Origin of the sequence: Vibrio sp. bablab_jr001, from assembly GCF_016464285.1 — a bacterium.
Lineage (GTDB): Bacteria > Pseudomonadota > Gammaproteobacteria > Enterobacterales > Vibrionaceae > Vibrio > Vibrio fluvialis.
In genome coordinates, this window is record NZ_JACDWZ010000092.1 from 172251 (window position 1) to 287593 (window position 115343).

102 protein-coding genes and 1 tRNA gene (2 of these 103 cut by a window edge) are annotated in these 115343 nt (G+C 47.9%); 42 read left to right on the plus strand and 61 right to left on the minus strand.

Features of this window, described 5'->3' with window-relative positions; all coding sequences use genetic code 11:
- Together serC and JIG40_RS14520 are read right to left on the minus strand one after the other, a co-directional pair.
- Positions 1 to 269: the beginning of a 3-phosphoserine/phosphohydroxythreonine transaminase gene (gene serC, locus JIG40_RS14515; protein WP_199465569.1), read on the minus strand. Its footprint begins 826 nt before the window's first position; 269 of the gene's 1095 nt are visible here — the first part of the coding sequence; its start codon is at positions 267 to 269; the stop codon falls past the left edge of the window.
- 119 nt (positions 270 to 388) lie between these two features.
- The gene (locus JIG40_RS14520; RefSeq protein WP_199465570.1) at positions 389 to 1660 is read right to left on the minus strand and encodes a DUF945 family protein; all 1272 of its coding nucleotides are present in this window, start codon (positions 1658 to 1660) and stop codon (positions 389 to 391) included.
- Positions 1661 to 1889: 229 nt separating this feature from the next.
- On the opposite strand from JIG40_RS14520, the gene JIG40_RS14525 reads away from it, so the two are divergent.
- The 3 genes from JIG40_RS14525 (at position 1890) to JIG40_RS14535 (ending at position 5115) form a co-directional block, all read left to right on the plus strand.
- Positions 1890 to 3821, plus strand: coding sequence for an ATP-binding protein (locus JIG40_RS14525; protein WP_199465571.1), 1932 nt, complete (start codon positions 1890 to 1892; stop codon positions 3819 to 3821).
- A 22-nt stretch (positions 3822 to 3843) separates the two neighbouring features.
- A complete protein-coding gene (locus JIG40_RS14530) occupies positions 3844 to 4341 on the plus strand; it encodes a response regulator (RefSeq protein ID WP_020327711.1) in 498 nt (165 codons plus the stop codon).
- Between the two features lie 225 nt (positions 4342 to 4566).
- Positions 4567 to 5115, plus strand: coding sequence for a hypothetical protein (locus JIG40_RS14535; protein WP_020327712.1), 549 nt, complete (start codon positions 4567 to 4569; stop codon positions 5113 to 5115).
- A gap of 95 nt (positions 5116 to 5210) precedes the next feature.
- Here the strand turns inward: JIG40_RS14535 and JIG40_RS14540 are convergent, their stop codons facing one another.
- Positions 5211 to 5804, minus strand: a complete 594-nt coding sequence (locus tag JIG40_RS14540; protein ID WP_024374700.1) for a TfoX/Sxy family DNA transformation protein — start codon at positions 5802 to 5804, stop codon at positions 5211 to 5213.
- Between the two features lie 372 nt (positions 5805 to 6176).
- On the opposite strand from JIG40_RS14540, the gene JIG40_RS14545 reads away from it, so the two are divergent.
- The 5 genes from JIG40_RS14545 (at position 6177) to JIG40_RS14565 (ending at position 11631) form a co-directional block, all read left to right on the plus strand.
- Entirely contained in the window at positions 6177 to 7097 is a 921-nt protein-coding gene (locus tag JIG40_RS14545) for an HDOD domain-containing protein (protein WP_020327714.1), read from the plus strand.
- A 19-nt stretch (positions 7098 to 7116) separates the two neighbouring features.
- On the plus strand, positions 7117 to 8022 hold the full coding sequence (locus JIG40_RS14550; protein ID WP_020327715.1) for a lysine exporter LysO family protein: 906 nt from the start codon (positions 7117 to 7119) through the stop codon (positions 8020 to 8022).
- Positions 8023 to 8169: 147 nt separating this feature from the next.
- On the plus strand, positions 8170 to 8682 hold the full coding sequence (locus JIG40_RS14555; RefSeq protein ID WP_199465572.1) for a hypothetical protein: 513 nt from the start codon (positions 8170 to 8172) through the stop codon (positions 8680 to 8682).
- Positions 8683 to 8821: 139 nt separating this feature from the next.
- The gene (gene panP, locus JIG40_RS14560; protein ID WP_199465573.1) at positions 8822 to 10465 is read left to right on the plus strand and encodes a pyridoxal-dependent aspartate 1-decarboxylase PanP; all 1644 of its coding nucleotides are present in this window, start codon (positions 8822 to 8824) and stop codon (positions 10463 to 10465) included.
- Positions 10466 to 10776: 311 nt separating this feature from the next.
- On the plus strand, positions 10777 to 11631 hold the full coding sequence (locus JIG40_RS14565; RefSeq protein ID WP_020327718.1) for a MurR/RpiR family transcriptional regulator: 855 nt from the start codon (positions 10777 to 10779) through the stop codon (positions 11629 to 11631).
- Between the two features lie 34 nt (positions 11632 to 11665).
- Here JIG40_RS14565 and JIG40_RS14570 read toward each other — a convergent pair whose 3' ends face one another.
- Positions 11666 to 12916 (minus strand): iron-containing alcohol dehydrogenase, encoded by a 1251-nt coding sequence (locus JIG40_RS14570; RefSeq protein WP_047458751.1) that lies wholly within the window; start codon positions 12914 to 12916, stop codon positions 11666 to 11668.
- A gap of 308 nt (positions 12917 to 13224) precedes the next feature.
- Here JIG40_RS14570 and JIG40_RS14575 point away from each other — a divergent pair, with 308 nt between their 5' ends.
- Both JIG40_RS14575 and JIG40_RS14580 read left to right on the plus strand, forming a co-directional pair.
- Positions 13225 to 13491, plus strand: coding sequence for a GrxA family glutaredoxin (locus JIG40_RS14575; protein WP_020327720.1), 267 nt, complete (start codon positions 13225 to 13227; stop codon positions 13489 to 13491).
- 167 nt (positions 13492 to 13658) lie between these two features.
- The gene (locus JIG40_RS14580; protein WP_020327721.1) at positions 13659 to 15341 is read left to right on the plus strand and encodes an aspartate:alanine antiporter; all 1683 of its coding nucleotides are present in this window, start codon (positions 13659 to 13661) and stop codon (positions 15339 to 15341) included.
- 100 nt (positions 15342 to 15441) lie between these two features.
- Here the strand turns inward: JIG40_RS14580 and fabV are convergent, their stop codons facing one another.
- The 3 genes from fabV to JIG40_RS14595 all read right to left on the minus strand — a co-directional run bounded on the left by fabV (position 15442) and on the right by JIG40_RS14595 (position 19817).
- Positions 15442 to 16644 (minus strand): enoyl-ACP reductase FabV, encoded by a 1203-nt coding sequence (fabV, locus tag JIG40_RS14585; RefSeq protein ID WP_044367382.1) that lies wholly within the window; start codon positions 16642 to 16644, stop codon positions 15442 to 15444.
- Positions 16645 to 16851: 207 nt separating this feature from the next.
- Positions 16852 to 19134: an acyl-CoA dehydrogenase gene (locus JIG40_RS14590; protein WP_154184563.1), complete on the minus strand. Its 2283-nt coding sequence runs from the start codon at positions 19132 to 19134 to the stop codon at positions 16852 to 16854.
- Positions 19135 to 19190: 56 nt separating this feature from the next.
- Entirely contained in the window at positions 19191 to 19817 is a 627-nt protein-coding gene (locus JIG40_RS14595) for a TetR/AcrR family transcriptional regulator (RefSeq protein ID WP_024374313.1), read from the minus strand.
- A 392-nt stretch (positions 19818 to 20209) separates the two neighbouring features.
- Here JIG40_RS14595 and JIG40_RS14600 point away from each other — a divergent pair, with 392 nt between their 5' ends.
- Positions 20210 to 21121, plus strand: a complete 912-nt coding sequence (locus JIG40_RS14600) for a 1-aminocyclopropane-1-carboxylate deaminase/D-cysteine desulfhydrase (protein WP_199465574.1) — start codon at positions 20210 to 20212, stop codon at positions 21119 to 21121.
- Between the two features lie 24 nt (positions 21122 to 21145).
- Positions 21146 to 21415, plus strand: coding sequence for a YnjH family protein (locus JIG40_RS14605; protein WP_020430104.1), 270 nt, complete (start codon positions 21146 to 21148; stop codon positions 21413 to 21415).
- A gap of 5 nt (positions 21416 to 21420) precedes the next feature.
- On the opposite strand, the gene JIG40_RS14610 is transcribed toward JIG40_RS14605, so the two are convergent.
- From JIG40_RS14610 to JIG40_RS14625, 4 genes are all read right to left on the minus strand, one after another.
- Positions 21421 to 22872: an NAD-dependent succinate-semialdehyde dehydrogenase gene (locus tag JIG40_RS14610; RefSeq protein WP_158142236.1), complete on the minus strand. Its 1452-nt coding sequence runs from the start codon at positions 22870 to 22872 to the stop codon at positions 21421 to 21423.
- A gap of 275 nt (positions 22873 to 23147) precedes the next feature.
- A tRNA-Ser gene (locus JIG40_RS14615) sits at positions 23148 to 23235 on the minus strand.
- A gap of 136 nt (positions 23236 to 23371) precedes the next feature.
- Entirely contained in the window at positions 23372 to 23821 is a 450-nt protein-coding gene (locus JIG40_RS14620) for an L-alanine exporter AlaE (protein ID WP_038127004.1), read from the minus strand.
- Positions 23822 to 24060: 239 nt separating this feature from the next.
- Positions 24061 to 26484: a hybrid sensor histidine kinase/response regulator gene (locus JIG40_RS14625; protein ID WP_206769395.1), complete on the minus strand. Its 2424-nt coding sequence runs from the start codon at positions 26482 to 26484 to the stop codon at positions 24061 to 24063.
- A gap of 198 nt (positions 26485 to 26682) precedes the next feature.
- On the opposite strand from JIG40_RS14625, the gene JIG40_RS14630 reads away from it, so the two are divergent.
- Complete coding sequence (locus tag JIG40_RS14630; protein WP_199465576.1) at positions 26683 to 27252, plus strand: YecA family protein; 570 nt, start codon at positions 26683 to 26685, stop codon at positions 27250 to 27252.
- Positions 27253 to 27308: 56 nt separating this feature from the next.
- Here JIG40_RS14630 and nadA read toward each other — a convergent pair whose 3' ends face one another.
- The 16 genes from nadA to cysS all read right to left on the minus strand — a co-directional run bounded on the left by nadA (position 27309) and on the right by cysS (position 41553).
- On the minus strand, positions 27309 to 28370 hold the full coding sequence (gene nadA, locus JIG40_RS14635) for a quinolinate synthase NadA (protein WP_032079980.1): 1062 nt from the start codon (positions 28368 to 28370) through the stop codon (positions 27309 to 27311).
- A gap of 151 nt (positions 28371 to 28521) precedes the next feature.
- Positions 28522 to 29304: a tol-pal system protein YbgF gene (gene ybgF, locus JIG40_RS14640; RefSeq protein WP_020327742.1), complete on the minus strand. Its 783-nt coding sequence runs from the start codon at positions 29302 to 29304 to the stop codon at positions 28522 to 28524.
- Between the two features lie 15 nt (positions 29305 to 29319).
- Positions 29320 to 29859 carry a peptidoglycan-associated lipoprotein Pal gene (gene pal, locus JIG40_RS14645; RefSeq protein WP_020327743.1) on the minus strand — a complete coding sequence of 180 codons (540 nt, stop codon included), beginning with the start codon at positions 29857 to 29859 and terminating at the stop codon, positions 29320 to 29322.
- Positions 29860 to 29890: 31 nt separating this feature from the next.
- Positions 29891 to 31243, minus strand: coding sequence for a Tol-Pal system beta propeller repeat protein TolB (tolB, locus tag JIG40_RS14650; protein ID WP_024374572.1), 1353 nt, complete (start codon positions 31241 to 31243; stop codon positions 29891 to 29893).
- Positions 31244 to 31256: 13 nt separating this feature from the next.
- Positions 31257 to 32330, minus strand: a complete 1074-nt coding sequence (gene tolA / locus JIG40_RS14655; RefSeq protein WP_020327745.1) for a cell envelope integrity protein TolA — start codon at positions 32328 to 32330, stop codon at positions 31257 to 31259.
- 14 nt (positions 32331 to 32344) lie between these two features.
- Complete coding sequence (tolR, locus tag JIG40_RS14660; protein ID WP_020430087.1) at positions 32345 to 32788, minus strand: protein TolR; 444 nt, start codon at positions 32786 to 32788, stop codon at positions 32345 to 32347.
- A gap of 3 nt (positions 32789 to 32791) precedes the next feature.
- Positions 32792 to 33475 carry a protein TolQ gene (gene tolQ, locus JIG40_RS14665; protein ID WP_020327747.1) on the minus strand — a complete coding sequence of 228 codons (684 nt, stop codon included), beginning with the start codon at positions 33473 to 33475 and terminating at the stop codon, positions 32792 to 32794.
- Positions 33465 to 33872 (minus strand): tol-pal system-associated acyl-CoA thioesterase, encoded by a 408-nt coding sequence (gene ybgC, locus JIG40_RS14670; RefSeq protein WP_020327748.1) that lies wholly within the window; start codon positions 33870 to 33872, stop codon positions 33465 to 33467. The genes tolQ and ybgC overlap by 11 nt, the downstream gene beginning before the upstream one ends.
- Positions 33873 to 34045: 173 nt before the next feature.
- Positions 34046 to 34351 carry a cyd operon protein YbgE gene (ybgE, locus tag JIG40_RS14675; protein WP_038127007.1) on the minus strand — a complete coding sequence of 102 codons (306 nt, stop codon included), beginning with the start codon at positions 34349 to 34351 and terminating at the stop codon, positions 34046 to 34048.
- The gene (cydX, locus tag JIG40_RS14680) at positions 34344 to 34451 is read right to left on the minus strand and encodes a cytochrome bd-I oxidase subunit CydX (RefSeq protein WP_000270284.1); all 108 of its coding nucleotides are present in this window, start codon (positions 34449 to 34451) and stop codon (positions 34344 to 34346) included. The genes ybgE and cydX overlap by 8 nt, the downstream gene beginning before the upstream one ends.
- Positions 34452 to 34463: 12 nt before the next feature.
- On the minus strand, positions 34464 to 35600 hold the full coding sequence (gene cydB / locus JIG40_RS14685) for a cytochrome d ubiquinol oxidase subunit II (protein ID WP_020327750.1): 1137 nt from the start codon (positions 35598 to 35600) through the stop codon (positions 34464 to 34466).
- Between the two features lie 17 nt (positions 35601 to 35617).
- On the minus strand, positions 35618 to 37204 hold the full coding sequence (cydA, locus tag JIG40_RS14690) for a cytochrome ubiquinol oxidase subunit I (RefSeq protein ID WP_020327751.1): 1587 nt from the start codon (positions 37202 to 37204) through the stop codon (positions 35618 to 35620).
- Positions 37205 to 37664: 460 nt separating this feature from the next.
- Positions 37665 to 38669: a Holliday junction branch migration DNA helicase RuvB gene (ruvB, locus tag JIG40_RS14695; RefSeq protein ID WP_020327752.1), complete on the minus strand. Its 1005-nt coding sequence runs from the start codon at positions 38667 to 38669 to the stop codon at positions 37665 to 37667.
- A gap of 142 nt (positions 38670 to 38811) precedes the next feature.
- Positions 38812 to 39429, minus strand: a complete 618-nt coding sequence (gene ruvA / locus JIG40_RS14700; protein WP_199465577.1) for a Holliday junction branch migration protein RuvA — start codon at positions 39427 to 39429, stop codon at positions 38812 to 38814.
- Between the two features lie 114 nt (positions 39430 to 39543).
- The gene (gene ruvC / locus JIG40_RS14705) at positions 39544 to 40065 is read right to left on the minus strand and encodes a crossover junction endodeoxyribonuclease RuvC (RefSeq protein ID WP_024374575.1); all 522 of its coding nucleotides are present in this window, start codon (positions 40063 to 40065) and stop codon (positions 39544 to 39546) included.
- 105 nt (positions 40066 to 40170) lie between these two features.
- A complete protein-coding gene (gene cysS / locus JIG40_RS14710) occupies positions 40171 to 41553 on the minus strand; it encodes a cysteine--tRNA ligase (RefSeq protein ID WP_024374576.1) in 1383 nt (460 codons plus the stop codon).
- Positions 41554 to 41699: 146 nt separating this feature from the next.
- Here cysS and JIG40_RS14715 point away from each other — a divergent pair, with 146 nt between their 5' ends.
- The 4 genes from JIG40_RS14715 (at position 41700) to JIG40_RS14730 (ending at position 44841) form a co-directional block, all read left to right on the plus strand.
- Positions 41700 to 42194: a peptidylprolyl isomerase gene (locus JIG40_RS14715; protein ID WP_020327756.1), complete on the plus strand. Its 495-nt coding sequence runs from the start codon at positions 41700 to 41702 to the stop codon at positions 42192 to 42194.
- A gap of 44 nt (positions 42195 to 42238) precedes the next feature.
- Entirely contained in the window at positions 42239 to 42970 is a 732-nt protein-coding gene (lpxH, locus tag JIG40_RS14720) for a UDP-2,3-diacylglucosamine diphosphatase (protein ID WP_024374805.1), read from the plus strand.
- Between the two features lie 98 nt (positions 42971 to 43068).
- Positions 43069 to 44283, plus strand: a complete 1215-nt coding sequence (locus JIG40_RS14725; RefSeq protein ID WP_199465578.1) for an EAL and HDOD domain-containing protein — start codon at positions 43069 to 43071, stop codon at positions 44281 to 44283.
- Between the two features lie 81 nt (positions 44284 to 44364).
- Positions 44365 to 44841 (plus strand): YchJ family metal-binding protein, encoded by a 477-nt coding sequence (locus JIG40_RS14730; protein WP_199465579.1) that lies wholly within the window; start codon positions 44365 to 44367, stop codon positions 44839 to 44841.
- 145 nt (positions 44842 to 44986) lie between these two features.
- Here JIG40_RS14730 and JIG40_RS14735 read toward each other — a convergent pair whose 3' ends face one another.
- Complete coding sequence (locus JIG40_RS14735) at positions 44987 to 45643, minus strand: DUF2057 family protein (RefSeq protein WP_199465580.1); 657 nt, start codon at positions 45641 to 45643, stop codon at positions 44987 to 44989.
- Positions 45644 to 45810: 167 nt separating this feature from the next.
- Complete coding sequence (locus JIG40_RS14740) at positions 45811 to 46815, minus strand: porin (RefSeq protein ID WP_199465731.1); 1005 nt, start codon at positions 46813 to 46815, stop codon at positions 45811 to 45813.
- Positions 46816 to 47327: 512 nt separating this feature from the next.
- Between JIG40_RS14740 and dinG the strand changes: the two genes are divergently transcribed.
- Genes dinG through rsmS form a run of 3 tightly spaced genes read left to right on the plus strand, consistent with a single transcriptional unit; the run spans position 47328 to position 50157 of the window.
- Positions 47328 to 49403, plus strand: coding sequence for an ATP-dependent DNA helicase DinG (gene dinG / locus JIG40_RS14745; protein WP_199465581.1), 2076 nt, complete (start codon positions 47328 to 47330; stop codon positions 49401 to 49403).
- A gap of 37 nt (positions 49404 to 49440) precedes the next feature.
- Positions 49441 to 49989, plus strand: coding sequence for a primosomal replication protein (locus JIG40_RS14750; protein WP_020430066.1), 549 nt, complete (start codon positions 49441 to 49443; stop codon positions 49987 to 49989).
- Positions 49990 to 50157 carry a pleiotropic regulatory protein RsmS gene (gene rsmS, locus JIG40_RS14755; RefSeq protein WP_044367860.1) on the plus strand — a complete coding sequence of 56 codons (168 nt, stop codon included), beginning with the start codon at positions 49990 to 49992 and terminating at the stop codon, positions 50155 to 50157.
- A gap of 16 nt (positions 50158 to 50173) precedes the next feature.
- Here rsmS and JIG40_RS14760 read toward each other — a convergent pair whose 3' ends face one another.
- A complete protein-coding gene (locus JIG40_RS14760) occupies positions 50174 to 52291 on the minus strand; it encodes a methyl-accepting chemotaxis protein (RefSeq protein ID WP_047456885.1) in 2118 nt (705 codons plus the stop codon).
- Positions 52292 to 52494: 203 nt separating this feature from the next.
- Here JIG40_RS14760 and xthA point away from each other — a divergent pair, with 203 nt between their 5' ends.
- On the plus strand, positions 52495 to 53304 hold the full coding sequence (gene xthA, locus JIG40_RS14765) for an exodeoxyribonuclease III (RefSeq protein WP_020327766.1): 810 nt from the start codon (positions 52495 to 52497) through the stop codon (positions 53302 to 53304).
- A gap of 78 nt (positions 53305 to 53382) precedes the next feature.
- Here the strand turns inward: xthA and JIG40_RS14770 are convergent, their stop codons facing one another.
- The 4 genes from JIG40_RS14770 to JIG40_RS14785 form a co-directional block, all read right to left on the minus strand.
- Positions 53383 to 54060, minus strand: coding sequence for an ABC transporter permease (locus tag JIG40_RS14770; RefSeq protein WP_154184581.1), 678 nt, complete (start codon positions 54058 to 54060; stop codon positions 53383 to 53385).
- 6 nt (positions 54061 to 54066) lie between these two features.
- On the minus strand, positions 54067 to 54807 hold the full coding sequence (locus JIG40_RS14775) for an ABC transporter permease (RefSeq protein WP_020327768.1): 741 nt from the start codon (positions 54805 to 54807) through the stop codon (positions 54067 to 54069).
- A 121-nt stretch (positions 54808 to 54928) separates the two neighbouring features.
- Positions 54929 to 55705 (minus strand): ABC transporter substrate-binding protein, encoded by a 777-nt coding sequence (locus tag JIG40_RS14780; protein ID WP_020327769.1) that lies wholly within the window; start codon positions 55703 to 55705, stop codon positions 54929 to 54931.
- Between the two features lie 106 nt (positions 55706 to 55811).
- Complete coding sequence (locus JIG40_RS14785) at positions 55812 to 56582, minus strand: ABC transporter ATP-binding protein (RefSeq protein ID WP_020430058.1); 771 nt, start codon at positions 56580 to 56582, stop codon at positions 55812 to 55814.
- A gap of 611 nt (positions 56583 to 57193) precedes the next feature.
- Here JIG40_RS14785 and JIG40_RS14790 point away from each other — a divergent pair.
- From JIG40_RS14790 to JIG40_RS14800, 3 genes are all read left to right on the plus strand, one after another.
- The gene (locus JIG40_RS14790) at positions 57194 to 58738 is read left to right on the plus strand and encodes a DUF3360 family protein (protein ID WP_024373518.1); all 1545 of its coding nucleotides are present in this window, start codon (positions 57194 to 57196) and stop codon (positions 58736 to 58738) included.
- 292 nt (positions 58739 to 59030) lie between these two features.
- Positions 59031 to 61307 carry a formate C-acetyltransferase gene (pflB, locus tag JIG40_RS14795; RefSeq protein WP_020327772.1) on the plus strand — a complete coding sequence of 759 codons (2277 nt, stop codon included), beginning with the start codon at positions 59031 to 59033 and terminating at the stop codon, positions 61305 to 61307.
- A 204-nt stretch (positions 61308 to 61511) separates the two neighbouring features.
- Positions 61512 to 62498: a lipid A-modifier LpxR family protein gene (locus JIG40_RS14800; RefSeq protein ID WP_158151337.1), complete on the plus strand. Its 987-nt coding sequence runs from the start codon at positions 61512 to 61514 to the stop codon at positions 62496 to 62498.
- Between the two features lie 10 nt (positions 62499 to 62508).
- On the opposite strand, the gene JIG40_RS14805 is transcribed toward JIG40_RS14800, so the two are convergent.
- The gene (locus JIG40_RS14805; protein ID WP_154184584.1) at positions 62509 to 64389 is read right to left on the minus strand and encodes a methyl-accepting chemotaxis protein; all 1881 of its coding nucleotides are present in this window, start codon (positions 64387 to 64389) and stop codon (positions 62509 to 62511) included.
- Positions 64390 to 64615: 226 nt separating this feature from the next.
- Between JIG40_RS14805 and pflA the strand changes: the two genes are divergently transcribed.
- The 3 genes from pflA (at position 64616) to JIG40_RS14820 (ending at position 66791) form a co-directional block, all read left to right on the plus strand.
- A complete protein-coding gene (gene pflA, locus JIG40_RS14810; protein WP_199465582.1) occupies positions 64616 to 65356 on the plus strand; it encodes a pyruvate formate lyase 1-activating protein in 741 nt (246 codons plus the stop codon).
- Positions 65357 to 65422: 66 nt separating this feature from the next.
- Positions 65423 to 66085 carry an energy-coupling factor ABC transporter permease gene (locus JIG40_RS14815; protein WP_020327776.1) on the plus strand — a complete coding sequence of 221 codons (663 nt, stop codon included), beginning with the start codon at positions 65423 to 65425 and terminating at the stop codon, positions 66083 to 66085.
- Between the two features lie 205 nt (positions 66086 to 66290).
- On the plus strand, positions 66291 to 66791 hold the full coding sequence (locus tag JIG40_RS14820) for a YfbU family protein (protein ID WP_020327777.1): 501 nt from the start codon (positions 66291 to 66293) through the stop codon (positions 66789 to 66791).
- A gap of 63 nt (positions 66792 to 66854) precedes the next feature.
- Here the strand turns inward: JIG40_RS14820 and JIG40_RS14825 are convergent, their stop codons facing one another.
- Entirely contained in the window at positions 66855 to 67610 is a 756-nt protein-coding gene (locus JIG40_RS14825; RefSeq protein ID WP_154184586.1) for a MipA/OmpV family protein, read from the minus strand.
- A 336-nt stretch (positions 67611 to 67946) separates the two neighbouring features.
- Here JIG40_RS14825 and JIG40_RS14830 point away from each other — a divergent pair, with 336 nt between their 5' ends.
- From JIG40_RS14830 to JIG40_RS14840, 3 genes are all read left to right on the plus strand, one after another.
- Positions 67947 to 69881: a PrkA family serine protein kinase gene (locus tag JIG40_RS14830; RefSeq protein WP_020327779.1), complete on the plus strand. Its 1935-nt coding sequence runs from the start codon at positions 67947 to 67949 to the stop codon at positions 69879 to 69881.
- 134 nt (positions 69882 to 70015) lie between these two features.
- Entirely contained in the window at positions 70016 to 71284 is a 1269-nt protein-coding gene (locus JIG40_RS14835) for a DUF444 family protein (RefSeq protein ID WP_020327781.1), read from the plus strand.
- A gap of 11 nt (positions 71285 to 71295) precedes the next feature.
- On the plus strand, positions 71296 to 72843 hold the full coding sequence (locus JIG40_RS14840) for a SpoVR family protein (protein ID WP_199465583.1): 1548 nt from the start codon (positions 71296 to 71298) through the stop codon (positions 72841 to 72843).
- Positions 72844 to 72927: 84 nt separating this feature from the next.
- On the opposite strand, the gene kdsB is transcribed toward JIG40_RS14840, so the two are convergent.
- Genes kdsB through JIG40_RS14865 form a run of 5 tightly spaced genes read right to left on the minus strand, consistent with a single transcriptional unit; the run spans position 72928 to position 78860 of the window.
- Entirely contained in the window at positions 72928 to 73671 is a 744-nt protein-coding gene (gene kdsB / locus JIG40_RS14845) for a 3-deoxy-manno-octulosonate cytidylyltransferase (RefSeq protein ID WP_158151341.1), read from the minus strand.
- Positions 73671 to 73850: a Trm112 family protein gene (locus tag JIG40_RS14850; protein WP_020327784.1), complete on the minus strand. Its 180-nt coding sequence runs from the start codon at positions 73848 to 73850 to the stop codon at positions 73671 to 73673. The genes kdsB and JIG40_RS14850 overlap by 1 nt, the downstream gene beginning before the upstream one ends.
- Positions 73831 to 74838 carry a tetraacyldisaccharide 4'-kinase gene (gene lpxK / locus JIG40_RS14855; protein ID WP_199465584.1) on the minus strand — a complete coding sequence of 336 codons (1008 nt, stop codon included), beginning with the start codon at positions 74836 to 74838 and terminating at the stop codon, positions 73831 to 73833. Before lpxK ends, JIG40_RS14850 begins: the two co-directional genes overlap by 20 nt.
- 3 nt (positions 74839 to 74841) lie before the next feature.
- Complete coding sequence (gene msbA, locus JIG40_RS14860; protein WP_020327786.1) at positions 74842 to 76590, minus strand: lipid A ABC transporter ATP-binding protein/permease MsbA; 1749 nt, start codon at positions 76588 to 76590, stop codon at positions 74842 to 74844.
- Between the two features lie 32 nt (positions 76591 to 76622).
- Positions 76623 to 78860 (minus strand): DNA internalization-related competence protein ComEC/Rec2, encoded by a 2238-nt coding sequence (locus JIG40_RS14865; RefSeq protein ID WP_199465585.1) that lies wholly within the window; start codon positions 78858 to 78860, stop codon positions 76623 to 76625.
- A gap of 8 nt (positions 78861 to 78868) precedes the next feature.
- On the opposite strand from JIG40_RS14865, the gene JIG40_RS14870 reads away from it, so the two are divergent.
- Positions 78869 to 79399, plus strand: coding sequence for a DUF2062 domain-containing protein (locus JIG40_RS14870; RefSeq protein WP_020327788.1), 531 nt, complete (start codon positions 78869 to 78871; stop codon positions 79397 to 79399).
- A gap of 132 nt (positions 79400 to 79531) precedes the next feature.
- Here the strand turns inward: JIG40_RS14870 and lolE are convergent, their stop codons facing one another.
- The 3 genes from lolE to lolC are packed head-to-tail and all read right to left on the minus strand — an operon-like array spanning position 79532 to position 82664.
- Complete coding sequence (gene lolE / locus JIG40_RS14875) at positions 79532 to 80776, minus strand: lipoprotein-releasing ABC transporter permease subunit LolE (RefSeq protein ID WP_199465586.1); 1245 nt, start codon at positions 80774 to 80776, stop codon at positions 79532 to 79534.
- Positions 80777 to 81463: a lipoprotein-releasing ABC transporter ATP-binding protein LolD gene (gene lolD, locus JIG40_RS14880; protein WP_020327790.1), complete on the minus strand. Its 687-nt coding sequence runs from the start codon at positions 81461 to 81463 to the stop codon at positions 80777 to 80779.
- Positions 81456 to 82664: a lipoprotein-releasing ABC transporter permease subunit LolC gene (gene lolC, locus JIG40_RS14885; RefSeq protein ID WP_199465587.1), complete on the minus strand. Its 1209-nt coding sequence runs from the start codon at positions 82662 to 82664 to the stop codon at positions 81456 to 81458. The genes lolD and lolC overlap by 8 nt, the downstream gene beginning before the upstream one ends.
- Positions 82665 to 82839: 175 nt before the next feature.
- Between lolC and JIG40_RS14890 the strand changes: the two genes are divergently transcribed.
- The 4 genes from JIG40_RS14890 (at position 82840) to JIG40_RS14905 (ending at position 88366) form a co-directional block, all read left to right on the plus strand.
- Positions 82840 to 83409 carry a hypothetical protein gene (locus JIG40_RS14890; protein ID WP_024373531.1) on the plus strand — a complete coding sequence of 190 codons (570 nt, stop codon included), beginning with the start codon at positions 82840 to 82842 and terminating at the stop codon, positions 83407 to 83409.
- Between the two features lie 8 nt (positions 83410 to 83417).
- Positions 83418 to 86879: a transcription-repair coupling factor gene (gene mfd / locus JIG40_RS14895; RefSeq protein WP_199465588.1), complete on the plus strand. Its 3462-nt coding sequence runs from the start codon at positions 83418 to 83420 to the stop codon at positions 86877 to 86879.
- Positions 86880 to 86982: 103 nt separating this feature from the next.
- On the plus strand, positions 86983 to 87759 hold the full coding sequence (locus tag JIG40_RS14900) for a peptidoglycan binding protein CsiV (protein WP_199465589.1): 777 nt from the start codon (positions 86983 to 86985) through the stop codon (positions 87757 to 87759).
- A gap of 67 nt (positions 87760 to 87826) precedes the next feature.
- The gene (locus JIG40_RS14905) at positions 87827 to 88366 is read left to right on the plus strand and encodes a GNAT family protein (protein ID WP_199465590.1); all 540 of its coding nucleotides are present in this window, start codon (positions 87827 to 87829) and stop codon (positions 88364 to 88366) included.
- A gap of 39 nt (positions 88367 to 88405) precedes the next feature.
- On the opposite strand, the gene JIG40_RS14910 is transcribed toward JIG40_RS14905, so the two are convergent.
- The 7 genes from JIG40_RS14910 to hinT form a co-directional block, all read right to left on the minus strand.
- A complete protein-coding gene (locus JIG40_RS14910) occupies positions 88406 to 89695 on the minus strand; it encodes an NAD(P)/FAD-dependent oxidoreductase (protein ID WP_199465591.1) in 1290 nt (429 codons plus the stop codon).
- Positions 89696 to 90041: 346 nt separating this feature from the next.
- On the minus strand, positions 90042 to 90581 hold the full coding sequence (ycfP, locus tag JIG40_RS14915; protein ID WP_020327798.1) for an alpha/beta hydrolase YcfP: 540 nt from the start codon (positions 90579 to 90581) through the stop codon (positions 90042 to 90044).
- Positions 90582 to 90681: 100 nt separating this feature from the next.
- Positions 90682 to 91536 carry a phosphotransferase gene (locus JIG40_RS14920; protein ID WP_199465592.1) on the minus strand — a complete coding sequence of 285 codons (855 nt, stop codon included), beginning with the start codon at positions 91534 to 91536 and terminating at the stop codon, positions 90682 to 90684.
- Positions 91537 to 91559: 23 nt separating this feature from the next.
- A complete protein-coding gene (gene lpoB / locus JIG40_RS14925) occupies positions 91560 to 92150 on the minus strand; it encodes a penicillin-binding protein activator LpoB (RefSeq protein WP_020327800.1) in 591 nt (196 codons plus the stop codon).
- Between the two features lie 29 nt (positions 92151 to 92179).
- Positions 92180 to 92569, minus strand: a complete 390-nt coding sequence (locus tag JIG40_RS14930) for a YcfL family protein (RefSeq protein WP_044365540.1) — start codon at positions 92567 to 92569, stop codon at positions 92180 to 92182.
- Positions 92569 to 93960 carry a hypothetical protein gene (locus JIG40_RS14935; RefSeq protein WP_199465593.1) on the minus strand — a complete coding sequence of 464 codons (1392 nt, stop codon included), beginning with the start codon at positions 93958 to 93960 and terminating at the stop codon, positions 92569 to 92571. Before JIG40_RS14935 ends, JIG40_RS14930 begins: the two co-directional genes overlap by 1 nt.
- 64 nt (positions 93961 to 94024) lie before the next feature.
- Positions 94025 to 94375, minus strand: coding sequence for a purine nucleoside phosphoramidase (gene hinT, locus JIG40_RS14940; RefSeq protein ID WP_020327803.1), 351 nt, complete (start codon positions 94373 to 94375; stop codon positions 94025 to 94027).
- 255 nt (positions 94376 to 94630) lie between these two features.
- On the opposite strand from hinT, the gene JIG40_RS14945 reads away from it, so the two are divergent.
- Both JIG40_RS14945 and JIG40_RS14950 read left to right on the plus strand, forming a co-directional pair.
- Positions 94631 to 96622, plus strand: a complete 1992-nt coding sequence (locus JIG40_RS14945) for a methyl-accepting chemotaxis protein (RefSeq protein ID WP_024373537.1) — start codon at positions 94631 to 94633, stop codon at positions 96620 to 96622.
- A gap of 176 nt (positions 96623 to 96798) precedes the next feature.
- Positions 96799 to 97959 carry a DUF1887 family protein gene (locus JIG40_RS14950; RefSeq protein WP_024373538.1) on the plus strand — a complete coding sequence of 387 codons (1161 nt, stop codon included), beginning with the start codon at positions 96799 to 96801 and terminating at the stop codon, positions 97957 to 97959.
- Between the two features lie 54 nt (positions 97960 to 98013).
- On the opposite strand, the gene fadR is transcribed toward JIG40_RS14950, so the two are convergent.
- The gene (fadR, locus tag JIG40_RS14955; protein WP_020327806.1) at positions 98014 to 98853 is read right to left on the minus strand and encodes a fatty acid metabolism transcriptional regulator FadR; all 840 of its coding nucleotides are present in this window, start codon (positions 98851 to 98853) and stop codon (positions 98014 to 98016) included.
- 668 nt (positions 98854 to 99521) lie between these two features.
- On the opposite strand from fadR, the gene nhaB reads away from it, so the two are divergent.
- Positions 99522 to 101114 (plus strand): Na(+)/H(+) antiporter NhaB, encoded by a 1593-nt coding sequence (nhaB, locus tag JIG40_RS14960; protein WP_158151358.1) that lies wholly within the window; start codon positions 99522 to 99524, stop codon positions 101112 to 101114.
- A gap of 84 nt (positions 101115 to 101198) precedes the next feature.
- A complete protein-coding gene (gene dsbB / locus JIG40_RS14965) occupies positions 101199 to 101720 on the plus strand; it encodes a disulfide bond formation protein DsbB (protein ID WP_020327808.1) in 522 nt (173 codons plus the stop codon).
- A gap of 50 nt (positions 101721 to 101770) precedes the next feature.
- On the opposite strand, the gene JIG40_RS14970 is transcribed toward dsbB, so the two are convergent.
- Entirely contained in the window at positions 101771 to 104665 is a 2895-nt protein-coding gene (locus JIG40_RS14970; protein WP_199465594.1) for a DNA translocase FtsK 4TM domain-containing protein, read from the minus strand.
- Between the two features lie 183 nt (positions 104666 to 104848).
- Positions 104849 to 105343: a leucine-responsive transcriptional regulator Lrp gene (lrp, locus tag JIG40_RS14975; protein WP_004726475.1), complete on the minus strand. Its 495-nt coding sequence runs from the start codon at positions 105341 to 105343 to the stop codon at positions 104849 to 104851.
- 155 nt (positions 105344 to 105498) lie between these two features.
- Here lrp and ald point away from each other — a divergent pair, with 155 nt between their 5' ends.
- Entirely contained in the window at positions 105499 to 106623 is a 1125-nt protein-coding gene (gene ald, locus JIG40_RS14980; RefSeq protein ID WP_061056673.1) for an alanine dehydrogenase, read from the plus strand.
- Between the two features lie 38 nt (positions 106624 to 106661).
- Here the strand turns inward: ald and JIG40_RS14985 are convergent, their stop codons facing one another.
- Positions 106662 to 107852: a methyltransferase gene (locus JIG40_RS14985; protein ID WP_199465595.1), complete on the minus strand. Its 1191-nt coding sequence runs from the start codon at positions 107850 to 107852 to the stop codon at positions 106662 to 106664.
- Positions 107853 to 107912: 60 nt separating this feature from the next.
- Complete coding sequence (gene cysB / locus JIG40_RS14990) at positions 107913 to 108887, minus strand: HTH-type transcriptional regulator CysB (protein ID WP_020327813.1); 975 nt, start codon at positions 108885 to 108887, stop codon at positions 107913 to 107915.
- A gap of 295 nt (positions 108888 to 109182) precedes the next feature.
- Between cysB and JIG40_RS14995 the strand changes: the two genes are divergently transcribed.
- The gene (locus JIG40_RS14995) at positions 109183 to 109947 is read left to right on the plus strand and encodes a hypothetical protein (protein ID WP_020327814.1); all 765 of its coding nucleotides are present in this window, start codon (positions 109183 to 109185) and stop codon (positions 109945 to 109947) included.
- Between the two features lie 71 nt (positions 109948 to 110018).
- Positions 110019 to 110798: a tRNA isopentenyl-2-thiomethyl-A-37 hydroxylase MiaE gene (locus tag JIG40_RS15000; RefSeq protein WP_024374734.1), complete on the plus strand. Its 780-nt coding sequence runs from the start codon at positions 110019 to 110021 to the stop codon at positions 110796 to 110798.
- Positions 110799 to 110840: 42 nt separating this feature from the next.
- On the opposite strand, the gene pyrF is transcribed toward JIG40_RS15000, so the two are convergent.
- From pyrF to rpsA, 5 genes are all read right to left on the minus strand, one after another.
- Positions 110841 to 111536, minus strand: a complete 696-nt coding sequence (pyrF, locus tag JIG40_RS15005) for an orotidine-5'-phosphate decarboxylase (protein ID WP_020327816.1) — start codon at positions 111534 to 111536, stop codon at positions 110841 to 110843.
- 90 nt (positions 111537 to 111626) lie between these two features.
- The gene (lapB, locus tag JIG40_RS15010; protein ID WP_024374735.1) at positions 111627 to 112796 is read right to left on the minus strand and encodes a lipopolysaccharide assembly protein LapB; all 1170 of its coding nucleotides are present in this window, start codon (positions 112794 to 112796) and stop codon (positions 111627 to 111629) included.
- 12 nt (positions 112797 to 112808) lie between these two features.
- The gene (locus JIG40_RS15015; RefSeq protein ID WP_020327818.1) at positions 112809 to 113093 is read right to left on the minus strand and encodes a lipopolysaccharide assembly protein LapA domain-containing protein; all 285 of its coding nucleotides are present in this window, start codon (positions 113091 to 113093) and stop codon (positions 112809 to 112811) included.
- A gap of 139 nt (positions 113094 to 113232) precedes the next feature.
- Entirely contained in the window at positions 113233 to 113517 is a 285-nt protein-coding gene (gene ihfB / locus JIG40_RS15020) for an integration host factor subunit beta (protein WP_020430001.1), read from the minus strand.
- A 230-nt stretch (positions 113518 to 113747) separates the two neighbouring features.
- Positions 113748 to 115343 carry the 3' portion of a 30S ribosomal protein S1 gene (gene rpsA / locus JIG40_RS15025; RefSeq protein WP_020327821.1) on the minus strand. 75 nt of this gene lie beyond the right edge of the window, so 1596 of the gene's 1671 nt are visible here — the last part of the coding sequence; its start codon lies beyond the right edge, outside the window — the gene reads right to left on this strand; its stop codon occupies positions 113748 to 113750.

Sequence of the window (115343 nt, forward strand, 5' to 3'; positions counted from 1 at the left end):
TTCAGTGGAACCGCCGCAAATTGTGCACGCGCACCGCCTTGGCAGAACAGCACTTTGTAGTTATCTGGAATGTTGAGAAGATCGCGTAAATCCTGTTCCGCTTCTTCAGCAACTTGAATGAAAGGTTTGCTACGGTGACTGATTTCCATCACTGAAACGCCCAGATCGTTCCAGTTAACAAATTCAGCCTGTGCTTTTTGCATCACTGCTTTTGGCAACGCTGCTGGACCAGCACTAAAGTTAAAAACAGTGTCCGTATTCGGCTCCATGTGTTCCTTGCTCCTGCTATCGAAAATTAGTGTGATTAATACCACTTTTTTATCAGGATAAAAAGCGAGAAAAGAGGTCTTAAGACCTCTTTTCTTTAATAACCGATTAAATCAGCAGATTAGTAACCTTGTTGCATCATTAACGGTACCAGCAATGCCACCAGCGGGACCTGTTGACCATTGGCAAAAACGAGATTTCCGTCTTTCACATCCGCTTTTAACTGGTAACCTTTTTCGTTCTGAGTCGCCATTTCCATCATGACCAGTTCGTCAACACCTTGTTGAACAAACGGATAGTCTGCCGCTAGCTGAGTTGAGACAAAAGTGTCCAGATTGCCAGTCAGCGCCGATAAAATCACGCTCGGGTCCTGCAGCACGTCTTTAGTGCCTTCTGGAATGGCAAACGACCAGTTAGAGTCGAATTCACCCTCACCCACTTTCAGCGCCATTTTGTTCATGCTGACTTTGAAACCTTTTGCGAACAGGGTGTCCACGTAAGGCAGCGCTTCAGAAATCGCCTGTTGGGACATATCAGGATTCTCCTGATAGATGTCGGAAAGTTTGGCAAACGACTGGCTGTCGACATCACCCAAAGTGAAATCGATTTGCACGTCGTTAACTTTGCCACTTTCATTCACCAACTCACCGATCTTAATAATATGTTGGCTGCTAAAACGCTGTTTCGACTCATCCAATGTTGAGGTGAATTCGTACGATGCCTGTTTCGCGCTGAATGGTGAGTCACCTGCCGTATCTTGAGTATTCAGTTGCTCCATGGTCATTTTTTGCTGACCAATCCAGAAACCGTTTTGTTGTATGCCCTGACCTTCGCCCACCAAATTGCTCATCTGCACTTTTTCACCCGTCGGGAAATCCATATCAATGGATGGAATCGACGCAGAGTAAGTCAGTTCGCCCAACGTCGTCGCCGTGCCCTTAAACACCATCGGTGTTACAGACAGCGTGAATGGATTCTCGCCATTATTGGCATAGTGCCAGGTTTCCGTTTGTGCTGTGTACTCCGTGTTGCCGTTTAAGCGGGTGGTACTGTTGATCACCATGGGGAAATCCGGGTAATCCGGGAACGTTGAGACCGCAGTCAGGCTCAGCAGACCATGATGCACTTCGCTGTTCATCACAACTTCGGTCGGCATACCTTCCGCTTCCATTTGGAGCTTAATGGCCGGATCTACGATGGAATAACGGGTTTGAACCGTTGAAGTCAGGTAGCCACGATCGTAACTCACCACTTCCGCTTTAACCTTATCGTTGTCGATGTGATTCACACCATCTGTGATCACGTTCTGACCGATTTGACCGACAGCCAAAGGCCAGCAAAGTGCCAATGATATTGCGCCACCAACTGCACCGATTCGTTTAATAGTTTTCATAATAAAAGGATTTCCTGATTGTTTGGCTCAGTCTACCGTAGTTATTTCAATGAGCTCAAGTGACACGAGTATAAATGCGTAATGTCAGGTATTAATGAGAAAAGGCTGAGTTAAATCAGAGTATTGATGCCTACTTAGTCAAAGTTTAGTGTCTTCAAACCTAGCTCCCAATTCCATCTGGCAAAGCTTGTTACAGTATCGATGCCGACCCGTAACCGACGAGACTGCCGTGAATCGATACGCTTTGCTCTGTTTAGACAACAATCCCATCAGCGTGGAACAATGGCGCCACGAACTGAGTGCGTTTGCCGCCAAGTTTGACCTGCATACTGCGGATTCTGTAGAAGATGCTCAGCAGGCTTTAGAATTTCTCGAAGAGCAAGGTCAGACCGTGGCTCTGGTCGTCGCCAGTCATCATGAAACGTTTAACGGCGCAGACTTCTTAATTCACCTCGATAAGCTGCCGCACACACGCAATGCGCGCAAAGTGCTGATCAGTTGCGGGCAGGATATTCAGGCGATTCTGAATGCCGTCAACGAAGGTCGTCTCGATTATTGTCTGACTAAACCTTTGCAAGACAACGTGCTGCGCAAAACCGTGCAACAGGAGCTGACTACTTACATTCTGGAACAGGATAAAGACAACATCCTGAGTTACAGTACCCTGCTCGATCAACAGCGTATTTTGCGTGCTCATATCGATAACAAGATGCGCTCTTTCCGCGAAGGCTTTATTACGGATTACCATCGTCTGTCCGACGCCGAACTGGCCGAACAAGTCATTGGCGCCTTGTACCAATTTTTTGAAAAAGAGGATGAGACCCGAGCGTGTCGTACCTATTCAGCGGAACATCTGCTGACTAAAGAAGGCGAAGAGAACCGCTTTTTATGGTTTATCACTGAAGGTGAAGTTGCGCTGTATAAAAAAGATGATCTCGGCCAACAACGTGAAGTGGTTCGGCATAAAAAAGGTAATATCGTCGGAGGCATGTCGTTTGTCACAGGTGAGCCTTCGTTCTCAACCGCCATTACTCTGACCAAGACCGAAGTGATTAAACTCGATCGTGATGTCTTTGCCAAGGTGATGCACTCCGACAGCAGTTTATTACCCTTGTTCACCAACTTGCTGTTACGTCACTTCAACCGTCGCCTACAACGCAGTATCAACACCAAACTCCAGTTGCAAAAAACGCTTGAATCGCTCGAACTGGCGCATCAACAGCTGATCGAACGTGAGAAGATGGCGATGCTTGGCCAGTTGGTCGCAGGCGTAGCTCATGAACTCAATAACCCGGTCGCTGCCATCCTACGCGGCACAGAAACCTTAAGTCGTAACATCGAATCGATTGTCGACGGCTGCAACGGGGACCATTCCCGGGACTCACAAGGCGCCGCGCTGCTGCGTAATGCTTTACAGGCAAAACCACTGTCGACGTCCGAAGAGCGCGCTCGCGCTAAACAATTGGAAGAGAAGACACACCACCGTTTATTGGCCAAAAAGCTGGTAAAACTTGGCCTCGAAAACGATCAGACGCTGATCGATCTTGCAAGAAGCCATCCCGATGACGCATTAGTACAGGTAGATAAGCTGGAATGTTACCATCTTGCCGGCAGCAATTTACGCTCCATCAACGTATGCGCGCAGCGCATTGCCGACATGGTGAAAAGCCTCAAAGGCTATGCCCGCCCGGATGACGAAACTTTTCATCAGGTCGATATTCATGAAGGGATTGAAGACACTCTGGTCATCTTCGAAAACCGGCTCAAGATGCACAGTGTTGAAAAAGAGTACGCCGATATTCCGCCGCTTCGCTGTCTGCCAATTGCGCTGCAACAGGTGTGGACCAATTTAATTTCTAACGCCATCGATGCGTTCCCTGAACGCGGCATACTTCACATTCGCACACGAATGGAGGAGAAAAATGATCAAACCTATGCTGTCATAAGCTTCACCGATAATGGCTGTGGCATACCGGATGAGCTCAAAAATCAGGTTTTTGCCCTCAACTACACCACCAAGCGGGAAGGCAACTTCGGACTGGGCATTGGTTTGTCAGTTTGCCAGCAGATAGTGCTGCAACATCAGGGGTGGATTGACGTCGACAGTGAGCTTGGCCATTACACCACCATGAGCGTTTGGTTACCGCTCTCACCTCGCTAAATCATGCGATAAGGAAAATGACATGAATAAGTACATGATTTTATGTGTCGATGATGAAAGAGAAGTGCTCGATAGCGTGGTTCAGGATCTCGATTGTTTTGAAGAACACTTCGTGATTGAGGCTGCGGAATCTGTAGCAGAAGCCAAAGAAGTCATTGAAGATTATCGCCAGCAGGACATTCCTCTGGCGCTGATTTTGTGTGACCACATCATGCCAGAACAAACGGGGATCAGTTTTCTGATTGAATTAAACGACGACGAAGATACCGCCAAAACACGCAAAATTCTGTTGACGGGTCAAGCCGGTCTGGAGGATACCGTCGAAGCCATCAATCATGCCAGCCTGCATTTTTACGTGGCTAAGCCGTGGCATGGCGACCAGTTGCGCCAAACGATCAAAGACCAGCTCACGCAGTACATTATCGACAACGAAGCGGAACTGATGCCGTGGATTCAGGTACTCGACGCCGAAAAGATCCTCAATGCGATTTCTGCCAAACGAATCAGTTTCGGTGAATAAGCAAACGCAGAGGAAATCACAAAGAGTTCATATATTTGGCATCTTAATTGCTTAATATTTACTTAGACGACAAAACAATGACATTTTTTGGTGGAGCCAGACTGCACCTATGAATTATGATGTCGACACTTTTGAAGCCTGGTTATCTTTCAAGGCTTTACGTCCTAGCGGATATTCCGCTTTCGACCATGGAATTAATCATAAAGATATAGGTTTATCGTGACTATGCGTAAAACAATCATTGCAACAGCACTTCTTCTTGCTTCAGCACAATCAATGGCTGAAGTTGACCGTAACAGCCCATCCGTGATGAGCAACTTCAGCTACGACTACATTGAAGCGCGCATCGGTGCAAGCCCTGTGACCTATGGTGCTGCAGTCAGTAAATCTATTCACCCTAACGCTCACGTGATTGCACGTGTTGACTCTGAGTTTGAGAGCGACTACGACGCGGCGGCGGGTTTTGGTTTCCACGCGCCGGTTAACAACTGGGCAGACTTTACAGGTGAAATGCTATTCCACCTGCAAGATAAGAAAAACAATGGCAGCGCAGATACTGGTATGGAACTGAATCTGGGTGTGCGTCAGTGGTTAGGTCCACAGCTGGAAGTTGGCGGTAAAGCAGGTTACGTTTCGATCGACAACGACGACAACTGGATCGGCTCAGTTTACGCACGTTTCCACTCAACTGAACTGTTCTCTTTGGGTGCTGAAGCCCGCATCAACGATACCTACGGCGACCAACTGATGTTTACTGCTCGTTTCAAATACTAAGCAGAGAAACGAACACAAAAAAACCGAGGTCATAGCCTCGGTTTTTTTATTGAGCTCTGTACTTCCTTGTCTCAGCGCTCTTTGTCACATACTTTTTAACGACCGTGACAGATATCGAGCAATTGGCGCTTACGCGGCTCTTGCAGCAATTTCCAGTGAATACCTTCAATCGCTCCGGCAAACTTCCACAATAACTTCACATCCAGATCGCTGCCATAAATGCGGCGAACTTTGTTAAACACATCCGGCGCACCCAGACGCATGAATGTTTCCACATCGTCAACGCCCGCTTTCTTTACCATTCGTTCCAGCGTCAACTGCATATTCGGCAAATCCCTCAAACGACGGTTCGCCTGGGATTTCTGAAAAGAGCGCTGCTCAATGGAATACAGTATTGAACGTTCAATAATGGAGTCCAGTTCAGAGTGGTTCTGTTCAAATAACTGCGTAATATCGTAGTAATTAACGGTGGCCGTTGTCTGCTTCTTCACATGACGGTACTTATCACAGCCAAGATTCGTCAAAACTTCATCGAGATCTTCGCCGCCGCGAATGAAAATGCAATCTTCTGTCAGCAGCGCATACATCGCGTCTTGCTGGAACAACCCAATACCACCAAACATAGAACGTTTTTGGTAGGTACCAAACTTAATTACATAATCGAAAAATCTATGCTCAAACATATCCATTGATCCTTTAATCACATTCCCCGATTAAGACAGATCACCAGATAGCAGCAAATTTTTAGCGAATAAAATGAATAGGTTAATTAGTAAGCTTTTTATATGTACTGCATGCTTACCTATATGTTTCATATATCATAGTTAACGAAACGAAATAAGTCCGGACTTAATTCACATCAACGTATCGAATATTTGTCTAGAATGAGAGTAGTGTCACAAGGTCATCATCTTTGCTGGCTTTTCGAACAGAATAAGCACGCAAAATGTCTCACAGATCATCGAAATGTAAAGAAATTGCCGCTTTCTTCCGGTTTATAGTTGCTTCTATTAATTAGCGATCGGTAGAATGAACAGGACTAAAACTAACAATGATAAACAATGAATCACTTAGCTTTTTATTGGCTTCCGGAAAACCGACACAAACTCATTGAAGGGCTAGAAAGTGAGTTTGCCCAGTTGGTTAAATCCTCCATCAGTACCGGCAAGATCTCTCTGCCGCCGATTCCTGATGTCGTGCTGAAAATTCAAAAACTGTGTACCCAAGAGTCAACAGGCGTCTCCGATGTCGCTGACTGCCTAACTGATGATCCTGGCCTGGCGGCCATTGTTATTCGCGTCGCGAACTCCGTGGTGTTTAACCGCCGTAATATTACCTGTACCGATCTGCTCACTGCCGTGTCTCGTCTGGGCATCGTTCGTGTACGTGACATTGTCACAGCACAAGCCATTGAACAACTCAAACACTCAATCAATCTGAGTAAAGAGTGCAACAAGATCCTGGTCAACAGCGCTTCTGTCTCACGCGAGTTGGGAGCGACCATGGTGTTAGTCGCTCAGTCGTTCAAAAAGCTTGAACCCGATAACTACCTTCACCTTGAGCAGGACAAAGCTCTGTTGGTTGGCCTACTAGCTGACATCGGTTTGTTCTGTCTGGTCAATGAATATTATCTCTACCTCGAAAACGGCAACTACCTCGATCAAGACATCGCGTTGCAAATCTTCCAGTCCAGCTGTTCCAGCACCAGTAAACTGGTCCTCAAACATTGGGGATTTGACGAAGATTTCCTTGAAGTGGCTTGTAACGAAGAATTAGTAGAACATTGCCAGGAAGTCAGCTACCTTGATGTGGCACGGATTGCACATCACCTACTTATGTTTAGAAAACAAGACGATGCGATAGAAGAGCACGACGTTGAAATCAACGCGGCCGGCGCAGAAGTCCTCTACAATCTCAGCAATCTCAGTGATGTGGAATTCAAAACCCAACTCAGTGCAGTAATTAACGCCAGCGGTTTCTAAATCACTTTTCGAGGAATGTATGTTATCAGGGATGTTGTTTATCTTTGCCCCACTTGTGGTGGGGTATCTGTTCTCTATTCACAATAAAAACTGGCTCGCCAAACTTAACCAAGCTACCTCATCACTGGTCTATGTGATCCTTTTTCTCATGGGACTCAGTCTGGCGGCTTTGGATAACCTCGGTGACAACCTGCAACTGATCCTGAAATACGCGGGCGTATTTTTCGTTCTGCTTGGCACCTGCAACCTGCTTGCTCTACCTCTGGTTGACCGTTTTCTTCCGCTTGCCACCGACACCAGTCACACTAAATTGCCTCTTTCTAGTATGGCTCTTGAATCCGTTAAACTGATTTTAGTGGTCGGTGGTGGCTTGCTGGTTGGTGTCGTTTTCAGTCTTGACCTTTCGTGGGTCGATACCGCAAGCGAATGGATCCTGTTCCTGTTACTGTTCTTTATTGGCATTCAGCTTCGCAACAGCGGTCTTACCTTAGGTCAGATCCTATTGAACAAACATGGCATGGTGATCGCCGCAGTGGTGATGATCACCAGTTGGATTGGCGGCATCATTGCTGCATTGATTCTGGATATTCCCATCTACAAAGGGCTGGCAATGGCATCTGGCTTTGGCTGGTACTCTTTGGCCGGTATCCTGATGGGCGATGCGTTTGGTCCGGTTTATGGCGGCGCTTCATTTATGATAGAGCTGCTGCGCGAGCTGATTTCTCTGGTGCTGATCCCGATGTTTATTAGTCGCAAACCGTGCACCTCCATCGGTTACGCGGGTGCGACAGCCATGGACTTCACCTTGCCAGTCATTCAAACCACTGGTGGCGTGCGTTGTGTGCCAGTTGCGATCGTCAGTGGGTTTATTCTAAGCCTGTTAGTGCCCGTTTTAATGTTATTCTTTGTGTCTCTTGCAGGCTAGATCTCAGGAATAACGTTGCACATCTTTTAAAATGGTGCGCCTTGCGTGTGACGATTTTGTTTCATACGCATTAATTAAAGCCCAACTGGAAATCAATAAAACCCTGCCCACAGGGTAAAGATAAAAAAGTCGCAAAAAGGAACGATTATGAAACGCTTTATTGTCACCATGCTCTTCTCGGCTACCTCAATGACCGCGGCTGCAGCCGACAATCAATGTTTTGCGAAAAAATACGATGCCTACATTGATGCTTCACTGGCGTGGTACTCAGATCTTGCCAAAATGACGACGGAAAAATACCCGGATTTGGCTGACGTGAGCCAATGGTTCCTGGAAGGTCGCCAACACCATTTTGAACTGAGCCGTGCAGCGGTTCATTACTACTTAGAGCATGACGCTTCAAAAGTCGCCACCGCGCAACCTGTCGAAGCTTGGCTGAAACTGGAACAACACGATATCAAAGTGCTGGCGTCACGCAGTGATGAACTGGGCCAGATCGCCAAAACGACGTTTGATGATCGTCAAGCCAAGCCACACGAAAAGAACTATGAGCTGCGCTCTGCATTTGCTGAACTTCTAAGCCATCCAAAGCAAATTGAAGGTGCACTTAACAAGTACAACGAGGCGATCGCCAAAACAGAAAAAATCGAGTGTCAATAACACTCGGTGGCATGGTACATCTCTGTATATTCTGCCCTGTTGCTCTCCATGGCCATCCGAATTAAGGCGGGACTTTGGTCCCGTTTTCGTTTAGATTGTCTCGCCTGAAACGATAGATTAAAAATTATAACGACGCTGTATGGTATCTGAACACAAAATCGCGGATGCGAACTTTGAAACTCTGCTGCGCATCTTTACCGTGCCAGAAGGGCCAGACTCAACACTGACCCGTATCGAAGAAGAGCTTTCACGCAACCTCAACAAGTTTCTGCGCGAACACATCGTAGCAGAAGAAAAACCGTTGAAAGAGATTGAAAAAGATTTCTCTGATGCGCGCATTCCTGATGAGCCGGAATTTGTCTCGGACCATACTCAGCATCTGCTTGATACACTGGTAGCACAGTCGGTACATACCGCCTCTCCCAGCTTTATCGGTCACATGACGTCGGCGTTGCCTTACTTTTTAATGCCGCTGTCCAAAATCATGATTGCCCTCAACCAGAATCTGGTCAAAATCGAAACCTCTAAAGCGTTCACTCCGCTGGAGCGTCAGGTTCTGGGCATGTTGCATCGTCTCATCTACGGTGAGCAAGATTCGTTCTACCAACAATGGATGCACAGCGCCGAGCACTCACTTGGGGCTTTCTGCTCCGGCGGTACTATCGCCAACATTACGGCCTTGTGGGTTGCCCGTAACAACGCACTGAAAGCCGACGGTGATTTCCACGGCGTGGAGAAAGAAGGTCTGTTCAAAGCCATGCGCCATTATGGCTATGAAGGCTTGGCGATTCTGGTTTCCGAGCGCGGCCACTACTCACTGAAAAAAGCCGCCGACGTACTGGGTATTGGTCAGGAGGGTTTGGTTTCAGTCAAAACGGACGAAAACAACCGCATCTGCCCGGAAGATCTCAAGCGTAAAATCACCGAGCTTAAAGCGAACAACATCAAACCATTTGCCGTTGTCGGTGTAGCCGGCACCACAGAAACGGGTAACGTCGATCCGCTGCGCATCATGGCAGAAATTTCTCATCAGGAAGGCTGCCATTTCCATGTCGATGCGGCATGGGGCGGTGCAACTCTGATGTCGAACCATCATCGCCATCTGCTCGATGGTATAGAACTCGCCGATTCCGTCACTATTGATGCCCATAAGCAGTTGTACATCCCTATGGGCGCTGGCATGGTGCTGTTTAAAGATCCGAGCGCCATGAACTCTATTGAGCATCACGCACAATATATTCTGCGTAAAGGGTCAAAGGACCTCGGAAGTCACACTCTGGAGGGCTCTCGCTCCGGTATGGCGATGCTGGTTTACGCCAGTATGCACATTATCAGCCGTGCCGGATACGAACTGTTGATCGATCAGAGTATCGCCAAAGCACGTTACTTCGCTGATCTGATTCAGGAGCAGGATGATTTCGAGCTGGTTTCTCAACCGGAGCTGTGCCTGCTGACCTATCGCTATCTGCCACCACACATTAGACAAGCGTTGGAAAAAGCAAATGCAGACGATCAGGTTCTGTTAAATGAACTGCTGAATGAACTGACTAAGTTTATTCAGAAGAAGCAGCGTGAAACGGGTAAATCCTTTGTTTCCCGGACTCGCCTCAACCCGATCTGTTGGAATAAACTCGACACCATCGTGTTCCGGGTTGTGTTAGCTAACCCGCTGACCACCAATGAAATTCTTCAATCAGTTCTTGAAGAACAACGCCAGATTGCCGCTTTAGCCCCAAATCTTATGGGTAGAATCGAGCATTTGGCGAAACAAATCCTGGCATAAACCTATCGGATAAAGTTACAGCAAACTGAAAATTTATTTCGTTTTGCTGTAACTCACACATCAATACGGCGCATTTGAATTCCTTTTGATGAGAATTCTGAGCTTAAAACTGTAGTTTTTATGAAATTTAGTTTGAGGCTTGTCATATTCTCATCATTCGATACGTCGTTTCATTTCTGAATTATCCGTGCTTAGGTTTATACTCATCCCATGGCGTTGGTGAATGTACCTTTTGGAAATGATTTATTTCCCTCCCCTAAATGGTCACATCGCTTTACCAACGAGTTGTTCTCTACGCCCGCGTGAACACTATGAATACATTAGAAAAAATTCAAAAGAATCTGGAAAATTTTAGCAAGTCGGAACGCAAAGTTGCCGAAGTGATCATGGCTTCGCCGCAAACTGCTATTCACTCAAGCATCGCGACTCTTGCAAAGATGGCTGATGTCAGTGAGCCGACTGTTAACCGCTTCTGCCGCCGCCTTGATACCAAAGGCTTCCCCGACTTTAAACTGCACCTAGCCCAAAGCCTGGCGAACGGTACGCCTTATGTGAACCGCAACGTCGAAGAAGACGATGGCCCGGATGCTTATACCCACAAGATTTTCGAATCAACGATGGCCTGTCTGGATGTGGCAAAAAACAGCCTTGATCCGATGCAGATCAATCGCGCGGTTGACCTGCTGACCCAGGCCAAACGTATTTCGTTCTTTGGACTGGGCGCATCGTCTGCCGTCGCACGTGATGCTCAGAATAAGTTTATTCGTTTCAACATCCCAATTACCTGTTTTGAAGATATTGTGATGCAAAGAATGAGCTGCATTAACTGTACAGACAACGACGTGATCGTCTTGATCTCGCACACTGGTCGAACTAAGAGTCAGGTCGAGATTGCTAATCTGGCGCGTGAAAACGGTGCAACAGTGATTGCAATTACCGCGAAAGATTCGCCACTGGACAAAGCAGCCTCATTGTCTATTTGTCTGGACGTGCCGGAAGACACCGATGTCTATATGCCAATGGCGAGCCGTGTCGTGCAGATGACGGTGATCGACGTGCTGGCAACGGGTTTCACCCTGCGCCGTGGTTCAGGCTTCCGCGAAAATCTCAAGCGCGTGAAAGAAGTATTGAAAGACTCCCGTTACGACAAGCTTTCACACTTTTAATCATTAAAAAACGGAGCCTGATGGCTCCGTCTTTCTATCCGCTCAATTTGCTGCTTTCTTCTTCGGCTGAGTCGTGGATCAACAACACCGCGCCATGTCGGTGCGCCTCTATATCCGCGTCAACACATTCGCCCCGGCATGCACAAACCTGATTGAGAATATAAATCAGCCTTTCCGAGGTTAGTGGAATCGGGTTGCCTTTGATCGCATTCGATTTCATCGCATCTCGCGCTACCTGCTCGAATGAAGTACTGCAAACGCCATACTCACTGAGCGTTGGTAGCTTCAATTTATCCAACATCATCTGCGCCCATAAAGCACCATCTTCGACATTAGCATTTTTACGCCCAGTGAGCAGATGTGACAACCTGCGGTAGCGAGCCAGCACATCCTCGCGTCCTGCAAGCTGCGCAGCATGAATATTCTCGCGCATCACATAAGGGGCTAAACGCGCGGTTATCACGCTGTGCGGTGCATCGAGTTTCCCCCCCAGAGCCGAAGCCAGCCCATGCGCCGCACCGAGTTTAGCGTTGGTAATAGCCATGCCACCGAGCATTGCGGCAAACGACAAATCTGCACGTGCCTTGCTATCATCCCGTACACAAGCCGCCAGAATTGAGCGGGAGAGGCGACGTACCCCTTCCTCGCAAATCATGTCAGTCAACGGATTGGGTTCACCGCACACGTAAGCTTCCATTAAATGGGTGAACGCATCCATCGCGCCGCGGCCAGATGTCGCCAAATCCGTACCGTACGTTAATGTCGGATCAACTATCGCAACATCGGCCAACATTTCCGGACTTCGCAAGCTGACTTTCACCCTATCCTGCCCCGAACGCAGAACCGCATTGCGCGTGACTTCGGACCCCGTACTGGCTGTGGTTGGTATAGCAATAAAGGGTAAAGGCTTGGATTTAAGCGGAACATTGCGGCCGACCACTTCCACATAGTCATAAACATTTCCCTGATTGGGAATGATTGCAGCCAGTGCTTTGCCCATGTCGAGCACACTGCCTCCACCGATCGCCACCACTACATCAGGGCTGAACCGACGCCCTCCTACAGCCGCCTCTTCCACCATCGTGATGTTGGGCTCACCACTGACTGCCAAATGTTGGTAACGCATATTCTGTTGCTGCAGGTAATCCACAACAACATTCGCGCGTTCAGTTCGTTTACCTGACACCAAAAGCACGCTGTATCCGTATTGGCTAATCACCGATAAGGAACTTTGCAGCGCTCCTTCACCAAAGATAATCCGACTTGATGTCATGAACTGAAACATGAGGCCTCCGGGCTGAATGCGTGCGATGCGTTTTAGATTGCTCGTATCACGAAAAAAATTGTTTGATGCAGTGCAACTTGCTGTAAATAACCACAATAAAAAAGCAGGTTTTTGCAGAGCATCACAAACGCCAGCTGCAAATCGTTATCTTTCAGTACGGCTTGGAGTCAGAAGCAGATTAGTGATTAAACAGCGACTGAAGCAAATTTATGCGATAGCTTTTGCCTATCAAAAGAACAGGTAATTGCCACTTTATTTTCTAATTTGGATCGGGCATAGTGGCAACAATCGAAATAAAGGAGAAAGTTATGTTCGTAGTGATTTTTGGCCGCCCTGGTTGCCCTTACTGTGTACGTGCAAAAGAGCACGCAGAAACGTTGAAAGCGAAACGTGACGACTTCAACTACCGTTATGTTGATATTCACGCAGAAGGCATCACTAAAGCTGATCTAGAGAAAACTGTCGGCAAACCAGTTGAAACCGTGCCACAAATCTTCATCGATCAACAACACATTGGCGGTTGTACAGACTTTGAAGCATACGCAAAAGAGCATCTGGGTCTGTTTGACGAGTAAGTTGCAGAATGCATTAGAACCCGCTGATATATAGCGGGTTTTTTATTTGTGGATTTCCTTCAGAGAAATGTCAAACCGCAAAAATTTCACTTATCTTTTTGCATATTTACGATACAATCCTCACACTTTAACCATTCTCTTCTTGCGCGCTTGAATCGAGCTAAATTGTGAATATCGACGTCGTACTTTTGCTAGACCAAAACCCTATTCTGCTGATTTTTGTTGTTCTGGCTATCGGGCTTGCTTTCGGAAAAATCCGCTTTGGCAGCCTGCAGTTAGGTAACTCTATTGGTGTTCTGATCACGGCCCTGATCATGGGACATCTCGGTTTTACGTTTAACGCCGAGGCGTTGACGATAGGCTTCATGCTGTTCATTTACTGTGTAGGCATTGAAGCGGGTCCGAACTTTTTTGGCATCTTTTTTCGCGACGGTAAACACTACCTAGTACTCAGTCTTGTGGTTCTGGTTACCGCAACGGTTCTGACGTATATCTCAAGTCACTATTTCAATCTCGATTTCGGTCTTGCTGCCGGCATGATGGCAGGCGCTCTGACATCAACGCCTGTATTAGTTGGTGCGCAGGATGCCCTGAACTCTGGCCTTTCCTCGATTCCGCGCAATATGGACCTGTCGTTGGTGCTGGAAAATGTCTCTGTTGGCTACGCGATGGCTTACCTGATTGGTCTTATTAGTATGATCATGTTCGCCAAGCTGCTGCCAAAGATTCAAAAACAGAATTTATCCGATTCCGCTCAACAGATTGCGCAGGAGCGCGGCCTTGGGGGCAGCAGCCAACGTAAAGTCTATCTGCCGATTATTCGCGCTTATCGCGTCGGCCCGGAGCTTATCAACTGGGTAGACGGTCGAAATCTGCGTGAACTTGGCGTTTATCGCCAAACAGGCTGTTACATCGAACGTATCCGTCGCAACGGTATTCTTGCCCATCCCGATGGCGATGCCATTTTGCAGGAAGGTGACGAGATTGCTTTGGTGGGTTTCCCAGACAGCCATGCGCGTCTCGACCCAAGCTTTCGTAACGGCAAAGAAGTATTTGACCGTAACCTACTCGACCTGCGCATTTCGGAAGAAGAGATCGTGGTGAAAAGTGACAGCATTGCGGGCAAACGTCTGTCGGATCTTAACCTGTCAGAATACGGCTGTTTCTTAAACCGCGTAGTCCGCGCGCAGATTGAAATGCCAATGGACCTCGACATCGTCTTGGCAAAAGGTGATGTATTGCAGGTCAGTGGCGAGAAAAGCCGCGTGAAAGGTCTGGCGGATAAAATCGGTTTTATCTCGATTCACAGCCAAATGGCCGACCTGCTGGCATTCTGTAGTTTCTTTATTCTGGGTATTCTGTTCGGTCTGGTGACCATGACCTTTGGTCAGGTGTCATTCAGCCTGGGTAACGCGGTAGGGCTTCTGTTGTCAGGCATCACGCTCGGTTTCTTGCGTGCTAACCACCCAACCTTTGGTTATGTACCACAAGGTGCCCTGAATATGGTTAAAGATCTCGGCTTAATGTTCTTTATGGTCGGTATCGGTCTGAGTGCCGGCGGAAAAATGTTTGAGCATTTGTCCGAAGTCGGCCCTCAGGTCATTGGCCTGGCATTTATCGTCAGTGTTCTGCCCGTCGTGTTTGCTTATCTGGTGGGCGCGCACATTCTGAAGATGAACCGCGCACTACTGTTTGGTGCCATCATCGGTGCTCGCACGTGTGCGCCAGCAATGGACATCGTGAACGAGTACGCTAAGTCCACCATTCCGGCATTGGGTTATGCCGGTACTTACGCTATCGCCAACATTCTGATGACGCTGGCAGGTACGATACTGATCCTGCTCAGCTAGTGTACTTCTCTTTCTCGGGCAATGTTTCTCTGTATCACGTTGCCCGAGAAGCAATAAAAAAGGCGCTGATTTCAGCGCCTTTTTTTATGTATCTATCGCATTAGATGTCGATAACGTCGAAGCTAACCTCTGGGTTAACGTCTGCATCGTAGTCCACGCCTTCGATACCAAAACCGAACAGTTTCAGGAACTCTTCTTTATACAGTTCGTAATCTGTCAGTTCTTTCAGGTTTTCAGAAGTGATTTGTGGCCACAGGTTACGGCAGTGCTGTTGAATGTCATCACGCAGTTCCCAGTCATCCAGGCGCAGACGGTTCTTCTCGTCAGTTTCTGGGGCGCTGCCATCTTCTTTGTACAGACGATCATTGAACAGACGGAAAATCTGCTCCATACAGCCTTCGTGAATGCCTTCTTCACGCATTTTCTTGAAGACCATTGCGATGTACAGAGGCATAACAGGAATCGCTGAGCTTGCCTGAGTCACAACAGATTTCAGTACCGCTACGTTTGCCGAGCCGCCTTTTGCAGCCAGTTTCGCATTCAGAGCCGCAGATGCGCGGTCCAGGTCCATCTTCGCACGACCCAGAGCACCATCCCAGTAGATAGGCCAAGTCAGCTCAGTACCAATGTAGCTGTATGCCACCGTCTTACAACCTTCTGCCAGAACGCCCGCTTCTTCCAGCGCTTGCATCCACAGTTCCCAGTCCTGACCGCCCATGACAGTAATCGTATCTTCGATTTCCTGTTCTGTTGCTGGCTCAACGCTGGCTTCGATGATCACATCTTTGTTGGTATCAACCGCTGTAGAGGTGTAAGTTTCGCCAATCGGCTTCAGTGCAGAACGAACCAGTTCACCGGTTTCCGGCATTTTACGCACTGGAGATGCCAGTGAGTAAACCACCAGGTCAATCTGACCCAGATCTTGTTTAATCAGTTCAATCGCTTTCTGTTTAGCTTCGTTCGAAAACGCATCGCCATTCAGGCTTTTTGCGTACAGGCCTGCTTCGTGAGCCAGTTTGTCAAACGCTGCTGCGTTGTAGAAACCCGCTGTACCAGGTTTCTTGTCTGTACCTGGTTTTTCGAAGAATACACCGATAGTCGCTGCACCGCCGCCGAATGCCGCCGCGATACGAGAAGAGAGACCATAACCACTAGAAGAGCCGACAACAAGCACACGCTTAGGCGCGTTCTTGATTGGACCTTGTGCTTTAGTGTAAGCAATTTGTTCTTTTACGTTAGCTTCACAACCCACTGGGTGCGTTGTTGTACAGATAAATCCGCGAATTTTAGGTTTGATGATCATATTCAACTTCCTTCAAAAATCTTCGCTAGGATAAAAGTTTCGCCCGCAGTTCGCATCCTATTTCTGTAAAAATGCCTTCATTTAGCAAGTGGTTGGAGCACTCGACGCTGAAATTTCCAGCAAGTTACCCTGTTTTTCCGAGTGCGGCTTACAAACTAAAGAAGGCTTCGATGAGGAAGCCTTCTTGGATGGACACGAACGATTCAATTAAGCGACGTTATTTAGCTTAGGTTTACTATTCTTATTGGTCAAAACTTCGGAGAAATCGTGACTAAAGTGGTCAACCTGTATCGCTTTGTAGCGCAGTTTGTCGGCAGCCAGAATCGCTTCAACTTCATCCGCTGTCAGCACACCTGCCGCTTTGGCTTGATCAAGACGGTCGCCCAACAAACCTTTGCGAGCCACCTTGCCTTCTTTCACACCTTTTGCCAACTGACGTTCCAGCCCTTTGATGCTGTACATCGCCAGGAAAGCTTTTTCCATCAGACCGACACTGTCATTCTCATCTTTACCGATGTAGCACAACTGTGTCAGACGATCACGGTGCGCCCCCGGAGTCATCAGGCTATCTGCAATGTTCAGCGTCAGATTGTCGCTTGGCGCATCGAAATGGTTCCCAAATGGGAACAACAGGCCTTTGAGCAGTTTGCCAACAGACTTAATCGGATAGTTACGGTACGCTTCATTCAACGACTTCGCCGCGTGGTGCAAACAGTATTGCATTGAGTAGTGTACGTAATTCAGATCCGCCTGCTGACGACCTTCGTCTTCATAGCGTTTCAAGACGGCAGACGCCATGTACAGATAGCTCAGACCATCCCCCAGACGCGCTGAAATCATCTCTTTACGTTTCAGCTCACCACCCAGTGTCAGCATGGCGAAATCTGCACTCACCGCTAAAGCGCGGCTCAGGCGGGTCATTTGCTTGTAGTACTGTTTCGTTGGGCCACTCATATCGGCTTTGATAAAGCGCGAACCTGTCACCGCCGCACCAAACGCGCCAAAGGTGTTTTTGGTTGCATGAGCAATGTGCTTGAACAACAGCTCATCAAACTCTTTCGCACCTTGTTTCTCATCCGGGTTAGCCGCAGCTTCCATCTCTTTCAAAACATAAGGATGACAACGAGTGGCTCCCTGACCAAAGATCATCAGGTTGCGGGTCAGAATGTTGGCGCCTTCAACGGTAATCGCCACTGGCACACCGAGATAATGACTCGACAAGTAGTTCATCGGGCCTTCCTGAATCGCACGCCCAGAGTGAATATCCATCGAATCATTCAGAATAGTCCGCGCGATCTCCGTCATGTGATATTTGGCAATTGCCGTCACAATCCCCGGTTTTTCTTTCAGATCCAACGACGTGGTGGTCAGTGTGCGCGTCGCTTCCAACAAATAAGTCAAACCACCGATGCGGCCCATGGCTTCGGCAACACCTTCAAACTTACCGATCGACATACCGAACTGTTTGCGCACATAAGCATAAGCACCTGTGGTTCGCGCCGTCAGATGGCCGATGGCCGTACCTAGTGCTGGTAGCGAAATACCACGACCCGCAGACAGACATTCCACCAGCATACGCCAACCTTTACCGGCGTAATCCACACCACCGATCAGCCATTCCATCGGGATAAACACATCCTGACCGCGCGTTGGACCGTTCATGAAAGCCAAACCAAGCGGATCATGACGCTCACCGATTTCAACACCTTCGTGGTCGGCAGGAATCAGTGCACAGGTAATACCGATATCGACTTTGTCTCCCAGCAGTTTATCCGGATCGCTCATCTTAAACGCCAGACCCAGCACCGTCGCAACAGGAGCCAAGGTGATGTAGCGTTTATTCCAACTGATGCGAACACCCAGTACTTCCTTGCCTTCGTGCTTGCCGTAACACACGATACCCTGATCCGGAATACCACCAGCGTCAGAGCCCGCTTCTGGGCCAGTCAGTGCGAAACACGGAATATCCGTACCGTCAGCAAGACGCGGCAGCCAGTAATCTTTTTGTTCTTGAGTGCCGTAGTGTGAAAGCAGCTCACCCGGTCCCAATGAGTTTGGCACCATGACGGAGACCGCAGTACTGATGCTGCGCGTTGCAATGCGAGTTACGATGGTTGAGTTCGCCAGAGCAGAAAACTGACGGCCACCGTACTCTTTGGAGATAATCAAAGAAAAGAAACGCTCTTTACGCAGGTAATCCCAAACTTCTTTAGGCAAATCGCGATCGTGCTTAACAATCTTATGATCATCAAGCATGGACAGCAGGGTTTCCAACTCATTGTCCATGAAGGATTGCTCCTCCGCACTCAGAGTCGGTTTCGGGTAGTGATGCAGTTTTTTGAAATCTGGCTTGCCAGAGAACAGCTCACCATCCCACCAAACGCTCCCCGCTTCCATCGCTTCTTTTTCGGTGTTCGAAAGCGGTGGCAGTACCTGTTTAAACAGTTTAAAAGCGGGGTCGCTAATCCATTTTCTTCGTAGAGAGCACATTGTTCAGATCCTTTTGTTCACTGGTCTTAAATCACGTTATTTAAATTATAGTTTCGTTATTGTGCGGCTACTCCGGCCGCTAAGTATGGAATGATCTGGTCGACAACGGTTTTCGCATCCACCTTATTTCCAAAATCGTTTTCGGCAATCTCGGCCAGAGCCTGGCTCGATGCCATCGTGAATACACACGTACCCAGCGTAAAATGCAGTCGCCAGAACAGGGTTTCACGCGTCAGGTTCGGATTGGCTTTCATCACCGATTCAATGAACAGCGACAACACATCATCGTAACGGGTGGTGATAAACCAACGCAGGTGACCCTGTACATCGGTATAGCCACGTCCAATCAGCAACATAAAACGGCTGGTACCGTTCGGACGAATATCGTTGAGTGCACGCAGCGGACCGCGCAGCGATTCAAACACATCTGCCATGCTGTATTCATCACGCAGATTCAGATTTATCAAGGCATCGTGCACCGCAGGCATGAACGCTTCTAGATAGCGGTTCAATACTGCACGCACCAATGTTTTTTTGTCACCAAAGTGGTAATTGACCGACGCCAAGTTCACGTTCGCTTTGCTGGTAATGGTTCTCAGCGATGTATCGTTAAACCCGTATTCCGCAAACAATCCTTCTGCGACGTCCAGTATCTTATCCTTCGTACTACTTCTTGGTGCCATTTCAATCACTCGTATCAAACATATGTTTAAAATATACCTTTGACACACATAGTTAACAAGTAGTTAACATCACATTTTTTACTCATGGTCCGACCAGGCGACATTTTCTACACCCAACTTTTTGATCCAGCTCTAATTCATAAAAAAGTGAAGTTTTTTTATCTTTTCTGGGAACTCTTTTTGTGAAGCCCGGTCTGAATTATCGTAGTTGGCAGAGCTTTAAGAGTTTTACAGGCCGTCGAACTTTCTTCTTTCACTGACAACTGACATTTACGCTGCTTTTTCTTATTAACTCCTATGTTTGTATCAGCCCGGATCGTCCTTGTTCCGGGCTTTTTTTCATCTGGCGATCAAGGCACACTACACATCACTGTTTTTGCTGACGGATAAACATGAAGCTCGCCCACAGCCCTATCACTTATCACCACTTTGCCAATCTTTCGTTTCACCTCAAGCGAGACGACCTGCTTCATCCTCAGTTCAGTGGCAACAAAGCGCGTAAATTCATGACGCTGTTTGAGGGCCAGTATTCAACAATAACCACGCTGATCAGTTACGGTTCCGCACAAGCTAACTCGCTCTATTCTTTAGCAGCCCTCGCCCGCCTGCGAAACTGGCAACTGGAGTTCTATGTCGACCATATCCCCGCTTGGCTGAAAGCTACGCCGATTGGCAACTACCGGGCCGCACAGGAGCTGGGCGCACGAATCATCGAGACCCGGCCTTTGGGTGAGCATCATCCGCGCGACTATATTGCTCAAATTCGCCAACCGGATGACTCGTGTCTTTTTGTTGAGGAAGGTGGGCGCAGCACTATCGCCGAACAAGGTGTCACTCAACTTGCCAATGAATTATTGGCATGGATAGAGCAACAGCCAAAACAGGCGTGGCGTGTGGCGTTGCCGTCTGGTACGGGCACCACAGCGTTGTTCCTGCATAAAGCCCTATCCGAGTACGATATAGAAGTAGTGACCTGCCCTTGCGTAGGTGGCGAAGCTTATCTTGTTGAGCAATTTATCGAGCTGGGAGAAACATCCCATCCAATCATCATCAATGCTTCATCCAAACACCACTTTGGTCGCCTTTATCAGCAGGACTACGAGATTTGGCAGGCTCTCCACAATCAGACAGGTGTCGAATTTGATTTACTCTATGACCCGCTAATGTGGCGCAGCCTGCTGGAATGGCTGCCTACTCAGCCACATAAGTCATTGATTTACATCCATCAGGGTGGGTTGTTGGGTAATGAGAGCATGCTTCCACGCTATCGGCGTCAATTTGGCAAAAATGAACAGCAAGAGTAATCTAGGCGCAAAAGGAGCCCGTTTATGATCAAATCCATTGGTGTATTTACAGCTATCGTTATAGCAAGCACTGTTCAGGCAAATACGGTGTCTACGTCTACCCAACAAAATACACTGTTGATGGATGGCAGCATCGGCAAGCGCGTTTGCTATTACGAAGATAAAGCGTATTCAGAAGGTTCGGTCGTTCAGATAGGGCAAGTGTATATGATATGTCAGCGAGCCAATGATTTTGAAACCAATGGCCCGCTGAAATGGGTGGTGTTACAACAGGAAAAACCGAAAGCGCCTTAAATCGGTTAATTCAATCCACCCATCAAGGTGTATTTCACTTCCAGATATTCTTCCAGTCCGTGCTTGGCACCTTCGCGTCCCAAGCCTGACTCTTTCACACCGCCAAACGGTGCCAGCGTGGTTGAAATCAGCCCTTCATTAATCCCAACAATACCGCTTTCCAACGCTTCACTCATTCTCCAGGCTCGTGCCAGTGACTGCGTATAACAATAGGCGGCAAGACCAAAGTCTGTATCGTTCGCGCGTTCAACCACTTCCTCTTCGCTGCTAAAACGGAACAGAGCCGCAAGCGGACCGAATGTCTCTTCGCGAGTCACCAGCATATCATCGCTCATTTCAGTCAGCACATGCGGAACGAGTATACGACTGCCATCTTGAGGCAAGGTCCCAAACGCCACTTTAGCGCCCTTTTCTACCGCATCTTTGATGTGGCTACGTACTTTCGCAACCGCTGCATCATTGATCAGTGGACCAATTTGCGTGTCCGGATCTAACCCATTCCCCACTTTCAACTTACGCACCCGATCCACCAATTTCGCGGCAAATTGTTCATACACGTTGTCATGGACGTAAATACGGTTAGCACATACACAGGTTTGTCCAGCATTGCGGAATTTGGCGATCATCGCTCCATCCACAGCCGCGTTGATATCAGCATCATCAAACACAATAAATGGCGCATTGCCACCGAGTTCCAACGATAGCTTTTTGACGTTGGAAGCCGATTGCTCCATCAGAATTTTGCCGACTCGAGTCGACCCCGTGAACGACAGTTTGCGAACGGTTTTGCTCTTTGTCAGCACTTCACCAATCGAAATTGCATCTCCCGTCACCACTTGCAATAAGCCATCCGGCAAACCCGCACGTTTAGCGAGTTCTGCTAACGCAAGAGCAGTGAACGGTGTATCAGGAGCAGGTTTGAGTATCACTGCGCAGCCTGCTGCGAATGCAGGTGCCGCTTTTCGGGTGATCATCGCGGCGGGAAAGTTCCACGGGGTAATCGCGGCAACCACACCGACAGGCTCGCGAGAGACCAGAATACGCGCATCCGCTTTATGCGTCGGAATCATTTCGCCATAAGCACGTTTGGCCTCTTCGGCATACCACTCAACAAAGCTGGCTGCATAACCTATCTCGCCTTTGGCTTCAGATAACGCTTTGCCCTGTTCACAGGTCATCAGATAAGCCAAGTCGTCTTTGTGCTGCTCAATCAGATTGAACCAACGACGCAGCACACCAGAACGGGTAGCCGCTGTTTCTTTCGCCCATGAGCGCTGCGCCTCCTGAGCCGAGGCAATCGCACGCTTTACTTGATCGGGCGTTAGCTCCGGCACCGTGCCAAGCACTGCACCATCGAACGGATTCGTCACCGTCGACGTTTTTCCATTCTCACTGGCCACCCAATGGCCATCAATAAAACACTGCTGCCGGAACAACGCAGAATCTGATAATTGCATTCCCATCTCCTGAATAGTGAATCTTAGAGCGCTGAAATCATGTTTCAGAGTACGGCATCAGTTATAGCACTAATCAGAAACGCCGTCCGAATGAAATGGGGAGTTCACGTGCAAGAGCGTAAAAGCTCGGCAGTGACATTATCTACAAAAATGGATCAACCCAACTAATTCAGAATGCAGATGAATCCAAACATCAGCGATACAACGTCAGATTATTTGAGGTGAGGAATTACAGAAACGAAAAAGCCCCAGCATTTCTGCTGGGGCTTAAAATTTGGCGGTGAGCAAGAGATTCGAACTCTCGATACGTTGCCGTATACACACTTTCCAGGCGTGCTCCTTCAGCCACTCGGACAACTCACCGGGGTGTTAACCTCATCGGCTAACGAGGCGCTAATTTAATGATTCTGCTTAAGATGGTCAAGTGCAAAACCGAAAAAAAGAGTGCTATGCAGTTTGTTTGCTTACTAATTGGCTAATTAGCACAAAATCAACGCGCTCAGATACTTTGGTAGTAACCCGGAACTTTAAACCAGCGGCGGCACATATCCAAAAAGTAACCGTACAACACACCCATGCCACAGGAAACCAATGCGTTACTGGCCACAGCGGTCACGATCTGTTCGCTTGAAGCACCAACGGTGTAGAGGATAGCGGCATAGACTGGTGACTGGAATAGAACATAAGCCACTAGATCAGAGATATTTTTCATCATGCTGCCCGCAGAGAACTTTCTTCCCTGACGCAGTACAAAGTCACGAAAAACACCATATGGCCAAGCAATCGCGATGTTAACCGGAATAGAGAGCGTACGCGAAGCCAGCGACTGCTCAAAAGTCATACCTGAAATAAAAATCTCGATGATCATCCCAGCGACAAAACAGAACACAACCATGGCAAATGTATCCGCAGCTGCGTGTCTGATACAAAACGGACCACGTGGTTTCATTTACACCCTCTACATAAAATATTTGACTATATAAATAGCAATTAAATAAAATAGATAACTAGATATAGAATCACATCCAGATTATGACGCTATTAAATCATACAAATATTAGTTTTAGGTTCCGTTTTTTAATTTGACTGGTAAATAAACTACCAAAAAGTGAGAGAAAAGTAGCAGCTATCGCTGAATTTACAACCAATTAACAACAAGATCGTTTAAACAACAACGATAAATGTAAATTAATTACAGAATTCCGTAAGCAGGACGGTGAGTAGGTCTATCTCTTCCTGAGGCGGTATCCTGCCGCGTCGTAAACATTCGAGGGTGCTTTCCAAAACGTGGACAATCTGATGATCTGCAGGAAGTGGTAGAGATTGTTGTAGTGATTCGGTGATTTCCAACGCATCCGCAACCGCTTTGTTGTCCAGGGCAATGTAAAGCCTCACCAGAATCTCTTCAATCGTTCCCGAGAATACGGGCTTGCGATAATGAGTTTGATACTGATAAAGCGCCGTTGAATGGCGGTAGAGTGCGTCATCCAACTCATTTTCGTCGATCGGTTTTGCAATGATGAAATCGGCTCCTGCGTTGAGCATCTGCTCACGAGTCTCTTTGAAAACATCTGCGGTGCAGCCAAAAATCAGTACTTTGGATTTGGTTTCTGGCAATTGACGAATGCCACGGATTGCCTCCACACCATCTTTGACGGGCATATGGTTGTCCATCAAAACTAAATCATAGCTGCCCTCTTTCACCGCTTTAATCGCCAACGCGCCGTTTTCTACACAAGTACATTCAAACCCTTTGTTTTTCATGAAGGTTTCAAGAATGATGGTGTTAGTTCTGTTGTCTTCAACAATCAGAACCCGCAGCCCGGTATAACTGACATGGCGCAGCGGTTTTGCTGTCGTTGTTTGCGCATCCGTCGCATCGATCGCGACACTGACACGAAAACTGGTTCCGATTCCAACCTCACTCACGACGCTGACGGTACCGCGCATCAGCTCGGTAATTTGCTTAACAATCGCCAATCCCAACCCAGTGCCCCCAAAACGGCGCGTAGTTGACGATTCTGCTTGCTCAAACGGCTTGAAAATCTTGCTTTGCGCGTCTTTGGGAATGCCTATCCCGGTATCGCGTACCTGAATGATCAGATAGAGCTGCTCTCCAATCGTCTCTTCTTCGAGGATCACCTCAACCAAGCCACGATAAGTGAACTTGACTGCGTTGTTGAGCAAGTTGAACAGTATCTGGCGCAGGCGCGCTTTATCGGAGTAATACCAACGGTTTTCTTCAACCTGAGAATACACTTTGAACTGCAACCCTTTTTCATTGCACAAGGTTGAATAGACGCTGGTGACGCTGCCAATGATGGATTCAAGCGGGAAGCTACTGCGATCAAGTTCTAGGTGACCCTGCTCTATTTTGGAGAAATCGAGAATTTCATTCAGCAGCGTCATCATGTGCTCGCCCGATTCATAAAGGCTCTTCATCTGCTGACGCTGACGTGGTTTGAGATCGCTTTTAAGCAGGATTTGAGCGGTGCCCAAAACTCCATTCATCGGTGTACGAATTTCATGGGACAGCGTCGCCAGAAATGCACTTTTTGCTTTAGTTGATGCCTGAGCTTTGACCTTTTCTGCTTCGAGATAAATCGTTTTTTGATTAAACGTATCAATCAGATAACGGATTTCATCCTGGCTGTGATATGGCACATCAATGATGCCGCCTTCCATCGACTCATCCACTTTTTGCGCGATAACGACAATGGGCTTGATGAGGTAGCGGTTCAGCAAGTAATAACCAAGCATTACACACAGTAGCAAAAGTGGAATCAATCCGCGTTCCACGCCAGTGATCAGCTCATATACTTGATCGTTGACTAAGCGTCGCGCATTCACCACCTCGAGCTGCCAGTGGAAATCACCAAACGGATAACGGCTGACATACGCACCACGTCTTAAGTGGAAGTTATGTTCACTGATGATCGAGCCATAGGCGTCGTGGAGTTTAACACCTAGACCATATTGCTCGGCGTGATTGGCAATGAAATCGACGAAACCCTGCAATGATAAATCGACTGTCGCGACTCCCGCGAACTGACCATTAACATAATATGGTGCGGACGCAGTCACCATCTGAACCTGAGTGTAGGAGTCCACATACACTGGCGACCAAGTGACACTGCCTTTGGCTTCATCGACGGCAGACAGATACCAACTCTCGCTGTCATACCCACCAGCGGCAGGGTTATTCCAGGAGATCAATTGGTCAACTTTGCCATCCGTTGCCCGGTTAAAAAACAGACTCGAGTACTTCACACCGGGAACAATACTGTTGGGTTTCGGCCAAAGACCGCCGCTGATCACGACACCATCCAGAATGGAGAACAGGGAACGCAGCATGCGGCCTTGTTCTTCCTGTCCTTGGCCAGTCTGGCCGATGCTGACAATACTCTGCAAGACGCCAATTGAGCTGTTCAAAGGTTCGCGCACTTGCGTTGCCATGAGCGTGGCACGTAAATCGAGGTTTTGTTGCACCTCTTGTCTGAAAGGCGCTTCTACCACCCAATAGGTTACCGTTCCTATCGTCGCGAGGAAGAAGAATAAGTAGACGCCCAGAGCAAGCATACTTTTGCGCTTTAACGAGGAACGTATTTCCATAAGCCTTTGAAATTTTTCCGTTTGTACAAGTATAGTGAATAAGTTATTGAGGAAAATGTTTTATTCACGGGTTTCGTGACCCATACAGCGTTCTGCTCTCCTGTAAAAGTCGAAGAAATAACGTAACAAATTCGCCTTTAGACACCGTTTGAGGGTAAGATGGGCGCCTATTTTTCCAGATAAGTATGGAACTCTATTTTGACGTTACACGACATTCTAATCTTACCTGAACTAGAAGATCGTCTGCTGAACGAAGCAAAAACCCGTGGTTTTGTGACAGCGATGGCTTCGGCACCTAACATTCTTCCGCCTGAAGAGTGGCTACCCTTTTTGTGGGGCGGTGATGAAGTTGCACCGTTTACTGACGCTGAGGTGATGGAAAGCTACTTTCAACACATCATCGATATGTGGAACGTTTATCGTCCTGCGTTATTAAACGGCAGTTGGGCATGGCCGGAAGGTTGTGAGCTGGACGAAGAAGAGATCATCAACCAGAACGCACGTGATTTCTGTGAAGGAACTCTACAAGGCTGGCAATTGGCCCGGGACGATTGGGAGGTCTTAATGCCCGAAGAGAGCCAGGATAATGCTCTGCTTGGCGGCGTGTTACTGTCGCTGGCTATGCTGTACGATCCTGAAACTTCTCTGGCGACACTGTCTGAGCAAGGAATGGAAGGTTTAGATCAATTTGAAGAGATCTATAACGCGGTTCCGGTCATGTTGTGTGGACTGACTCAGCGCGGTGTAACGCTGGCCGAACAGCAATAATCCGTCGAATAGAAAAAGCCCGCCAATCGGCGGGCTTTTTAATGTATATCAGCAAGTTAAGCGTTGCCTTTAACCTGCATATTCAATTGTTCTGCAAAATCCAGCATACGGTTCAACGGAATCAGGGATTTGACACGCAGTGCTTCATCCACAAAGATTTCGTGCTCTTCACCGCCATCACACAATGCTTTTTCAATCGCTTTGAGTCCGTTCATTGCCATCCACGGACAGTGGGCACAGCTACGACACGTTGCACCGGCACCTGCCGTTGGCGCTTCAATGAGTTCTTTCTCTGGTACCATTTGCTGCATCTTAAAGAAGATGCCTTTGTCAGTCGCCACAATCATTTTCTTATGTGGTAAAGACTTCGCGGCCTTGATCAATTGACTGGTCGAGCCGACGGCATCTGCCAGTTCCACCACGCTTGACGGTGACTCCGGGTGCACCAGAATTGCTGCATCTGGATACAGAGATTTCATTTTCTTCAGTGCATCAGCTGAGAACTCATCGTGTACAACACATTCGCCCTGCCAAAGTAGCATGTCTGCACCAGTTTTATTGGCAATGTATGAACCTAGATGGCGATCTGGACCCCAGATAATTTTCTTATCTTCTGCATCCAGATGTTCAACGATTTCAAGCGCAATACTGGACGTTACAACCCAGTCTGCTCGTGCTTTTACCGCTGCGGACGTATTCGCGTAGACCACCACCGTATGATCCGGATGGGCATCGCAGAACTCAGTAAATTTGTCTGCCGGGCAGCCCAAATCCAGAGAACACTCTGCATCGAGCGTTGGCATTAAAATGCGCTTCTCTGGGGTCAGGATTTTCGCTGACTCCCCCATAAAACGTACACCGGCAATAATCAATGTACTGGCTGGATGGCGATTACCAAATTTGGCCATTTCCAGCGAGTCGCCGACAAAGCCGCCAGTCTCTTCTGCCAATGCCTGAATTTCAGGATCGGTGTAGTAGTGAGCGATCAGCACTGCGTCTTTGTCTTTAAGCAGTTGTTTGATGCTCGCGATGTAGGTTTGTTTTTCTTGTTCTGTTAACGGAATAGGTTTTGGAGGGAACGGGTAAACCGTCTCGATCTTATCCAGTATATGACTCATTGCTCTTGCTCTACGCAACTTCCTTTAATCCGGGCATTGTACACCGTAAATTGTTCGATAGGCAAAAGTGATTGGGCGAGAAAAACAGCGCGCAGCAATGCTTAAACCATGAGACGTTATAAGCAAAAAGGCCGCTAACGCGACCTTTTGATTATTTGAGATTTTCTCTTGCCACTTTGGCAGAAGCACTGTCCGGATACTCATCCACAACTTGCTGATAATATTTTTTGGCTTGCGCAGCATTGTTGTTGCGCTTAGCGATATCACCCAATTTGACCATGGCATCAGCGCGTTTATTGGAGTCTTTATACGTCAGCACCGCAGCAAAACTTTTCACGGCGTCTTGATCTTGCTTCTTCGCAAAATAGAGCTGACCTAACCAATAGTGCGAGTTTGGCGCAAAGTTGGAATTTGGGTAATCTTTCTGAAATTGTTGAAACGCAGCGATCGCTCCGGCGTAATCTCGCTTTTTAAGGATCAGATCGACAGCATTTTCATAGGCGGCTTGCTCGTCGGCATCACTGCTGAACGTGCCAGCCGGAATATCTTCACTCTGAGCAGCATTGCTCGCCACAGCGGCGGCTGGGCGTGATTTCATTTCACTACGAACATTATCCAGCTCCACAAACAGTTCGCGCTGGCGTTGCAGCATTTGCTGCATGTCGTAGTTATTTTTTTCTATTTGCCCACGTAAATCATTAATTTCCAGGGACATATCATCCAGCTGCTTCTGCATTTGCAACTGCATGCGATTACGGTTTTCCAACAATCGTTCCAAACGAGCGACTTCACTTTCTGAAGATCCCGAACGTGTAGCGGAAGTTTGATTGCTGCTGTTGCTGAGGTCAGATACTGGAGCTGGTGCAGCGAACGAAGCGCTCGCTGCACTTGCCAGTAACGTAAGCGTGACAACGCGCTTTAGGTTACTGAACATGAGGTTCATCCTCGATTAGTACACTAGAACTGCACGGCGGTTCTTAGCGTATACTTCTTCAGTTTGACCAAGAAGTAGAGGCTTCTCTTCACCGTAGCTTACGATAGAGATTTGGTCAGCTTGAACACCCAGAGCTTCCAGGTATTTAGCAACAGCTTGTGCACGACGCTCGCCCAGAGCGATGTTGTACTCTGGAGTACCACGCTCGTCTGCGTGACCTTCGATAGTCACTTTCAGGCTTGGGTTCTTAGTCAGGTAAGCTGCGTGAGCTGCCAGCATTTCTTCGTAGTCGCTTGCGATCGTTGCGTTATCGAATGCGAAGTAAATGGTTTGAGTTTCACGAAGCGCTTGCTCTTTCAACTCTTGCTCAGAAAGTTGTGCATTCTCGTCCATTGGCGAAACAACTGTTGTGTCAACGTTGCCTGCTGTACCTGACGTAGTTTGGTTAGTTTCAGAACCAGAAGCGTTTGCTGCTTCATCGCTTGAACTACATGCAGTCACTGCTAGTACTGGTAGCGCAATCAGTAGCCCTTTAAGAACTTTGTTAAGTTGCATCTTATTTTCCTTACTATGTAATAGTTAGTTGCTATAAAAACGGAGACCAAGCAGGTGCTCTAACGCGCCCATTAGTTGCCGGTAATCTAGCTTTAAATCGTCCATCTATCGACACCATCGACAACACGTTTGTCTTGTTATAGATGGAACTGTAAATGACCATACCACCATTAGGTGCAATGCTTGGAGACTCGTCGAGCAAAGTCTTCGTCAGAATTTGCACAGAACCTGTTTCCAAATCTTGTTTTGCCAAGTTAAAGCCAGAGTTGCTGCGATTCACCATAACCAGGAATCGTCCGTCCGGTGTAATTTGACCACCTAAGTTTTGGCTACCTTGCCAGGTCAGACGTTTGGTCGCACCGTCTGTCAAATTTACTTGATATATCTGTGGTTTACCACCCCGATCCGATGTAAATATCAGGGATTTACCATCAGGATTCCAGAAAGGTTCTGTGTTATTTGATCGACCACTCGTAATTTGCGTCAGCTTCCGACTGGTCAGATCCAGCGTATACACCTGCAGACTACCCGTTTTTGAGAGTACCAGCGCTAGTGTTTTGCCATCCGGTGAGAATCTTGGTGCGCCATTATGACGTGGGTATGACGTCACCTTTTCACGCTCACCGGTATAAATGTTCATGATGTAGATTTCAGCCTGACCGTTCTGGAAGCTCACGTAGGCCAGCTTCTTGCCATCTGGCGACCAGGCAGGAGACATCAAAGGCTGTTTAGAGCGCAATACCAAACGTTCGTTGTAGCCGTCGTAATCAGCCACTCGCAGCTGATATGGATAAGCATCTTTGTCGTTGACCACCACGTAAGCGATACGGGTCAGGAAAGCACCGCGCTCTCCCGTCAGTTCTTCATAAACCAAATCCGCAATGCGGTGCGCATACTCACGCATGCGCTTAGCTGGCACAGTCGCAACTTTGTTAAACAGAACATGATCTTTTGACATCACGAGCTGGCCATCCGAGCTCAGTGCACGGCTCTGGCCTTGTGTCAGTTGCCCACGTACGACATCCACTAACTGGTAGTTGATCACGTAGTTGCCTTCTGCATTCTGTGTGATGCTGCCTGTCAGCAGTGCATCGACACCAATACCAGTCCACGCGTCGAATTTTACATCCGCTTCGCTGTAGGGTGTCTGAGGCATTTTGCTGGTTGGAATTGGGCTGAATTTACCACTGCGCTGCAAGTCTGATGCAATGACGCCAGAAACGTCTTGCGGCAGCTTGGTCTTTCCTTCCCATTTGAAAGGAACAATCGCAATCGGGCGTGCAGAGTTGATACCATCGGTAATCACCAGTTCCAGCGCCGCGTTGGCAAATTGCATGCTACTTGTAACTACAAGCAGGCATCCTAACATTAATCGCTTTAACACAAGCTTTTCCTTTTTACTCTGGTACTACGGTTAAATTGATGTTCTTAAGCTTTTCAATCACGTCGGATTCGTCTTTTTTCGGCAGTGGAAAAGTCCCCACCTGAGCGACCGCACGTTTCGTTGCTGCGCACAATCTGCTGTCACCATCGAGAATTCGGAGATCGCCCACAATCGCGCCTGTTCCGGTAGGGATAAGGCGCAGATTCACCCTACACTGCTTTCCCTTAAAGCTATCTTCCAACAATAAGTTTTGCTGAATCAACTGAGTGTAGATGGCACCCCAGCGTTGTGCTTCGCTGGTAACGTGCTGTGAACGAGCCACTGAGTTGTTTTGTGACTCAGTCTCAAGGCCAGCAAAGATATTGTTCAGTGCGGCTTCCTGCTCTTTACGTTCACGCTCAGCACGTTCTGCTCGTTCTTTTTCCAGTCGAGCCTTCTCTGCTGCCGCTTTGGCGGCCTTCTCTTTCGCGATGCGTTCCTGTTCCGCTTTGGCGGCCGCTTCACGCTCTTTACGCGCTTTCTCTTGCGCTTCCTGAGCGGCTTTCTCACGTGCTACTCGCTCTTGTTCAGCTTTCGCAGCAGCGGCCTCTTTGGCGACACGTTCGGCTTCCGCCTTTTTCGCCGCCTCTTCTTTCAGTTTGCGCTCCGCCTCAGCTTTAGCCGCACGTTCCTGTTCCTGACGCGCTTTTTCTGCAGCAACTTTCTGTTCCTGCTCTTTCTGCTGACGAACCTTCTCAGCTTCCCGAGCGGCTTTTGCTTCTTTAGCCTGCTGCTCTTTCAACTGACGAATGCGCTCTTCTTCTGCTTTACGGTTCTTTTCAAGCTGCTCACTTTCGCGGCGCAGTTTGTCTAACCTTTCTTGCTCTTGCTTGGCAGCAGCTTCACGCTGACTACGGATCTGCTGAGCCTGTTGTTTGACCAAATTCGGGTCAATGACTACGGCTTCAACCATGTGTCCGCTCGTTTCCGGCTTAGACATCGTGAAATCAGTGCCCCACAACAGAGCAGCGACCAATGCCACGTGTAACCCAACCGAGATGGCAAGAGGCTTTTTAAAATCGTTTTTCTTCGACTTCTGATCTTTCATGAACAGTATTAAGCCTATTCCTTGATATCCGTTAACAAGCCAACTTTAGGAATACCTGCTCGGCTCAGTTCATCCAACACCAGCACCACATCCGCGTACGGCGTGGCGCGGTCACCGCCTACTGCAACTGGGGAATTCGGCTTCAGAGACAGTTCGGCTTTGATACGTACGATGACATCCTGCAACGACAGGCCGCGCTGTACCTCTTCATCGTTCACACTCAAACCGAGGTTACCCTCTTTGTCAATTTCTACGATGATGAAACTGGAATCGCTGTCACCCGCCAGTTCAGATGCGGGTTTCGCCGTCGTCGTTTGAGGCAGCTCAACATCCACACCCTGAGTTACAAAAGGCGACGTCACCATAAAGATGATTAACAGTACCAACATGACATCGATGTAAGGTACCACGTTAATCTCGGCCGTCATCTTCCGCTTTTTCGGTTGATAACCCGCCATATCTTATTCCCTACCCGCCATCGCCTGACGATGCAGAATGCTATGGAACTCTTCTGAGAACGTGGCGTAACCATGTTCTAGTTTGCCTACCTTGTTGCTCAGACGGTTGTATGCCATTACCGCTGGAATTGCTGCAAACAGACCCATCGCCGTTGCCACGAGTGCTTCAGCAATACCCGGAGCCACCATGGCCAGTGTGGCTTGCTTTACCTGACCTAGCGCGATAAAGGCGTGCATGATCCCCCAAACGGTACCAAACAGACCGATGTAAGGGCTGATAGAACCTACGGTTGCCAAGAACGGCAGGTTAGTTTCCAGCTCATCAACTTCACGGGCCACAGCAACACGCATGGCGCGCCCCGTTCCTTCCATGACGAAGTCAGGAGAAGCTGCGTTGGTTTTGCGCAGACGCGCAAACTCGGTAAAGCCTGAATAGAAGATTTCTTCGGTGCCGGAAATCTCGTCTTTGCGTTTCTTCACATCCTGATAAAGCACAGACAGGTCGGCACCAGACCAGAATTTGTCTTCAAATGCTTCTGCGCTGCGTGAAGCCTGAGACAACACTTTACTGCGCTTGATGATCATCGCCCATGAGACAATCGACATCCCTAAAAGGATCAGCATCACCACCTTAACGAGGAAGCTGGCTTGCAAAAATAAGTCGAGAATTGAAATATCAGCTGTCACTGTGGGTTAACTCCAAAATTATTGATTGAGGCATCGCCTTGGGTTTCATTTTCTCATTGTCGATACATGCTACCTTAACTATTGCTTTACACAATAGTTGCCCTTCAGGATTGACGAGCTCTTGACAGAAGGTTAGCGACGCCTTTTTAAGCTCTGCGATTGAGGTCACGACTGTCAATTGATCGTCAAGACGCGCCCCTTGCTTAAAGTCGATCTCAGCATGTCGGACAACGAAGCCGATTCTTTGTTCCAGCAGAACCTGCTGTGACACTCCGATAGCACGCAACATTTCTGTACGCGCACGTTCGAAAAATTTGAGGTAATTGGAATGGTAAACTACGCCACCGGCGTCGGTATCTTCGTAGTAAATGGTAATTGGCCAGTTAAAAACTCGCATAATAGGGGCGTAACCGTCTCAATAAGTGTCTGAATGAGTGGGTTACTATAACGCATCTCGTTGTTGTTAGTACAAGGTAGAGGAAAGAATTCGCAGGCTACTGACAAAAAATTAGCGCTGACTCAAAGAGACAGCGCTAATTCGCATAAATCATCATCAATGATGCTGCTTTGTTATCCGATAAGGCGAACCACCAGCAGATAACACAGAATAGGCAGCGAGATGTAAGGGCTGAATACCAGTTGCCAAATCCACTTACGCGGTCTGAAGCCAACACCGAATACCATACTTGAGCAAATGGCCCAAATCAGCAGCGGCGCAATTAAGGCGTTAAAACCGCCAATGCTTGCACTGTAAGCCTCAGGATCCCACATCACCATCGCAACGTGGTAGAAACCGAGTATCAGGGATAAAACCTTCAATACGGTTTTGTCCACTGGAGCGTGTAAATTGGCAATCTGAACAGACCAATTACTCACTATCTTTATCCATCATTTCTGAGTGCTCTAACCAAAGAGCGTTGATGATGCCGAATGCACAGGCGAGCAATACGCCAAGAATCCATGCAAAATACCACATAGTCTGAGCTCCTTAGTACAGTGAGTTTTTGTTGTCTTCGATGAACTTGTCGTCCAGACGACCAAACATTTTGTAGTAACACCAAGTGGTATAACCCAGAATGATTGGAACCATCACAAACGCCACACCTGTCATCAGATTCAGAGTCAATTCACTTGAGGTTGCATCCCACATGGTCAAGCTGTGATCAGGCATCAGGCTCGATGGCATCACGAATGGGAACATGGCAAAGCCAGCAGTGAAGATCACACCTGCGTTACCTAGGCTTGAAGCCAGGAATGCAATGCCGCCTTTCTCGATACGAGAAGCCAGAACCGCCAGCAAAGGCATCACCACACCAAGTGCAGGAGCGGCCCACAACAGTGGGTACTGCTCGAAGTTATGCATCCAAGCGCCCGCTTCACGCGCCACTTCTTTATTCAGTGGGTTGGATGGACCCATCGTATCGATTGCACTGGTAATCACGTAGCCATCAATGTTCTGAACCCAGAAACCTGCCACCACGAATAGAATTACCGTCAGTAACCCTGTCAATTGTGCAATGTTGCGAGCACGTACATGGACAGGACCTGTCGTCTTCATTTGTAGCCATGTTGCACCTTGCATCAGGATCATGAACAGGCTAACCAGACCACACAGCAGACCGAACGGATTAAGCAGACCAAAGAATGAACCATGGTAAGTAGGCATTGCGAACTCGTTCAACTGGAATGGTACACCTTGCAGCAGGTTACCAAACGCCACACCGAAGATGATCGGCGGAACAAAGCCGCTGATGGAGATACAGATATCCCAAGTATTACGCCATTTCGGATCTTCGATCTTTGAACGGTAATCCAGACCAATCGGGCGCAGCCATAGAGCAGCCAACGTCACGATCATCGCCAGATAGAAACCCGAGAACGATGTTGCGTACACCATAGGCCACGCAGCAAACAGTGCGCCGCCTGCAGTAATCAGCCAAACCTGGTTACCGTCCCAGTGTGGAGCAATAGAGTTAATCATTACACGGCGTTCTGTGTCGTTTTTACCGATCACAGGTACCAGCGCACCAACACCCATATCGAAACCGTCAGTAATGGCGAAGCCTACCAGCAGTACGCCGATCAGTACCCACCAAATGAGTCGTAGGATTTCGTAATCAAACATAATCTTCTCTCCCTGCCTTATGCTTCGACCTGACGACTAACTCTGTCTTCAACAGTGTTGCCGTTCTGCTCGAAGTGATAGCGGCCAGTTTTCAGGCTACTTGGACCTTTGCGAGCGAATTTAACCATCAGATACACTTCGGCAATCAGGAATGCTGTGTACAGTGCAAGAATGGCGAACAGTGATGTCCAGATTTCAGCTGCGCTTAGCGCGGATGCCGCAGTATGGACTGGCAGGATTTCACCTACCGCCCATGGTTGGCGACCAAACTCAGCAACAAACCAACCGGTTTCAACCGCAATCCATGGAAGTGGAATGCTGAACAACGCCGCTTTCAGAATCCAGCGTTTCTGTTCGATCTTCTGACGACAAGTCTGAACGAATGCCGCGCCAAATACGAATAGCATCACAAAGCCACACGCCACCATGATACGGAACGACCAGAACAGTGGCCATACAGTCGGAATTGAATCGTCCGCTGCTGCCTGAATTTGCTCTTCAGTCGCATCCGTCACTTTATCGGTGTAGCGCTTCAGCAACAGGCCGTAACCCAGATCGCTTTTCACTTCATCAAACGCTGCAACGTTCTCAGCAGATTTGTCACCCGAACGCAGTTTTTCCAGCAGCTCATAGGCGTACATACCGTTACGGATACGTTCAACGTGCTCTTCACGCAGGTCGCGCAAACCAGTGACGGGTGTGTCGATAGAACGCGTTGCAATGATACCCATTAGGTAAGGGATCTTGATCGCGTAATCGGTGTGCATGGTTTCCTGGTTAGGTAAACCAAACAAAGTAAAGGCTGCTGGTGCTGGCTCAGTGTGCCACTCAGCTTCGATAGCGGCCAGTTTCACTTTCTGAACTTCACCGACTTCGTAACCTGATTCATCACCCAGCACGATGACAGACAGTACTGCTGCCATACCGAAAGAGGCGGCAATAGCAAAAGAACGACGTGCAAACGCAATGTCGCGGCCTTTCAACAGGTAGTATGCGCTGATGCCTAGGATGAACATAGCACCTGTTGTGTAGCCTGCTGCCACAGTGTGTACGAATTTAACCTGAGCAACCGGGTTGAAGACGACTTCTGCAAAGCTCACCATTTCCATACGCATGGTTTCGAAGTTGAAGTCAGCACCAACCGGGTTCTGCATCCAGCCGTTCGCGATTAGGATCCACAAAGCAGAGAAGTTAGAACCCAGAGCCACCAGCCAGGTAACGGCTAAGTGTTGACGTTTTGACAGTCGGTCCCAACCAAAGAAGAACAAACCGACAAAGGTGGATTCCAAAAAGAAGGCCACAAGTGCTTCGATGGCAAGAGGGGCGCCAAAAATGTCGCCTACGTAATGTGAATAATATGACCAGTTGGTACCGAACTGGAACTCCATGGTCAGGCCGGTTGCCACACCAAGAGCAAAGTTAATACCGAAAAGCTTACCCCAGAACTTAGTCATGTCCTTGTAGATTTGCTTATCAGTCATTACATACAGAGACTCCATGATGGCAAGCAAGAACGCCATGCCCAGAGTCAATGGAACGAACAAGAAGTGATACATCGCTGTCATTGCGAACTGCAATCGCGACAGATCAACTACGTCAATCATGGTAACTCCTTTGTGTCGGCTGAATGACACTTTCGACATAAAGCAACAGAAAAAAGACAGGTTAATAACAACGAGAAGTTGTTAGTTTACCGCAGTAACTTGTTGCAATTATGTACCATTGTGGTTAGTTAATTGTTAAGCATCAGCTAATATAGCTGGGACTAATACTACTGCCAAAAACCAGTTGTTTCAAAAGGTTTATGGGAGAAAACCGCCTTGATTTACATCAAATTTTGCTTCCCAAAACTGTATAAAAAAACTACAAAATGATACAGATCAAGGAAAGATAAATTTTCTTGTTAGCATTAAGTAAAAAACACAATTAGATACGGAAAAACGAGAACAAAGGGTTAACAATTCATCGAAATTAGCTAACCCTTAAGCAGTAAGGGAATTTCAAAAAGTGTGATATCGATCCACAAATCAACTTTTTTACTTGAGGGGAAAATTAATTGTAACGTTATTTTTCTAAACCGAAGTGCAGATACGCTCGATCAGTGGCAATTCGCCCACGAGGGGTACGTTGCAGATAACCTTGTTGAATAAGGAATGGTTCTAATACATCTTCAATCGTATCTTTTTCTTCACCAATCGCGGCCGCCAGGTTATCCAGCCCTACCGGGCCACCACTAAATTTCTCCATAATCGCCAGCAGCAGCTTACGGTCCATGTAGTCAAATCCCTGATGGTCCACATCGAGCATGTTGAGCGCTTTATCCGCGATGTCAGCACAGATGTGTCCATTGCCTTTGACTTCCGCATAATCGCGGACACGGCGCAGCAGACGGTTGGCAATACGTGGCGTACCTCGGGCTCGGCGCGCCACTTCCAGCGCACCTTCAGCATCCATAGAGAGACCAAGACAGTCAGCACTGCGCTGCACGATATGTTGAAGATCGGCCACTTTATAGTATTCAAGACGCTGAACGATACCGAAACGATCACGCAGTGGCGAGGTTAGCGAACCTGCACGGGTTGTCGCACCAATCAACGTAAACGGAGGTAAGTCTATTTTAATGGAACGCGCTGCTGGCCCCTCTCCAATCATGATGTCTAACTGATAGTCTTCCATCGCTGGATAGAGCACTTCCTCAACCATCGGACTGAGGCGGTGAATTTCGTCGATGAACAGGACATCGTTCTCTTCCAGGTTGGTCAGCAGCGCAGCCAGATCACCCGCTTTTTCTAACACGGGACCAGAAGTGGTACGAATATTCACTTCCATCTCGTTGGCTACAATATTAGCCAACGTTGTTTTCCCCAAACCCGGTGGACCGAAAATCAATAAATGGTCGAGCGCTTCGCTGCGCTTTTGTGCGGCCTGAATAAAGATTTCCATTTGATCACGTACGTGATCCTGACCTCGGTAATCGGCCAGCTTTTTAGGGCGAATCGCACGATCGATCACCTCTTCATCTTTAAATGAAGGGTTGGTCGGAGCAATAAGGCGATCAGCTTCAATCATTCAACAATTCCTGTTCGTTTGCAGAGGTCTTCAACGTCGTTGCCCCGGGTATTCACACCAAAAGAGATACTCAGGATTGTGACGCGTTGCCATGATTCTGTTGGAGAAAAAACAAACGGCTAACTTAAGCCGCCTGTTTAGTTTAAACCATAGATTTGAGTGCTTCGCGAATCAGTTGTTCACTGCTCATATCCGGCTGAGCGACCTGAGATACGGCTTTCGATGCTTGAGCGGGTTTGTAACCCAAGGCCAACAACGCACTCACCGCTTCCTCTTCAGCATTCTGATCTTGAATGGCGGCAATCGAGTCAAGTGGCGCCGCATCGGTTGCAGGCGTAAATAAATCACCAGCCCCCCAGCCTTTCAAGCGGTCTTTCATTTCCACAACTAAACGTTCAGCGGTTTTTTTACCTACGCCAGGCAATTTTACCAAGGTTGAAATGTCTTCTCGTTCCACGCAAGCGACAAACTGGCTGGCTGTCATACCTGAAAGGATCGCCAGACCCATTTTAGGCCCAACACCATTGGCTTTAATCACTTCACGGAACAACGCACGTTCGTTCACGGTATTGAAACCATAAAGCAACTGCGCATCTTCACGTACGACAAAGTGTGTATAGATAATGGCTTCTTCACCGATATTGGCGAGTTCATAAAAACAGCTCATCGGCATTTGTACTTCATAGCCGATACCGCCGACTTCAATCAGAACTTGTGGGGGTAGCTTTTCAATCAGTGTGCCGCGAAGACGTCCAATCACTGGGAATCCTTGGTTTTGATGAGATGAGAATGACCAAGATGATAATCAATAACTGGATGGATAGCCAGTAAAAGATAGGCAATGCAGGAGGCACAACGCCTCCCGAGATTGGATCTAGCGGTAGCGGCCGCGTCTGGCGCTGGTTGCATGACCAGCGAGCGCGATCAGGGTCTTGTTAGTGTTGGCGTGACAGATAGCCACCCCAAGCGCATCAGCCGCATCGGCCTGCGGTTTGGCTGGCAACTTCAACATTTGCTGCACCATGTGTTGCACTTGAGTTTTATCTGCCCCACCAGTGCCCACCACAGCCTGCTTGATCAAACGCGCCGCGTACTCAAATACTGGCAGATCGGCATTCACTGCGGCAACAATTGCACTGCCCCTCGCCTGCCCAAGTTTGAGTGCAGAGTCGGCGTTTTTCGCCATAAAAACTTGCTCAATGGCGAACACATCCGGTTGAAACTGCGTGATGATTTCACTCACACCAGCATAAATTTGTTTCAAACGCAGCGGCAGCTCTTTCTCGGAGGTGCGGATACAACCACTCCCCAAATACTGAAGGTGACGACCTTGCTGACGAATAACGCCGTAACCAGTAATACGAGAGCCCGGGTCAATGCCCAGAATAATAGACATGAATGATCCTAATTTCTGATATCGCTATCGACAGCGATAACGCAGGTGCTTGCTAAAATGGCGTACAAAAAGAAAGTGGGCGACGCCGCCCACTTTACACAATCGTTATTTGCGACGCCATGTCGTACCGCTTGGGCCGTCTTCCAGCACGATACCCATCTCGTTGAGCTTGTCGCGAGCCATATCAGCATTTGCCCAATCTTTGGAAGCGCGAGAATCGTTACGCAGTTTGATCAGCGCTTCAATTTCTGCGACTTCATCATCATTGCCGGCGTCGCCTTTCAGGAACGCTTCAGGATCTTGATACAAGATACCAATCACATCTGCCAGTTCACGCATCAACGCGCCAAGAGAGCTTGCTTTATCGGCGTCTTCCGTTTTCAGACGGTTCACTTCACGCGCCATATCAAACAGAACAGAATAAGCTTCTGGCGTATTGAAGTCGTCATTCATCGCCGTCGTGAAACGAGTGAGATACTCTTCACCACCCGCCGCAGGAACGGTCATATCCAGACCGCGCAATGCCGTGTAGAGACGCTCCAGAGAAGCACGAGCCTGATTAAGGTTCTCTTCACTGTAGTTTAACTGGCTGCGGTAATGGCCAGACATCAGGAAGTAACGCACGGTTTCCGCATCGTAGTGATTCAACACATCGCGAATAGTGAAGAAGTTACCCAGAGACTTCGACATCTTCTCTTTGTCGACCATCACCATACCGCTGTGCATCCACGTGTTCACGTACTGCGTATCGTGCGCGCAGCAAGACTGAGCGATTTCATTTTCATGGTGTGGGAACTGCAGATCTGAACCGCCACCATGAATATCAAAATGGTTACCCAGAATCGAAGAATTCATTGCAGAACATTCAATGTGCCAGCCAGGACGACCCGGTCCCCAAGGTGATTCCCAAGTCGGCTCACCGGGCTTGGACATTTTCCACAGCACGAAATCTAGAGGACTACGTTTCGCCATGTCGATATCAACGCGAGCACCCGCTTGCAGTTGATCCAAGTCCTGCTTCGACAGCTTGCCGTAATCGTCGAACTTGTTCACTTCAAACATCACGTCGCCGTTGTCTGCAACATAAGCAAAACCACGATCAATCAGGCGCTGAACCAAATCAATGATTTCCTGAATGTAGGCTGTTGCGCGTGGCTCAACGTCCGGACGTTTGATGTTCAGCGCATCAAAATCAGCGTACATCTCTTGAATCAGACGTTCAGTCAAAGATTCGCAAGATTCCTGATTCTCCGCCGCACGTTTAATGATTTTGTCATCGATATCAGTAATGTTGCGTACGAAGGTCAAATCGTAGCCAAGGTAGCGCAGGTAACGGGCCACGACATCAAACGACACAAAAGTGCGGCCGTGACCGATATGACAGAGATCGTATATTGTGACTCCACAGACATACATGCCAACTTTACCAGCAGTAATGGGTTTGAATTCCTCTTTCTGTCTTGTGAGCGAGTTATAAATCTTCAACATGATCTCTATCTAATTACCGTTAAAACCAAAATAGTGGCACAGTATAACAACTCTGTTATCGCTAGGTCATCCATTTGATGTTTTGAATGAACAAAAAGTTAGGCTAAAATTCGGTATTCATACAAAACAAAGCAAAGGTAATGCACATGATCACCCTTCACACAAATTTTGGTGACATTAAAATTCAGCTGAACGAAGAAAAAGCGCCAGAAACCAGCGCAAACTTTCTGCAGTACTGCCGTGACGGTTTTTACGACAACACTCTGTTTCACCGTGTTATCGATGGCTTCATGATCCAAGGCGGCGGCATGACGTCTGGTCTGCGTGAAAAAGCAACCCGTTCACCGATCCGTAACGAAGCAAACAATGGCCTGAGCAACAAAGTGGGCACCATCGCGATGGCTCGTACCATGGAACCGCATTCAGCAAGTTCACAATTCTTCATCAACGTAAACAACAACACGTTCCTAGACTTCCGTTCAGAAAGCCGTGATGGTTGGGGCTACTGTGTATTCGGTGAGGTTGTCGAAGGCATGGACATCGTGAACAAGATTAAGGGCGTAAGCACTGGATCTTACGGCATGCACCAGGATGTACCGCTGGATGAAGTGGTGATCACTGGCACGACTATCGAAGAATAATCGATCAAAGGAGTGCGCTAGGCGCGCTCCTTGTTCCTGAACTTATGCATACATTATTTATTTCAGATCTCCACCTGACTCCCAATCGCCCCGACATCACTCACTGTTTTACTCAGTTTATGCGCAGCGAAGCCACCAAAGCGGACGCTCTGTATGTGTTGGGTGATCTGTTTGATTTCTGGATTGGCGACGACGATCCCACGTCATTTGCTGAACAGATAAAGCAAGAATTTAAACACCTGACGTCTAACGGTGTGCCTTGCTACTTTATTCACGGCAACCGCGATTTTCTGATTGGCCGCCGTTTTGCCAAAGAAACTGGCGTCACCTTGCTGGATGAAGAAGCCGTGGTTGATTTATACGGGACTTCAGCTGTGATTCTGCACGGCGATACGCTTTGCACGGAAGACGTACGATATCTGGCATTCCGCGAAAAAGTCCATCAACCTTGGTTACAGTGGATTTTTAACCGTCTGCCCTACTTCATTAAAAAACGAATTGTTGCCAAAATTCAAACCGATATTCGCTCTGACAAAAGCCAAAAGGCGATGGAAATCATGGATGTCACGCCAGACGAAGTGGCGCATGTTATGGATAAATATGGCGTAGATCTGATGATTCACGGTCATACTCATCGTCCTGCCATTCATCAGGTTAATGATGGTTCTCAAAAAACACGCATTGTTCTGGGTGACTGGTATACCCAAGGCTCAGTATTGGTCTATTCTAACAACGGTTATTCATTAGAAAATCGTCGTTTTGAATCGCAATTATGATTTGAATCGCAAACAACGGCCTGATCTTTTGAGATGATGCCAAGCAATGAACTCTGGTATTGATATTAATCACAATACAACAACGATAAGATTCAGCCTTGACGTACTCTTACATTGCACGACAACCCATTCTGGACAGTGACCGAAAAACCGTCGGTTATGAACTCCTGTTCAGAGATGGGCCCAAAAATACCTTTCCTGAAATCGACCCGGATCTTGCGACCAGTCGCTTGTTGTCCGATCACTTTCTTTCTACTCATTACAACACGCTTGGTAATCATCTGGGGTTTGTGAATTTCCCGTATCAGAGCCTGATAAATATGATTCCGACGCTATTTCCAACCAATAGTTTGGTTGTCGAGGTTCTGGAAGATTGTGAGCCTACAGGAGAGTTGCTAGAAGCTGTACGCAAGATGTCACACATGGGGTACAAAATTGCGCTGGATGACTTCGTACCGAGCCCTGAGTGGAAAGCATTTCTGCCTTATGTTTCTATCATCAAGTTTGATATTCGCATCGTACCGATTGAAAAAGCCCGCCTATTCATTAACAAATTGAAAGGCTCAAAAATCATCTTTCTTGCTGAGAAAGTTGAGACCTATGAAGAGTTTGAACAGGCAAAAGCCGCCGGCTTTCGCTATTTCCAAGGCTATTTCTTTAGTAAGCCAGAACTGATTCAACGCAAAGCATTGGAGCCTGCGTTCTTAACCGTAGTTCAACTGTGTAAAGAGATTGCCAAAGACGAAATAGATTACAAAGAGCTGGAAGCCTTGATCGCGAAAGACGTCACCTTGTCATACAAACTCCTGACATTTGTGAACTCATCTGCCGTTGTCAGCTCTAAAATTCAGTCCTTTAAACAAGCTTTGGTGTATCTGGGCGAAGAGCGTCTGCGTAAGTTTGTTTCGCTGGTCGCGATCGCCTCTACACACAGCGACAAGCCGGATTATCTCTATGGCTTATCCATTCAACGCGCGCGCTACTGTGAACTGGTGTACTCGCGCCTGAGTGAAAATCGAGATATGGGGAACGCGTTTCTGACGGGCATGTTTTCATTACTCGACAGCTTGCTTGATCAGTCTCTGGAATCCATCATCAATGAGATGCCCGTCGAAGAGAGTGTAAAGCAAGCTCTGGTAGCAGAAAGTGGCACTCTCGGCGATATCCTTGCCCTGACAAAAGCGTATGAGCAGGCGGAATGGGATAAAGTCTCTGTCTTTGCAACAAAACTGGCTATCAGTGATGAAGTCCTCAGTAGTTGCTACGATGAAGCTGTTAGCTGGACCGCAGATTTACTGAATCTCAATAGTTAAGTAATTCCGTTCTCGTGCTCGACACTCTGCGGCTAAGCTCATAGACTGTGCGCGTTTCAATCAAGTTTCAGAGAGCAACCCATGACTGCGTGTTATTGTGGTAGCGGTAAGACCTATACCGACTGCTGCCAACCTATTCATCAGGATCATAAACAAGCCCACACTCCGGAACAGCTGATGCGTTCACGCTATTGTGCTCATGTGCTCGGATTGGTGGATTTTGTCATCAATACTTACCACCCATCATGCAACGCCGAATCTGAACGCGAAGCGATTGCAGAATCGGTGCAAAGCGAATGGCAAAGACTTGAAGTGGTCAGTACTGCATCTGGTGCCCATGACGATGAAGGCTATGTGCATTTCAAAGCGTATCTATTGGACCAACATCAAGAATTTTGCTTGGAAGAGCGTTCACGTTTTTTACGTGAAAATGGTTTGTGGTACTACATTGATGGCGAATTTCCGCAACAAAGTGTTTCCCGCAAAGTAGGAAGAAATGATCCTTGCCCATGCGGCAGCGGCAAAAAATCCAAAAAGTGTTGTGGGCAATTTCAGTAGGCAATCACTTCGTTCCCATGCTCTAGCATGGGAACGCATATTTATAGCACCAGCGATACCAAATATCTGTTCCCACAGAGGGCCATGGGAACAAGAGTAAAGTAGTAAATATAAATATTTTGGGGAAAAAACGCCACCAGTGCGATTACTGCAGGTCAACCAACCACTTACGAAAGTCTTTACGCTCGTTTGGAGACAATTTCAAATACAGCATTTTTGCTCTTTGCATTTCTAGGCTATCCTGGCCAGCAGACTTCGTTGCCTGCTGCGTACCGTTTACACGACTCGTATCGACGATGGCACTGCCCGCAAAAGTAATACCGTTGGCTGCGTTATAAATAGCAAGTTGCTCGTCAAGGTTTGAATAAGGGAAAGTACCCTTTTTCCCCACCATTTTAACTTGCTCGTAGTCGATATTGATGCCATTGAGAATAACATTCCAATCAATCTTATCGTCCTCAAAAACTTTTTTAGCTTGTAATACATTATTCAGTTGTGGACCATCAATGTCCAGTTCGCCACCATTAACATCCAAGGTAAGAATGTAAGGCGCTGAAGTGAAGTTACCACGCTTTTCTCCTCGGCCTAACATTGTATTCATACGCAATACAATTTGATTCGCCCCCGCCGCAAGCGTAAATGGTTTATTCATCTGCTTTGCATCTTGGCTATTAATAAATAGAACCTCGACTCCTTGGTCTACATCCAGTTTCGTGGTCACCGCATCGACATTCGCATAAGCGGAACTCAAACTCAGCGCAGATAGCGCCATTAAAATCGAAGTCCAAATTGTACGTTTCATGATTTAACCCTTTTTTATCATTAAGTTTTATACCCAAATAATCTCAATGCTTTGATATCATCATACAATTGAAGCTCAGTTGGGTATAACGCTTACAGCTTCCCTATGTAATCAAAAAGGCCGCATAAATGCGACCTTTGGATTACATTTAACTTGATACCAAGTTATTAGAATGTGTAGTAGATACCTGCTACAACACCGTCACCTTCAACTTTGTTGTCGTTGTCTGTTTTGTCTTCAGCATCAGTGTATTCAACGAACGCTAGGATGTTACCAGAAACTGCGTAGTCTGCACCTACAGTGTAGTAAGTGATTTCTTTGTCGTTGTCACCGTCAGTGAAACCAAATGAAGTGTAAAGACGTGCTTTTTCGATTTGGTAGTCTAGAGCAGCAGAAACTGTTTCTAGATCTGAAGCGCCATCAATGTCTTCTGAAACGTAGTTCACTGCTGCACCGAAGCCAGCGACGTGCATACGTGCTGCCACACCCATGATTTTATGATCGTCGCCAAGGCCACGATTGCCTTGATCTTGGTAAGACGCGCCTACAGTGAACATTTCGTTAAATGCGTACTGAGCAGACACACCGTATGCTACATCTTTATCTTCATCAGAAGATAGGTAAGAATCAGCAATTAATTTAAGACCACCAGTTGTGTACTTCATTGACACAGCATGGCCAGCAGACTCAATAGAGTTAACGAAGTCATCCATGTAACCTAGGCCTTCGTTAGTGTTGTCGATTGTGATTGCGTCTAGAGAGTCACCGAAGTCACCAATTTCACCTGCAGCGATACCAAAGTTTTCACCGAAGTTGAAACCGAAGTAAAGGTCATCAGTCTTCATAGCGTTATCGTCTGACGACGTCAATTGGCTTTTCCAACCGTCGAAACCGTTGCCGTTTTCGATTTCGAAAGAACCGAATGCAGTTACGCTATCGTTCAGCTTATGTGTTGCATCGATCTGGATTTTTGCCCATAGGTCGATGTCAGCATCAGTACTGTTTTTAGTTGCTACACCACTAGTTGTTGTTTTAGTGTCAGCTGCACTTACGTAAGTATCGATTTCACCTTTCACGTTGAACGCTGTAGTACCGTCATCGTAGATGTTGCCGGCTGCAAGCGCAGAAGTAGAAATCGTTGCAACTGCCAATGCTAAAAGAGTCTTTTTCATATTAATCCACTGCCTTTTCTTAATTGGGAAGTCCGTTTCGATTCCCTTTTGTTTTTTAGATGATGGTTTCCCAACTCTGCGGTTGGTTGCCATCGCCCACTAAATTCGAGGTTTAGATTGCAAAAGATTATGCTGCGTGTCAAATGTGAAAAAAAATATTCCTAAAATAAGAACAAATTAAACAAAATCAATATTTTACATATAAATTTCATAATGCTTCGGCGAAGTTCTAATCAAAAAACTAAGAATAGGTAAATGTTAAAATTTTTAACATAATAGATTTTTATTTCTTATATACATAAAAAATAAAGCTATGTCAGAATAAAATATAGTAAAAATCACCTTTGTGGAGCTTTATATTTTTCATAAATCAAAATTAATTTAAGTGTATGAAGGTTCAGTTTTTTTTTGTGAACGAGATCTAGATTTGTTCTAAAAGCATACGATTTCGTGAACTACGTATCGCTTAGCAAACTGTGCTAACATCCGGGACCCGATACGCAGGTCACATTATGCTTACTACCAAAATTCAACAATCGATACGCAACAGCTACCAAAACCTCCAAAATCAGCTCGACAATTTTGTGCCTCGCCGAGCTCAGAATTACCTTGTTGCGGAAATTGCAAAGACACTTTGTGGCAGTTATCACAAGTCTACACGCATGCTTGTTGCTGAAGCTGGCACGGGCATCGGTAAATCCCTTTCCTATTTGATGGCCACGATTCCGGTCGCCGTGACTAATAACAGGAAAATCGTCATCTCTACGGCTACCGTGGCACTACAGGAACAGTTGGTGCACAAAGACCTGCCTCTTTACCGCCGTATCACCGATCAAAAATTTACTTTTATTCTGGCTAAAGGGCGTCAGCGCTATTGCTGTACCGAGAAACTGGCGGCAGCCTCTGGCACCGATGGTGGTCAGATGGCAATGTTTGAATCTAAGCCAGCAGAAAAAGACATCGAACAGCTCCAGCTGCTCTATACCGAGTTGTCGCAAGGCAACTGGGACGGCGATCGTGATTCTTGGCCAGAGCCGATATCCGATACCGTTTGGAATAGCATTGTGAGCGATAAGCACAGCTGCAACGGAAGTTTTGCCGCACATCGTCAATGTCCTTTCCAAAAAGCCCGTTCAGAGCTGGATAAAGCCGACGTGATCATTGCCAATCACAGTCTGGTTATGGCTGATGCAGATCTCGGCGGAGGCATTATCTTGCCGGAGCCAGAAAATACTATTTATGTGTTTGATGAAGCTCACCATTTACCGCATGTAGCACGGGAGCATGCTTCAGCCGCCGCGACAATGAAAGGCGCCGCTGCCTGGTTGGAAAAACTCAATCAGTCGCTCTCAAAACTGGCAAACCTTGCGGATGAAAAACGTGTATCGCGCTTTAGAAATGAAGCACAAGACGCACTCCAGGCATTGATTCCGGCTTTAAATCAAATGCCAAAGCACTTTGAAGCCAGTGCTTTTGAAGACAAGCGCTATCGTTTTGAGCATGGCGATTTACCAAGCTGGCTAGAGGAAGAAGCCAAAGATCTCAAACGTCAAAGCCAAAAGGCTAATCAGGCCGTTGCAAAGATTGCTGATCTGATTGCTGAGAGGGTTAAAGATGGTGAGTTAGCGCCTCGTCTCGCTGAGCCAGCACTTGCCGAACTGGGCTTCTTCATTCAGCGACTGGAAAATCTGGCTCAGGTGTGGCACCTGATGGCTGAACCTAAGCGGGAAAAAGGCGCGCCACTTGCTCGTTGGCTGGAAATCAGCCCAGAACGCGAAGGCGACTACGTAGTTAACGTCTCTCCATTGGAGATTGGTTGGCAACTTGACCAACAAATTTGGAGTCGCTGTGTCGGCGCAATATTGGTCTCAGCAACCATGCGAGCCCTTAACTCATTTAATTTTTTCTGTCGTCAGGCAGGCATCAGCGAAAAAGCGGAAGACGGTGTCCAATTCCTTGCGCTCGCGTCACCATTTGATTATCAAAATCAAGCAGAGTTGCTGATCCCTAAAATGCAATACGAGCCTCAAGCACCAGAATACACAGATCATCTTGCGAATAAGGTCGAAGAATACATTCAGGACGGTAAGGCGAATCTGGTTTTGTTTGCTTCCTACTGGCAAATGAAGGAAGTCGCTGAAAAAGTGGCTAAACTTTTTATAAAAAAAGGTTGGGCACTGCAGGTTCAAGGTGAAAAATCCAGAAAAGAAATTCTAAATAAACATAAAACGCTTGTTCAGTGTGGGAAAACGAGTGTGTTATTCGGTACTGGCAGCTTTTCTGAGGGTTTGGACCTACCGGGTGAGCTGCTGGAAAACCTCATCATCACCAAAATACCGTTTGCGGTCCCCACTTCCCCGGTGGAGCAAGCGCATGCAGAATATATCCAGCATCGTGGTGGCAATCCTTTTTTGCAAATTACGGTACCTGAAGCGAGCAAGAAACTGATTCAGTCTGCGGGCCGTCTACTGAGAAAGGAACGAGATTGTGGTAGAGTCGTGATCCTTGATCGACGTGTAGTCTCAAAACGTTACGGTAAAGCGCTGCTTGATTCGCTACCACCGTTCAAAAGGACGATTGAGTATTGATGTTTAAGACAAGCTAAGCCTACCCAGCGGTGAGATTATGAGTGATTTTGCAAGATTGACGACTCTGTTGGATGATTTGAAACGCAGTGCAGCGCAGATAGACCGCGTCCGCGGCGAACATCATCATCCACTTTTTGATGCCGTGCTGTTTCATTGCCATGGCAAACTGCTGACTCCTTGCGTTCAAGAGGCCGAAAGCACCCTGAGTGCGATTCTCCGAGAACAGCAAGCTGGCAAGCTCACTTCGCAACGGGCCGAGTACTTAACAGAGCGACTACTGGCACAGGTTGCGGCGATTCAGCGTGAACTCTCGACACAATCCATACGCAAAAGTGAACCCAAGCACAGCAGCTACTATCGTAAACCGATCAGCGACCTGTATCAGGACTTAGCGCAGCATCAGGATTGGGAACGGCGCCTCATGGAAATGGTGCGCGACAAACAATATGCGTTAGAGCAGGCCTCGGTATTTCAGAAGCAAGCAGCTCAACAAGCGTTACTTGCCGTCGAGCAGCGTCTCAAGCGCTGTCAGGAAGCCAAAGCGAAAATCGAGAAACAAATAACCTACAGAGAGAAACACCAATAAATGAGTCAGTCATCTGTTCCTTTAAACGATGCACCAGACGAGATCAAACTCGCGGTCGATCTGATTTATCTGCTCGAAAGCAATGAGGTGGATCCTCATGTCGCATTAGCCGCGCTGGAAATCGTCAAAGGTGACCTTTTGAACAAGCTAAAAGAAAAGAGCGCCTGAGCGCTCTTTTCTATCTTCATACCTTAAACTGAGAAACCAGTTGTTGCTGCCTTTGGCTCAATTCACTGATTTGAGCTCCGACCGTCTCCGACTCGCCTGCTTGCTCGAGAATTTGTGCGCTAAGATCGCGGATGTTAGCCACGCTCTGGTTAACCTCCGCAGAAACCGTCTGCTGCTCTTCAGCGGCTTTCACAATTTGCGAGTTCATATCGTTGATGGAAGCGATCGCTTCAAATACCTGACTCAATTCTGTGACCGCATTCTGAACTTGGTGTGCGGTGCCATTAGCCAATTGGTTGCCATCCTGAATGGCCGCCACCACATCACGAGTTCCTTTTTGCACTTTCTCTATCACCAAACGAATTTCACCCACCGAATCCTGCGTGCGACTGGCAAGATTTCTGACCTCATCCGCCACCACCGCAAAACCGCGACCTTGCTCACCGGCGCGGGCAGCTTCTATCGCTGCGTTAAGAGCCAGTAAGTTAGTCTGCTCCGAGATCCCTTCGATGACTTCCAGTATTTCCGTGATATTGGCATTGTTCTGCGCCAGTTCTTCTACCACAGGAACGGCTTCACTCATTTTCTGTACCAGTTTACGCATTTCTGCTTCTGATGCTTCAATGACGTTCTGGCCGAGCTGAGCTGAATGATTAGCCTGCTCTGCTGCTTTCACCGCGTTTTCTGCGTTGTGAACCACCAAGCTCGCCGTTTGCGTCATTTCCTCAGACGCTGTCGCAACCAAATCGACTTCTTTGAACTGCGACTCGCTGCTCAAGCGCGTTTGCGCAGCGGCGACTTTAGATTGCTCTGAGGTTGCAGCGACCGAGTGAGTGGCATCAACGACCTGGCGAATGATCGCCTGCAATTTATCTAAGAACTGGTTGAACCCCAGCGCCAACTGGCCGACCTCATCTTGAGATGAGACCGTAAGACGTTGTGTTAAGTCCCCTTCTCCGGACGCAATGTCTTTCAGGCGCACAACCACAGCCCGGATCGGTTTAACGATTCGGGAAGCTGTCAGCGCAATAATCAATAACCCCAACACAACGAACACGGCACCTGCCGCCAACTCTGTTTTGACGCCACTGGCCACTTGGCTTGAGATCACTTGATCCAACTCATTCGCATCGGCAAGCACACTGCTGCGCGGCATTTCAAAAATGACGCCCCAGGTTTGGTTAGCGACATGAATTGGTGCAAACACCGTTAGCCAGCGGCCATCTTGTGTCCATTGAGTTTTTACTGCATCGCCGAACAATAAGTCAGTCACTTGCTCACCACTGAGTGTCGAGCCCGAGAATTTCTGACCAATAGGCAATGACGTGTCATCGCTGGCGATTAGCGTACCATCCAGACTGATGATAAAAACTTTACCGCTTCCGCCAAACAAGCTGCGGTCAGAATCCTGAGCGATTTTCAGTAGCGGATTCAGTTTTAAATCGATGCCGTAGAAGCCGACTGGCGCATCATCAATTTTAATCGGAACAGAGATGGATGCCGCCAAAACGCCGCCATTTTCCTGTTCGATTAAGCGAGGAGTCGATACACAGGTATCCCCGCTGGTAAGCGGACAAGAGAAACGTTCTCCATCTTCTGATGCGGCTAACGCCTTTTCGCTCAACACATTGGCAATGACATTCTCGCCATTGGGCGTCGTCATCCAGTACGGTGCAAAACGTCCGGAGTCATTCGAGCCAACATAATCGGCATTGATGTAGTTGCCATCCTCGTTATCCAGCATGTTTGGCTTAAAAACCAAGTAAGCGCCATCGATGGTCGGAAAATTAAGTACAGACTTTCGGACCATCTCATCTAAAGAAGTACGAAGCTCTTCGCTCGCGCCAAAGTTCTCTTCGGCGTTAGTTTTCAGAAACAGCGCATTGGAGGCCAGCATTTCGGCACGGTAGGTGGCTTCATTGAGAAACTCGGCGATTTCGGTTGCGTTTAATTGAGCACGAGTTTGCAGCAGTTGCTGAGACTTGCTGATTACCGAATCTGCGCTCTGCTGTTTGATAATTTTTTGATTATTGACTGCGTTATAAACCGAGAAGCCAATAAGAGAAAGTGACGTTACGAGCAGACAGATACCTGCCATTAGCGTAATTTTCCACTGAACTGATAGTGTTCGCATACAACATCCTTATGCTTGCGCCATTTGCCCTTTAAATGAACAAGGAAGCCTGAAATTAGACCACAATCTATCGATTTATCAACCGAAAGTTTACATCGATTTTACAACTTTCTGACTAAGACAGTATTGCAGAGTTTTTTCGTCTTGTACTCGCATTCGAAGCTGGTAACATCAATCGCTAAGATCATAATAAAGGACAAACCATGAAAATTATTAGTTTTAATATCAATGGCTTGCGCGCTCGACTTCACCAACTCCAAGCCGTCATTGATAAGCATCAGCCTGATGTAATTGGCTTGCAGGAAATCAAAGTTCACGATGAGGCCTTTCCGCTCGAAGACGTAGAGGCGATGGGTTATAAAGTTTACTTTCACGGCCAGAAAGCACACTACGGCGTGGCGATGCTGTGCAAGCACGAACCATTAGAAGTTCGCAAAGGTTTTCCTTCCGACAATGATGACCATCAAAAGCGCATGATCATGGCGACCTTCCTTAATGAACAAGGTGAGAAAGTCACCGTCATGAACGGCTACTTCCCTCAGGGCGACAACGTGAGCCATGAGACAAAATTCCCCTACAAGCGCCAGTTCTATAAAGATCTGATGGGTTACCTCAACGAATATCACAGTCAGGATGAGCAGTTGATCGTCATGGGTGATATCAATATCAGTCCGATTGATCTCGACATCGGTATCGGTGAACCTAATCGCCAACGCTGGCTGAAAACGGGTAAGTGTTCTTTCCAACCAGAAGAGCGTGAATGGCTGAAAACGCTGCTGGATTGGGGTTTTGAAGATACGTTCCGCAAGTTGCACCCAACCGTTGACGATCAATTTTCGTGGTTTGATTACCGCTCGAAAGGCTTCGACGACAACCGGGGGCTGCGTATCGACGTGATTCTGGCGACACCATCGCTGGCAGCAAAATGTGTGGAAGCGGGGATCGATTACGAGCTGCGCGGCATCGATAAGCCGTCTGATCATGCGCCGATCTGGTCAGTATTCTCGGCGTAATCCTTTACCCAACTGATTTGCCGACAAAAAAGCCCCGTTGTACGGGGCTTTTTTAGCTATTTTGTACCGTCCTATCATTCAGCTCAGCGGACGAAGATACGCGAGGAAACGCTTTTCCGCTTTCTTAAAGCAGAAAATAATTATAAACGTCAGCGACATGTAGAATAGTCCAGCGGTCAGAAACGACTCAAACGGCGCATAGTATCGAGAGTTGACCAATCGCGCAGCGCCCGTCAGATCCATGATGGTAACAATACCCGCAACTGCACTGCCATGGAGCATGAAGATCACTTCGTTACTGTAGGCTGGCAGCGCACGGCGCAGTGCACTTGGCAATACCACTCGACGATAGGTTTTCCAAGTCCCCATGCCGTATGCTTTCGCAGCTTCAACTTCACCTTTTGGCAAACCATTGATGGCACCGCGAATAATTTCCGCAGTATAGGCCGACGTGTTCAATACGAAAGCGACCAGCGCACAGAACCAGGCGTTCTCCCATAATGTGCCTTTAACCGGAAAGAACTGATCCATACCGTAGTAGATCAGATACAACTGAACCAGCAGGGGTGTTCCACGGAAAAAGTAAATGTAGCCCCACGCAGGCGTACTGATTACGTAGTTGCGGCTGTTACGGGCAATGGCCAACGGAATGGCAATGCTCAGACCAATCACCAAAGACAGGCCAACCAGCCATACCGTGGTCCACAAACCACTGAAGTAGATTGGCAAGCTTCCGATAATTAAAGAAAAATCCATAGCGCTCTACCTCGTGTGAATACTGAATTTACGTTCAACGATCTTTAAAAGACCGGTTGAAACACTGGTAAACAGCAGGAAGATGATCGAGACCGCCATATAGAAGGTAAACGGCATTTTCGTTGAGCCCGCAGCCAGCGAGCTCATACGCACCATGTCTTCCAGGCCGATGATCGACACCAACGCAGTGGTTTTAAGCAGCACCAACCAGTTGTTACCAAAACCCGGTAACGCATGACGGATCATTTGTGGCAAAAGAATACGACGGAATGAAAGCGCAGCGCTCATGCCATAGGCTTTAGCGGCTTCCAGCTCACCTTTATCGACAGCCATGATCGCACCACGAAAGGTTTCTGCCATATAAGCACCAAAGATAAATCCGATGGTGAGTACGCCGGCGATGAACGGGCTGACATCAATATAGTCCGGCAGATATGAGACCCACTCATGGTTTGGATCGCTTGAAGCAAACCAGTTGTTGAGCCATTCATTGATGGCGTACAGACTGTTATTAAGAAGAATTTGGCCACCAAAGAAAATCAGCATCATCAGAACCAAGTCCGGAATGCCGCGAATAATCGTGGTGTAAAGTGTGGCAATGGCTCTTGCCCAACGGTAAGGCGCCAGTTTGGCTAGTGCGCCCAACATGCCCAACAACATCGCTAGTAACAGTGACAGCACGGCCACTTCGATGGTCAGCACGGCTCCTTTGAAAATGGAGGCTTCGTATCCATGTAAATCCAGCATAAAAATTTTCCTAGTCCCTTAGAGCCTGGTTGCTGGGTACTGCTACGAACTAGGAACCAGCAACCAGGAATGCCTTTTTGTTTTTTATACCAACGTGAATCGTTGGGTTGCGTCAGGCTTATTATTGGCCGTAAACGTCATACTTGAAGTATTTCGCTTCGATTTTCTGGTACTCGCCTTTCGCGCGCAGAGCATCGATCGCTGCGTTCAGTTTCTCAGTCAGATCTTTGTCTTGCTTACGTGTTGCGATACCAAAACCATCACCGAACCACTTAGGATCAGTCAGAGAAGGACCTACGAATTCGTAACCTTCACCACCTGGTTTGTTCAGAACGCCATCTTCCAACGCTGACGCATCGCCAAGAACCGCTGCGATACGGCCGTTCGCCAGATCCAGGTACGCTTCATCAAATGAACCGTAACGAACAATCTCAACGGCATCACCATAGTTATCAGTCAGGTATTTGTCGTGAGTCGTTGCGCGTTGCACACCAATTTTCACGCCTTTCAGGCCTTCTTTGGTGAAGTCCAGATTAGCCCCTTTCTTTGCGATAAATTTGTTCGGGATCAGAGCGTACTTGTGAGTGAAATCGACTTTCTTCTTACGCTCTTCAGTGATAGACATCGCCGCGATGATCGCATCGTATTTACGAGCTAGCAGAGAAGGAATGATGCCGTCCCAATCTTGAGGAACGATCTTACATTCAACCTGCATCTCTTTACACAATGCGTTCGCCATATCAACGTCGAAGCCTTTTAGAGAGCCATCAGCTTCCGTCCAGCTAAATGGAGGGTATGCGCCTTCAATACCAAAGCGAACGGTTTTCCATTCTTTCGCCTGGGCTACACCAGTTACTGCAGTTGCAGCTAAAGCCGTCACTAATAACCACTTTTTCATTTCCATACTCCTGTGATTGTATTGTTGTGTTTGTTAATTCTGTCAGCGAAGAGTCTGCATCACGGCACCAATCAAAGGGTGTCCGACTGCACAATCTTGGGCATTATCAGTAAATCGATGAAATAAACTGTTTGAGTCGCTCCGAGTCCGGATTGCTGAATAGTTTCGTCGGATCGCCTTGCTCTTCCACCAGGCCCTGATGTAGGAACATCACATGGTTAGACACATCGCGGGCAAAGGCCATTTCGTGTGTCACCACCAACATGGTTCGCCCTTCTTCTGCCAAATCTCTCATAACCCCAAGAACTTCACCAACCAGTTCCGGGTCGAGCGCAGAAGTCGGCTCATCGAACAGCATCACTTCAGGATCAACGGCTAATGCACGGGCGATAGCCGCACGCTGTTGCTGACCACCCGATAAGTGTCCTGGGTAGTAGTCACGACGCTCATAAAGGCCCACTTTCTTGAGCAGCATCTCTGCATTCTCAATGGCTTGAGCTTTAGGAACACCCAGAACATGAACTGGCGCTTCGATAACGTTCTCAAGCACCGTCATGTGTGACCATAAGTTGAATCCCTGAAAAACCATGGCCAGGCGCGAACGGATGCGCTGAACCTGTTTTTCGTTGGCAGGAGAAGATTCACCCTGACGGTTCTTCTTCATCTGGATCATTTCACCTTTCACCCAGATTTCACCTGCGGTTGGGGTTTCAAGTAAGTTAATGCATCTAAGAAAGGTACTTTTGCCTGAACCGGATGAGCCGATGATAGAAATCACGTCACCTTTGTGAGCCTGAAGTGAAATGCCCTTCAGTACTTCGTTCTGGCCAAATGTTTTGTGCAGGTTTTTTATATCCAGCGCTGGTACATCAGTCATGCGCTCTAACTCCCTGTATTTTTTATCACTGCCGAGCATTCCAGCCCAATTTCCGATACAAACTAGCACTCTCCCCAGGAACATGCAACAAATTATTAACCTATAAAAGCGGGATATTTAGTTGTTTTATCTGAGTATAAATTCATAATTTAGCCAATTCTTCTCCAAACAACGCATAGAATCACATTACATCAGAACAAAAACCCATCGAACTTTATTAACATTTTTATAAAAACAAGACCTGCCGCAAGATTTCTGGGCAACATTTGTCACCTAGTGACACATCTCTCAAACTGTACATTTTCCCGGTAGGAAACCTTACATTATGAAAAAAAATTTCATTCACATTTGCCGCTATCTGGCTGATTTTATTTACGTAATGTAGTTTTCTTTCATATCTATTCTTAAAGTGATCAAGATCAATCACCCTAAAGAGTTAGCACGTTAAACTCGCCAACAAATAAAAGAGTAAATAAAAACTCTGTATTCAATCAGTTGGTTATGCATTGTTGTTGCTAAAATGAACAGTTATGCAGTTTCAACCTTTTCGCTTCGGCAAGTTTTATAGAATTCAACAAAGAATTACTTACTTTTATAAATATGAGGAATCTATGTCAGACGTAGTCAATAAAGAGCGCTCAGACATCGAGACAAAGAGCTACAGTGAGCTCCACCGTCCATCATCTGAGTTTGCAAGCCGCTCCGATTACCTAGACCACGAACTGCAGATCATGAAGCCACGTCGCTTCGGTTTGAACCTGCCAGGTCGTGACTTCCGCTTTGAACTTGAAGACTTAGTTCCGGCACTGGCAGGGACCATCGGCATTATCGCGATGTACTCCGCTGTTATGATGTCTTGGGCCGACGGTCTGACGCAGGCGTGGGACCACATTACTCTGGGTAAAGAGTTTGCGATTGAAGTCGCGCGTGTAGAAATGCTATTCCCTGCTCTGTTCTTCTGTGTCATCGCGTCGGGCTTTTTAAACCCGCGTGCGAACTTGGCAGGCAACCATGGTCCAATGATTCCTCTTATCGGCTCAATTGCACTGGCCGGTGCTCACCCTCTTGCATTGGCAATTTTGCTTGGTGTGTTCGGCTTGCTGCTGAGCTATTTCAAAGGCGGCTCCAAGCTGGTCAACCTCACTTCGGAAGGGACCGCCGGGGGCTTACTGATTTTCCTCGGTTTTACCGGGACCATGAGCCAGATCACCTCCATTCAGGAATGGGCAACCAGCCTGCATTCTGCTGACGTTGTCGCGGGCAGTATGGGTTATGTCGGCCTTGTCGTTCTGGGCGTGAATATCGTGATTTATGCGATTCTGGCCAAGCTGAACCTGCGCTGGCTGGCCATTCCGGTGTGTGCATTCACTGGACTGATCATCGCTTTGTTATTCGGTGCAGGTTTCGACCTGCGTTTCGAAACGCAAATGGGTCTGCCTAACCTAAATCCGGTGTACTGGTGGGGATCAACCACTGAAGGCTGGATGCTAGGCATGCCAACGGTAGAACATTTTATTGCGTCACTGCCATTTGCCATTCTGGCGGTTGCGATGTGGTCACCAGACTTCCTGGGCCACCGTATCTTCCAAGAACTGAACTACCCTCGTAAAACTGAAAAAGTGCTGATGGATGTGGATGACACCATGACCATGTGTTCTATCCGTCAGATGGTGGGTACAGCTCTGGGTGGCGGTAACATCACCTCTTCTTGGGGTACGTACATGATCCCTGCAGCGATCGCGAAGCGTCCAATCCCTGGTGGTGCGATCATTCTTGGCCTGCTGGTGATGACCATTGCGATTCTGGGTTTCCCTATGGACGTCGCGGTCTGGCCTCCGGTGATGCGCTGTGCTCTGTTGGTGGGTGTATTCCTTCCTTTATTAGAAGCTGGTATGCAGATGGTTAAAGACACAAAAGATTCACAAGCCGCTGGTATCTGTATCTTTGGTTCTGCGGTCGTCAACCCGGTACTTGCGTGGGCATTGACCATGCTGCTGGATAACAACGGCCTGATCGGTGACAAAGAGCGCGCATCTAAACTTTCGTTTGTCGATAAAATCGTCATTCCTGGCGGTGTGTTGGTTATCTGTTTAATTGCTATGCTTGCAGTAGGTATGTTGGAAAGCCAATACGGTCTGAAAGCTTGGCTACACTAAGTAAGCCAGATTCAAAAAAATATTGGGTAGTGCATTGCACTACCCAAACTTTATTTTAATTTTTTAAGATTTATTGATTTAGTTTAAGGTTTGCGAGTTTTTTTTAGCTTAAATTGAAAATCAAGGGGAACAAATAACAATATCTATATTCAAACGGATGAGTATAATTTTCGAACATAGATTGAATATAGATATTGTTATTCAAAGAGTGTACTGACTCCTGTACTCATGCAGGATAGCTGGCTCAACGGCGAACAGTACGTGTTTTTTCTACTAAAAAGGTAGGTATGTCATGGCAGAGCAATTTGCTAAAGCTTGGGAAGGTTTTGCGGCAGGTGAGTGGCAAAACGAAGTAAACGTTCGTGATTTTATTCAAAAGAACTACACACCGTATGAAGGCGACGAATCTTTCCTAGTTTCTGAAGGTACCGAAGCAACGAACAAGCTTTGGGCACAAGTAATGGAAGGCATCAAACAAGAGAACTCTACTCACGCTCCTGTTGATTTCGACACTTCTGTTATCTCTACCATCACTGCTCACGATGCAGGCTACATCAACAAAGACCTGGAAAAAATCGTAGGTCTTCAAACTGAAAAACCTCTGAAACGTGCGATCATCCCTAACGGTGGTATCCGCATGGTTGAAAGTTCTTGCCAAGCTTACGGTCGCGAACTGGATCCTCAAGTTAAGAAAATCTTTACTGAATACCGTAAAACACACAACCAAGGCGTGTTTGACATCTACACTCCAGAAATCATGGCGTGTCGTAAATCAGGCGTACTGACTGGTCTTCCAGACGCATACGGCCGTGGCCGTATCATCGGTGACTACCGTCGTGTTGCACTGTACGGTATCGACTTCCTGATGGCAGACAAATTCGCTCAATTCACTTCTCTTCAAGAGAAATTTGAAAACGGCGAAGATCTGCAAATGACCATGCAACTGCGTGAAGAAATCGCAGAACAACACCGTGCGCTTGGCCAAATGAAAAAAATGGCAGCGAAATACGGTTGCGACATCGGTCGCCCAGCTGAAAACGCGCAAGAAGCAATTCAGTGGACTTACTTCGGCTACCTGGCTGCAGTGAAATCTCAAAACGGTGCTGCAATGTCTCTGGGTCGTACTTCGACTTTCCTAGACGTGTACATCGAACGCGACATGAAAGCTGGCAAGATCACCGAAGCAGAAGCTCAGGAAATGATCGACCATTTCGTCATGAAACTGCGTATGGTGCGTTTCCTGCGTACTCCTGAGTATGATGAACTGTTCTCTGGCGACCCAATTTGGGCAACTGAGTCTATCGGTGGTATGGGTCTTGACGGCCGTACTCTAGTTAGTAAATCTAACTTCCGCTTCCTGAACAGCCTGTACACCATGGGCCCTTCTCCAGAGCCAAACATCACTGTGCTTTGGTCTGAAAAACTGCCTGAAGGCTTCAAGAAATTCTGTGCAAAAGTATCTATCGACACGTCTTCTATTCAATACGAAAACGACGATCTGATGCGCCCAGACTTCAACTCTGATGACTACGCAATCGCATGTTGTGTATCACCAATGGTTGTTGGTAAACAAATGCAGTTCTTCGGTGCTCGTGCAAACTTGGCGAAAACTATGCTTTACACCATCAACGGTGGTGTTGATGAGAAATCTAAAGCACAAGTTGGTCCTAAAATGCCAAAAATCACTTCAGACGTTCTGGATTACAATGAAGTGTGGGAAAAAATGGACCACTTCATGGACTGGCTGGCAAAACAATACGTCACTGCATTGAACGCTATCCACTTCATGCATGACAAATACAGCTACGAAGCGTCTCTGATGGCTCTGCATGATCGTGACGTCACTCGTACTATGGCTTGTGGTATTGCTGGTCTGTCTGTAGCGGCTGACTCACTGTCTGCTATCAAGTACGCGAAAGTGAAACCAATCCGTGACGAAGATGGCGTTGCAGTCGATTTCGAAATCGAAGGTGACTACCCTAAATTCGGTAACAACGATTCACGCGTTGATGACATCGCATGCAAACTGGTTGAAGTATTCATGAACAAGATTCGTGAACTGAAAACTTACCGCAACGCGATTCCAACTCAGTCTATCCTGACTATCACGTCAAACGTGGTATACGGTAAGAAAACAGGTAACACTCCTGACGGTCGTCGTGCTGGCGCTCCATTCGGTCCTGGTGCAAACCCAATGCACGGCCGTGATGAGAAAGGTGCAGTCGCGTCTCTGACTTCAGTAGGTAAACTACCATTTGCTCACGCTAAAGACGGTATCTCTTACACCTTCTCTATCGTGCCAAATGCACTGGGTAAAGACGAAGGTTCACAACGCGCTAACCTTGCTGGTCTGATGGATGGTTACTTCCACCACGAGACTGGTATCGAAGGTGGTCAACACCTGAACGTGAACGTACTGAACCGTGACACTCTGCTAGATGCAGTGAAGAACCCAGAGAAGTACCCACAACTGACTATCCGTGTATCAGGTTACGCAGTTCGCTTTAACTCTCTGACTGCTGAACAGCAGCAAGATGTTATCGCACGTACTTTCACTGAATCTCTATAAGATTGAGTCTGAGTCGATAAAACCAATCCCCGCTCATTGAGCGGGGATTTTCATTTCAGTCCAAACCTATTGCAGGCCAATTAAATCGCTTGCATATCAACACAATCCCGCCCGCAAATTTGTCGTTCAAATATCACTTTTCCTCAATAATTCAGTAAATTGCGTTACTATCTTCGTTCAATGACGGAATGATGTAGCTACCTTATGAAGTTTTTTCGCCTGTTTCCTATTGCCCTGTTTTCAGGCGCTGCGATTGCCTCTTCTCAGGCAACGTTTTCACTCCATTTAGATAACGATGGTGTTTTTGGTGTTGACGAAGAATACACCAACGGGATTTTCCTGACTTACACCTCTCAAGGCATCACTCCATATTGGTGGGCTAAACCGCTCAGTCTTTCAGCCTGGGGCGCAAACAGCTTAGATAAATGGGAGATCAGCGTCGGCCATAAGATGTGGACACCGTCAGACATCACTCTCGAAACCCCGCAGCCCAACGAACGCCCATACGTCGGTTATTTGCATGCTGAGTTCAATTATCTGAGTTTGCATCCGCAGCAAGCGCAGCGATTCAACTTAACCATTGGCACCACAGGTGAAAACTCAATGGCAGAGAAAGCGCAGATACTGGTACACGGCATTACCAAATCAGACGACCCCAACGGTTGGGACTATCAGGTCGAAAACAAAATCGCCGGCAGCGTCGGCTATCTTGGCCACTTTAGCTGGATGCGCACCCGTTCTTTAGGAGGGCTCGAATGGGACATTGCTAATGTGTCAGAAGTGAATGTGGGCAACTTTCGCAGCGATGCATCGACCGGAGTGATGCTCAGATGGGGGCAAGATCTGGCTGGCAACTTTGGCAGTGCACAAATTTCCGCGGAAAAGCCTTTTCTTCCCGGCATGATTGGCGCTTCAACCCACGGCTGGTTCCTGTTTGGTGGTGTGGAAGGACGTTATCGGTTCAACGACCTTACCATTGAAGGCAATCGTCCGCTGAATGGGTTGGAACATGAAGCGAACTACTATGATGTGACTTTAGAACCTTGGCAGGCCACTGCGGTACTGGGTGCCGCCTGGTATGGGTCACTGATTGGCGCGAGTATCGCAACAACGGCCAATACCGCAGAGTACAAAGAAAGCTCTCGCAATATCCACGGTACTGGCTCATTTACGCTTTATGCGTTTTTCTGATCGGTCATCGCTAAATGGTGAATCGCTGACAATCGCTATTGAGGCTGGTTGAACGCTGATCCACCACTTGGCTGGTCGAGCGTAACTGCTCATTATTGTCTTCCAATTGTTTCATCGCCACCGAAATCTGAATCATACTGTCTGCCATGGACTGACTGGTGGTCGCTAACTCTTTCATCGACGCAAAAATCACTTCCGTCTGGTGCGCTGCTTGTTCAGCCTTTTCCGTAATATGAGTCAGCGCTTCCATTGCTTCGAGTCCACGCTCCTGTCCCACTTTCATACTGTGTTCAGATTGCCCGATAAACTGAATCACTTCGGCGCTCTCTTTTTTCATGGTTTCAATCGTTCCCGAAATTTCAGTCACCGCATTCACCGTGCGCACCGCCAAGCTGCGAACTTCATCCGCCACGACGGCAAAGCCGCGTCCCTGCTCACCTGCTCGCGCTGCTTCGATCGCAGCGTTGAGAGCCAGCAAGTTAGTTTGTTCAGCGATGCCATTGATGATTTCCATCACCGAATCAACTTTAGACGATGCCTGTTCTAACTGCTGAATATGACCTGCTGCGGAGTTAAGGATCTTACCCACCTCCTCCAGCGAACCGATCGCGGCGGCAATGACTTTCGAACCGTCTTCCGCAGCCTGAGTGGAAGATTTACTGACATCAGACACAAACTCCAGAGAGTTCGACACTTCTTGAGTCGTCACACTCACCTCTTCAGTCGCAGAAGCCAACAATTGCGTCTGACCAAGAATATCGGATTGGCTGCGTGCCAGGTTATCGATGCCTGAATTAAGCTCAGCTGCGTCACCAGACAAAGCTTGGCTGCGATCCTGAACCGCCTTGACCAGCTCGCCTAAGTTTTCGCAGCTCTGGTTAATGGCCACTGCCAGCTGGTTAAACTCATCATTGGTGTTGCGTGTAATCGCCAAACGCTGGGACAAATCACCGGCAGACAAACGTTCAAGAATCGCTTTGGTTTGCGCCAAAGAGCGTGAGAGTGAAAGGCTCAGCATGACAAAGATAGAGATAGTAATCACCGCCAGCGCTGCACAAGCCACCAGCACAGACCACAATGTCTTGTTACCAGAACTCTCCGCGGCATTGCGGAATTGCGTGCTCATGGACTCCAATTTTTCAGAAATCGTTTCAATCAATTCGCGAGCCTGAGTTTCGCTGCCGACTAATGCCGCTTCCTGCTCTTTAACCTGCTGGGATAACTCGCTCACACGCGCAAAGGTGGTTTTGAACTGTTCGATTTCTTTTTTATACAGCTCCAACATCGCATAGGAATTCGAGGAGCTGACAAATCCCGCCATCGCACGGTTAAAGAGTTTCAGATTTTGTTCGTTCGGTTGAAGTAAGTAATTCTGCTGAGTTTTGATCATCGCCTGAAAATCAGAATTGATGGTCACCATACCGGTTTCTTCAATTTTCTTTTCAATCGTTGTCGCCAATGATTTCAACTCGCCCAGTTTGCCTTCATCAACATTGAAACCCAACTCGGCTTTGATCGCCATCCATGGACGCAGTGCACCATCGAAAGACTGAATCGCCTGACCAAGCTGGTTGGCTTCATTGTCAAAACCAATGGATTTGAGGAACTGGACGTCTTTGTCCACTTCGGTCATCAGCTCTTTTAACTGGGTGGTTGTTTCACCAATTTGCGTGGCATTGAGGTCGTCACGCTCGGCGGCCAGCGTTAATAATTTGGCCTGAGTTGAATGGATTGCAACGGTACCAGAACTGATGTTACTGCTGTTTTGGTACTGACTGCTCATACTTTTCAGACTCGAGGCAGTATAGAGTCCTAAAGCGATGAAACCGATGCAAAGAACAACGATAAATACGCTGATTTTTTGTTTCTGAGAAAGATTAAGTACTTCCATGTAATGATTCCTTACCACTGTGCAAGTGACTATCGACATCAAGGAAAACGTGTGTGCTTTGTGTAAATATTCTTATAATTGGCAACATTCTTATAACACAGTTTTGTACAAAATCGATTGTTTTTCTACCAGTTGTAAGTAGCCCACAGATTGAGTAAGGAAAACCTATTTAAACCCTACCTTTTGTAATAAAATAACGAACACACTCAGCAAATGAGAGCAACTTATGTCTACTATTGGTCGTATCCATTCGTTTGAATCTTGCGGCACTGTCGATGGCCCCGGTATTCGATTTATTGTCTTCCTCCAAGGTTGCTTATTCCGTTGTAAGTACTGCCACAATCGCGATACATGGGACACTCATATTGGTAAAGAAGTGTCAGTGGATGAGATCATTGCAGAAGCGAAATCCTACCGCCATTTCATGAACGCGTCAGGCGGCGGCGTGACCTGTTCGGGTGGCGAATCTATGCTGCAACCAGAATTTGTGCGCGATTTTTTCCGCGCAGCGCAAGCGGAAGGGATTCATACCTGTCTTGACACCAACGGCTACATTCGCAAATACACCCCTGTTATTGATGAAGTACTGGAAGCCACTGATCTGGTGATGCTGGATATCAAACAGATGCAGGATGAAATTCATCAGGACCTGATTGGTGTTTCCAACAAACGCACTTTGGATTTTGCCCGTTACCTGCAAAAGTTGGGTAAGAAGACCTGGATTCGTTACGTAGTCGTTCCCGGCTATACCGATGATGATGAATCAGCGCATCTGCTTGGCCAGTTTATTCAGAACATGGACAACGTTGAGAAAATTGAGTTGTTGCCGTATCACAAACTTGGCGCACACAAGTGGGAAGCGATGGGTGAAGAATATCCTCTTGAGGGCGTGAACCCACCAAGCAAAGAAACCATGGACAAAATCGTTTCAATCCTTGAGCAGTATCACTCAAACGTAAAATACTGATTCAATCTGCTGCATGAATCGTAAAAAATACCAGCCGTCGTGCTGGTATTTTTTTGAGGATTTCATGTGCAGTTAGAAGAGTTGGCATCCCTGATCATTGTTTTAATCTTTCTCGCTCTGGCTTTACGCGATGTCAGGAGCACCTTCTGGCCCAAATTTACTCACGAGAAATCTTTCCAACATCTCACCTACTTCGTGATTTTTGCGCTGTTTTTGCTGTGGTCGGCTCAGGCCAGTGTCAAAGAAGGCTTGCAGATTCATTTTCTCGCACTGACAACGTTAACCATGATGTATGGCTGGCGCTGTGCATTTGTGTTAACACTACCTGTCACCGTCGCGCTGGTCGTTGTCGGCAAGCTTGGGCTCTATGATGTCCCCGAATATCTGCTACTGTCCGTCCTGCTGCCAATTTTGATCAGTTACGCCATTTTTGCCCTGAGTTATCATTACCTGCCACGGAACATTTTTGTGTTTATTTTTGTTGCAGGTTTCTTTAACGGCGGCATGACGGGGAGTTTACATCTGCTGCTCAACACGCTTTACCAACTCACGTTTGGCTCACACGACTGGCACACCATTTACGATAACTACCTCATCTTCGTCCCTTTGCTGGCCTTTCCTGAAGGGTTACTTAATGGCATGGCTCTGGCCATTTTGTCGGTATTTAAGCCTGAATGGTTGCGCGTTTTCTCTGACAGAGACTATATCTACAACCACTACCATAAGTAATGAGACTGATACGCACCAATCTCACATTGAAAGAGATATCACCGCTCAGATACTTCAGCGCGCGGGACTAAACTTTGATAAGAAAAGTTGCAGATATTTTGTACTTTCTCCATTAAATCCGTGTTGAGATCATGTTTCAGAGTTACCCAATGCTGTTAACCTTAACTCAGAAAAATTACACAGTTTAACTTTAGTGAGGCCAGCTATGGAAATGACAAACGCACAACGTCTGATCCTGTCTAACCAGTACACATTAATGTCTCAGCTTGATCCGGAAAATGCAGCCAAGTACCAACGCCTGCAAACGATCGTTGAGCGCGGTTATGAGCTGCAAATGTGCGAGCTCAACAAAGAATTCGGCTGCATCTCTGAAGCGCAATGCCGTGAAGTCATCGACATCATGGAGATGTACCACGCGATGCAAGAGTCCTTCAACATGCTTGAAGAGCATGAACGTAAAGACGTGGATGCTCGCCGCCTGAACTTCCTGGGCTACGACAACGCTTCAGAATCGCAATTGGTGAATTACGTCCGCTTCCTGACCAATTCTGAAGGTCTGTATCCGCAGTTTGACAAAGGCGACCATCACTTTAATAGCCAAACGCCAATGCAGGAAAAATACCGCCGCATGCTGACTACCTGGCGCAACTGCCCTCGTCAGTACCATTTGTCTGCGAGCGAGTTAAGACAAATTTTCAACGCATAAATCAATGAGAAAAGGCTGGTTAAACCAGCCTTTTTCATGCCTGACCTAGCAACGATCTTACGTTTAGAAGACGTAAGCAATACCCAGCGTTCCCATCGTGCTGGTGTCACGGCCAACGACCGGACTCGCCGACAGATCGCCGTCTAAGTTCGAATAACGAATGCCACCGCTGACGCGAATGCTTCGGGTCACTGACCAGTATGCCGTGGCACCAATAAAGTACTGACCATCCCAATCGGCTTCATACTCCGCCAAACCACTGCGCGCAGACTCTTCGGCCGAGACGCCATACAAGTGATTATTCAGTTTGTCAGAATTGTACGAGTAACCAATCGCCGGAGTAATGCCCCAGTTATCAAACCGCAGGGGTAAACGCCAGGCTATCTCCGCATACATACCGTCATGACGCCCAGCAACATCAGCGCCAACTGAGGCTTCCCACATACCCACGAAGGTGCGCATTTGATAACTCACACCACCCAGCACCGTTGACTTACGTTTATCCAGCAAACGAATTTGTGGATCATCCGAGTCATCTGGCTTCAGTGTCCGAGGATCATACGCCAAGCGAAACACGATATTGTGGTCTGAACCCATGGGAAACAAGCGATAGCCTGCGGTAAACCCGCGCAGGAACAGATGTTCTCCTTCGTAACCAATCAAGGGGATAACGGTGCGGTCTGATGGAGTGTCTTTGTACACTGCGGGTGAATACGCCGCCGCAACGCCCAGTGACCACTGAGACATTTCCGCGTGCGCAAAGGTAGATACAGCCAGGACAGGTAGTGCCCAGACTGCCTTAAAAATTGAATAACGCATACTGACCTTGTGAAATCGTTCTAATTAAAATTGGATTTTGATGATACGACGAGTGCGTTCCACTCACAATCTTTGCTCGGACTTTCACCGTTTTTCGCCATCGATTCTCGACCTATCTTCTGTTAACTCTCTTAATCATTCGAAAATCTTATTGAACGATCTGTGAACATTCACCGTAAAAATACACGTAAGAAAAGGCGCTAAATCAGTCACGATTTTGAAATAAACACATAATCTCTAAGCAAAATAGACAATTGCGAACTAGGCTTAGATCGTTAGGGATTTGTGTTTTTAAGCGGTTGTATGTCATCACGACATTTTCAGAGGGGAATCACTATGAGTATTTTTGACCACTTTCAGGCACGCTATGAAGCAGCCAAGGACGAAGAGCTTTCCATTCAGGAATTTCTAGCTCTGTGTAAAGAAGACAAAAGTGCTTACGCCAACGCAGCGGAGCGCTTGCTAATCGCTATCGGCGAACCCGAGTTTGTCGATACATCAAAACACCCGCGTCTCAGTCGAATTTTTTCAAACCGTGTGATTTCTCGCTACAAAACGTTCGAAGACTTCTACGGTATGGAAGACGCTATCGAACAAATCGTTTCTTACCTCAAACACGCTGCCCAAGGACTGGAAGAGCGTAAACAGATCTTGTATTTACTCGGCCCGGTGGGCGGCGGTAAATCATCGCTGGCAGAAAAGCTGAAAGCTCTGATGCAGCAAATGCCAATTTATGTGTTGTCAGTCAACGGGCAACGCAGCCCGGTAAACGATCATCCATTCTGTCTGTTTGACGTCAACGAAGACGGCGACCTGCTGAAACAGGAATACGGTATCGAGAAACGTTACCTGCGCTCTATCATGTCTCCTTGGGCGGCAAAACGCCTGCATGAATTCGGTGGTGATATTACTAAGTTCAAAGTCGTCAAAGTGCGTCCTTCCATTCTGGACCAAATCGCGGTTGCCAAAACGGAGCCGGGCGATGAGAACAACCAAGACATTTCATCACTGGTGGGTAAAGTCGACATTCGTAAACTGGAACATTTCTCTCAGGATGATCCGGATGCGTATAGCTACTCAGGTGCGCTATGCCGAGCCAACCAAGGCTTGATGGAATTCGTTGAGATGTTCAAAGCACCAATCAAAGTCCTCCACCCGTTGCTGACCGCAACGCAGGAAGGCAACTATAACGGTACTGAAGGCCTGTCTGCCCTGCCGTTTGATGGCATGATTCTGGCGCACTCGAACGAATCTGAATGGCAAACTTTCCGCAACAACAAAAACAATGAGGCCTTCCTTGACCGTGTGTACATCGTCAAAGTGCCTTACTGTCTGCGTGTATCGGAAGAAGTCAAAATTTATCAGAAACTGCTCGACCATAGTGAACTATCGCAAGCACCATGCGCGCCAAGTACATTGGATCTATTGGCCCAGTTCAGCGTGCTCTCTCGTCTGAAAACACCAGAAAACTCGTCCGTGTTCTCCAAAATGCGAGTCTACGATGGTGAAACACTCAAAGATACCGACCCGAAAGCAAAAAGCTATCAGGAGTATCGCGATTACGCCGGTGTGGATGAAGGGATGTCCGGTCTGTCGACCCGTTTCGCGTTCAAGATCCTGTCACGCGTGTTCAACTTCGACCACAGCGAAGTGGCCGCAAACCCGGTTCATCTGTTCTACGTTATTGAGCAACAAGTCGAGCGTGAGCAGTTCCCGCAAGAAACCGCCGATCGCTATCTGGAATTCCTCAAAGGCTATCTGGTTCCGCGTTATGTGGAATTTATTGGCAAAGAAATTCAGACCGCTTACCTCGAGTCTTACTCGGAGTACGGTCAGAATATTTTCGACCGTTATGTCACCTACGCTGACTTCTGGATTCAGGATCAGGAATACCGCGACCCTGAAACCGGCCAGCTGTTTGACCGTTCAGCCCTGAACAGTGAACTGGAGAAAATTGAGAAAACCGCAGGCATCAGTAACCCGAAAGATTTCCGCAACGAAATCGTCAATTTCGTGTTGCGTGCCCGTGCCAACAACAATGGTCAGAACCCGGTTTGGACCAGCTACGAAAAACTACGCACCGTGATCGAGAAAAAAATGTTCTCGAATACCGAAGAGTTACTTCCTGTTATCTCCTTCAATGCGAAAACCTCTTCTGATGATCAGAAGAAACACGACGACTTTGTCGCCCGTATGATGGAGAAGGGCTACACAGAGAAGCAAGTCCGATTGCTGTCTGAGTGGTATTTACGCGTTCGTAAATCCTCTTAACAGTCAATCAGCCCTGGCATAAGTGGCGGTGGCATTCGGATAGGATGCCACTTCTGCTGGTCTAACACTCAGGGCAGGCCCGAAGTCGTATGAGCGAACAACGCTCAATGGGGGACGTTTACAGGGAGAATCTCATGGCGCAATTTATCGACAGAAGGTTGAACGGCAAGAACAAGAGCGCAGTCAACAGACAGCGTTTCTTACGCCGTTACAAAGAGCAGATCAAGGAATCGGTCGCCGATGCCGTAAATCGTCGTTCCATCACCAACACAGAAACGGGCGAAGATGTTTCCATTCCGCATCGTGACATTAAGGAACCGGTTTTCCATCAAGGCAAAGGCGGCCTGCGTGAGCGCGTGCATCCGGGTAACGACCAATTCATTCGCGGCGACAAAATCGAACGCCCGAAAGGCGGTCAGGGAGGCGGATCCGGTGAAGGAGAAGCCAGTCCCGACGGCGAAGGTCAGGATGATTTTGTATTTCAGATTTCAAAAGACGAATATCTGGACATTCTGTTTGAAGACCTTGAACTACCCAACCTGAAGAAAAATCAGGTCAATAAAATCCGTGAATGGAAAACGCATCGCTCCGGTTTCCAGACCGCGGGGATTCCAGCCAACATTTCCGTGGTGCGCTCGCTACAGCAATCGCTCGCTCGCCGCACGGCCATGACGGCAGGTAAACGACGTCTCATGCATGAACTCGAAGCAGAACTCGAACGTATCCAGAATTCGGAGCCTGCTCAAATGCTGGAAGAACGTCGTATCAAACAAGAAATTGAAGAGCTGCGCAAAAAAATTGAAAGCGTACCTTTCATCGACACATTCGATTTACGCTTCAAAAACTATGAAAAAAGACCGGTGCCTTCCAGTCAGGCCGTCATGTTTTGTCTGATGGACGTTTCCGGCTCTATGGATCAGGCCACCAAAGACATCGCCAAACGTTTTTATGTCTTGCTGTATCTGTTCCTGACCCGAACCTATGAAAACGTTGAAGTGGTTTTCATTCGTCACCACACACAAGCCAAAGAAGTGGATGAACACGAGTTTTTCTATTCTCAGGAAACCGGGGGCACCATTGTCTCCAGTGCGCTCAAGCTGATGCATGAAATCATCGAGGCGCGTTATCCACTCGGAGAATGGAATATCTACGGCGCGCAAGCTTCCGACGGCGACAACTGGGCCGACGACTCACCTCGTTGTAAAGAGTTACTGACGAACAAACTCCTGCCCTACTGCCAGTACTATGCGTACATCGAAATTACTCGACGCTCGCATCAGACTCTGTGGCATGAATACGAAAAACTGCAGCCTTCATTCGATAATTTTGCAATGAAGAACATTCGTAATGTGGAAGACATTTTCCCTGTGTTCAGGGAGCTGTTCCATAAGGAAACGGCATAGGGGGAGCGCACATGACTACGAAAACCAAAGCAACACCAAAGCGCAAAGCGAAGAGCAAGATGCTGCCCGACGGGCCAGACTGGACTTTTGATTTGCTTGAGCGTTACCACGTTGAAATCAAACGGGTTGCCGAACATTACAAATTGGATACGTACCAGAATCAGATTGAAGTGATCACCTCTGAACAGATGATGGATGCCTATTCCAGTATCGGTATGCCGATTAATTACAATCACTGGTCGTTTGGTAAAAAATTCATTCAGACTGAGCAGAATTACAAGCACGGCCAGATGGGGCTCGCGTACGAAATCGTGATCAACTCGGACCCGTGTATTGCCTATCTGATGGAGGAGAACACCGTCACCATGCAGGCATTGGTGATGGCCCATGCGTGTTACGGACATAACTCGTTTTTTAAGGGCAACTACTTGTTCCAAACCTGGACAGATGCCAGTTCTATTATCGACTACTTGCTGTTTGCCAAAAACTACATCACCCAGTGTGAAGAGAAGTATGGCGTCGCCGAAGTAGAACAGCTACTGGACTCGTGCCATGCCCTGATGAATTATGGGGTTGACCGCTACAAACGGCCGGAGAAAATCTCGATCGCAGAAGAAAAGGCCCGTCAGGAAGAACGTGAAGCCTACCTGCAATCGCAGGTTAACGAACTGTGGCGCACCGTACCGAAGAAAGCCACCGAGACGGAGGGGCAACGTCATTTCCCGAGTGAGCCTCAGGAAAACATTCTCTACTTTATTGAAAAACATGCCCCACTGCTGGAACCTTGGCAGCGAGAAATCGTGCGTATCGTGCGTAAGGTCAGCCAGTATTTCTACCCGCAGAAACAGACGCAGGTCATGAATGAAGGCTGGGCCACCTTCTGGCACTACACTATTCTCAACCATCTTTACGATGAAGGGCTGGTGTCAGACAAATTCATTCTGGAATTCCTGCATAGTCATACCAGCGTTGTGGCTCAGCCCCCCTATAACAGCCAGTATTACAACGGCATTAACCCTTATGCGCTGGGTTTTGCGATGTTCCGCGACATCAAACGAATTTGTGAAGAACCGACTGATGAAGACCGGGAATGGTTCCCGGAACTGGCGGGATCCGACTGGTTGGAAGCGGTACATTTTGCCATGCATAACTTCAAAGACGAAAGCTTCATCAGCCAATACCTGTCACCGAAAATCATTCGTGACTTTAAACTGTTCGCCATCTCCGATGATGACCACAAAAACTTCATCGAAGTCAGTGCGATCCACGACGACCTGGGCTATCGCCAGATACGGGAGAAACTGGCCGCTCAGTACAACCTCAGCAACTTAGAACCAAACATTCAGGTCTACAGCGTTGACGTGCGTGGTGATCGTTCCATTACGCTACAGTACGTCCCACACGATCGTATTCCTTTAGATCCAAGCTATGAGGAGGTGCTGAAACACATGCACCGCCTGTGGGGTTTTGAAGTCAAACTAGAGGAGGTCAAGGAAACAGGAAGAAGAGAGATCCTCGCAACCTGCCCGAAGAGGAATGACTTCGAGAGTCATAATTAAACGGGCAAAACACAACATCTAACATTCTATTTGTAATAAAAAGCCCCGGGATTAACGGGGCTTTTCTTTATCTGTTGGTCACCATTAACCGACAATGCGGCGTACAGCGTCCAGATCTTCTGCCGTATCTACACCAGCAGGTGGCGCTTCCAATGCAACCGCAACATGGATTTTCTCACCATACCAAAGCACACGAAGCTGCTCGAGGCACTCAATTTTTTCCAACTGACTGGCAGGCCATTGAATATAAGTATTGATGAATCCTGCGCGATACGCGTAGATACCAATATGACGCATCAGAGGCTGAACGACGGTTTTGTCTTTGGCAAAGTTATCACGATCCCAAGGAATCGTTGCACGGCTGAAATAGAGCGCGTAGCCATCTTTGTCAGTGACCACTTTCACCGCATTCGGGTTAAACACTTCGTCTTCATGGCTGATTTCAACCGCCAGTGTCGCCATTGGTGCTTGGCTGGCAGCCAGATTATCGGCCACCTGACGAATGATACTCGGCGGGATTAACGGCTCGTCTCCCTGAACATTGACGATGATGTGGTCATCTTCGATACCCATCAATTTAACCACTTCAGCCAGACGTTCAGTGCCTGATTGATGATCCGGTGACGTCATACAGACTGTGCCACCAAACGCCAGCACCGCTTGCTCAACTCGCGCATCATCCGTTGCGATAATGACACGCTCAGCACCCGCTTGCATGGCTTGTTCATACACCCATTGCACCATAGGTTTGCCTGCGATATCCGCCAGCGGCTTACCCGGCAAGCGAGTTGACTGATAGCGCGCAGGAATGACGACCGTAAATGACATTAGCGTCCCTCATCCATCGACATAGTGCGAGCTTCGCTTTCCAGCAGCACTGGAATGCCCTCTTTGATCGGATAAGCAAGGCGATCCAACTTACAAATCAGCTCTTGGTTATCTTTATCGTAAGTCAGTTTGCCTTTACATACCGGGCAAGCCACGATCTCAAGCAGACGGTGATCCATACTGTTCCATTACCTCTTTAATTGTTTCCAGAATGCACTGTTTATCTTCGGCGGCAATCTCCGCTGAAACAGGTAAATACCACCAGTTTTTCTCGGCAAAGCCGGTGCATTTGACGGCATCTTTTTCTGTCATGATGACATGGTCCCCTTGGCTGGCTAACGCGCGCAGCTCAGAGACATCAAATTCTTTATGATCGGCAAAACCGTAAGTAACTACAGGTTTTGCACCTAACTCGTTGAGCGTATTAAAAAAACGAGGTGGATGACCAATGCCAGCCCAAGCGACCAGATTGGTCAGTTCGCTGACCGATATTTTTTCACCTGTCTGCAAATTGATCGCCAAACCGGGCTTTAGGCTCATTGCGATTTCGCCATCCTGAGCCACTCCACCATTGGTAATGATGAAGTCGACCTCTTTGAGCCTGGCAATCGGTTCACGCAGCGGGCCTAATGGAATCATCTGTTCGTTACCAAAACGGCGGGCGCCATCGATCACTACGAACTCAATATCTCGTTCCAGAGCGTAATGTTGCAACCCATCATCGGTGACAACGATATCAATTTGTTGATTTAGCAAAGCCTTGACTGCATTAGCACGAACCGGATCCACCGCGACCGGCACACCCGTGCGTTGATGGATAAGTTTCGGTTCGTCGCCACAATGAGCAGCTGGAGTTTGTCCATCGACTAACAGTGGGTAGCGCGGCGCTTTGGCACCATAACCACGAGAAACAACGCCAGGCTTGTAACCTAGTGATTGCAGCGTCTCCACCAGCCACACCACCACAGGTGTTTTACCATTTCCACCCGCGGTGATATTGCCAACCACAATGACTGGTACCGGAGCCTTGTAGCTGTGTTTTTTTCCGTTTTGGTAGCTTTCTCGGCGCGAGCGACTCACAGCCGAGAAGATCAAGCTCAGTGGCCACAAAATCGGCCACAGCAGGTAAAACATGGGATGGCGGTGAAACCAGATTTTCTCAATCACGTGTTATTCACCGAACTGAATACGGTGTAGCTGAGCGTATGCGCCATCTTTAGCCAGCAGCTCAGCATGTTTACCGCGCTCAATAATTTCACCTTCATCGACCACCAGAATCTCATCAGCCTGTTCGATCGTCGACAAACGGTGCGCAATAACCAGAACCGTTTTGTTCTTTTGCAGCTCATCCAGCGCAGCCTGAATTGCGCGTTCAGATTCCGTATCCAGCGCCGAGGTCGCTTCATCCAAGATCAGTACAGGGGCATCACGCAATAACGCACGCGCAATCGCGATACGTTGGCGTTGACCACCGGACAAGCTGGCGCCGTTTTCGCCAATCATCGTATCCAGACCATCTTCCATGTTCTGGATGAAATCCATCGCATGCGCGAGACGCGCCGCTTCTTCAATCTGCTCACGGGTAAAGTCGCCTTCTGCCGCATAAGCAATGTTGTTGGCGATGGTGTCGTTGAACAGATGCACGTTTTGCGATACCAGAGCGAAGTGCTGGCGCAGGTTCGTCAGTTTGTAATCGCGGATATCGTGATCATCCAGTGTGATCGACCCCGAATCAACGTCATAAAAACGCGTAAACAGATTTGCGATGGTCGATTTACCGGATCCAGAGCGGCCAACCAAAGCCACCGTTTTCCCTTGCGGGATGGTAAAACTCACATGCGACAGGGCTGGTTTTTCTTTGCCTTGGTAGGTGAACGTTACATCTTTAACAGCGATCTCACCACGTACTTTGTCCGTTTCAAACTTGCCGTTGTCGGTTTCGGTTTCCAGCGCCATCAGTTGGAACAGAGTCTGACTCGCTGCCATACCGCGCTGGAAGTCTGATGTCACGTTGGTCAGCGCCTTCAAAGGGCGCATCAGGCCAAACATCGCAGAGAAAATTACCGTGAACGTACCTGGGGTCAGTTGATCGCGCACAGAATCAAAGCTTGCCAGATATAAAACGGCAACCAAGGCCATTGAGGCAATCATCTGAATCACAGGGTTCGCAATGGATTGAGCGGACACCAGTTTCATCGTTTGTTGGCGCATTTTGTTGCTGACGGTTTCAAAACGCTTGGTTTCTACGTCCTGACCACCGTAGCTCAGTACCACTTTATGGCCTTTCAGCATCTGTTCCGCCGATGCAGTCACATGACCCATGGTGGTTTGCATGTTTTTCGAGATCTTGCGAAAACGCTTTGAGACGACGCGAATGCCCAAAGCAACAATCGGCGCGACGACCAGCAAGACCAGCGATAACTGCCAGCTGTTCCAGAACATCAGCACCAGCAAACCGACGATGCTTGCCCCTTCACGGACGATGCTGACCAATGCTTTGCTGGTAGCACCGGCAACCTGCTCGGTATCGTAAGTAATACGTGATAGCAAACCACCTGTCGATTCGCGGTCAAAGAAACTGACGGGCATATGCATGAACTGGTTGAAAATACGGCGGCGCATCAGCATCACCACGTTCCCGGAAACCCAGCTTAAGCAGTAAGAAGAGACGAATCCGCTGAGGCCCCGAAGAAACATCAGGCCAAGAATGATAAACGGCAGCGTTTTAAGGAAATTAGATTCCGCTTGACCAAACCCTTCATCCAATAAAGGTTTAAGTAGCGAGATCATATAGGTATCAGAAACGGCGTTGATAACCAGAGCGATAACGGCGACCACTAACCCAGATTTGTAAAGGCGGATATAAGTCCATAAACGCTTAAACGTTTTCCAGGTGGTTTCGTCAGAATTCAGTGACATAGATATGCTTTATTTTTATGACAATATTGCGCTCATTCTACCCCTTTACGTAGCATCTGCCTATACCATGAAGGATTTCCTATGTGGCGCAGAGTCGATAGCTGCCGGGATTGAGCTTGATAAGTCAGAGTGATTTGCCCCGCCTCGCCAGTATCAAGCCAGTCGGACCCCGCATCCACATAACGCGCCACCACACTGCGATGCGGCAACTGCCATTGATTCCCTTTCGCCAGAGACGCAATGGCCACTTGCGGGGAAACCCGCTCGATAAACTGACGCGTTGAGGACGTTTTACTGCCGTGATGAGGCACAATGATGACATCGCTCTGAATATCCATGGGTTGCCGACTGAGTAACCACTCACCGACTGCCGTAACATCGCCAGCCAGAAGTAGTGAATGACCGTATTCAGGATCGCTTAATCGAATCACGCACGACTGCAGATTATAAGCACGATTGACGGTTTGCGGCGGCCACAGTGCCGTCATCGTCAGTCCTTGCCATTCCCACTGTTCTCCCGCGTGGCAAGCCTGCCAATTTGGACCAGACTGACTCGCCACAACCCATTTCGGGGACAATAAGGTTTCGGCGTCTTTTAAACCACCAGCGTGGTCATTGTCTGTATGGCTGAGAATTAAACCATCCAGAGAGTCCATACCGCGCTGATTGAGTATTGGAACAATCAAAGAGCGAACGTAACTACCTTCAGGCCAGCCACTGCCGGTGTCGTACAACAGGGCGTTGTTATTCCGTTCAATCAACACTGCCAGACCGTGCCCGACATCAAGGATGTCAACTCGCCAACGCTCATCGTGTGGGGTAAAAAAGCCAAAGCCAAGTAACGCAATTCCCGCATAGAGTTGAGCTCGCCAGCTTAATACCGGGCGGCAAATCCAAAGGAGAAGTCCAACGCTAAATACGACCGTCGCCGTCTGACTTACAGCAATCCAGCTCGATCCCGCCCATTCCAGTGCCCGCTGCAGTGGCCAGAAGCTCAGGTCAATCCCACGCCACAGCCAGGTGATATCTCCGACAAAGTTAGTGAGAAACAGTGCAAGAAACAGCAGCGGCACGATGACAAAGCTGAAGTAAGGAATAAAAATCAGGTTATAGAGTGCCGACGAAACACTGAACCCGGAGAAAAAATACGCGGAAACTGGAATCATCATAATGACTAACGAGCATTGCATCGTCAGCCATTTTCGCCAGCCATGAGGTGTTGTTCGGTCTGCCAATTGATACAAAACCAACGCGACCGCCAAGAATGAGAGCCAGAAACTGTTGGAGAGCGGCGCAAACGGCGTCACGATTAATACCGCAGCAAGGGTGATAAGGATTCGCTGCACCGCCGTCACACGCACGCCACTCATCGTGAGAGCGACGTTGAGACCGCACATCAACAAAGCGCGCTGGGTCGGCAAGGTAAATCCTGCCAGCCATGCATAAATCGTGGCAATACACATCCCGCAAACGAAAGGCATCCACAGCAAACTGACATGCAGCCGCATCATCGCACTTCCAATCAGATAACCAATCGCGAACGCCATGCCAATATGCAAACCGGATATCGCCACCAGATGGATGAGTCCGCTATTTCTCAGTGCGCTCCATTCAGCTTCATGAATGCCGTTGCGGTCACCAAATGTCAGCGCCAAGAGCATGCCTTGAAAAGGGCTATTTTGCGTCCATGTTTTGATTTGGCGGTGCAACATACTGCGAAAATTCGGCGTTGAAACGACCTCAAATTTTGACTGAGGTTTAACGTTCACTCTCGCAACCCAACCCTGACTGAAGTAGTAAGCTTCTAAGTCAAAACCGGCCTCATTACGGCGGCCATAAACGGGTTTAACCATTACAGAAAACTCAAACTGATCGCCAATTTGCAGATCGACCGGAGCAATTAACCGCACTTTCGGCTGCCAAAAAGTGCGCAATTCTTGTCCATTGATTGATCTGACTACTACAGTCCCTTCATAACCATAACTAATTTGTTTAAAAAAGCTGTCAACTTCACCTTTTATGGTAATATCCTGCCCTGCTTGAAAAATAGTGTTGGATTGAGATCTCACAACGTTGCCGTGTGTTACTATCACTAACAAGGCAAGCGCGATCCCGCCAAAAACTCTGAATCGGCTCACCACGAGCGTGGTCATCAGAGCAGCAAGGCAAATGAATGCAAAATCCCACTCTGGCATCCACGGCCAAAGGGGCGCAGACAATACGGTGAGCGAGAACGAAGCGAGCATCCAGTAATTCGAATAGAGAGTCATGTTCCCCTATGCCAAGAAAATTCATTAAGCGGTTCATGCCTGACCATGATGTGATTAAGCGTCAAAAGGCATTAAAAGTTTTTGGCAATGTGCTGTATAACCCGAACTTGTGGTGTCTCAATCGACGCTCTGCTGCGGGCGCTTTCGCCGTTGGTCTGTTTATGGCGTTTGTTCCACTGCCAAGTCAGATGATCATGTCAGCCGGGCTTGCCATTTTATGTGGTGTGAACTTACCTCTTTCTGTGGCTCTGGTCTGGATTACTAACCCCATCACGATGCCAGTCATTTTTTACTTCTGTTACAAACTCGGCGCATGGCTGATGAATGTACCGCCGCAGCCGTTTCATTTTGAGCTGACCTGGGATTTCATCATGCAACAAATGAGTACCATCGGGCCTCCGTTCCTGCTAGGTTGTGGCGTATGTGGTGTGGTGGCTGCGTTTCTTGGCTATTTTGGTATTCGCGGCCTGTGGCGCTATTCCGTGGTTCGCAGCTGGCAAAAACGCCGCGTGACGAAAATGCCCTCCAAGATAATCTGAAGGCGTTAGCGCTGTGCAGCATTTAATTAGCGCTGAGAGCGATGACGAATTCTGGTTTGCAACACTTGCAAACCGAGTATGAAAAAAGGACCCATCGGGTCCTTTTTTGTTGTGCCTGATTCAGCTTAATAGTTACTTGCTACTCAGTACGCTCGCCGGATTGAGCTTGCTGGCGCGCGCTGCGGGATACCAGGTTGCGAGCAGGCTCAGCACGATTGCCGTGCCAGACACTAACAGCACATCACCACTTTCCACCTGTGAAGGCAGGAAATCCACAAAATAGATATCACCGGATAAAAAGTGATGGCCAATCAGCGTTTCCAGCCCTTTCACCAAAGGAGTGAGGTTAAACGCAATCACGACACCAAACACACTGCCGACGATACTGCCCAGCACACCAGAAAACACGCCCTGCCAGACGAAAATTCGCTTCACCAGACCATCCGTCGCGCCCATAGTACGCAGAATCGCGATCTCGCCAGCGCGGTCCTTAACCGCCATCATCAGCGTGGACACAATGTTAAAGCTCGCCACCCCTATCACCAGCACCATCACCAGATACATAATGGTGCGCACCATTTGAATGTCGCGATACAGAAAGCCAAACTTCTGCTGCCAGCTGCGCAGGTAAACATATTCATTCAGCGTGTTACCCACTGAGCGCACGATTTGATTCGCACTCAGCACATCAGCCACCTTGATAGATACGCCGCTCACGCCCTGCTCCAAACGCGCATATTGCTGCGCATCGGCTAACGGCAGCAGTGCCATGCTGTGGTCAATCTGGCCGTTCAGGGCCAACAGACCAGAAATCTGCACCCGAATTCGACGAGGAGCCTGTACGCGTGATGACCCGTCAGCAGTTGGGATCATCAACGTGACATAGTCACCGACCTTGGCCCCAAGCTGATCCGCTACACCTTTGCCCAGAATCACCTGCTGTTCACCGGGCGCAAACGTTGACCACGCGTTATTGGTCACGAACTGCGACAAACGAGATACCGCCTGTTCCATATCGGGATCCACACCGCGCACTTCAATGGCTTTTAGCTGCGTACCTTTTTCAGCCAGCGCAGTGAATTTGACATACGGCGCAGCAGCCAACACCTGCGGATTTTTGGTTGCTTGTTTCACCATCGACTGCCAGTTCTGAATAGGACCGCGCACACCTTCAAACTCGCCATGTGGGATAACCGACAGAACACGGTTTTGTAACTCGCGTTCAAATCCGTTCATCGCCGACAGACCAATGATGATCACCGCGACACCAACTGCAATACCGATGGTGGATGAGAGCGAAATAAACGACACCATTTTGTTGCGCTGCTTAGCGCGACTAAAACGGCCGCCGATGAAAAGAGACAATGAAGCCAGCACCTATGCTTCCCCCACATTCAGCAGCAGACCATCCTGCATGTGCAGTCGGCGATCCATCTTGGCGGCCAATTCACCGTCGTGCGTCACGACTAAAAAGGCGGTGCCCGACTCACGGTTCAATTCACGCATCAAATCGTAAATAGACAGCGCAGTTTTGTGGTCAAGGTTACCTGTCGGCTCATCTGCCAGAACTAAATCGGGTTTATTCACCAGCGCACGGGCAATCGCCACACGCTGACGTTCACCACCGGAAAGCTCAGAAGGTCGATGTTCCAGACGATGCGAGAGTCCAACCCGCTCCAGCAACGCCGCCGCGTCCTGTTTCGCCTGCGCCACTTTTTTACCACCAATCAGCAACGGCATCGCAACGTTCTCTAACGCACTGAAATCGGCGAGCAAGTGATGGAACTGGTAAACAAAGCCCAAATGTTGGTTGCGGATCTTAGCTTGTTTATTTGAACTCAGTGCGCTCAACTGTTGACCCAAAAACTCGACATGGCCCTGAGTCGCATCATCCAGCGCACCCAGAATGTGCAGCAAGGTGCTTTTACCTGAGCCTGATGAACCAATGATCGATGCCAGTTCCCCTTTCTGCAGTTCAAAGCTCACACCTTTAAGCACTTGCGTCTGAAGATCGCCTTCCTGATAAGTTTTGCAAACTTGATGACAACGTAAAAGGTTATTCATAACGTAGAGCCTCAGCGGGTTTAACAGAAGATGCGCGGTAAGACGGGAACAGGGTCGCCAGCAGGCTTAGCGCAATAGCCAGAACTACGACAACACAGATTTGCAGCGGATTAATCAGCACAGGCAGTTCACCGCCCATCGGGAACAAGGCCACGCCAAGGGCATCCATAATGGTATTGAGATTATCCGCCAGCAGCACGCCGAGCGCGCCCCCGACGATGGCGCCAATCACGCCGCTGCTGGCCCCCTGAACCATGAAAATAGCCAGCACTTGGCGATCCGTCATGCCCTGGGTTTTCAAAATCGCCACTTCCGCCTGTTTCTCCATCACCACCATGATCAGTGCAGAAATGATGTTGAACGCCGCAACACCAACAATCAGTCCCAGCATCAGACCCATCATGTTCTTTTCCATCCGCACGGCTTGGAAAAGCTCACCGCGTTGATCGCGCCAGTCGCTCCATTGCCAGCCATCCAGCAGTGGCGACTTTGATAGCTCACCAACCACAAACGGGTCGCTGAAGAACAAACGCCAGCCGGAAACGGTTTGGTCGTCAAAACGCAGTAATTTGCCTGCGTCGTGAATGTGCGTGATCATTAACTGACCATCCACATCCGAGCCCGTATTGAAAATACCAGCAACCGTGAAATTACGTTGGCTCGGAATACGGCCAAGCGGGGTAAACTGACTGGCACTGGTCACCATCAGGCGGACCTTATCGCCGACAGACACATTCAGATTACGCGCCAACGTGTGGCCGAGAAAGACGCGGTATTCACCTTCGGTGAGCGAAGACAAGCGCCCTGCAATCAGATAGTCGCCAATCGGGTCGTGTTGATTAGGTTCAATGCCAACCATTAATCCGGCAGAAAGCTGCGATGCGCTCTGAATCACCGCTTCGCTGCGAACAATCGGTTCAGGTTCGCGTTGAGTCGAGAGCGCACGAATAAATTGCGGCGCCTGATCGGTCAGCACCGTTTTGTCCTGAGCCTGAGAGACCACCGCTTGTGGCAACACGCCAAGAATGCGATTTTTAAGCTGCGCTTCAAAGCCATTCATGACCGAAAGCACCGTGACCAGCGCCATCACACCGATGGTGATGCCCGCCGTCGACATATAAGAAACGAAACGACTGAACCTGTCACCGGATCGCCCGCGCAGATAGCGTAACCCGATGAAGGTAGAAATCGGATGAAACATAATGAAAACCAATCAAATAGGATGGCGTTACTGTAGCGAGAATCCCGCCAAGGTTGTAGTTTTTCTTTGCTAATTCTCTGTTAGAGGCGCTTCAATTCACACCAATAACAATGACATACCTTGATTACTTGGTCTGTATAGCGATAATCAACACAGAGGTGAGAAGGAACACACTATGACAGATCAAGAATATTTCACGGTGCATCACGCACTGAACATCAACGTTGAGCCGATGCCGGCCGACTTTCTGCTGCCTTCTCCACTGGATTTTGAAGCTGAAATCCCGGCGCCGTTTGTTGTCGCCAGTGAATTCAGCCAGATGGATCAACTCAACGATGCAGCCAGGCTCGAACTGAAAAACAGCGACTTTAAACACGTGATTCAGTTGTTGGAAACACAGAACTCGAAACTGAATCTGCTACTGAGTTTCATGCTGTCACAACAAGACGATCCGACCTTGCGAACCTTCACCGTCAGCTTTGGCGCCAGCCAGTTCACCTACAAAGCGAAAAGTGCTTTGCAATCGGGTCAGCAAGTGCGAGCCAAGCTCTTTCTGGAACATCCCGCGGCCGCTATCTACTGTTACGGCCTGGTTGTTGCCTGTGAAGCAGAAGAAGGCCATTTCATCGTGACGGTACGTTACGAACTGCTGCGCGATACCGATCAGGATCTGCTAATTAAAGCCGCCCTTTATCAACAGCAGAAGCTGCTGCGACAACGCTCTTTAGACCGAGAAAAATCATAAGCGTTACCATGACTAAACAAACTTTACTCTCTCTGCCTGCCGCTACTGGAGCGGGAGACAAAAAACACGTTGGTAATCTTCATGGTGCCAGTCTGGCGCTGGCCATTGCCGAATTGGCCAACCAGCACAACGGCCATACTCTGCTCGCAGTGCCTGATCCACAAACGGCGCTTAAGCTGCTGCAGGAGATTGAGCAGTTCAGTCAGGCAGCGGTGGCTCTGTTTCCGGATTGGGAAACCCTGCCGTACGATAACTTTTCGCCGCACCAAGAAATCATTTCCGACCGAATTTCCCGGCTCTATCAACTGCCTTCGTTAACGCGCGGCATTACTATCGTGCCGGTGAGCACACTGTTGCAACGTCAAACACCGCGCGATTTTCTGTTACAACACACGTTGATGGTCAAACGCGGAGACCTGTTCTCGTTAGATAAGCTGCGAGTGCAGTTGGAGAACTCTGGTTACCGCCATGTCGATCAAGTCTTTGGTCCAGGCGAATACGCCAGCCGTGGCTCGATTCTCGATCTGTTCCCGATGGGGAGCGCCGATCCGTACCGGATTGACTTCTTCGATGATGAAATCGACACCATTCGTACTTTCGATCCGGAAAACCAGCGTTCGATTGAAGAAATCGGTGAAATCTGTCTGTTACCAGCACATGAGTTTCCGACCACCGAGCTGGCAATTGAAGAGTTCCGTACGCGATGGCGCGGCCGCTTTGAAGCGCGTCGCGAGCCCGAATCTGTCTATATGCAGGTTTCCAAAGGTACGTGGCCGGCGGGGATCGAATACTGGCAGCCGCTGTTTTTTGACCACACCGAAACGCTTTTTGACTATCTGCCTTCAGGCAGCCAGTTGTTGAGTGTCGGCCAACTCGAAAACGCCATCGATCATTTTCTTAAAGATGTGGATTACCGTTACGACCAACGCAAAATCGACCCGCTGCGCCCACTGCTGCCACCGGAGGAGCTGTGGCTGAAAAAAGACGAACTGTTTGCGCGTTTTAAAACCCTGCCTCAGGTGCTGCTGAGTGTTGAACCGGTGGAAGAAAAAGCCGGCCGAGTCAATCCACGTCTACAACCACTACCAGACTTGGCAGTTCAACATCAGAACAAAGAACCACTGGCCGCTCTGCGCCAGTTCTGCGAAAGTTTTGCCGGGAAAGTGATTTTCTCGGTGGAGTCTGAAGGTCGCCGCGAAGCACTACTGGAACTGCTGCAACGCATCAAACTTCGTCCGCAGAGCAAAGCCGACTTTATGCAGGCTTATCAGAATGACGATAAGTTTGCGTTGGTGTTGGGCTCGGCAGAGCGCGGCTTTATCTTTGGCGATCATCAGCTTGCGTTGATTTGCGAAAGCGATTTACTGGGTGATCGCGTTATTCAACGCCGCAAGAAAGAGCGCAAAGCGACCAACAGTGATGCCATCATCCGCAATCTGGCTGAACTCAAGCCAGGGCAGCCCGTGGTGCATATTGATCACGGTATCGGTCGTTATGTCGGCCTGCAAACCCTGGAAGCTGGCGGTATGACCACCGAATATGTGACGTTGGAGTATCAGAACGACGCCAAGCTTTACGTGCCGGTTTCGTCGTTGAATCTCATCAGCCGCTATTCCGGCGGTGCCGAAGAGAGTGCGCCACTGCATAAACTCGGTGGAGAAGCATGGGTAAAAGCGCGCCGCAAGGCAGCGGAGAAAGTGCGTGACGTTGCGGCGGAGCTGCTGGATGTATACGCCAAACGTGAACTGAAACCTGGCTATAAATTCCAACTCGATCGCGATCAGTACGCGACCTTCAAATCGGGCTTCCCATTCGAAGAAACCGACGATCAGGCAATGGCCATTAATGCGGTGATGTCGGATATGTGTCAGCCGAAAGCCATGGATCGTCTGGTGTGTGGTGACGTGGGCTTTGGCAAAACCGAAGTCGCCATGCGCGCCGCCTTTGTCGCCACCGACAACGGAAAACAAGTGGCGGTATTAGTGCCGACCACCCTGCTCGCTCAACAACATTTTGAAAACTTCCGCGACCGTTTTGCTAACCTACCGATTCGGGTAGAAGTGCTTTCTCGCTTTAAATCGGCCAAAGAACAGAAAGCCATTTTGCAAGACGTGGCGGACGGCAAAGTGGACATCGTTGTCGGCACTCATAAGCTGCTTTCGAGCGACATCAAGTTTGCCGATTTGGGCCTGCTTGTTGTCGACGAAGAACACCGTTTCGGCGTGCGCCAGAAAGAGAAGGTCAAAGCAATGCGCGCCGACGTCGATATTCTGACTTTGACCGCAACACCGATTCCGCGAACCCTCAATATGGCGATGAGTGGCATGCGCGATCTGTCGATCATCGCAACCCCACCGGCTCGTCGTATGGCGATCAAAACCTTTGTTCGTCAGAGTGAAGACAGCGTGATCCGCGAAGCCGTACTGCGTGAAATCATGCGTGGTGGTCAGGTTTACTTCCTGCATAATCAGGTGGAAAGCATCGATAAAGTGGCCGCCGATCTGGAAAAACTGATTCCGGAAGCACGCATTACCGTCGCGCATGGCCAGATGCGCGAGCGCGAATTGGAACGCGTGATGAACGATTTTTACCATCAGCGCTTCAACCTGCTGGTGTGTACCACCATCATTGAAACGGGCATCGACGTGCCGACCGCCAACACCATCATCATGGATCGCGCCGATTCATTAGGTCTGGCGCAGTTACACCAGTTACGTGGACGCGTCGGTCGTTCTCACCATCAGGCTTACGCCTACCTGCTGACGCCGCATCCGAAAGCAATGACCCAAGACGCGATAAAACGGCTTGAAGCCATTGCCTCGTTGGAAGATCTTGGCGCGGGCTTTACTCTGGCGACTCACGATCTGGAAATTCGCGGCGCGGGTGAATTGCTTGGCGATGAGCAGAGCGGTCAGATTCAGTCGATTGGTTTTACGCTGTACATGGAAATGCTGGAGCAAGCCGTCGAAGCCTTGAAGTCAGGCAAAGAGCCGTCCTTGGACGATCTCTTGCGTGAGCAAACCGAAATTGAAATGCGAATTCCTGCGTTGCTGCCCGATGACTACATTCCGGACATTAACACCCGCTTGTCGATGTACAAGCAGATCGCCAGCGTGGCTGACAGCGATGAACTGACGGAACTGAAAGTCGAGCTGATTGACCGCTTTGGCAAATTGCCGGACGCTGCGCTCAACCTGCTGGCGATTGCCGATCTCAAGCTCAACGCCGCACGACTCAAAATCCGCAAAATTGAGGCACATGAGAAAGGTGGTTACATTGAGTTCTATCCGAATGCTGACATTAACCCTATGTTTTTGGTTAAACTACTGCAATCGCAACCGAAGAAATTCGCTATGGAAGGGCCGACCAAGTTTAAATTTGCCTTACCTCTGGTCGATCGCAGAGAAAGAATTCAATTTGTTGCAGACATGTTGAGTGAATTCCAGCAAAATCTACTTCCAGCAGCCTGAGAGATACGTTCTCTTTTGATCTACCCATACAGCATGATGTGATTGTTTCATTGGTGTATGGGGACAAGAATAAAGTGCCGTCGCACTGAATAACGGAGTCATAATGAAAAAGCTGATCCCACTACTACTTTTGCTGGTATCCATGTCAAGCCTGGCACAGCGACAGTTCGACATTGAAGTGATTCTCTTCAAACGAGCGGTTGATGCTGAAAAAGTGAGTGAATCATGGCCAAACAGCCTGCCGGAAATCAATGTATCTCGCGCTGGCAGCTTCGGCGATGCGAATTATCGCCAGTCTAAAGGCGTGCAAATGCTGCCTTATTCTCAGTACCAACTAAACGATCAGGCCCAGAAACTGAAGAACCACGCCGGTTTCCAGGTACTGCTGCACACGGCTTGGCGTCAGGGTGATGAAGGCCGCGCTGCCGCGCCGATTTTTCACATTCAGGCGGGAAAAGATTATTCTGCCCAGTTTAAGCCGGATGGCAGCGAGATGACCAAAGCAGCCACCACCGACACGCCGATTAATGGTGTTGTAGAGCAGAGTATTGCCAAACCGCTGTATGAGCTCGATGGCACACTGCAAATCTACGTTCAGCACTATCTGTATGCTGAGGCAATGATGGATTTAAAAGAGCCAAGCGTGCGCGAAGTGGTGATGAAGGATACTCCACTGGATCTGACGGTGGCACCCGATGAGCAGAATGCCACCGTTCAGGCGGGTAATCTGGAATCCGTATCGCCAACCGTGGATGTGGAATCATTCCTGAAGAGCTACCGCATGGATCAGAAGCGCCGAATGCGCAGTGGCGAAACCCACTATTTAGATCATCCGTTAATGGGAATGATCATCCAGGTTCGCCGAGTCGACCAGAATTAAAGAAACGCCCTTTGTGGGCGTTTCTTTTATACTCAAACCTGATAAACCGTGCATAGGTGAATCACTTATGAGCCCTGATTTTCAGATAATTACCCAACGTCTGCAATTACGCTTGATTACTCTCGAAGAAGCCGCAGAGTTTGCTGACTGCGTTCGCCACTCTCCTTCTCTGCATCATTGGGTGGATTGGTGTTATGCGCAGTTCTCGACGCAGGAGGCTGAACGTTTCATCCTGGCGACTCGTCTGAACTGGGTAAAGGCCGACTCTTACGGATTTGGTGTGTTTGATAAGAAGCAACAGCAACTTGTGGGGATGGTGGCGATTAATGAGTTTTACCATACCTTCAATATGGCCAGCCTCGGTTACTGGGTTGCCGACCCCCATCAGCATCAGGGCATGGGAAAAGAAGCGCTTAGCGCGCTGATTGAGTTCTGTTTCAGCAGGCTGGAACTCACCCGGCTTGAGATCGTTTGCGATCCGGACAACGCAGCCAGTCAACGTCTCGCTATCGCCTGCGGTGCGATGCAAGAAACCATTGCCAGAAACCGCTTTCTGTTCGACGGTAAACCTAAAGATGGTATTGTCTATTCATTGATTCCAGAATAATAAAAAAGCCCCTGATGGGGCTTTTTTAATTCATCTTGCTTAGTGAAGCTTGAGGTTTGGACGCAATACGCGGTTGATTCGTCCCACCAGCATCATCAGGCCAGTTTTGAACATGCCGTGCAACGCCATCTGATGCATGCGGTATAGTGAAATATACACCACCCGTGCGATACGGCCTTCAACCATCATAGAGCCTTTAGTCAGGTTGCCCATCAGGCTACCAACGGTAGAGAATCGGCTCAGAGACACCAGAGAACCATGGTCTTTGTAGACGTAAGATTTCATCTCGCGACCAATCAGTTTTGCCACAATGTTTTTAAACGCAAGACTCGCCATCTGGTGCGCAGCTTGAGCACGTGGTGGAACGAATGAACCGTCAGCCTGAGTGCATTGTGCCAAATCGCCGATAACAAAAATATCGTCGTCACGTGTGGTTTGTAGAGTGTCTTTCACCACCAGTTGGTTAATGCGGTTGGTTTCTAGGCCAGCAATCTCTTTCATGAAATCCGGTGCTTTAATACCCGCCGCCCAAACCATGATTTGCGCAGAGATTTTTTCGCCGTCTTTCGTTGTCAGGCCATCCGATTCCGCTTTTGTGACCATCGTTGCGGTACGCACATTCACACCCAGTTTAGTCAGCTCACTGTGTGCAGCAGCTGAAATACGTGGTGGCAATGCTGGCAGAATACGTTCACCCGCTTCAATCAGGTTCACGTTCAGCTTGCTGGAATCCAAATCACCGAAGCCATAGGTATGCAGTTCTTTCACCGCGTTGTGCAGTTCAGCTGACAACTCCACGCCTGTCGCGCCCGCGCCGACAATAGCGATATCTACCGTACCGTTACCATTTTTCGCGTGCAGTTTCAGGAACTCGTTGTTCATCTCTGTACGGAAGCGGTTTGCCTGTTCAGGGCTATCCAGGAAGATACAGTGTTCACGAACACCAGGAGTGTTGAAATCGTTCGATGTGGAACCAATCGCCAGCACCAGAATGTCATAAGACAATTCACGTTTTGGCATCAGAAGCTCACCATGTTCATCTTTCAGTTCGCTCAGCATGATGGTTTTGCTGTCGCGGTCGATGGACTCAAGGCTGCCTAGTTGAAAGTCAAAGCTGTGGTTTTTGGCATGAGCACGGTAACTCAGAGCGTCCACCCCTTCATCCAGAGACCCGGTTGCAACTTCGTGCAACAAAGGTTTCCAAAGGTGGCTAGAGTTACGGTCTACCAGTGTGATTTCTGCGCGATGTTTACGGCCCAGTGTACGGCCCAGCTTGGTTGCAAGCTCAAGACCACCAGCGCCACCGCCTACTACGATAATGCGTGTCACAACAACAATCCTCAAAACAAATATCAATAACTATGGTTCGGCACGATGACTCATACCGAGAGAATTCTTTGCAAAACTGTCGTTTGGGTATCGATGTTTGTTTTCGGCTATTAATGCTCTATCGACACGTTCATTGGGCTAAAAGCGTGGTTAACGCAAAAATATCGGGCAAGTTTTCGTTCTTGCTCTTTCTGTTTTTTTGATATCTATCAAATTTTTTATGCGCAAGCCATTATATAGAGGTAAATTCCCCACGCAACCTAAGAATTCGCCGAATTCGCTGCTTTTTTGCGACAAAAAAACGGCCCGTATCGTGGGCCGCTGAAACTCATTTCATTTGTGCTGGTTATGCATTTTTGAAGGATTTGATCGTCTGTAAATGCTGCGAAATCTTTTTGAATTTGTGAGACTGCGCTTCATCCCAAACAATGTCATAGTAATCCTGTAGCTCTTTAGCAGTTTCCCGATTATCCAGAATCTCGTCGTTACGTGACAAAATAACTAGGCAACGGCCTTTATTCTTAACTCGGTACTGCTCGACGCATTTGGTGGCGATGTCTTCGTATTCTTCAGGGCGATCAATTCGCCCGACCATGTTGCGTTCAGGATGCAGATTAGGATTCATAATCACCTGCTTGATACCGCACAAGAAACCCACCCGCTCTGACCAATAGCCGCCTAAACCTACCCCACAAATGATAGGGTGTGGGTCGTTGGATTGCTCAATCACTTTATGAACTTCTTTGAGCAGATGCTGCATATCATGCTTAGGATGCAAAGTACTGTAGTTGATGAAACGAACGTCGTCGTCGATGAACTGAAGCTGCAGGACTTTCTCGTGGTTCCCTGGGCTAGTTGAGTCGAACCCGTGCAAATAAATAATCATAATGTCCCCCGATTCCCTTGAGGTTTTAATCTACCACGAACTGTATGGTTTTAAAGATATAGAAAACAATTTAACGCAACAAGGTGGATAAACAGTGATCCTAACTACAGAATGTTTCTTTGATGTGTAATGCCTGCTGATAGTAACTGTCGTCCCCCCACAACTGGAACGCCAGCAGATACCACAGCATGGCCATCATGGTCGTTCGCGGTAACCAGGCTTGCACACCATCCACCCACACATCAACATCATCAATGTCACGTAACTGGCAATAACGAAATACGGAATCGAGAATCTTCTCTCCGGCCACATTGATGCTCAGCGCTAAGTCCATCCTCGGGTCTGCGATTGCGGCATATTCCCAGTCGATGACTTTATTGCCCTGTGCGGTTTTCACCATATTGTAGCCCGCCAGATCAAAATGACACAGCGCAGGCAGGACATCCACCGTATTCGGAGTCGTTCTCCAAGCCTGATACAGCGACTGAATATCAGCGGTTTTGAACTCAGATTTGAGCTGCATCCAATAGTGATCGACCCTTGCCGCAAAGCTGAACGGGACTACCGGAATGCGGGAAACATTCAGTTCATGAATGCGGATTTGTGTGCGAAGCAGCGAATCGAACGGCAAATTATTGGTCAGCGATTCCCCTTCTATCCACTCCACCAGCAGGCCCTGATCGTTAACGGATACGGCTGCCGGACCGATATGACTGGATTCAATCGATTTAAGAATCTGATATTCCTGGAAACGAGAGATAGAAAACGCTTTGGTGATCGGGGTTGTCGGACGCCATACATAGGCTTTGCCTTGCGAGCAGACCACTTTCCAACAACGGTTGGTCAACCCTCCCGTCAGCGTTTGCGCGTATTCGGGAGGAAACGAGAAAAAGTGAGTAAGGGATTGCAACGTGGGATCTAACTGACACGCTTCACGCCAGGACATTCTCGCCATCACTCACCTCTTCATTTCAAAGCTTACAAACCAAACAAGCTTTTAGACTGCTGCTTACGAATTTCGGTTTCATCTGCCCATTCGATCAGGCCTGTTTTCAGGTCCATCAGACGCATGGTCATTTTGTAGTAAACGTCCGTGTCGCTACCTGCATTCTTCACGATGCTGGATAGGTTGCCATACAGCATGTACTCGGCGCCCACCATTTTACCAAACTGAATCGCTGTGCTTTGGTTCACCAGTTCATCGTTGTTCTGGAATTTCAGCTGTTCACGCACAGCCTCGACACGATCCATATCCACAAAGCGGAATTTACCCGAATTCAGCATTTTAGTACTGATGGTGTCGGTGATGGACTCGGTATCGATGTGTTCGCTGGTTTTGTTTTTGATGCGCTCAACAAATACGATTGGACGTGAGTCACGGGTGATTGCCGACACTGAACCAGACATCATCATGCTATCAATCATATCTGCAGCGATCTTTTGCAGATCCGTAGAACCAAAGTCGACAGTGACAGTTTCTACAGCTTGTGCATCCCCATAACTGACTTTGTTTGAACAGCCGCCCAGAATTACTGCCAGGCCAAGCAACGCGATGATACTTTTTTTCATTCTGAATCCTCTAAACTAACTCGATGAGCTTAATCATTTGATGCACGGATTTGTACGCGGAATTGAGTGCCATTCGGGTTCACCGACACTTCCGACAGCGATACTGTCTCTTCCCCACGTACAATAATTTGTTTCCAAGGTCCCGGCTGCGTGTTCACTTCCAGTCCTTCATTGTCGTACCAATAAAAACGGTACTGCAAATGTTGGTCACCGCTGTATTGACTCAACAGACGAACGACACCGCGGGTGTGGCCATCGAACGCACTAGTGGCGATATCTTCAACGCTCAGACGGCCCGCCAAAACGTTATCGCCTATCAGCACTCGCTGTGTGCTGCCATCAACTCGCAAGCCAGCGGTGTTGTCAGCACATCCCATCAGCGCTAACGCAGACAATAAACAGATTAACCATTTTTTCATTACAATCTTCCCAGTTGTTTATGCCATACGGTGGCATGATTTCCCTGACGCGACAGCCACACCAATGTTGTCCCGCGTTGCGGTACAGTAAAGGTGTAATTTTGACCATCCACCTGTAAGTTTTGTTGACCAGCATCGACCACGGAACTAGAGGCATTCACAGCTTCAGGTAACGTCAACCAACTGCGCGTATCGGGTTGCTCCGTTAACGTATTCAACACGTTAAAAATCAAGTTGCCGACATCGTCACCTTTGGTCGCTTCTTTGCGCAACTGATCTTTCGCCACCACTCGTAATGCCTGACGTATAACCAGTGCCGGCATTCGTTCTCGCAGATCGCGTTGCGCCATCAAATCCACATCCGTCAGGCGATCACTGTGCAACTCCGTATCATTGAGACGCAGAGGTGCAAACCGCGGCATTGTTTGCTTGGGATAGTAAGGCAACGCCAAAGAATACAACGCGGTATTCCCTCTGCTGTCAAAAAGCGGTAAAGATAACCGCCAACTCTCCAAAGCCTGCACAATACCTTGTTCGTCAATCACGATAACCCGCCCCTGCTGATCGTTTAGGGACTCACTCTGACCGTAACGCGTGGTGAGCTGCGTTAGGTCTTCGTTCATGCCAAGACGCTGTGCGACGCGAATCGTACCATCGATCACAGCACGGTTTTCCGGAGCCACCGTCAACGCGCGTCGATAATCAACATACGCGCTGTTCAAGTCATTCGAGGCTTCGTAAAGCAGTGCTGAAAGATAAAGCAGGTAACCGTTTTGCACCGCTTGCAGTGTCTGCCCGGCATCCGGATATCTGGCCAGAACACTGCCCAGATTCGGAGTGACGCCTTTTGACTGCATTTCCTGCTGCGCTTGCTCAAGTTCCGCTTCACGAGACTTTCTTGCCTGCTCTTGCACCTGATTTGCCCGGCGCATTTCCACCAACGCCCCTTCTAAACTATTGTTTTGAAGATAGTTCAAACCAAGATAAAGATGCAAAAAACCAAGTTCATAGTCTGCTGGCTGATAGTCATTGAGGTTATCGTTTACCGCCAATGAACCCACGCTGGTTGCCGTCGAGCTGAGAGAAATAACCGCTTGATCCTGCTGGCGACGAATCGCCGTATCCGACAACTCAAGTGCAGATTGGCTTTCAGCGTATTGGCGATTTAGAAAATAGACGCGGCCTTTTTCCAGATTGTCCAGAATGTCTCCGGCAACGTAATCAGAAAACTCTTCGGTGGCTTGTTGATAATCGCCCGCTTTAACCGATTGGTATAAGTCAGAATTCTGAGCACTGTAATGGCTGAAAAGATTACCAGCCGTGAAGTTTGCACAGGCGCTAAGCCACACACAGGTAAGCGAAATGGTCAGGTGTCGTAAGTTAAACTTCACTACAAACTCCGCTTGAGCATCAATAGAAGCGTCTGACCCGGGCAACGCCGGGCCAGACAAACGGTTAACTCATCAACAGAGGGCCTAGCGGACGGCCGCCCACCAGATGCATGTGGATATGGTAAACCTCTTGGCCGCCGTGTGAATTGCAGTTCACTAACAAACGGTAACCATCTTCAGCAATACCTTCCTGCTCAGCGATTTTCTTCGCCACGGTAAACATGCGGCCTAAAGCAAGTTCGTCTGCTTCTTGCACGTCATTTACGGTCGGAATCAGTTTGTTCGGAATGATCAGGACATGGCTTGGCGCACGTGGGTTAATATCACGAAATGCCGTTACCAGGTCATCTTGATACAGAATGTCAGCGGGAATTTCTTTGCGAATGATTTTACTAAAAATGGTTTCTTCAGACATGAAGCTCTCCATCAGAGGTATTTTGAAATGTCATTGTTTGAGTGAGTATGCGACAAGGCGTATTAAAGCTCAATAAAAAACACCGTTCACTTAACAGAAACAAAGTTTGGCGGCAGATAAAAAATGTTTTTGCAGTGTCCGTCATAAAATGCGCTTCTCACGCTCAATACAATAATGATTATTTTGTTAATTTTTTAAGACAAATTTGTCATTACTATTTTTATAAGAATTTTGAGTGTATCAAGGGAGAGATTTATGCAAGGTTCAGTGATCAGGCGTATGTACGCCGGCTTTGCGCTGATAATCATCATGTTCGCCGTGACGGTGGCCATCATGATGGGAGGTATGAGCCAAATTCATTCCAATTTTGAAGGGGTATCCAAAACCGCTTTACCACTAGTTTCACTGTCTAATAAAACCAGTGTTCAACTGCTCTCTGCAGACAAATCTTTCAAAGACTTTTTGACCACGCAGAATGTCGACCGTATGAACGTAATGCGCGGCGAATTCGCTCAGGCGAAAGATGATTTCAGCGCCGTATTGAGTCAACTGGCAGCGGCAAGCGTCTCACATCCTGATTTGCAAGAGCGTATTGACGCTCTTAAGCAGTTGGAAAGTCGCTATTTTAACGAAGCCAATGAAGCGATGAACAACTATCAGGCGATGTTCGACGCTCAGGCAAAAGTACAAAAATCCACGCGCGAATTTCAACGTCTGCATTTTGAACTCAATGTGGGCATGAAGAGTTTTGTTGATGACCAAAGTAGCATCTCCGTCAAAGTCATGGCCAAAAGCTATTTCATCAAGCTGAAGGACGCCGAAGTGATTACCTCGGATGCCCTGGCTAGCTCAGACGTGGATTTTGTTGAAAAGGCCGTGGCTAAGAACAAGAAAGCGGTTACTCATCTCAATTACGCCTATCGCGGTCTTGCCACGCAACTCCCTGAGTTAAAAGAAACCTTCGATGAACCCGTACAGAAGTTCACTCAAGATATCGGCCAGAAAGGCGGCGTACTGGATCAACACAACGAATACCTCAAAGCGCGTGCCGCGTTGTATGACAACATCGCGAACTTAGCGACCGAAGTTGACAATGCGATGAAGATCCTCGATTCGTTCAACCAAACAGCGACGCAAGATCTGGATAACTCACTTGCTGAAGCTGGCAACGTTTATCAACAGGGCGTGTACAAGGCGATCGGAATCGGACTGGTGGTCGTGCTGCTGGCCGCGGGTATTGGCTATCACATCGCGCACAGCGTCCGTTCACCATTGAAACGTATTCTTACTACACTGGAAAGCCTGACGCAGGGCGATATGACCCAGCGAATTGAAATCACTCATAACAATGAGTTTTCTCGCCTCAGCGGTCACATCAACTCACTGGCGGATAACCTGCACGATATTTTGCTCAAACTCAATCAAGCCTCAGATGATCTGACCTCAACAGCAAATCAGAACCAATCGACCTCACAAGGCGCGCAATCGCAATTGAACAGCCAACGCGAACAAACCGCTAACGTGGCGACCGCCATGACTGAAATGGCCCATTCTGTTCAGGAAGTGGCGCACAGTGCGCAAAACTCGTTGGAAATGGTACAACAGGTGGAAACGGCTTCGGAGTCTGGCCGCCATATCATGAGTAACAACATTACCACCATCAACCAACTGGAAACTCGCCTGAATGATTCTGTAGAAGCTGTGGGGCAACTGCGTAAAATGAGCAGTCAAATCGGTTCGATTCTGGATGTTATTCGCAACATCGCAGAACAAACCAATCTGCTGGCACTCAACGCAGCGATTGAGGCGGCACGTGCTGGCGAGCAGGGCCGAGGCTTTGCCGTGGTTGCTGATGAAGTGCGCGTACTGGCTCAGCGTACCACCGAATCAACGTCCGAGATTGAAACCATGATCAGCAATCTGCAGACCAGTTCAACGTCAGCCAGTAAAGTGATTGAAAGTTGTATGCAAGATATGGAGCAGTCGGTGGAGCAAGCTTCTCACGCCAACAGTGCGATGGAAGAGATTCAGGCATTGATCATCGAGATCAGCCAAATGAGTACTCACATTTCTCAGGCGGCAGCGGAGCAAAGTGAAACCACAACAGCGATTGCTCGCAGTATTGAAGACATCAACCATATTGCCGATGAAAGCTATCAGGCGATGAGTGAAATTGCCCAAACCAGTGCCAATCTGACTCAGTTAGCCAGTCAGCAGAGCCACCTGGTGCATCGCTTCAAATTGTAAAACCGCAACCAAACAGCCGCTTGCTTTGTTAGGGCGGCGTAAAATCTTGACTCAGGGTGACTTTTCTAAGCGGTCACCCTTGTTTTTTGTGCGCTGCGTCGTTATATGGATACTATGGCTTGCAACGCTCTTCTCAAATATCCCAATTTTTCGCAAGCCAAACATGAGGATAACGTATGGCCGTTCATGTTGGCATCATAGATCAGGATCCGGTTCGTCTGATCACTCCGCTACTGGATAATCGAACCGTCAGTCGCCACATTGTGTTTATCGGTGACCGTTCACAAGAATCAATGTATGTTCGTTTGCATACTGTTCTCAATCAGCGTGATATCACTTCTGAGTTTTTCGAGATTCCTGCGGGTTCAAACATCGCCGACATCAAAACCTCGATTCGCGAACTGGCTGAAGACCTCAAACAACGCAATCTCGACGTCAAACTAAATGCCAGCTGCGGTCTGCGTCACCGTTTGCTGTCGGTCTATGAAGTATTCCGCACATACCACTGGCCGATTTTTGTGGTTGAACCGAACAGTGATCGCCTGTGCTGGTTGTATCCGGATGGAAATAAAGATACTCAGGTTCAGGATCGCATCACCATTTCCGATTATCTGACCATTTTCGGTGCACGTGGCGAGTTCAGTGAGCAAAATCTGCCACCGCAACTGGATCAAAAGCTTTACGAATTGGGTGAACGCTGGGCAAGCAACGCTCTGGAGTTGGGCCCTGGTCTGGCGACACTGAACTATCTGGCAACCACTTGTCGTAAAGAACAGCGCCTGGATGTTGAGCTGTCCGACAAACAGCAAGGCTACCGAGAACTGAATCTACTCCTGAGTGATTTAGTGGAAGCTGACATCGCCACTTACGACAAAGGGATTCTCACGTTTGCTAATGAAGACGCGCGACGCTTCTCAAACGGTGAATGGTTAGAAACCTTGGTTCACAGCACCGTTCGTCAGATCCAGGACGATATGCCAACCATTCAAGACCGCTCGCTTAACGTGCAGGTTTATCGCCAACTGGGCGATCGTGAAGTGCGCAACGAGTTGGATGTTGCTTCGGTGGTGAACAATAAGCTTCACATCATTGAATGTAAAACTAAAGGCATGCGCGACGACGGCGATGATACGCTGTATAAACTGGAGTCATTGCGTGACTTATTGGGTGGGTTACAGGCCCGTGCCATGCTGGTGAGCTTCCGTCCGTTGCGTCACAACGACATTACTCGCGCCGAGGATCTCGGTTTAGCGCTCATCGGTCCGGATGAGCTCAAAGACTTGAAAACTCATCTTAAAAACTGGTTTGCCGCTGCCGGTGGTAGCGAAGAAATCTAATCCATTAAAAAAGCCCGCTCAGCGGGCTTTTTTATTTAATCAGTGATGGCTCGCTTAGCAATCATCTTCTGTAAAGTTCGATGGCAGCGTGGTCTTCATCTGGTTCCAGATATGCGCACTCGCAATACCGTACTGACGAATAATACCCGGCAACTGTTCACGATCGCCAGTTGAACATACATCCAACAATTCACGATAGAATTTCATCGCCAATTGGCGTGCTTCCGGGTTCGAGAAGTAGTAGCTACCAACGCGATCATACAGCTTTCTCAGACCATTAAAGATCAGACCGTAAATCTGGTTGCCAGAGTGGAACGCCAGACGTTGGAACAACATGTAATCGTAGAAATTAAACGTTTTCGCCAGTAACAGCTCCTGACGTTTCGCTTCATCTTTCTCACCATCGTCTTTCACCTGCTGCAGAATTTTCTCTGCGTAAGGGGAAGAGGCGATAAATGCGTCCCACGACTCAGCGTTCAACAACGACTCACACGAATCAATCACATTGGATATGGTGCGCTCACTGCTTTCTTTGTTTACCTTAAACGCATAACGCATAAAGATAGGACTGATGTTGGTACGCGCGGCCAGAAGATCCTCGACGATACTGGTTGCGTTTTCTGCATCCAGCGTCATCAGAGTATCCAAAATATGTAAACCGGAGGTTTCCATAAACTGGTTCACTTTGGTTGGCTTACCATGTTGAATGGTTAACCATCCATCACGAGCTAAACGCTGTAAAACTTCGCGAAGCGTTGTACGTGTTACACCAATCAGTTCGGAGAGCTCTCGCTCGGCAGGCAGAATGGAACCCGGAGGGAATCGACCATTCCAAATGCTTTCAATAATGTATTTCTCTGCAAAACCTGCTGGGCTTTTTGCCTTGATGACCATTAAGTACTTTTCCAGTTTTCTATTTTTTGGGTCGAATGGCACTCATCATACCACTAGTTTTCATTCAGCGGAAACAAACCATTGGGAAACTGGTAACAACCGCTCAGTTAGAGTTATAGCTCTATTTTTGGATTATCTTTTTGTTATTCGGAAATTTTATTGTGAAATAAACGTTTCAATGTGTTTCAAAATATTTCTTAATTAACCTTTCTTAGACCATAAATTTCCATTTAAAGAGATATTGCTCACATTATTATTTTTATATTCTTCAAAATTAACTTACCAATAAGAGGTATTTTTCAACACTAAACTTATATTTACTCCAATCTGCTGACATCCTCCCCTTCTGAATGAAATTTTTATAACTTTTGTGCTATGCTAGCGCCACTTTGATCGCGTTTCTCTACGAAAGTGCAGTGAGCCATTTATCAACAGATGGTTTGATATTGACTAAATTACGTCTCACTGTATTGTGGCGTTCAAAGTACAGAGTGCTTATTTTCCTCAGGGAGTGACTTAGTAAGTCGGTCGGATAGCTTCCACTTATTGATTTACTAAGCCATTGTTAAAAAAGAAATTTGTATAGACTTACGTCTGATTATATTGAATTGATTCAAAAACAGGCACATAACTTAAGTCTATTCATCACTAAAGTGAGAGTGATCACCATGCCGATGTCGCTTGGAAGCGCATTTATCAAAAACTTCTTAGGTAAAGCGCCAGATTGGTACAAAGTTGCCATTATTGCCTTCCTTATTATCAACCCAATTGTTTTCTTTTTAATTAATCCGTTTGTTGCGGGCTGGCTATTAGTCATTGAATTTATTTTCACTCTGGCTATGGCATTGAAATGCTATCCGTTACAACCTGGTGGATTATTAGCTATTGAAGCTATCGCAATTGGCATGACCAGCCCAGCACAGGTAAAACATGAATTAGTCGCAAATATCGAAGTATTATTACTTTTGGTATTTATGGTGGCTGGTATTTACTTCATGAAGCATTTGCTGCTGTACATTTTTACCAAAATTTTACTTGGCATTCGCTCGAAGCCTCTGCTTTCCGTCGCATTCTGCGTCGCGGCGGCATTTTTGTCTGCGTTCCTAGATGCGTTAACCGTGATCGCGGTCATTATCAGTGTTGCTGTCGGTTTCTATTCGATTTACCACAAAGTGGCTTCGGGACAGTCATTCCATTCAGCCCATGACCACACACAAGATGAACACATTCCAGAGCTGACACGCGATGACTTAGAAAACTACCGTTCGTTCCTGCGGTCGCTGCTGATGCATGCTGGTGTCGGTACAGCCTTAGGCGGCGTGACCACGATGGTAGGCGAACCACAAAACCTGATCATTGCCGATCAGGCAGGCTGGTTCTTTGGGGAATTCTTGGTGCGCATGTCACCAGTAACACTACCCGTCTTCCTCTGCGGTATTCTGACCTGTGTTCTGGTTGAGAAACTGAAAGTATTCGGATACGGCTCAGAGCTGCCACCGAATGTGCGCCAGATTCTTATCGATTTTGATACTGAAGAACGTAAGACCCGTACCAACCAAGATGTGGCAAAACTCTGGATTCAGGGCGCTATCGCAATCTGGCTGATTGCTGGATTAGCATTGCACTTGGCGGCAGTGGGTCTGATTGGTCTCTCGGTTATCATTCTCGCGACGGCCTTTACGGGTGTGATTGAAGAGCATTCACTGGGGAAAGCGTTTGAAGAGGCGCTGCCGTTTACCGCTCTTTTGGCTGTGTTCTTCTCCATCGTTGCAGTCATTATTGATCAGGAGCTGTTCAAACCGATCATCGATGCCGTTCTGCACATCGAAGACAACGAAACTCAGTTGGCTCTGTTCTATGTCGCGAACGGCCTGTTGTCTATGGTGTCAGACAACGTATTCGTAGGCACGGTGTATATCAACGAAGTGAAAACCGCCATGATGGAAGGTATCATCACTCGTGACCAATTTGACTTGCTTGCTGTGGCCATTAACACCGGGACAAACCTGCCTTCAGTCGCGACACCGAACGGCCAAGCTGCTTTCCTATTCCTGCTGACATCGGCTCTGGCTCCACTGATTCGTCTCTCCTATGGACGCATGGTAGTGATGGCTCTACCGTACACTGTAGTGCTGACGCTGGTTGGTTTAGTCGGCATCATTTTCTTCGTCGACCCTATGACCAGCTATTTCTACGACATGGGCTGGATTAGTCATCACAGCGTTCCAACAATGGAGAGCGTTGTGTCGAGCGCTCACTAAAAATGTATTGAATAGGAAACTATTCCGAGATAAAAAGCTCTGAGTTATCAGAGCTTTTTTATTTGAACAAGTAAGGACTGTTACGTGAACTTTTTATCCGGCTTGAAATCTTTTTCACAGTCTCGTCTATCCTGGGGACTACTATTCGCCTTCATCATTTTCTTTGAAGCCTGCGCATTATTTTTTCAGCACGTCATGATGCTTGCTCCATGCGTGATGTGTATTTATGAACGTATCGCGATGCTGGGAATTGGCGGTGCAGCGGTGATCGGTCTTATCGCTCCCCAAAACCCTCTATTTCGCTGGATTGGGCTGATCGCTTGGGGTGGCAGTGCTTACAAGGGGTTGACTCTGGCAATGCAACATGTGGATTACCAATTTAACCCTTCACCGTTTGCGACTTGTGACCTGTTTGTTATGTTGCCAAGTTGGGCACCGTTGAATCAATGGTTCCCATGGATGTTCGAAGCTTACGGCGACTGCAGTAAAGTCGTTTGGCAATTCCTGTCTCTCTCCATGCCCCAATGGCTGGTCATTATCTTTGCTGCAAATCTCGTTGCTCTGGCAGTGATCATTTTAGCTCAGTTTGCTAAGTCAAAACGTTGATATTTTGGCTATAAAAAAGGCGCCCTTTTGGCGCCTTTTTCATTTGTCGTTTAGTCTCGCACGGGAGCGGGAGCTAATACTTCTCGGTTCCCGTTGTGTCCCGGAGCACTGACTATACCTTGTGCTTCAAGCTGTTCGACAATTCGTGCTGCTCGGTTGTAACCAATCTTAAAACGGCGCTGAACGCCGGACACAGAGCCTCGGCGGGTTTCTACGACGTGTTCGACTACTTGATCAAACAGCGGATCCATTTCTTCATCGCTTTCCATCTTCTCACCCGGCAGCAGAGCGTCAGGCCCTTGATCACCGTTAGTGATCTCGCTGATGTAGTTTGGCTTACCACGCGCTTTCCAGTTGTTCACAACAGCATGCACGTCATCATCGGAAGCAAACGCACCATGCACACGAATCGTATGGCTTGAGCCTGGCGGAAGATAAAGCATGTCACCCATACCCAACAATGATTCTGCGCCACCTTGGTCGAGAATGGTTCGTGAGTCCGTTTTGGTTGAAACCGTAAACGCCACGCGAGTTGGGATGTTGGCTTTAATTAAGCCGGTGATTACATCGACTGACGGACGCTGAGTCGCCAGAATCAGGTGAATCCCCGCGGCGCGCGCCTTTTGGGCCAGACGCGCAATCAGCTCTTCCACTTTCTTACCAACCACCATCATCAGGTCGGCAAATTCATCCACCACGACTACGATGTAAGGCAGTTTTTCCAACAGCGGTGGTTCAGGGTCCATACTGTCCCCTTCCTGCCACAACGGATCGTGAATCGGGTGACCAGCTTCCGCTGCCATTTTCAACTTATCGTTGAAGCCTTTAATGTTCCGCACGCCCAGCACTGACATCAGTTTGTAGCGACGTTCCATTTCTCCCACACACCAACGAAGAGCATTGGAGGCATCTTTCATGTCGGTTACCACTTCAGACAGCAGATGGGGGATCCCTTCATAAACGGACAGTTCCAGCATTTTCGGGTCAATCATGATGAAACGAACATCCTCCGGAGTCGACTTGTACAGCATACTCAGAATCATGACGTTCACACCCACGGACTTACCGGAACCCGTGGTACCAGCCACCAGCACGTGCGGCATTTTCGACAGATCGGCGACCACGGCATCACCTGCGATATCCTGGCCCAATACGATGGTTGTCGGTGATTTAGACTCTTTGAACTGCGGACTGCTGATAACATCCGACAGATAAACCGTCTGACGGCTCATATTTGGCAGTTCCAGCCCCACATAAGGCTTACCCGGGATCACCTCAACCACGCGTACCGCCATCGCTGACAGTGAACGGGCAAGGTCCATCGACAAGCTAGAAATACGGCTAACTTTCACGCCAGGAGCCAAATCCAGCTCAAAACGGGTAATCACCGGTCCTGGGAAAATATCCACGACCTGCGCCTGAATTTTGTAATCGGCCAGTTTCGATTCAACCAAACGTGCAATCTCTTCCAGCGCTTCACGATCGATAAAATTTTCACGTTTCTCTGGATGATACAACAGCTCCAACGTCGGCATCGGCTCCGTCGGTTTAGGCAGATTCGCATCTTTTTGAATCAAGAACGGATTCTGTTTGGCCGCCATATTTGCCTGAGCCTCAGAGACTAAGCTCTGGAATGCTTTCACATCCTGATCGTCGTCCTCGTCGAATTCGTCATCAATGTATTGAAGCTCATCATCCACTTCGTCTGTTATCACGTTATTCGAGACGCTCGGTTCGTCGCTGTCGTCGTCATCCAGGATGTCAAAGTTGGAAATAGTCGGCTCAATATGAACGTGATCCTCTTCAACATCATCAATCGTATGACTAAAGGCAATCGGATCCACCTGCGGTTGAACGGGTTCTGAAACGGCAAAAGTGGGATCACTGATAGACGCATTCTCAATCTGCGGCACTGCTTCATCCCATGGTAGCGTATCATCGGCGAAATCATCTTCTTCGCGGGCTACCATTTCCAGCTCTTCAATCGTGGCGCCCAATTGGCGACTGCGTGAACTTTCTAAGGTTTCTTCGTCTTCTTCAAAGCTGTACAACGGAGCGGATGTCGGTGTTACCTCGGGTGCTTTATTTGGCTGAGGTTGAGCCACCGTCTCCTTGCGTTCAGGCATGTGAATGTTAAAGCGTCGTTCTTCTGATGCGGGTAGCGTGTCCGCTTCACGGACAGGCTCTTCAAACGACATTGTTGGCGCTTCTGCACATGCAGTTTGTTGCGCTAATGAGTTGGTCACAAGCTCAGTAACCATAGGAGTCACCAGTTGCGGTGCAACAATCTCTTCTTTCTCACCGCGCAGTCGATTAATCAGCCAGTGGAAACCACGAATACTGGATTCACCCAATCTCTCTACGATATTCAGCCAAGAGATCCCCGTCAGCAGGGTAAATCCGGCTCCCCACAGAAACAGCAGTGCCAGAGTGGTTCCCAACACGTTTAGGGTTGGTAAGGCGAGGCTGGTGAGCACATCACCGACAACACCACCGGAAGAGAAATACCAGATATCATCAAAGTTGATGTCGGCTAAGCCACAGCTGGTCAGCAATAACACCACTAAGCCCAGAAGGCGTGTTCCCCAGAGCATAAGATCAATGGATTCATCTTCGTCACGATTGCGCAGCAAAATCCAGGAGATTACCGTCAGAATGACAGGCAGCGGATAGGCAAGCGAGCCAAAGACAAAAAACAGAGTATCGGCGACCCAGGCACCAACAATGCCACCTGCATTCTGAATATCAGATCCCCACGCCGTTTGCGACCAGGATGGATCAGCAGGATTAAAAGTCAGCAGAGCGACCGCTAAAAGAATGGATGCCAGTACAGCCAGAATCAGCCCGCACTCGCGAAGACGTTGTACACCACTTAAACGAGAAGACTGAGGCTCTTCACTCGTTTTGATAATGGTTTCGACTTTATTGTTGTTCTCTTTGAACATAAACCAACTTGAATATGATTATGGCCAATGGGGGTATCACTATACGCACATTGGTAGGGTGAAAACAGTCCGAGCGGCAAAAGCCGCTCGGTTTGTTCGAAGATTTAACCATATCAAGGTCAAAAACCCAATTAGCGAAAGTCAGAATGTGGAAAGAAGTACCACTATTCCGACGAATTCTAATTAACGAGTCTTGATGACCAATTGGTTGGTCTGCTTCACTTCTTCCATCACCACGTAAGTACGAGTGTCGTTTACACCCGGTAAGCGCAACAAAGTATCCCCTAGCAGCTTACGGTATGCACCCATATCAGATACACGTGTTTTGAGCAGATAGTCGAAGTCACCAGATACCAGATGACATTCCTGAATATCATCCAGCTTTTGAACCGCTGTATTAAACTGTTCAAATACATCCGGAGCACCACGGTTTAGCGTGATCTCTACAAACACCAAAAGCGAAGCATCAAGATACTGCGGATTCAACAACGCGGTGTAACCCGTAATGTAGCCCTGACGCTCTAATCGACGAACACGTTCCAAACATGGAGTTGGAGAAAGACCCACACGCTTAGACAATTCAACATTCGAAATACGACCGTCTTTCTGCAACTCATTCAAAATGTTGCGGTCGATACGGTCTAAATCCTTGGACGGCCTTTTATAGTTGTCTGCCATTTTTTATTCCACCTTATTACTTCCTTGCAAAAATATATACTACAACTTTTTAATATTCAGTATCAAATATCATATTGTACTAACTATACTAGCCATAAATTCGATACAAAAACCCTACAATAGTCAATACAACCACATAAATATAAGGAGTCAGGATGATCATTGGCGTACCAAAGGAAATCAAAAACCACGAATACCGTGTGGGTATGATTCCAGCAAGCGTGAGAGAGCTTGCCTCACATGGCCACCAAGTCTTTGTTGAAACAAATGCCGGTGCCGGTATCGGCTTTTCAGACGATGATTACATCGCTGTAGGCGCATCCATTCTTCCTACTGCTGCAGACGTATTTGCGAAAGCAGACATGATTGTAAAGGTTAAGGAACCTCAAGCTGTCGAACGAGCTATGCTCCGAGAGGGACAAATTTTATTTACGTATTTGCACCTCGCTCCAGATTTTCCACAAACTGAAGAGCTAATCAAGAGCAAAGCTGTCTGCATAGCCTATGAGACTGTAACAGATAATATGGGTCGCTTGCCACTATTAGCACCAATGTCTGAAGTTGCTGGTCGTATGTCTATTCAAGCAGGTGCACTTACGCTGGAAAAATCACACGGTGGCAGCGGGCTGTTGCTGGGTGGAGTACCGGGAGTAGCACCAGCCAAAGTCGTCGTTATTGGCGGCGGCGTCGTCGGCGCAAATGCCGCACGCATGGCGATTGGCTTACGTGCTGATGTCACCATTCTTGACCGTAATGTCGATACGCTACGTAAACTCGATGAGGAGTTTCAAGGCCGTGCAAAAGTCGTTTACTCCACAGAAGATGCGATTGAAAAATATGTACTGGATGCAGATTTGGTGATTGGCGCCGTTCTTATTCCGGGTGCTGCCGCGCCGAAACTGGTGACCAAAGACCATATTCGTCGCATGAAACCAGGTTCTGCCGTTGTGGATGTGGCGATTGACCAAGGAGGTTGCTTTGAAACCTCGCACGCCACCACACATGCCAACCCGACTTATATTGTGGATGACGTCGTGCACTACTGCGTGGCGAACATGCCTGGCGCTGTGGCTCGTACTTCAACCTTTGCGCTCAACAATGCAACCCTGCCTTACATTGTTAAATTGGCGAATAAAGGCTATCAAGCTGCACTAGCATCAGATCCAGGCTTTATGAAAGGACTGAATGTCATTCATGGCCATGTGACCTGTAAAGAGGTCGCTGACAACTTCGATTTGGCATACGTTGCACCGGGCGAAGCCATCGCCATGTTCAATTAACCCAGACCGCTTGCAATAGCCGGGCTAATGCCCGGTTATCATTGTTTGCAGGCGTGAACCAGAATGTTTCTGGGCGTCACATCCCGCTTGCAAAACTCTGACAACGTCACCTGGTAGCCACGCTCTTCCAAATACATCGCCTTATCCAACACCAACCACAGCTCTAGTAATCGGCGAAAGCCTGACTGCACCAGACTCAATCTCTCCATGGTCCAGAATCGCAGCTCACCGCAATGCTGAAAGTGCGCATAGTCCACACCCGGCAACTCAATCCCTTTCTGCTGAGCCGCCCATTGGCAAAATGCAACGAACCCCTCGCTCAATTGGGACTTTTTAATACTGGGTACGGGCAGATATTCCATCAGTCCCAATTCCGCCCTCAACAATTCATCAAAACCTAATCGATAACTCATCTCTGCAAAGCGATGACGCCGTACACGTTCTCCCCCCGTTACCGTTTCCTGTAGGGGAATGCGCAGTTCCTGACGAGTCAAACTCAAAGCAGACGCCAGAGCAGGCTGCGACAAGCACTGATAGCGATCAGATTGCACCAGATGATAACAGCATGGCGAAAAGCTTATGGCCTGTAACGACGCATCCGTCGCGTATTGCATCAAACGGACATGCAGATCACCGCATGCATGTAACGCAATCGCATGTTGAACCGACGAAAAGCAGCATCGACTCCGTTCATCAAATGCATCGCCCTGAACAAACTGTATCGGTAAGCCCAGAGCATCCGCATCCGACTGACCAGATTCACACAGCGCATGTTGGAACTCAAAACTGGTAACCTTTTGCCCAGTCGCACTGGCCAAAACACGCCCCAGATAACCTTTCCCAGAGCACCATTCCAGCCATTCTTGGGCTTGGTGGCAAGTTATCGCTGCTCCACCAATTAGACGGATCTGCTCCAGCTTTCGACCTGGAATACCCGTTTCTATTGCTGCTGTATCTATTGCTTGGCAAGACGCTGATGGTAGTTGCAACGAACGGTGAATATTCTCCAACCCTTCAATAAATTTACCGATCTGGGGAAGAAGAGTGGCAGGTGATGCCTTAAACTGCTCAATTTGGTGTTCAGAAAGCGACATCAGCCAACGTTGCAGATCCGGATGGCTATCAGTCCAGGGGGCATGGGGTTGAGCACTAAGATGAAAAGACTCAAACCGCCAAAGAGGCTGAGTTTGAGTCAAAAATTGATCGAGATGTAGAAAAAGTTCACGCATGCCTGTCCCCTGTTTGAAGCGCTATTGTAGGAGGAAGGCATTGAAGGTCAATGATTTGTCTCAGCGCACAGGTAGCTCAATGTCGCGGAACATTTCTTCAATTTCATGATTGGATTTTAGCGATATCGCTTGTTCAACTACAGGGCGCGTCAAGTGCGGAGCAAAACGTTCCATAAAATCATACATATACGAACGAAGGAAAGTCCCACGACGAAAACCAATACTGGTCGTACTGGCACCAAAGATGTGGCTGGCATTAATCGCTACTAAATCTTTGTCCTGATTAACATCCATCGCCATACTCGCAATCACACCGACACCAATTCCCATGCGTACATAAGTTTTAATCACATCCGCGTCAGTTGCGGTAAACACGACTCGAGGCGAGAGCCCTACGCGATTAAAGGCGCTATCTAACTCAGAACGCCCGGTAAAACCAAATACGTACGTGACCAACGGGTACGGCGCCAGATCTTCCACACTTACGTGTTCTTTCTTGGCCAACGGGTGATCCTTAGGTACCACAATTGAACGGTTCCAGTGATAACAAGGCAACATAATCGCGTCTTGGTACAAATGCAGAGCTTCTGTCGCAATAGCAAAACTGGCCGAACCTTTGGCGATCGCTTCCGACATTTGCGCCGGAGTTCCTTGGTGCATGTGTAGTGACACTTTCGGATAACGGGCCGTAAAACCCTTAATGACCTCAGGCAATGCATATCGAGCCTGAGTGTGGGTGGTGGAGATGTTCAGCGTCCCCATCTCAGGATGCGTGTGTTCCCCCGCCACAGATTTGATACTCTCAACCCGTGACAAAATTTCCGTCGCAATCCGTACTATGTCTTCACCAGCTTGAGTGACCTGAGTGAGATGTTTACCACTGCGCTCAAATATCTGAATTCCCAGCTCATCTTCCAGTAAACGAACCTGCTTACTAATACCAGGTTGGGAGGTGTAAAGACTTTCGGCGGTAGCAGAAACATTTAAGTTGTGGTTCACCACTTCAACGATGTATCTAAGCTGCTGCAACTTCATAATTGACCTGTATTTCCTTGCGGAGTGCTACATCACGAGTTTATATTTTATAATTATTAGTTATAACGCTTTGAGAACATAATTCAAAGCACAACCAATAAATTGTTTTTGAAATGACCCATCGTTTTGCGTAATTGAACAAATTTTTGCCACAGACGACCCAATCTCAACATTCTATTGCAGTTTTTTATTGGCAAAACGGGAATAATCAAATTAATAAAATTGTAGGTGTAGTGGAAAGTTAGGATAGTGTATCCTTTATCATTAGGCCTTTGAAAATGAAGACACGGATTATATGAATATCGGTTTAATTATTGCTCTGATTGCCATTTTGCTGGTTTTAGTTCTGGGCTATAACATCATGCTTCAGTACAAAGTCAAAGTAGAAACCGCGAAGAAACAGGAATCCTCGCGTTACCTAGCGATTATCGACGCAACAGAAGATCTGATTGGCAATGCTCATCACATGCCATTTAGCAAAGATCTGTTGGTCTGCCTCAATAATCGCATTCTGGACGCTTTGCAGAACATGTATGAGCTGGATCCAAAGAATAAACAGCTACAGCAGCGCATTGAAAACATGAACGCGCAAATCAAAAACCTGCAAGATAACCATCCGGGTAATGAGAGCACCAGTTTCAAAGTACCAAGTAGCGATAAACAAGCGATCATGATGCTAAAACTGGTTAAACGCCTGCGTGATACTATTCGTAGCGAGCACAATAAAGGTCGTTTTGATACACAAGCGTATGTTACAGAGAATGCACGCTTAGAGACGATTCAGATTCGTATCAACATCGAAAACGTGATTAAACGTTCTAATGATGCGATTGTGCGTGGTCAACCTGGCACTGCGGTACAACTGCTGCGCAAAGGCCTGGAAGTGCTGAGCACGAAAAATGACAGCTATTCAAACCAGGCACGCGAGAAGCTTCAGTCTATGTTTGATGAACTGCAACAGCGCCGCCAGTCTAAAAGTGCCGCTGAGTTACAACAAATCGAAGAGAACGAGCGTAATAGTGATATGGAAGCTCTCTTTGGTGAAAAGAAAAAATGGTAATATACTCGCCCAACGAGTACCGATTGAATTAAACAAAGGTCGCTTGAGCGACCTTTGTTATTGTTAACGACATGACCAATACGCCTGCAATTCAACAACTTCTGGAACCAATTAATCAGTTCCTCCATTGCCAAACTCCTAATGCCTGGATTGAAGAAGCCCGCAAGCCAGAGAATCTGCCAACAATTTTGCTCGACCACTTGATGTGTGAGCTCAAAGCTGGCCAGTCAGCGATGTATCTCATTCGCAAGTATGCCGTTGACCATGAGAGTCAACACTCTCTGTTGGACTGGTTTAAACCATACGAAGATTTTGCGTATCGCAACATCGGTTCGATGGAAACGTTAAAAGGCAAAAGTCAGATTTCCAAAGCAATCATGGCCAAATCAACCTCACCTTACAGTCAGGATTTAATTGATAAGATGGTATTACTGATCAAAGAAGAGTTACACCATTTCTATCAAGTTCTGGAAGTGATGGAAAGCCGCGGCATTGCTTACGAGTCGACTCCGGCCAGCCGCTATGCGAAAGGTCTGTTGGCTCACATGAAAACTCATGAACCACAAACACTCATCGATAAGCTGATCATCGGCGCTTACATTGAAGCGCGCTCCTGTGAGCGATTTGCTCGCCTTGCACCGCATCTTGATGAAGACATCGCTAAATTTTATGTCTCACTGCTACGTTCTGAAGCACGCCATTATCAAGACTATCTGACACTGGCCGAGCAAATTGCCGGACAGGACATCAGCGAGCGTATTGCCTACTTTGGCCACGTGGAAGCTGAATTGATATCGTCCCCCGATGACGACTTCAAATTTCACAGCGGTGTTCCAGCAAATCACCTATAAAAAAGGTCAGCTTAAGCTGACCTTTTCCATTCAATTATGACCTCAAACCAGAGACGCATTGATCGCAGCAAGCACTTTTGCAGGCTCAGCAGCTTGCGTAATCGGACGACCAATCACGAGGTAATCTGAACCTGCCTGAACCGCTTCGTATGGCGTCATAATACGGCGTTGATCGCCCACTTCCGAGCCAGCCGGGCGAATGCCCGGTGTTACCAGCTTAAACTCCTGACCAAGGCTCGATTTCAGCATGCTCGCTTCTTGTGCCGAGCAGACAACACCATCCAAACCGGAGTTTTTAGTCAGTGTTGCTAAACGCATGACTTGCTGTTGCGGTTCCACATCCAAACCGATGCCTGCCAGGTCACTTTGCTCCATGCTGGTCAATACGGTCACGCCGATCAACCATGGACGGTCTTTACCATATGGTTCAAGGATCTCGCGTGACGCCGTCATCATGCGTTCGCCGCCGCTGGCATGGACGTTAACCATCCACACACCAAGTTCAGCCGCGGCTCTCACTGCTTTTGAGCAGGTATTGGGAATATCATGAAACTTGAGGTCTAAGAAGACTGAGAAACCGCGTTTGTGCAGCTCACGTACAAATTCAGGACCAAACAACGTAAACATCTCTTTACCGACTTTCAATCGACAACTCGCTGGGTCGATTCTATCGACAAATGCCAGCGCATCCGCCTGATTGTCATAATCCAGTGCAACGATCACTTTTTGGTCGTTCATTTCTACTCCTAAGATACGCGTTGAGCCTAAAAAAATGCAGCCTATCCAGCTGCATGTCTTATTTAATCGGCGTCTAGCCAATTTCTACTATTATTCGCCATCTAAGCCGCGAATCGGCTTGATCGAGCCCCACCCTTTACACGATGGACAGTGCCAGTAAAGGGAATGGGTCGAAAAACCACATCGGCGGCAGCGATAATGTGGTTTGACTTTCATTTGCTCACCAACCAGTTTCTGAAGTGTTGACAAGCTCTCTTTCGCTCGGCCCTCTTCCGCTTCAGCAATATGGTAATCAATCAGACGATAGAAGCCTTTCATGGTTGGATTTTTGACCAGCTGACGGGTCAGCAGTTCTTGAGCCGAGGCAACACCATCATGTTGAGCAACCATCTGAGCCAGCATCAATTCAGCCGATACCCCGGCCTTGTTAGAGATACACTGACGCAGGAACTGCACAAGTTCTTGCTCTTGACCCAAATGGTGGTAACACTCTGCCAGTGTTGGCAATACCTCACCAATAAAATCAATATCCTGTTCTAAGACCATCTCCATATATTGGATGGTCTTGCGATAATCTTCATTTTCCAGATACAACTTGCCGAGCGAGATGCTGGCACGAACACATTTGGGGTCTTCTTGAAGCGCTTTCTTAAATAGTTGAATCGCTTTGCTATCATGACCGTCAGCTTTCTCTTGCATCGCTAGTTCACACCAGAAATGGGCAATACTCGTTTTCACGCGTTTGCGGCCCATCTTAACTAATGCCTGTGCACAATCGATCGCCTTGTGCCATTCACGTGTTTGTTGGTAGATAGCAGTCAATTGTTGCAGAGCTGACTCACGATGTTCTGGTTCGTCGACAAGCTGCTCAAATATGCGTTCGGCGCGGTCGAGAAAACCCGAAACCATATAATCTTTCGCCAGCTGTTGCAGCGCAAGGTTCTTCTGGTCAATGGTCAGGCCTGAACGAGAGATAAGGTTCTGGTGAATACGAATAGCGCGGTCAACTTCGCCTCGGGAACGGAAAAGATTACCCAGCGCCAAGTGGGTATCGATGGTCTCGTTATCCACTTGTAATAGTTCGATAAAGTGATCAACCGCTTTGTCCGATTGATCAGACAATAGCAAGTTCAGCCCCGTTACGTACTGACGGGAGATTTGATGGGAATGCTTCTGCTTGTCTTGCTGGGCACTACGATTACCCATATACCACCCGTATGCGGCGGCGATTGGCAATAACAAGAAGAGAATTTCTAACATCTAAAAACAGCCTTATCCGATATTCGCTTTTTGTTCTGAAACAGAATGGGATGAGGTTTGTTTTTTCAGCTTTCTGTTCAACTTACGGATTTCAAGTTGCGATTTTAGATGCATGCTTCCAAAAATGATCCAGGCTATGAGAAAACCTACCACAAAAACCGACCCGAGTAGCGTCGATAGATGGAATTCGCCCTGAGCCAGCAGATAGTTGAACGTTACGATCTCCTGATTTTGAGACCCTAACGCCAATGCGATCAGGAAGAGAGCAAGTAACACAACGATTTTTATTATTTTCATAATCCATTACCTATTCACGAATTGGCTTCCTGATTATGCAGGAAAACAGCGCGACAAACCATGGCTATTCGAGTTTGCGCCCGCAAAAAAGCGGCACACTGAAACAGTATGCCGCTTTATACAAGAATCTTTACGTAAATCAAATGTTTTCGTTTACACGTTCACGAAGTTCTTTACCTGGTTTGAAGTGTGGAACGTATTTACCTTCCAACTCCACTTTTTCACCAGTTTTAGGGTTACGCCCTACTCTAGGCTCGCGATAGTGTAGGGAGAAACTGCCGAAACCACGAATTTCGATACGCTCTCCTGCCTCTAAAGTATTCGCCATGTGCTCAAGAATATCTTTTACTGCGTCTTCGATCTCTTTTGCAGACAGGTGTGTTTGCTCAGCACAGAGTCTTTCAATCAATTCAGACTTAGTCATAGTTTCCCTCATCGAGTTTTTATCCTGATTATAGTCAGTAATATCAATTCCAACAAACACTTGCTTAATATTGTAGAAAAAATCTACAGCTTCGCTAAATCTTTTTTGCACTCAAAAGATTTATTTTATTTGGCAGTTCGACATCACAAGCCAGAGGAAGGATAAGAGAAGTGTTTAACGAAAGATAAAAAAAGGAGCCTTACGGCTCCTTTTTATTTAGCGATACGGAATTATTCGCCTTTAGCAGCTTTGAAAGCGTCTGCCATTGCGTTACCGAATGCAGCGTCATCTTGCTTGTTGATAGATGCCATTGCTTCTTGCTCTTCAGCTTCGTCTTTCGCTTTGATAGACAGGTTGATTACGCGGTTCTTACGGTCAACGCCAGTAAATTTCGCTTCAACTTTGTCGCCAACGCTCAGGATCAGAGTCGCGTCTTCTACGCGGTCACGAGAAACTTCAGAAGCGCGGATGTAACCTTCAACGCCGTCTTCTAGCTCGATAGTTGCGCCTTTAGCATCAACTGCAGTTACAGTACCGTTAACCAGAACGCCTTTCTTGTTGTCTGCAACGTAAGCATTGAATGGGTCATTTTCCATTTGCTTAACGCCTAGAGAAATACGCTCACGCTCTGCATCTACAGCTAGAACAACTGCAGAGATCTCGTCGCCTTTTTTGTACTCACGTACAGCTTCTTCGCCTGGAACGTTCCAAGAGATGTCAGACAGGTGAACAAGACCGTCGATGCCGCCTTCTAGACCGATGAAGATACCGAAGTCAGTGATTGACTTGATCTTACCAGTAACTTTGTCGCCTTTAGCTTGTGCTTCAGCGAATGACTGCCATGGGTTAGCTTTACACTGTTTCAGGCCTAGAGAGATACGACGACGTTCTTCGTCGATATCAAGAACCATAACCTCAACTTCGTCGCCAACATTAACAACTTTAGATGGGTGGATGTTCTTGTTAGTCCAATCCATTTCTGAAACGTGTACCAGACCTTCAACGCCTTCTTCGATTTCAACGAAGCAGCCGTAATCAGTCAGGTTAGTTACACGACCAGTCAGTTTGTGACCTTCTGGGTAACGTTTAGCGATTGCTACCCATGGATCTTCGCCAAGCTGTTTCAGACCTAGTGATACGCGAGTGCGGTCACGGTCGAACTTAAGAACTTTAACTAGGATCTCGTCACCAACGTTAACGATCTCAGATGGGTGTTTAACACGTTTCCACGCCATATCAGTGATGTGCAGAAGACCGTCAACACCGCCAAGATCAACGAATGCACCGTAGTCAGTAAGGTTCTTAACGATACCTTTAACTTCAGTACCTTCTTGTAGAGTCTCAAGAAGTTCGTCACGCTCAACGCTGCTTTCTGATTCGATAACAGCACGACGAGAAACAACAACGTTGTTACGTTTCTGGTCTAGCTTGATTACTTTGAACTCTAGCTCTTTGTTTTCTAGGTGAGCTGTGTCACGGATAGGACGTACATCAACCAGTGAACCTGGTAGGAATGCACGGATACCGTTTAGTTCAACAGTGAAACCGCCTTTAACTTTACCGTTGATGATACCAACAACAGTTTCAGCTTCTTCGTAAGCTTTCTCAAGAACGATCCAAGCTTCGTGACGTTTCGCTTTCTCACGAGAAAGTTGAGTTTCACCGAAACCGTCTTCTACAGCGTCTAGAGCTACGTCTACTTCAGAACCAACTTCAACTTCAAGTTCGCCAGCAGCGTTCTTGAACTGTTCAGCAGGGATTGCAGACTCAGACTTAAGACCAGCATCAACAAGAACGTAACCGTTCTCGATCGCTACTACAGTACC

Coding starts and splice junctions, on each gene's coding strand:
- JIG40_RS14520 (WP_199465570.1), bottom strand. CDS start 1,660: ATGAAAACTATTAAACGAATCGGTGCAGTTGGTGGCGCAATATCATTG.
- JIG40_RS14530 (WP_020327711.1), top strand. CDS start 3,844: ATGAATAAGTACATGATTTTATGTGTCGATGATGAAAGAGAAGTGCTC.
- JIG40_RS14535 (WP_020327712.1), top strand. CDS start 4,567: ATGCGTAAAACAATCATTGCAACAGCACTTCTTCTTGCTTCAGCACAA.
- JIG40_RS14540 (WP_024374700.1), bottom strand. CDS start 5,804: ATGGATATGTTTGAGCATAGATTTTTCGATTATGTAATTAAGTTTGGT.
- JIG40_RS14545 (WP_020327714.1), top strand. CDS start 6,177: ATGAATCACTTAGCTTTTTATTGGCTTCCGGAAAACCGACACAAACTC.
- JIG40_RS14550 (WP_020327715.1), top strand. CDS start 7,117: ATGTTATCAGGGATGTTGTTTATCTTTGCCCCACTTGTGGTGGGGTAT.
- JIG40_RS14555 (WP_199465572.1), top strand. CDS start 8,170: ATGAAACGCTTTATTGTCACCATGCTCTTCTCGGCTACCTCAATGACC.
- panP (WP_199465573.1), top strand. CDS start 8,822: ATGGTATCTGAACACAAAATCGCGGATGCGAACTTTGAAACTCTGCTG.
- JIG40_RS14565 (WP_020327718.1), top strand. CDS start 10,777: ATGAATACATTAGAAAAAATTCAAAAGAATCTGGAAAATTTTAGCAAG.
- JIG40_RS14570 (WP_047458751.1), bottom strand. CDS start 12,916: ATGTTTCAGTTCATGACATCAAGTCGGATTATCTTTGGTGAAGGAGCG.
- JIG40_RS14575 (WP_020327720.1), top strand. CDS start 13,225: ATGTTCGTAGTGATTTTTGGCCGCCCTGGTTGCCCTTACTGTGTACGT.
- fabV (WP_044367382.1), bottom strand. CDS start 16,644: ATGATCATCAAACCTAAAATTCGCGGATTTATCTGTACAACAACGCAC.
- JIG40_RS14590 (WP_154184563.1), bottom strand. CDS start 19,134: ATGTGCTCTCTACGAAGAAAATGGATTAGCGACCCCGCTTTTAAACTG.
- JIG40_RS14595 (WP_024374313.1), bottom strand. CDS start 19,817: ATGGCACCAAGAAGTAGTACGAAGGATAAGATACTGGACGTCGCAGAA.
- JIG40_RS14600 (WP_199465574.1), top strand. CDS start 20,210: ATGAAGCTCGCCCACAGCCCTATCACTTATCACCACTTTGCCAATCTT.
- JIG40_RS14605 (WP_020430104.1), top strand. CDS start 21,146: ATGATCAAATCCATTGGTGTATTTACAGCTATCGTTATAGCAAGCACT.
- JIG40_RS14610 (WP_158142236.1), bottom strand. CDS start 22,872: ATGCAATTATCAGATTCTGCGTTGTTCCGGCAGCAGTGTTTTATTGAT.
- JIG40_RS14620 (WP_038127004.1), bottom strand. CDS start 23,821: ATGAAACCACGTGGTCCGTTTTGTATCAGACACGCAGCTGCGGATACA.
- JIG40_RS14625 (WP_206769395.1), bottom strand. CDS start 26,484: ATGGAAATACGTTCCTCGTTAAAGCGCAAAAGTATGCTTGCTCTGGGC.
- nadA (WP_032079980.1), bottom strand. CDS start 28,370: ATGAGTCATATACTGGATAAGATCGAGACGGTTTACCCGTTCCCTCCA.
- ybgF (WP_020327742.1), bottom strand. CDS start 29,304: ATGTTCAGTAACCTAAAGCGCGTTGTCACGCTTACGTTACTGGCAAGT.
- pal (WP_020327743.1), bottom strand. CDS start 29,859: ATGCAACTTAACAAAGTTCTTAAAGGGCTACTGATTGCGCTACCAGTA.
- tolA (WP_020327745.1), bottom strand. CDS start 32,330: ATGAAAGATCAGAAGTCGAAGAAAAACGATTTTAAAAAGCCTCTTGCC.
- tolR (WP_020430087.1), bottom strand. CDS start 32,788: ATGGCGGGTTATCAACCGAAAAAGCGGAAGATGACGGCCGAGATTAAC.
- ybgC (WP_020327748.1), bottom strand. CDS start 33,872: ATGCGAGTTTTTAACTGGCCAATTACCATTTACTACGAAGATACCGAC.
- cydX (WP_000270284.1), bottom strand. CDS start 34,451: ATGTGGTATTTTGCATGGATTCTTGGCGTATTGCTCGCCTGTGCATTC.
- cydB (WP_020327750.1), bottom strand. CDS start 35,600: ATGTTTGATTACGAAATCCTACGACTCATTTGGTGGGTACTGATCGGC.
- cydA (WP_020327751.1), bottom strand. CDS start 37,204: ATGATTGACGTAGTTGATCTGTCGCGATTGCAGTTCGCAATGACAGCG.
- ruvB (WP_020327752.1), bottom strand. CDS start 38,669: ATGATTGAAGCTGATCGCCTTATTGCTCCGACCAACCCTTCATTTAAA.
- ruvC (WP_024374575.1), bottom strand. CDS start 40,065: ATGTCTATTATTCTGGGCATTGACCCGGGCTCTCGTATTACTGGTTAC.
- cysS (WP_024374576.1), bottom strand. CDS start 41,553: ATGTTGAAGATTTATAACTCGCTCACAAGACAGAAAGAGGAATTCAAA.
- JIG40_RS14715 (WP_020327756.1), top strand. CDS start 41,700: ATGATCACCCTTCACACAAATTTTGGTGACATTAAAATTCAGCTGAAC.
- lpxH (WP_024374805.1), top strand. CDS start 42,239: ATGCATACATTATTTATTTCAGATCTCCACCTGACTCCCAATCGCCCC.
- JIG40_RS14730 (WP_199465579.1), top strand. CDS start 44,365: ATGACTGCGTGTTATTGTGGTAGCGGTAAGACCTATACCGACTGCTGC.
- JIG40_RS14735 (WP_199465580.1), bottom strand. CDS start 45,643: ATGAAACGTACAATTTGGACTTCGATTTTAATGGCGCTATCTGCGCTG.
- JIG40_RS14740 (WP_199465731.1), bottom strand. CDS start 46,815: ATGAAAAAGACTCTTTTAGCATTGGCAGTTGCAACGATTTCTACTTCT.
- dinG (WP_199465581.1), top strand. CDS start 47,328: ATGCTTACTACCAAAATTCAACAATCGATACGCAACAGCTACCAAAAC.
- JIG40_RS14750 (WP_020430066.1), top strand. CDS start 49,441: ATGAGTGATTTTGCAAGATTGACGACTCTGTTGGATGATTTGAAACGC.
- rsmS (WP_044367860.1), top strand. CDS start 49,990: ATGAGTCAGTCATCTGTTCCTTTAAACGATGCACCAGACGAGATCAAA.
- JIG40_RS14760 (WP_047456885.1), bottom strand. CDS start 52,291: ATGCGAACACTATCAGTTCAGTGGAAAATTACGCTAATGGCAGGTATC.
- xthA (WP_020327766.1), top strand. CDS start 52,495: ATGAAAATTATTAGTTTTAATATCAATGGCTTGCGCGCTCGACTTCAC.
- JIG40_RS14770 (WP_154184581.1), bottom strand. CDS start 54,060: ATGGATTTTTCTTTAATTATCGGAAGCTTGCCAATCTACTTCAGTGGT.
- JIG40_RS14775 (WP_020327768.1), bottom strand. CDS start 54,807: ATGCTGGATTTACATGGATACGAAGCCTCCATTTTCAAAGGAGCCGTG.
- JIG40_RS14780 (WP_020327769.1), bottom strand. CDS start 55,705: ATGAAAAAGTGGTTATTAGTGACGGCTTTAGCTGCAACTGCAGTAACT.
- JIG40_RS14785 (WP_020430058.1), bottom strand. CDS start 56,582: ATGACTGATGTACCAGCGCTGGATATAAAAAACCTGCACAAAACATTT.
- JIG40_RS14790 (WP_024373518.1), top strand. CDS start 57,194: ATGTCAGACGTAGTCAATAAAGAGCGCTCAGACATCGAGACAAAGAGC.
- pflB (WP_020327772.1), top strand. CDS start 59,031: ATGGCAGAGCAATTTGCTAAAGCTTGGGAAGGTTTTGCGGCAGGTGAG.
- JIG40_RS14800 (WP_158151337.1), top strand. CDS start 61,512: ATGAAGTTTTTTCGCCTGTTTCCTATTGCCCTGTTTTCAGGCGCTGCG.
- JIG40_RS14805 (WP_154184584.1), bottom strand. CDS start 64,389: ATGGAAGTACTTAATCTTTCTCAGAAACAAAAAATCAGCGTATTTATC.
- pflA (WP_199465582.1), top strand. CDS start 64,616: ATGTCTACTATTGGTCGTATCCATTCGTTTGAATCTTGCGGCACTGTC.
- JIG40_RS14820 (WP_020327777.1), top strand. CDS start 66,291: ATGGAAATGACAAACGCACAACGTCTGATCCTGTCTAACCAGTACACA.
- JIG40_RS14825 (WP_154184586.1), bottom strand. CDS start 67,610: ATGCGTTATTCAATTTTTAAGGCAGTCTGGGCACTACCTGTCCTGGCT.
- JIG40_RS14830 (WP_020327779.1), top strand. CDS start 67,947: ATGAGTATTTTTGACCACTTTCAGGCACGCTATGAAGCAGCCAAGGAC.
- JIG40_RS14835 (WP_020327781.1), top strand. CDS start 70,016: ATGGCGCAATTTATCGACAGAAGGTTGAACGGCAAGAACAAGAGCGCA.
- JIG40_RS14840 (WP_199465583.1), top strand. CDS start 71,296: ATGACTACGAAAACCAAAGCAACACCAAAGCGCAAAGCGAAGAGCAAG.
- kdsB (WP_158151341.1), bottom strand. CDS start 73,671: ATGTCATTTACGGTCGTCATTCCTGCGCGCTATCAGTCAACTCGCTTG.
- JIG40_RS14850 (WP_020327784.1), bottom strand. CDS start 73,850: ATGGATCACCGTCTGCTTGAGATCGTGGCTTGCCCGGTATGTAAAGGC.
- msbA (WP_020327786.1), bottom strand. CDS start 76,590: ATGTCACTGAATTCTGACGAAACCACCTGGAAAACGTTTAAGCGTTTA.
- JIG40_RS14865 (WP_199465585.1), bottom strand. CDS start 78,860: ATGACTCTCTATTCGAATTACTGGATGCTCGCTTCGTTCTCGCTCACC.
- JIG40_RS14870 (WP_020327788.1), top strand. CDS start 78,869: ATGCCAAGAAAATTCATTAAGCGGTTCATGCCTGACCATGATGTGATT.
- lolD (WP_020327790.1), bottom strand. CDS start 81,463: ATGAATAACCTTTTACGTTGTCATCAAGTTTGCAAAACTTATCAGGAA.
- lolC (WP_199465587.1), bottom strand. CDS start 82,664: ATGTTTCATCCGATTTCTACCTTCATCGGGTTACGCTATCTGCGCGGG.
- JIG40_RS14890 (WP_024373531.1), top strand. CDS start 82,840: ATGACAGATCAAGAATATTTCACGGTGCATCACGCACTGAACATCAAC.
- mfd (WP_199465588.1), top strand. CDS start 83,418: ATGACTAAACAAACTTTACTCTCTCTGCCTGCCGCTACTGGAGCGGGA.
- JIG40_RS14900 (WP_199465589.1), top strand. CDS start 86,983: ATGAAAAAGCTGATCCCACTACTACTTTTGCTGGTATCCATGTCAAGC.
- JIG40_RS14905 (WP_199465590.1), top strand. CDS start 87,827: ATGAGCCCTGATTTTCAGATAATTACCCAACGTCTGCAATTACGCTTG.
- ycfP (WP_020327798.1), bottom strand. CDS start 90,581: ATGATTATTTATTTGCACGGGTTCGACTCAACTAGCCCAGGGAACCAC.
- JIG40_RS14920 (WP_199465592.1), bottom strand. CDS start 91,536: ATGGCGAGAATGTCCTGGCGTGAAGCGTGTCAGTTAGATCCCACGTTG.
- lpoB (WP_020327800.1), bottom strand. CDS start 92,150: ATGAAAAAAAGTATCATCGCGTTGCTTGGCCTGGCAGTAATTCTGGGC.
- JIG40_RS14930 (WP_044365540.1), bottom strand. CDS start 92,569: ATGAAAAAATGGTTAATCTGTTTATTGTCTGCGTTAGCGCTGATGGGA.
- hinT (WP_020327803.1), bottom strand. CDS start 94,375: ATGTCTGAAGAAACCATTTTTAGTAAAATCATTCGCAAAGAAATTCCC.
- JIG40_RS14945 (WP_024373537.1), top strand. CDS start 94,631: ATGCAAGGTTCAGTGATCAGGCGTATGTACGCCGGCTTTGCGCTGATA.
- JIG40_RS14950 (WP_024373538.1), top strand. CDS start 96,799: ATGGCCGTTCATGTTGGCATCATAGATCAGGATCCGGTTCGTCTGATC.
- fadR (WP_020327806.1), bottom strand. CDS start 98,853: ATGGTCATCAAGGCAAAAAGCCCAGCAGGTTTTGCAGAGAAATACATT.
- nhaB (WP_158151358.1), top strand. CDS start 99,522: ATGCCGATGTCGCTTGGAAGCGCATTTATCAAAAACTTCTTAGGTAAA.
- JIG40_RS14970 (WP_199465594.1), bottom strand. CDS start 104,665: ATGTTCAAAGAGAACAACAATAAAGTCGAAACCATTATCAAAACGAGT.
- lrp (WP_004726475.1), bottom strand. CDS start 105,343: ATGGCAGACAACTATAAAAGGCCGTCCAAGGATTTAGACCGTATCGAC.
- ald (WP_061056673.1), top strand. CDS start 105,499: ATGATCATTGGCGTACCAAAGGAAATCAAAAACCACGAATACCGTGTG.
- JIG40_RS14985 (WP_199465595.1), bottom strand. CDS start 107,852: ATGCGTGAACTTTTTCTACATCTCGATCAATTTTTGACTCAAACTCAG.
- cysB (WP_020327813.1), bottom strand. CDS start 108,887: ATGAAGTTGCAGCAGCTTAGATACATCGTTGAAGTGGTGAACCACAAC.
- JIG40_RS14995 (WP_020327814.1), top strand. CDS start 109,183: ATGAATATCGGTTTAATTATTGCTCTGATTGCCATTTTGCTGGTTTTA.
- JIG40_RS15000 (WP_024374734.1), top strand. CDS start 110,019: ATGACCAATACGCCTGCAATTCAACAACTTCTGGAACCAATTAATCAG.
- pyrF (WP_020327816.1), bottom strand. CDS start 111,536: ATGAACGACCAAAAAGTGATCGTTGCACTGGATTATGACAATCAGGCG.
- lapB (WP_024374735.1), bottom strand. CDS start 112,796: ATGTTAGAAATTCTCTTCTTGTTATTGCCAATCGCCGCCGCATACGGG.
- JIG40_RS15015 (WP_020327818.1), bottom strand. CDS start 113,093: ATGAAAATAATAAAAATCGTTGTGTTACTTGCTCTCTTCCTGATCGCA.
- ihfB (WP_020430001.1), bottom strand. CDS start 113,517: ATGACTAAGTCTGAATTGATTGAAAGACTCTGTGCTGAGCAAACACAC.